Source organism: Microvirga sp. ACRRW (assembly GCF_022346925.1).
Classification (GTDB): Bacteria; Pseudomonadota; Alphaproteobacteria; order Rhizobiales; family Beijerinckiaceae; genus Microvirga.
This window is the reverse complement of sequence record NZ_JAKRNJ010000003.1, coordinates 55,416-169,615: the sequence shown is the minus strand read 5'-3', so window position 1 is coordinate 169,615 and position 114,200 is coordinate 55,416. Positions and strand designations below refer to the sequence as shown.

The 114,200-nt window shown below is 62.2% G+C and carries 108 protein-coding genes, 1 tRNA gene and 1 pseudogene (1 of these 110 only partly in view); 67 read left to right on the top strand and 43 right to left on the bottom strand.

Features of this window, described 5'->3' with window-relative positions; genetic code table 11:
* Positions 1–104, top strand: partial view of a hypothetical protein gene (locus tag MHY87_RS08110; RefSeq protein ID WP_239350920.1) — the end only. The gene continues 301 nt to the left of window position 1, outside the view; 104 of the gene's 405 nt are visible here — the last part of the coding sequence; its start codon lies beyond the left edge, outside the window; the stop codon is at positions 102–104.
* Between the two features lie 10 nt (positions 105–114).
* Here MHY87_RS08110 and MHY87_RS08105 read toward each other — a convergent pair whose 3' ends face one another.
* From MHY87_RS08105 to MHY87_RS08060, 10 genes are all read right to left on the bottom strand, one after another.
* The gene (locus MHY87_RS08105) at positions 115–2,106 is read right to left on the bottom strand and encodes a methyl-accepting chemotaxis protein (protein WP_239350919.1); all 1,992 of its coding nucleotides are present in this window, start codon (positions 2,104–2,106) and stop codon (positions 115–117) included.
* A gap of 76 nt (positions 2,107–2,182) precedes the next feature.
* Positions 2,183–2,641 carry a PTS IIA-like nitrogen regulatory protein PtsN gene (gene ptsN, locus MHY87_RS08100; RefSeq protein ID WP_239350918.1) on the bottom strand — a complete coding sequence of 153 codons (459 nt, stop codon included), beginning with the start codon at positions 2,639–2,641 and terminating at the stop codon, positions 2,183–2,185.
* A gap of 82 nt (positions 2,642–2,723) precedes the next feature.
* Positions 2,724–3,302, bottom strand: a complete 579-nt coding sequence (gene hpf, locus MHY87_RS08095; RefSeq protein ID WP_239350917.1) for a ribosome hibernation-promoting factor, HPF/YfiA family — start codon at positions 3,300–3,302, stop codon at positions 2,724–2,726.
* Between the two features lie 93 nt (positions 3,303–3,395).
* On the bottom strand, positions 3,396–4,823 hold the full coding sequence (gene rpoN, locus MHY87_RS08090) for an RNA polymerase factor sigma-54 (RefSeq protein WP_239350916.1): 1,428 nt from the start codon (positions 4,821–4,823) through the stop codon (positions 3,396–3,398).
* 114 nt (positions 4,824–4,937) lie between these two features.
* Positions 4,938–5,792, bottom strand: a complete 855-nt coding sequence (lptB, locus tag MHY87_RS08085; protein WP_239350915.1) for an LPS export ABC transporter ATP-binding protein — start codon at positions 5,790–5,792, stop codon at positions 4,938–4,940.
* 48 nt (positions 5,793–5,840) lie between these two features.
* Complete coding sequence (locus MHY87_RS08080; protein ID WP_239350914.1) at positions 5,841–6,446, bottom strand: LptA/OstA family protein; 606 nt, start codon at positions 6,444–6,446, stop codon at positions 5,841–5,843.
* The gene (gene lptC, locus MHY87_RS08075; protein ID WP_239350913.1) at positions 6,443–7,204 is read right to left on the bottom strand and encodes an LPS export ABC transporter periplasmic protein LptC; all 762 of its coding nucleotides are present in this window, start codon (positions 7,202–7,204) and stop codon (positions 6,443–6,445) included. Before lptC ends, MHY87_RS08080 begins: the two co-directional genes overlap by 4 nt.
* A 105-nt stretch (positions 7,205–7,309) precedes the next feature.
* Entirely contained in the window at positions 7,310–7,924 is a 615-nt protein-coding gene (locus MHY87_RS08070) for a ribonuclease D (protein ID WP_239350912.1), read from the bottom strand.
* 98 nt (positions 7,925–8,022) lie between these two features.
* Positions 8,023–8,577, bottom strand: a complete 555-nt coding sequence (locus MHY87_RS08065) for a hypothetical protein (protein WP_239350910.1) — start codon at positions 8,575–8,577, stop codon at positions 8,023–8,025.
* Positions 8,578–8,673: 96 nt separating this feature from the next.
* Positions 8,674–9,114 carry a response regulator gene (locus MHY87_RS08060; protein ID WP_239350909.1) on the bottom strand — a complete coding sequence of 147 codons (441 nt, stop codon included), beginning with the start codon at positions 9,112–9,114 and terminating at the stop codon, positions 8,674–8,676.
* Between the two features lie 310 nt (positions 9,115–9,424).
* On the opposite strand from MHY87_RS08060, the gene MHY87_RS08055 reads away from it, so the two are divergent.
* Complete coding sequence (locus tag MHY87_RS08055) at positions 9,425–9,976, top strand: sigma-70 family RNA polymerase sigma factor (protein WP_239350908.1); 552 nt, start codon at positions 9,425–9,427, stop codon at positions 9,974–9,976.
* A gap of 43 nt (positions 9,977–10,019) precedes the next feature.
* Here the strand turns inward: MHY87_RS08055 and MHY87_RS08050 are convergent, their stop codons facing one another.
* From MHY87_RS08050 to MHY87_RS08040, 3 genes are all read right to left on the bottom strand, one after another.
* The gene (locus MHY87_RS08050) at positions 10,020–12,104 is read right to left on the bottom strand and encodes a PQQ-dependent sugar dehydrogenase (protein WP_239350907.1); all 2,085 of its coding nucleotides are present in this window, start codon (positions 12,102–12,104) and stop codon (positions 10,020–10,022) included.
* Between the two features lie 240 nt (positions 12,105–12,344).
* Positions 12,345–13,343, bottom strand: coding sequence for a YihY/virulence factor BrkB family protein (locus tag MHY87_RS08045; RefSeq protein WP_239350906.1), 999 nt, complete (start codon positions 13,341–13,343; stop codon positions 12,345–12,347).
* A 16-nt stretch (positions 13,344–13,359) separates the two neighbouring features.
* Positions 13,360–14,118, bottom strand: coding sequence for a HugZ family protein (locus tag MHY87_RS08040; RefSeq protein WP_239350905.1), 759 nt, complete (start codon positions 14,116–14,118; stop codon positions 13,360–13,362).
* A gap of 211 nt (positions 14,119–14,329) precedes the next feature.
* Here MHY87_RS08040 and MHY87_RS08035 point away from each other — a divergent pair, with 211 nt between their 5' ends.
* Both MHY87_RS08035 and MHY87_RS08030 read left to right on the top strand, forming a co-directional pair.
* The gene (locus tag MHY87_RS08035; protein WP_239350904.1) at positions 14,330–14,968 is read left to right on the top strand and encodes an AraC family transcriptional regulator; all 639 of its coding nucleotides are present in this window, start codon (positions 14,330–14,332) and stop codon (positions 14,966–14,968) included.
* A complete protein-coding gene (locus tag MHY87_RS08030; RefSeq protein ID WP_239350903.1) occupies positions 14,965–15,723 on the top strand; it encodes an aldo/keto reductase in 759 nt (252 codons plus the stop codon). The genes MHY87_RS08035 and MHY87_RS08030 overlap by 4 nt, the downstream gene beginning before the upstream one ends.
* A 21-nt stretch (positions 15,724–15,744) precedes the next feature.
* Here the strand turns inward: MHY87_RS08030 and MHY87_RS08025 are convergent, their stop codons facing one another.
* Complete coding sequence (locus tag MHY87_RS08025) at positions 15,745–16,749, bottom strand: helix-turn-helix transcriptional regulator (RefSeq protein WP_239350902.1); 1,005 nt, start codon at positions 16,747–16,749, stop codon at positions 15,745–15,747.
* A 314-nt stretch (positions 16,750–17,063) separates the two neighbouring features.
* On the opposite strand from MHY87_RS08025, the gene MHY87_RS08020 reads away from it, so the two are divergent.
* The 3 genes from MHY87_RS08020 to MHY87_RS08010 all read left to right on the top strand — a co-directional run bounded on the left by MHY87_RS08020 (position 17,064) and on the right by MHY87_RS08010 (position 20,380).
* The gene (locus tag MHY87_RS08020) at positions 17,064–19,031 is read left to right on the top strand and encodes a TonB-dependent receptor domain-containing protein (RefSeq protein ID WP_239350901.1); all 1,968 of its coding nucleotides are present in this window, start codon (positions 17,064–17,066) and stop codon (positions 19,029–19,031) included.
* Between the two features lie 84 nt (positions 19,032–19,115).
* Positions 19,116–19,397, top strand: a complete 282-nt coding sequence (locus MHY87_RS08015; protein WP_239350900.1) for a DUF2218 domain-containing protein — start codon at positions 19,116–19,118, stop codon at positions 19,395–19,397.
* Positions 19,398–19,447: 50 nt separating this feature from the next.
* Positions 19,448–20,380, top strand: coding sequence for a siderophore ABC transporter substrate-binding protein (locus MHY87_RS08010; protein WP_239350899.1), 933 nt, complete (start codon positions 19,448–19,450; stop codon positions 20,378–20,380).
* Positions 20,381–20,408: 28 nt separating this feature from the next.
* Here the strand turns inward: MHY87_RS08010 and MHY87_RS08005 are convergent, their stop codons facing one another.
* Positions 20,409–21,632, bottom strand: a complete 1,224-nt coding sequence (locus MHY87_RS08005) for a glycoside hydrolase (protein ID WP_239350898.1) — start codon at positions 21,630–21,632, stop codon at positions 20,409–20,411.
* A gap of 15 nt (positions 21,633–21,647) precedes the next feature.
* A complete protein-coding gene (locus tag MHY87_RS08000) occupies positions 21,648–22,961 on the bottom strand; it encodes a family 1 glycosylhydrolase (protein ID WP_239350897.1) in 1,314 nt (437 codons plus the stop codon).
* A gap of 415 nt (positions 22,962–23,376) precedes the next feature.
* Between MHY87_RS08000 and MHY87_RS07995 the strand changes: the two genes are divergently transcribed.
* Entirely contained in the window at positions 23,377–25,251 is a 1,875-nt protein-coding gene (locus tag MHY87_RS07995) for a glycoside hydrolase family 2 protein (RefSeq protein ID WP_239350896.1), read from the top strand.
* A 38-nt stretch (positions 25,252–25,289) separates the two neighbouring features.
* On the opposite strand, the gene MHY87_RS07990 is transcribed toward MHY87_RS07995, so the two are convergent.
* From MHY87_RS07990 to MHY87_RS07960, 7 genes are all read right to left on the bottom strand, one after another.
* The gene (locus MHY87_RS07990) at positions 25,290–25,718 is read right to left on the bottom strand and encodes a VOC family protein (RefSeq protein WP_239350895.1); all 429 of its coding nucleotides are present in this window, start codon (positions 25,716–25,718) and stop codon (positions 25,290–25,292) included.
* 121 nt (positions 25,719–25,839) lie between these two features.
* Positions 25,840–27,495 (bottom strand): FG-GAP-like repeat-containing protein, encoded by a 1,656-nt coding sequence (locus MHY87_RS07985; protein WP_239350893.1) that lies wholly within the window; start codon positions 27,493–27,495, stop codon positions 25,840–25,842.
* Between the two features lie 135 nt (positions 27,496–27,630).
* On the bottom strand, positions 27,631–29,835 hold the full coding sequence (locus MHY87_RS07980) for a mechanosensitive ion channel family protein (protein ID WP_239350891.1): 2,205 nt from the start codon (positions 29,833–29,835) through the stop codon (positions 27,631–27,633).
* A 14-nt stretch (positions 29,836–29,849) separates the two neighbouring features.
* A complete protein-coding gene (locus MHY87_RS07975; protein ID WP_239350890.1) occupies positions 29,850–31,085 on the bottom strand; it encodes an HlyD family secretion protein in 1,236 nt (411 codons plus the stop codon).
* Positions 31,078–31,542, bottom strand: coding sequence for a hypothetical protein (locus MHY87_RS07970; RefSeq protein ID WP_239350889.1), 465 nt, complete (start codon positions 31,540–31,542; stop codon positions 31,078–31,080). The genes MHY87_RS07975 and MHY87_RS07970 overlap by 8 nt, the downstream gene beginning before the upstream one ends.
* A 21-nt stretch (positions 31,543–31,563) precedes the next feature.
* Positions 31,564–32,196 carry a response regulator transcription factor gene (locus MHY87_RS07965; protein WP_239350888.1) on the bottom strand — a complete coding sequence of 211 codons (633 nt, stop codon included), beginning with the start codon at positions 32,194–32,196 and terminating at the stop codon, positions 31,564–31,566.
* A gap of 163 nt (positions 32,197–32,359) precedes the next feature.
* A complete protein-coding gene (locus MHY87_RS07960; protein WP_239350887.1) occupies positions 32,360–34,105 on the bottom strand; it encodes a histidine kinase in 1,746 nt (581 codons plus the stop codon).
* Positions 34,106–34,537: 432 nt separating this feature from the next.
* Between MHY87_RS07960 and MHY87_RS07955 the strand changes: the two genes are divergently transcribed.
* From MHY87_RS07955 to MHY87_RS07915, 9 genes are all read left to right on the top strand, one after another.
* A complete protein-coding gene (locus MHY87_RS07955) occupies positions 34,538–35,956 on the top strand; it encodes a DUF1254 domain-containing protein (protein ID WP_239351489.1) in 1,419 nt (472 codons plus the stop codon).
* A gap of 104 nt (positions 35,957–36,060) precedes the next feature.
* Positions 36,061–36,318, top strand: coding sequence for a hypothetical protein (locus tag MHY87_RS07950; protein WP_239350886.1), 258 nt, complete (start codon positions 36,061–36,063; stop codon positions 36,316–36,318).
* 176 nt (positions 36,319–36,494) lie between these two features.
* Entirely contained in the window at positions 36,495–37,391 is an 897-nt protein-coding gene (locus MHY87_RS07945; RefSeq protein WP_239350885.1) for a hypothetical protein, read from the top strand.
* 171 nt (positions 37,392–37,562) lie between these two features.
* Positions 37,563–37,970 (top strand): hypothetical protein, encoded by a 408-nt coding sequence (locus MHY87_RS07940; protein ID WP_239350884.1) that lies wholly within the window; start codon positions 37,563–37,565, stop codon positions 37,968–37,970.
* A 19-nt stretch (positions 37,971–37,989) separates the two neighbouring features.
* Positions 37,990–38,742: an aquaporin Z gene (gene aqpZ / locus MHY87_RS07935; RefSeq protein ID WP_239350882.1), complete on the top strand. Its 753-nt coding sequence runs from the start codon at positions 37,990–37,992 to the stop codon at positions 38,740–38,742.
* A gap of 157 nt (positions 38,743–38,899) precedes the next feature.
* On the top strand, positions 38,900–39,823 hold the full coding sequence (locus MHY87_RS07930; RefSeq protein ID WP_370644883.1) for a formylglycine-generating enzyme family protein: 924 nt from the start codon (positions 38,900–38,902) through the stop codon (positions 39,821–39,823).
* Positions 39,823–40,344 carry a hypothetical protein gene (locus tag MHY87_RS07925; RefSeq protein WP_239350878.1) on the top strand — a complete coding sequence of 174 codons (522 nt, stop codon included), beginning with the start codon at positions 39,823–39,825 and terminating at the stop codon, positions 40,342–40,344. The genes MHY87_RS07930 and MHY87_RS07925 overlap by 1 nt, the downstream gene beginning before the upstream one ends.
* 6 nt (positions 40,345–40,350) lie before the next feature.
* The gene (locus MHY87_RS07920; protein ID WP_239350876.1) at positions 40,351–40,827 is read left to right on the top strand and encodes a YidH family protein; all 477 of its coding nucleotides are present in this window, start codon (positions 40,351–40,353) and stop codon (positions 40,825–40,827) included.
* A 465-nt stretch (positions 40,828–41,292) separates the two neighbouring features.
* Complete coding sequence (locus MHY87_RS07915) at positions 41,293–42,852, top strand: arylsulfatase (RefSeq protein ID WP_239350875.1); 1,560 nt, start codon at positions 41,293–41,295, stop codon at positions 42,850–42,852.
* 155 nt (positions 42,853–43,007) lie between these two features.
* Here the strand turns inward: MHY87_RS07915 and MHY87_RS07910 are convergent, their stop codons facing one another.
* Together MHY87_RS07910 and MHY87_RS07905 are read right to left on the bottom strand one after the other, a co-directional pair.
* Positions 43,008–45,194, bottom strand: a complete 2,187-nt coding sequence (locus tag MHY87_RS07910; protein ID WP_239350874.1) for a CHASE2 domain-containing protein — start codon at positions 45,192–45,194, stop codon at positions 43,008–43,010.
* A 112-nt stretch (positions 45,195–45,306) separates the two neighbouring features.
* Positions 45,307–48,018: an Ig-like domain-containing protein gene (locus tag MHY87_RS07905; RefSeq protein WP_239350873.1), complete on the bottom strand. Its 2,712-nt coding sequence runs from the start codon at positions 48,016–48,018 to the stop codon at positions 45,307–45,309.
* Between the two features lie 250 nt (positions 48,019–48,268).
* On the opposite strand from MHY87_RS07905, the gene MHY87_RS07900 reads away from it, so the two are divergent.
* Positions 48,269–48,637 (top strand): hypothetical protein, encoded by a 369-nt coding sequence (locus MHY87_RS07900; RefSeq protein WP_239350872.1) that lies wholly within the window; start codon positions 48,269–48,271, stop codon positions 48,635–48,637.
* 40 nt (positions 48,638–48,677) lie between these two features.
* On the opposite strand, the gene MHY87_RS07895 is transcribed toward MHY87_RS07900, so the two are convergent.
* Positions 48,678–48,857 carry a cytochrome c family protein gene (locus MHY87_RS07895; protein ID WP_370644869.1) on the bottom strand — a complete coding sequence of 60 codons (180 nt, stop codon included), beginning with the start codon at positions 48,855–48,857 and terminating at the stop codon, positions 48,678–48,680.
* Between the two features lie 170 nt (positions 48,858–49,027).
* Here MHY87_RS07895 and MHY87_RS07890 point away from each other — a divergent pair, with 170 nt between their 5' ends.
* The 5 genes from MHY87_RS07890 to MHY87_RS07870 all read left to right on the top strand — a co-directional run bounded on the left by MHY87_RS07890 (position 49,028) and on the right by MHY87_RS07870 (position 57,056).
* Positions 49,028–50,674 (top strand): L-serine ammonia-lyase, encoded by a 1,647-nt coding sequence (locus tag MHY87_RS07890; protein ID WP_239350871.1) that lies wholly within the window; start codon positions 49,028–49,030, stop codon positions 50,672–50,674.
* Positions 50,675–50,778: 104 nt separating this feature from the next.
* Positions 50,779–53,049, top strand: a complete 2,271-nt coding sequence (pflB, locus tag MHY87_RS07885; RefSeq protein ID WP_370644882.1) for a formate C-acetyltransferase — start codon at positions 50,779–50,781, stop codon at positions 53,047–53,049.
* A 4-nt stretch (positions 53,050–53,053) separates the two neighbouring features.
* On the top strand, positions 53,054–53,875 hold the full coding sequence (gene pflA, locus MHY87_RS07880) for a pyruvate formate-lyase-activating protein (protein WP_239350869.1): 822 nt from the start codon (positions 53,054–53,056) through the stop codon (positions 53,873–53,875).
* A 9-nt stretch (positions 53,876–53,884) separates the two neighbouring features.
* Positions 53,885–55,453, top strand: a complete 1,569-nt coding sequence (locus MHY87_RS07875) for an aspartate:alanine exchanger family transporter (protein ID WP_239350868.1) — start codon at positions 53,885–53,887, stop codon at positions 55,451–55,453.
* A 160-nt stretch (positions 55,454–55,613) separates the two neighbouring features.
* Positions 55,614–57,056, top strand: a complete 1,443-nt coding sequence (locus MHY87_RS07870; protein ID WP_239350866.1) for a porin — start codon at positions 55,614–55,616, stop codon at positions 57,054–57,056.
* A gap of 101 nt (positions 57,057–57,157) precedes the next feature.
* Here the strand turns inward: MHY87_RS07870 and MHY87_RS07865 are convergent, their stop codons facing one another.
* Together MHY87_RS07865 and MHY87_RS07860 are read right to left on the bottom strand one after the other, a co-directional pair.
* Positions 57,158–57,601 (bottom strand): hypothetical protein, encoded by a 444-nt coding sequence (locus MHY87_RS07865; protein ID WP_239350864.1) that lies wholly within the window; start codon positions 57,599–57,601, stop codon positions 57,158–57,160.
* 81 nt (positions 57,602–57,682) lie between these two features.
* The gene (locus MHY87_RS07860) at positions 57,683–58,468 is read right to left on the bottom strand and encodes a hypothetical protein (RefSeq protein WP_239350863.1); all 786 of its coding nucleotides are present in this window, start codon (positions 58,466–58,468) and stop codon (positions 57,683–57,685) included.
* 206 nt (positions 58,469–58,674) lie between these two features.
* Here MHY87_RS07860 and MHY87_RS07855 point away from each other — a divergent pair, with 206 nt between their 5' ends.
* Positions 58,675–59,070 (top strand): cupin domain-containing protein, encoded by a 396-nt coding sequence (locus MHY87_RS07855; RefSeq protein ID WP_239350862.1) that lies wholly within the window; start codon positions 58,675–58,677, stop codon positions 59,068–59,070.
* Positions 59,071–59,267: 197 nt separating this feature from the next.
* On the opposite strand, the gene MHY87_RS07850 is transcribed toward MHY87_RS07855, so the two are convergent.
* A tRNA-Leu gene (locus tag MHY87_RS07850) sits at positions 59,268–59,352 on the bottom strand.
* A gap of 202 nt (positions 59,353–59,554) precedes the next feature.
* On the opposite strand from MHY87_RS07850, the gene MHY87_RS07845 reads away from it, so the two are divergent.
* On the top strand, positions 59,555–60,655 hold the full coding sequence (locus MHY87_RS07845; RefSeq protein ID WP_239350861.1) for a complex I NDUFA9 subunit family protein: 1,101 nt from the start codon (positions 59,555–59,557) through the stop codon (positions 60,653–60,655).
* Here the strand turns inward: MHY87_RS07845 and MHY87_RS07840 are convergent.
* Positions 60,581–61,318, bottom strand: a complete 738-nt coding sequence (locus MHY87_RS07840) for a sulfate transporter family protein (RefSeq protein WP_239350860.1) — start codon at positions 61,316–61,318, stop codon at positions 60,581–60,583. The two genes, MHY87_RS07845 and MHY87_RS07840, sit on opposite strands and share 75 nt — an antisense overlap.
* Before the next feature lie 116 nt (positions 61,319–61,434).
* On the opposite strand from MHY87_RS07840, the gene MHY87_RS07835 reads away from it, so the two are divergent.
* A complete protein-coding gene (locus MHY87_RS07835; RefSeq protein ID WP_239350859.1) occupies positions 61,435–62,682 on the top strand; it encodes an NAD(P)/FAD-dependent oxidoreductase in 1,248 nt (415 codons plus the stop codon).
* Here MHY87_RS07835 and MHY87_RS07830 read toward each other — a convergent pair.
* From MHY87_RS07830 to MHY87_RS07820, 3 genes are all read right to left on the bottom strand, one after another.
* Positions 62,674–62,952: a hypothetical protein gene (locus tag MHY87_RS07830; protein ID WP_239350858.1), complete on the bottom strand. Its 279-nt coding sequence runs from the start codon at positions 62,950–62,952 to the stop codon at positions 62,674–62,676. The two genes, MHY87_RS07835 and MHY87_RS07830, sit on opposite strands and share 9 nt — an antisense overlap.
* Before the next feature lie 15 nt (positions 62,953–62,967).
* Positions 62,968–63,687: a Crp/Fnr family transcriptional regulator gene (locus MHY87_RS07825; RefSeq protein ID WP_239350857.1), complete on the bottom strand. Its 720-nt coding sequence runs from the start codon at positions 63,685–63,687 to the stop codon at positions 62,968–62,970.
* 162 nt (positions 63,688–63,849) lie between these two features.
* Complete coding sequence (locus MHY87_RS07820; RefSeq protein WP_239350856.1) at positions 63,850–64,842, bottom strand: D-glycerate dehydrogenase; 993 nt, start codon at positions 64,840–64,842, stop codon at positions 63,850–63,852.
* 163 nt (positions 64,843–65,005) lie between these two features.
* On the opposite strand from MHY87_RS07820, the gene MHY87_RS07815 reads away from it, so the two are divergent.
* Positions 65,006–65,539, top strand: a complete 534-nt coding sequence (locus tag MHY87_RS07815; protein WP_370644868.1) for an SH3 domain-containing protein — start codon at positions 65,006–65,008, stop codon at positions 65,537–65,539.
* Positions 65,540–65,631: 92 nt separating this feature from the next.
* On the top strand, positions 65,632–65,778 hold the full coding sequence (locus MHY87_RS07810) for a DUF3096 domain-containing protein (RefSeq protein ID WP_091132489.1): 147 nt from the start codon (positions 65,632–65,634) through the stop codon (positions 65,776–65,778).
* On the opposite strand, the gene MHY87_RS07805 is transcribed toward MHY87_RS07810, so the two are convergent.
* Together MHY87_RS07805 and irr are read right to left on the bottom strand one after the other, a co-directional pair.
* Positions 65,775–66,653: an EamA family transporter gene (locus MHY87_RS07805; RefSeq protein WP_239350855.1), complete on the bottom strand. Its 879-nt coding sequence runs from the start codon at positions 66,651–66,653 to the stop codon at positions 65,775–65,777. The two genes, MHY87_RS07810 and MHY87_RS07805, sit on opposite strands and share 4 nt — an antisense overlap.
* 62 nt (positions 66,654–66,715) lie before the next feature.
* On the bottom strand, positions 66,716–67,189 hold the full coding sequence (gene irr / locus MHY87_RS07800) for a Fur family transcriptional regulator Irr (protein WP_239351485.1): 474 nt from the start codon (positions 67,187–67,189) through the stop codon (positions 66,716–66,718).
* 251 nt (positions 67,190–67,440) lie between these two features.
* Here irr and fabA point away from each other — a divergent pair, with 251 nt between their 5' ends.
* The 4 genes from fabA (at position 67,441) to MHY87_RS07780 (ending at position 70,975) form a co-directional block, all read left to right on the top strand.
* Entirely contained in the window at positions 67,441–67,962 is a 522-nt protein-coding gene (fabA, locus tag MHY87_RS07795) for a 3-hydroxyacyl-[acyl-carrier-protein] dehydratase FabA (RefSeq protein ID WP_239350853.1), read from the top strand.
* Between the two features lie 218 nt (positions 67,963–68,180).
* Complete coding sequence (gene fabB / locus MHY87_RS07790) at positions 68,181–69,404, top strand: beta-ketoacyl-ACP synthase I (RefSeq protein WP_239350851.1); 1,224 nt, start codon at positions 68,181–68,183, stop codon at positions 69,402–69,404.
* Positions 69,405–69,649: 245 nt separating this feature from the next.
* Positions 69,650–70,480: an enoyl-ACP reductase FabI gene (gene fabI / locus MHY87_RS07785; protein WP_239350849.1), complete on the top strand. Its 831-nt coding sequence runs from the start codon at positions 69,650–69,652 to the stop codon at positions 70,478–70,480.
* Between the two features lie 54 nt (positions 70,481–70,534).
* Complete coding sequence (locus MHY87_RS07780) at positions 70,535–70,975, top strand: GNAT family N-acetyltransferase (protein ID WP_239350847.1); 441 nt, start codon at positions 70,535–70,537, stop codon at positions 70,973–70,975.
* Here the strand turns inward: MHY87_RS07780 and MHY87_RS07775 are convergent.
* A complete protein-coding gene (locus tag MHY87_RS07775) occupies positions 70,965–71,867 on the bottom strand; it encodes a protein-L-isoaspartate O-methyltransferase (protein ID WP_239350845.1) in 903 nt (300 codons plus the stop codon). The two genes, MHY87_RS07780 and MHY87_RS07775, sit on opposite strands and share 11 nt — an antisense overlap.
* 188 nt (positions 71,868–72,055) lie before the next feature.
* On the opposite strand from MHY87_RS07775, the gene MHY87_RS07770 reads away from it, so the two are divergent.
* The 11 genes from MHY87_RS07770 (at position 72,056) to MHY87_RS07720 (ending at position 80,290) form a co-directional block, all read left to right on the top strand.
* Positions 72,056–72,682 (top strand): thioredoxin domain-containing protein, encoded by a 627-nt coding sequence (locus tag MHY87_RS07770; RefSeq protein WP_239350843.1) that lies wholly within the window; start codon positions 72,056–72,058, stop codon positions 72,680–72,682.
* A gap of 52 nt (positions 72,683–72,734) precedes the next feature.
* Positions 72,735–74,249 carry a murein biosynthesis integral membrane protein MurJ gene (murJ, locus tag MHY87_RS07765; RefSeq protein ID WP_239350841.1) on the top strand — a complete coding sequence of 505 codons (1,515 nt, stop codon included), beginning with the start codon at positions 72,735–72,737 and terminating at the stop codon, positions 74,247–74,249.
* A gap of 99 nt (positions 74,250–74,348) precedes the next feature.
* Positions 74,349–75,389: a tryptophan--tRNA ligase gene (trpS, locus tag MHY87_RS07760; protein ID WP_239350839.1), complete on the top strand. Its 1,041-nt coding sequence runs from the start codon at positions 74,349–74,351 to the stop codon at positions 75,387–75,389.
* 70 nt (positions 75,390–75,459) lie between these two features.
* Positions 75,460–75,957, top strand: a complete 498-nt coding sequence (locus MHY87_RS07755; RefSeq protein ID WP_239350837.1) for a universal stress protein — start codon at positions 75,460–75,462, stop codon at positions 75,955–75,957.
* Positions 75,958–76,091: 134 nt separating this feature from the next.
* Positions 76,092–76,652 carry a NifU family protein gene (locus MHY87_RS07750; protein ID WP_239350836.1) on the top strand — a complete coding sequence of 187 codons (561 nt, stop codon included), beginning with the start codon at positions 76,092–76,094 and terminating at the stop codon, positions 76,650–76,652.
* A 69-nt stretch (positions 76,653–76,721) separates the two neighbouring features.
* A complete protein-coding gene (locus MHY87_RS07745; protein WP_239350835.1) occupies positions 76,722–77,312 on the top strand; it encodes a malonic semialdehyde reductase in 591 nt (196 codons plus the stop codon).
* A gap of 69 nt (positions 77,313–77,381) precedes the next feature.
* Positions 77,382–77,768 carry a hypothetical protein gene (locus MHY87_RS07740; protein ID WP_239350834.1) on the top strand — a complete coding sequence of 129 codons (387 nt, stop codon included), beginning with the start codon at positions 77,382–77,384 and terminating at the stop codon, positions 77,766–77,768.
* 88 nt (positions 77,769–77,856) lie between these two features.
* Entirely contained in the window at positions 77,857–78,540 is a 684-nt protein-coding gene (gene tsaB / locus MHY87_RS07735) for a tRNA (adenosine(37)-N6)-threonylcarbamoyltransferase complex dimerization subunit type 1 TsaB (RefSeq protein ID WP_239350833.1), read from the top strand.
* The gene (locus MHY87_RS07730; protein WP_239350832.1) at positions 78,537–79,022 is read left to right on the top strand and encodes a GNAT family N-acetyltransferase; all 486 of its coding nucleotides are present in this window, start codon (positions 78,537–78,539) and stop codon (positions 79,020–79,022) included. Before tsaB ends, MHY87_RS07730 begins: the two co-directional genes overlap by 4 nt.
* Before the next feature lie 129 nt (positions 79,023–79,151).
* Positions 79,152–79,526 carry a transcriptional repressor gene (locus MHY87_RS07725; protein WP_239351483.1) on the top strand — a complete coding sequence of 125 codons (375 nt, stop codon included), beginning with the start codon at positions 79,152–79,154 and terminating at the stop codon, positions 79,524–79,526.
* Complete coding sequence (locus MHY87_RS07720) at positions 79,523–80,290, top strand: lysophospholipid acyltransferase family protein (protein WP_239350831.1); 768 nt, start codon at positions 79,523–79,525, stop codon at positions 80,288–80,290. The genes MHY87_RS07725 and MHY87_RS07720 overlap by 4 nt, the downstream gene beginning before the upstream one ends.
* Before the next feature lie 9 nt (positions 80,291–80,299).
* Here MHY87_RS07720 and gcvA read toward each other — a convergent pair whose 3' ends face one another.
* Positions 80,300–81,217, bottom strand: a complete 918-nt coding sequence (gene gcvA, locus MHY87_RS07715) for a transcriptional regulator GcvA (RefSeq protein ID WP_239350830.1) — start codon at positions 81,215–81,217, stop codon at positions 80,300–80,302.
* A 122-nt stretch (positions 81,218–81,339) separates the two neighbouring features.
* Here gcvA and MHY87_RS07710 point away from each other — a divergent pair, with 122 nt between their 5' ends.
* The 10 genes from MHY87_RS07710 to trmB all read left to right on the top strand — a co-directional run bounded on the left by MHY87_RS07710 (position 81,340) and on the right by trmB (position 90,618).
* On the top strand, positions 81,340–81,558 hold the full coding sequence (locus tag MHY87_RS07710) for a DUF1127 domain-containing protein (RefSeq protein ID WP_239350829.1): 219 nt from the start codon (positions 81,340–81,342) through the stop codon (positions 81,556–81,558).
* Positions 81,559–81,583: 25 nt separating this feature from the next.
* Complete coding sequence (locus MHY87_RS07705) at positions 81,584–82,267, top strand: glutathione S-transferase family protein (RefSeq protein ID WP_239350828.1); 684 nt, start codon at positions 81,584–81,586, stop codon at positions 82,265–82,267.
* 203 nt (positions 82,268–82,470) lie between these two features.
* Positions 82,471–83,829 (top strand): tRNA (N6-isopentenyl adenosine(37)-C2)-methylthiotransferase MiaB, encoded by a 1,359-nt coding sequence (miaB, locus tag MHY87_RS07700; RefSeq protein ID WP_239350826.1) that lies wholly within the window; start codon positions 82,471–82,473, stop codon positions 83,827–83,829.
* Positions 83,830–83,890: 61 nt separating this feature from the next.
* On the top strand, positions 83,891–84,985 hold the full coding sequence (locus MHY87_RS07695) for a PhoH family protein (protein ID WP_239350824.1): 1,095 nt from the start codon (positions 83,891–83,893) through the stop codon (positions 84,983–84,985).
* A 14-nt stretch (positions 84,986–84,999) separates the two neighbouring features.
* Positions 85,000–85,458, top strand: a complete 459-nt coding sequence (gene ybeY, locus MHY87_RS07690) for an rRNA maturation RNase YbeY (protein WP_239351482.1) — start codon at positions 85,000–85,002, stop codon at positions 85,456–85,458.
* Positions 85,459–85,491: 33 nt separating this feature from the next.
* Positions 85,492–86,517, top strand: a complete 1,026-nt coding sequence (locus MHY87_RS07685; protein ID WP_239350822.1) for a hemolysin family protein — start codon at positions 85,492–85,494, stop codon at positions 86,515–86,517.
* Positions 86,514–88,121 carry an apolipoprotein N-acyltransferase gene (gene lnt / locus MHY87_RS07680; RefSeq protein ID WP_239350820.1) on the top strand — a complete coding sequence of 536 codons (1,608 nt, stop codon included), beginning with the start codon at positions 86,514–86,516 and terminating at the stop codon, positions 88,119–88,121. Before MHY87_RS07685 ends, lnt begins: the two co-directional genes overlap by 4 nt.
* A 50-nt stretch (positions 88,122–88,171) precedes the next feature.
* Positions 88,172–88,585 carry a helix-turn-helix domain-containing protein gene (locus MHY87_RS07675; RefSeq protein ID WP_239350818.1) on the top strand — a complete coding sequence of 138 codons (414 nt, stop codon included), beginning with the start codon at positions 88,172–88,174 and terminating at the stop codon, positions 88,583–88,585.
* Positions 88,586–88,688: 103 nt separating this feature from the next.
* Positions 88,689–89,864 carry a methionine adenosyltransferase gene (metK, locus tag MHY87_RS07670; RefSeq protein WP_239350816.1) on the top strand — a complete coding sequence of 392 codons (1,176 nt, stop codon included), beginning with the start codon at positions 88,689–88,691 and terminating at the stop codon, positions 89,862–89,864.
* 70 nt (positions 89,865–89,934) lie between these two features.
* The gene (trmB, locus tag MHY87_RS07665) at positions 89,935–90,618 is read left to right on the top strand and encodes a tRNA (guanosine(46)-N7)-methyltransferase TrmB (protein WP_239350815.1); all 684 of its coding nucleotides are present in this window, start codon (positions 89,935–89,937) and stop codon (positions 90,616–90,618) included.
* 9 nt (positions 90,619–90,627) lie between these two features.
* Here trmB and MHY87_RS07660 read toward each other — a convergent pair whose 3' ends face one another.
* Genes MHY87_RS07660 through MHY87_RS07650 form a run of 3 tightly spaced genes read right to left on the bottom strand, consistent with a single transcriptional unit; the run spans position 90,628 to position 93,573 of the window.
* Entirely contained in the window at positions 90,628–91,329 is a 702-nt protein-coding gene (locus tag MHY87_RS07660) for an ABC transporter ATP-binding protein (RefSeq protein ID WP_239350814.1), read from the bottom strand.
* Positions 91,326–92,573, bottom strand: coding sequence for an ABC transporter permease (locus MHY87_RS07655; protein ID WP_239350813.1), 1,248 nt, complete (start codon positions 92,571–92,573; stop codon positions 91,326–91,328). The genes MHY87_RS07660 and MHY87_RS07655 overlap by 4 nt, the downstream gene beginning before the upstream one ends.
* Position 92,574: 1 nt before the next feature.
* Entirely contained in the window at positions 92,575–93,573 is a 999-nt protein-coding gene (locus MHY87_RS07650) for an efflux RND transporter periplasmic adaptor subunit (protein WP_239350812.1), read from the bottom strand.
* Positions 93,574–93,829: 256 nt separating this feature from the next.
* Between MHY87_RS07650 and MHY87_RS07645 the strand changes: the two genes are divergently transcribed.
* The 12 genes and pseudogenes from MHY87_RS07645 (at position 93,830) to pnp (ending at position 108,584) form a co-directional block, all read left to right on the top strand.
* On the top strand, positions 93,830–96,379 hold the full coding sequence (locus MHY87_RS07645; RefSeq protein WP_239350811.1) for a M10 family metallopeptidase: 2,550 nt from the start codon (positions 93,830–93,832) through the stop codon (positions 96,377–96,379).
* Between the two features lie 178 nt (positions 96,380–96,557).
* Positions 96,558–97,160 (top strand): annotated as a pseudogene (gene rimP, locus MHY87_RS07640) (ribosome maturation factor RimP); the annotation flags it as partial.
* A gap of 36 nt (positions 97,161–97,196) precedes the next feature.
* On the top strand, positions 97,197–98,816 hold the full coding sequence (gene nusA / locus MHY87_RS07635; protein WP_239350810.1) for a transcription termination factor NusA: 1,620 nt from the start codon (positions 97,197–97,199) through the stop codon (positions 98,814–98,816).
* 31 nt (positions 98,817–98,847) lie between these two features.
* Positions 98,848–99,534, top strand: coding sequence for an RNA-binding protein (locus MHY87_RS07630; protein WP_239350809.1), 687 nt, complete (start codon positions 98,848–98,850; stop codon positions 99,532–99,534).
* A complete protein-coding gene (gene infB / locus MHY87_RS07625; RefSeq protein WP_239350807.1) occupies positions 99,531–102,545 on the top strand; it encodes a translation initiation factor IF-2 in 3,015 nt (1,004 codons plus the stop codon). Before MHY87_RS07630 ends, infB begins: the two co-directional genes overlap by 4 nt.
* A gap of 96 nt (positions 102,546–102,641) precedes the next feature.
* The gene (locus MHY87_RS07620) at positions 102,642–103,211 is read left to right on the top strand and encodes a YcxB family protein (RefSeq protein WP_239350805.1); all 570 of its coding nucleotides are present in this window, start codon (positions 102,642–102,644) and stop codon (positions 103,209–103,211) included.
* A complete protein-coding gene (gene rbfA / locus MHY87_RS07615) occupies positions 103,204–103,632 on the top strand; it encodes a 30S ribosome-binding factor RbfA (RefSeq protein ID WP_239350804.1) in 429 nt (142 codons plus the stop codon). Before MHY87_RS07620 ends, rbfA begins: the two co-directional genes overlap by 8 nt.
* A gap of 15 nt (positions 103,633–103,647) precedes the next feature.
* The gene (locus MHY87_RS18950) at positions 103,648–104,232 is read left to right on the top strand and encodes a YcxB family protein (RefSeq protein WP_239350803.1); all 585 of its coding nucleotides are present in this window, start codon (positions 103,648–103,650) and stop codon (positions 104,230–104,232) included.
* Complete coding sequence (gene truB / locus MHY87_RS07605) at positions 104,229–105,161, top strand: tRNA pseudouridine(55) synthase TruB (RefSeq protein ID WP_239350802.1); 933 nt, start codon at positions 104,229–104,231, stop codon at positions 105,159–105,161. Before MHY87_RS18950 ends, truB begins: the two co-directional genes overlap by 4 nt.
* An 11-nt stretch (positions 105,162–105,172) precedes the next feature.
* Entirely contained in the window at positions 105,173–105,607 is a 435-nt protein-coding gene (locus MHY87_RS07600) for a hypothetical protein (RefSeq protein WP_239350801.1), read from the top strand.
* A gap of 250 nt (positions 105,608–105,857) precedes the next feature.
* A complete protein-coding gene (gene rpsO, locus MHY87_RS07595; RefSeq protein WP_239350800.1) occupies positions 105,858–106,127 on the top strand; it encodes a 30S ribosomal protein S15 in 270 nt (89 codons plus the stop codon).
* A 279-nt stretch (positions 106,128–106,406) separates the two neighbouring features.
* A complete protein-coding gene (gene pnp, locus MHY87_RS07590; RefSeq protein WP_239350799.1) occupies positions 106,407–108,584 on the top strand; it encodes a polyribonucleotide nucleotidyltransferase in 2,178 nt (725 codons plus the stop codon).
* Between the two features lie 75 nt (positions 108,585–108,659).
* On the opposite strand, the gene MHY87_RS07585 is transcribed toward pnp, so the two are convergent.
* Positions 108,660–109,508, bottom strand: a complete 849-nt coding sequence (locus MHY87_RS07585; RefSeq protein WP_239350798.1) for a GyrI-like domain-containing protein — start codon at positions 109,506–109,508, stop codon at positions 108,660–108,662.
* A 167-nt stretch (positions 109,509–109,675) separates the two neighbouring features.
* Between MHY87_RS07585 and mbfA the strand changes: the two genes are divergently transcribed.
* Positions 109,676–110,659 (top strand): iron exporter MbfA, encoded by a 984-nt coding sequence (gene mbfA / locus MHY87_RS07580; RefSeq protein WP_239350797.1) that lies wholly within the window; start codon positions 109,676–109,678, stop codon positions 110,657–110,659.
* Here mbfA and MHY87_RS07575 read toward each other — a convergent pair whose 3' ends face one another.
* The gene (locus MHY87_RS07575; protein ID WP_239350795.1) at positions 110,660–112,348 is read right to left on the bottom strand and encodes an adenylate/guanylate cyclase domain-containing protein; all 1,689 of its coding nucleotides are present in this window, start codon (positions 112,346–112,348) and stop codon (positions 110,660–110,662) included. It lies immediately after the preceding gene.
* A 130-nt stretch (positions 112,349–112,478) separates the two neighbouring features.
* The gene (locus tag MHY87_RS07570; RefSeq protein WP_239350793.1) at positions 112,479–113,417 is read right to left on the bottom strand and encodes a DMT family transporter; all 939 of its coding nucleotides are present in this window, start codon (positions 113,415–113,417) and stop codon (positions 112,479–112,481) included.
* Between the two features lie 132 nt (positions 113,418–113,549).
* Here MHY87_RS07570 and MHY87_RS07565 point away from each other — a divergent pair, with 132 nt between their 5' ends.
* On the top strand, positions 113,550–114,164 hold the full coding sequence (locus tag MHY87_RS07565; protein ID WP_239350791.1) for a pyridoxamine 5'-phosphate oxidase family protein: 615 nt from the start codon (positions 113,550–113,552) through the stop codon (positions 114,162–114,164).
* The last annotated feature ends 36 nt before the right edge of the window (positions 114,165–114,200 follow it).

The window sequence follows — 114,200 nt, the reverse complement described above, 5'->3', positions numbered from 1 at the left end:
AATCGGAAGGCTGGGAAGGGCCTGAGGCTCCTGCGCGAAGCGATGAGGCCGGTCACGGCAGGGTCCGCATCCAATCCAGAGAAGACAGGCCGATCCGCGAGTAGCGCGTCAGCCTCAGGCGGCCCTGACGCTGCTGAGAAAAAGATGAATCTCGCGGCCGAGACGCTCTGCCTGTTCGTCCAGAGCAGTGGAGAGATGCGCAACGGTACGGGCCGCATCGAGGGAGTGCACGGCCACGTTCTCCGTGGTCTCGATGGCCGATGCTCCCGCCTGCGCCTCGGATGACACCTGCGCGACGGAGCGCGCGATTTCCGACACGGCGACAGTCTGCTGGCTCACGGTTCCGGCAACCGTCGACACGACGCCCGCGAGATCATCTACGGATGCCTGCACGGAGCCGAGTGCCACGAGTGTTTCGCGGGAAGCTGCTTGAACCGCCTCGATCTGACGCGCGATTTCTTCCGTCGCCTTCGCCGTCTGACCCGCCAGATCCTTCACCTCGCTTGCCACCACCGCAAAACCCTTGCCGGCCTCGCCCGCGCGCGCCGCTTCGATGGTGGCGTTGAGCGCGAGCAGGTTGGTCTGCGAAGCGATGGACCGGATGAGATCGGCCACCTGCCCGATATGGGATGTGGCTTGCGCCAGAACCGTCATGCTGTTCGAGGCCTCGCGCGCTTCCGTGACCGCGCGCTGGGAGGCTTCAGTCGAGGCATTCGTTTGAGACGCCACCTCTGCAAGAGATGCATCGAGTTCCTCGGCCGCGCTCGCCACCGCCGCGATGTTCTGCGACGTGCGCGAGGAGGCGGAACCCGCCACCTGTGCCTGCTGCGTCACTTGATTGGCGGAGCCTTCCAGCTCACCGGATGCCGTGGTGAGATCCCCCGTGGCGCGGCGCACTTCGCCGAGGATCTGCTCGATGGTTGCATCGAAGCCTGCGATCGCATCGGAGATGGTTTGCGCGCGCCGGGCCTCGAAAGCTGCTTGCCCCTCGCGCTCCTGCGTCAGCCGCTCGCGCTCGCGGGCATTGTCGCGGAACACCAGAACCGTGCGCGCCATGGCGCCGATCTCGTCGGATGCGTTGGTGGAGGGAACCTCGATGGCTGCATCGCCATCGGCAAGGCGCTTCATGGCTTGCTGCAGGCGGGCGAGCGGCAGGGATATCGAGCGCCCCACAAAGACGTTGAGAGCTAAGCCCAGGACGAGAGCGATGCCCATGGCCCAGAGAATCAGCGTGAAGGTGCGTTGCTGCGAGGCCGTGAGGGCATCGTCCGTCCGCTCCGCTTCCGCACGGACCTTCGCCTTAAGCTGTTCGAGAACCGGCACGAGCAGGTCGAACTGACCTTTCAGGCGCTCGCCCTGGCCGGAAACCTGCTGCTCCAGCTCGGTCCAGGCATTGAAGGCCGTCTGGTAGGTTTCGCCTGCCTGCTGAATGGAGGCCTTCTCGGCGGCAATCTCCTCGGGCAGCTGCGCCAGGGCGCGGGTGAAGCGGCCCTGATCGACCTCGAACGCGCCGAGCAGACTCTCATCCATGACGAGGCGGGCGCGGGCCTCCTGCCTGAACAGGCCCAAGGTGGCGGCCCATAAACGCAACGAAGCCGGTTCGCCGCTGCCGATGAGCGGCCTGACCAGCTTTTCGAGGTTATCTTCCGAGGCGAGCAGGCGTCCTAGCGCGCCCTCATTCGTCTTGTAGCCGATGGCGGTGTAGAGCTTGTCGAGGGCAGCGCCCTGCTCGATGAGGATGGCGGAGTGCTGCTGAAGCTCCTTCACCTCCGCTTCGATCAAAGACGCACCGGGCGCCGAGCCGATCTCCTGGAGCTGGGCAGCGAGGGCTTTGTGCTGGTCGAAGAAGGCCTGGCCGTGATGGCCCTGGCGGGTGGCAGTCCATTCCAGCGCGACGGCTTTCAGAGAATCCGCCCGGCCCCGGAACTGATAGGCCTTGTCAGAGAGAGCGAAATAGGTCTGCTGGGTTTCGAGAGCGCTTTCCACCTCGCTCCGGCCCGCCTGAAACACGGCGCCAATCACGGCAAACCCCACCACCATGATGCCGCTCAGGGCCGCGACGCGCACCCTGACAGACGGCCAACGCAACCCGGCACGAGTCGGCATTGTCCCGAATCTCCCTCTCTCTTTGGGGCAGGACAATAGTCAGGCTGGCTTGCGCGAAGTTTGCGTTTTGAAGGCGTCAGGCCGCCTTCGGCAACTCGGTCATGATGGCGTAGAGGGCAGCCGCGTCCTTGGTGGCGCGCACCCGTTCGATGAGGCCGGGCTCACGCAGCACCCGCGCGACGCGGGCCAAGGCTTTCAGGTGATCCGCCCCTGCCCCTTCCGGCGCCAGGAGGAGGAAGAGCACATCCACCTGCTGGGCGTCGAGGGCCTCGAAATCGACCGGCTTCTCGAGCCGGGCGACCAGGCCGAAGATGTGGGTGAGACCCGGCAGCTTGCCGTGCGGAATGGCGATTCCCTCGCCAATCCCGGTGGAGCCGAGGCGCTCGCGCTGAAGAAGGGCCTCATAGATGGCGTTCTCGGGCAAGCCCGTGAGCTTCGCCGCATGGGTGGCCAGCTCCTGAAGAGCTTGCTTTTTGCCGCTCACGCGCAGGGCGGGAAGAACGGCCTGGGGGTCTAGAAAATCCAGCAAGGGCATCGATCACGCTGCATTAGAGTGTGAAGCCTCAAAGGCCTCTCACCGTTCCAGGCAAAAACCAGGCCAAGAAGGGTAATACCTATCAAGGCTGAGCGGGAGTTGGGTCGACCCATCCGATCGCCCCGTCGCCGCGGCGGTATACGACGTTCACGCGGCCGGTGCTAGCGTGGATAAACACGAGAACGGGCACTCCCGTCAGATCGAGCTGCATCACCGCGTGGCTGACCGATAAGCGATGAAGCGGCTTCGTGGTTTCCGCAATCACTACAGGGTGATAGCCGGAATCCTCGACAGCCTCGTCGGTGGGAGCCTCGAACACGGCGTAGGGGGCTTCCAGGCCTGTATCGCGCCCGTCGCCGTTGGGATTGGCGTGTTCCTTGAGCCGCTGCTTGTAGCGGCGCAGGCGCTTTTCGATGCGAATCGCTGATTGATCGAAGCTGGCATAGGCGTCCTGAGCGGCACCCGATGCCTCGATAGTGATTCCCGAGGTCAGGTGGAGCACGCAATCGGTGCGAAAGCCGGTGCCGTCCCGGGCCACCGTCACATGGCCGGAATAGCCGCCGTCGAAGTACTTCGACAGGGCGGTCGCCACCCGATCCGTCACCTGGGAGCGAAGAGCCTCGCCGATGTCGAGATTTTTGCCGGAAACCCTCAGCGCCATTGACGACCTCCCTCTCTTTTACGCCCATTTGCACAGGACTGATTGAATCCCATGATGATCCGAACGGGCGGCAAAGCAAGCGTCTTTCAGGCTTTACAATATCCTCAAGCGGTGCCTCCTCCGGCGCTCGGCCGAGGAGGGAATGCGCAAGGCCTCGCGATATTTGGCGATGGTTCGGCGAGCGACCACGATGCCTTCCGCCTTCAATTGTTGGGCAAGTGCCTCATCCGAGAGCACATCGTCCGGCGCCTCCGCTTCGATCAGCTGGCGAATGCGGTGACGCACGGCTTTTGCCGCATGCTCCCCCTCGCCCGTCGCGGCGCTGAGAAAGAACTTCATGGGATAGGTAACGCCACCTGCTCCGATGGCCTTGTTGGCCGCAACCCGGGAGATCGTGGACTCGTGCATGCCGATGGCCTCGGCGATACTTCTCAGGGTCATGGGTCGCAATGAGGCGATGCCCTCCCGGAAGAAGGCCTCTTGCTGGCGCACGATTTCGGTCGCGACCGTCAGGATGGTCTTCGCCCGCTGGTCCAGGCTGCGGGTGAGCCAGCTGGCGGATTGCATGCAATCGGAGAGGAAGCTCTTGTCCTCATCCTTGCGCACGGCTTTCGCGACCTCAGTGTAATAGGTGCGGTTGAGCAAGATGCGCGGCAGCGTGTCGGGATTGAGCTCAACGATGAAGCCGCCATCGGCTGAAGGCCGCACCAGCACATCGGGCACGAGCACGTCTATGGGAGCCGCCGTGAAGGCAAGGCCTGGCTTGGGCTCCAGGCGGCGAATCTCGGCGAGCATGTCGACGAGATCCTCCCGGTCGACGCCGCAGATCTTCTGAAGCGTCGCGAGATCCTGTTTTGCCACGAGATCGAGGCGCGAGAGCAGAGCCTGCATGGCAGGATCGAGCCGGTCGCGCTCCCGCAGCTGGATCTCCAGGCATTCCTGCAGATTGCGCGCGCCGATACCGGAGGGCTCGAAGGTTTGGATCAGGCGCAACGCGGTTTCGGCCTGGTCCGGAGAAATACGCAAGCGTTCCGCCAGATCTGCCAAATCCTCGGTCATGTATCCGGCATCGTTGAGAGCATGAATCAGGTGCCGCGCGATCTCGCGCAAGGACGCATTGGCGGATGCCAGGTCGAGCTGCGCTTCGAGATATTCGGTCAGGCTCTGTACACCGGCAATCGTGGCCTCGAGTTCAGGCTGCAGCTCCGAATGCGCGGAGGCTGCACCTTGAGAGGAGGCACCCGCTGCGCTTTCCGTTCGCGATGGCGGCGGCCCGGGGATCATGCGTCCACCGGTCTCGGCATATCTCTGCTTGGCGCGCAGGAAATCCGCGAGGCTGGGAAGCGGCGCATCGCCGTTCGCCTCCGCTTCCTGCAGGAGCGGATTGCGTTCGAGCTCGGCTTCCACATAGGCCGCGAGCTCCGCATGGGAGAGTTGCAGGAGCTTGATGGACTGAACGAGCTGGGGCGTCATCGTCAGGGACTGCCCCTGGCGCAACTCAAGCCGCTGAATCGAACTCATGGACGGCAGCTCATTGGACAGTACCCGGCGAAGATCGGGCATGCTTCTTGCATGCCCTCTGCTTTTACCGCGCCGTCGACGGCTCCGTCAAAAGACAGATCGTCCTACCTTCGCTTAGAGACGGAAATCCTCGCCGAGATAGAGACGGCGCACTTCCTCGTTCGCGACGATGGCGTCCGACGTTCCTTCCGTGAGCACGCGGCCGGAATGGATGATGTAGGCGCGATCGATGAGGCCCAGCGTCTCGCGCACGTTGTGGTCGGTGATCAGCACGCCGAGGCCGCGGCGGGTGAGGTGCCGCACGAGGTTTTGAATGTCGCCCACCGCAATCGGATCGATGCCCGCGAAGGGCTCGTCGAGCAGCATGAAGGTGGGCTCGCCCGCGAGCGCGCGAGCAATCTCGCAGCGGCGGCGCTCGCCGCCCGACAGCGCGATGGAAGGCGCCTTGCGCAGACGCGTGATGTTGAACTCGTCGAGCAGCGCATCGAGCTTTCGCTCGCGCTCCTTGCGGCTCGGCTCAACGATCTCGAGCACGGCGCGGATGTTATCCTCGACGGACAGGCCGCGAAAGATCGAGGCTTCCTGCGGCAGGTAGCCGATGCCCAGACGCGCACGGCGATACATGGGCAGGCCCGTCACATCATGCCCGTCAAGGCTGATGACGCCGCGATCGGCCTGCACGAGGCCGGTGATCATGTAGAAGATCGTGGTCTTGCCCGCGCCGTTGGGTCCGAGCAGGCCCACAGCCTCGCCGGCGCGCACGTTCAAGCCCGCATCCTGCACGACGGTGCGGCCGCGATAGCTCTTCTGCAGACCTTTGACGGCGAGAATGCCGGGTCCGCCGAACACGCCCGTATCGCCTAAGCGACCGAAGCCATGCGGCGACGGCCCTGCCGCTTGGCGGGCCAAGGTCGTCGTGTCCGCAGGAACGGATTGAGGGCGGTTGAAGAAAGGCTTCACGGAATCCATCGCTAAAAGGAGAAGGCCAGACGATGCGCCAGCCTCATCTCGAGAATGTTACGGCTTGGGCTTGGCGTTGCCGGCACCCGTCGGAGCCGGCGCGCCTTGTCCGGGAACGAACAGGGCCCGCACGCGGCCACCGGGCTTGGTATCGATGCTCGCCACACCCGTGTTGATGTCATAGGTCACACGCTCGCCGCGGGTCACGTTGGGACCGTCGCTCAAAGCTGCGTTGCCGTTGAGCAGGATTTTGTTAGCGCCCCGGTCGAAGGTGGCGTTGTCGCCGGTGGCCACCTGCGTGCGGGACACGATGGTGACCGGACCCTTGCAGTCGATCTTCTTGATCGCGCTCTCGCTGGGACCCTGCGGGGTTGCTGCGGCGGGTTGCGCGCCGCCCTGGTTCTGCTGCTCGTAAAAGACGGTCATGGCCGTGCACTTCATGGTGCTTTCGCCCTGAACGGCCACCACGTCGCCGGAGAAGACCGCGCGTCCTTCCTTGTCGAACACATCGAGCTTGTTGGCGTCGATCTTGATCGGCTCCTTGCTGGAGCCGAAATTGCCGAAGCCGACGGCGCGCTCCTTCGAGGCCTGAGCCCAGGCGGCGGATGTCGCTGCCGGGAGGAGAAGCGCGAGAGCGAGCGCGGAGCGGGCGAAACTCATCATGGACGGACACTTGTCGGTTGAGCCGCCTTGGGGGCGGCAGGAGAAGAGGCGGGATTAGCGGAGCCCGTATCGGCAGGAGCGGCAGGCTCGGAAGATTTCGCGGGCAGGAAGGTGGTGCGCACGCGTCCCCTGAAACTCAGGATCTTGCCGTTATCGGTGACCCGAAGCCCCTCGGCCTCGATCTGGCCGTTGCCTCCGAGGATCACGGTCACGGGCTCGTTCGACGTCACGCCGCCGGATTTGAAGTTCACGAAGGCGGAGCGCATGTGGACCTCCTGGCCGCCATCCGTCCGCACACGGACGTTCTGGCGCAGGTTCATCTGCTCCTTCTGCGTGTCCAGAATGCCGATATCGGCTTCGAGCCTGGCTGCGCTGCCCTTGTCGTCGGTGACGATGCGGGCGCGCAGATCCTTGAGCTCCACGAAGTTGGGCTTACGCACATCCTGTGTGGCGGCGCTGGCGGTCACCTCATAGGGCCGGTTGTCGTTCTTGAAGCCGGTGAGCTTGGGCGCTTCCATGGTCACGTTGGTGCCGTTGACACCAATGGAGCCGAAGCTCAGATCATCGATCTGCCGGAAAGGCTCGAAATAGGCGAAAGCCGCCACGGCAGCCATCGACAGGAGGGAGCCCAGGGGAATGGCGACCTTTGCCAACCGCACCCAGCGGGAATGACGCCGGGCCTTGTTGAAGGCGCGCGAGCGCGTAGCCGACCCCGAGGCCGGGCCACTCTGCATCGTGGTGCCCTGAAATCCCGCCACGCTCAATCCAATCCCTTGCGTCCCATCACGGTCTGGCGCCATGCCTGACGGTAATGGCGATGTTATGACGGATATGGGGTTTATGCGGGAAAGTTTAAGTCTGCGTCAACTATGGGCGAAAATGTCGGTCTCGGGCCAGCCGAGGAGATCGAGCTGCGCCCGTGTCGGCAGGAACGAGAAACATTGATGGGCAATCCCGAGCCGGTTCTCCCGCTCAAGCCGCAGGTCGAGCTTTTCCTTGAGGGCATGAAGATGCAGCACGTCGGAGGCTGCATAATCAAGCTGTGCCGGAGTGAGGGTATCGGCGCCCCAATCGGAGGATTGCTGCTGTTTGGACAGTTCCACTCCGAGGAATTCCCGCACCAGGTCCTTCAGCCCATGCCTGTCCGTATAGGTGCGCACCAGCCTTGAAGCCACCTTGGTGCAATAGACCGGCCGCGGCATCACGGCGAAGGCATGAAAGAGCACGGCCAGATCGAAGCGGGCATAATGAAAGATCTTGAGCACGCTCTCATCCGCCAAAACACGGATCAGGTTTTCGGGGCGGGGGCCATCCTTCAGGATCTGCACCACGTCGGCATCGCCGTCGCCCTTCGAAATTTGCACCACGCAGAGCCGGTCACGGTGCGGGTTGAGGCCGAGCGTCTCGGTATCGATCGCGATGGCGGAGCCGGGCTGATAATCCGCGGGCAGGTCACCGCGATGAAAGCGTATTGTCATGAAAGGCAAGTTACCTGAAAAGCCGCTACCGCTCTAGCTCGTCTTAAGCCCCGCTTCAACGATCATGAAAGCCCCGCACGAGGCGGGGCTTTTGAGGCTCAGTAACAGACCCGTACCCGTTGCCAGACACGGTGACCGTAGCGGTTGACCACACGCCTGCGCTCCAGCACGCAACGGGGTCCGTAATAGGCCGGCGCATAATAGCCCGGCCCATAATAATAGGGGTTCGCTAAGGCGCCGAGGGTAAGGCCGCCGATCAGGCCCGCCACGGCCGCGCCGCCATTGTAATAGCCGCGGTTGTAATAGCCGTAGGGGTAGCCCCCGTAATACCGCCGCCCGTAATAAGCAGGCCGATAGGAGCGCCCGCCGTAATAGCCGGATCGATAATAGGGACGCCCTGCATAGGCTCCGCCGTAAGAGCGCGGACCGGCATATCTGGGTCCGTAGGAACCACCTCGGAAGCTCGGGGCTACTGGGCCGCCGCCCGAAGGAGGAAGGAAGCGGCCTCCACCTCCCGGACCGCCTCCAAGACTGGGCGAAGGGGGAATGCGTGGGGGGCCTACTTGTTGGGCTGAAGCCGGGCCGGGATCGAACATTGCGACGCCACTCAGCAGAAAAGCGGAGGCCATCAAGGCCTTGAACTGAATACGCATAGCGTCCTCCAGGACACGATATGCGGGAAAACGGCGTTTCGTGTGCCGATGTTCCGTTTTGACCCCGTTTGCATCGGGAGCCGTCAATACACGCGCCTATGATGGCATCATCGCGGTTCGGAGAGTATCCGCCAAGGTTTCACGGCTGACCGGCTTCTCAAGCCAGGGCGCGTCTCGCAATTCAGCCGGCGCGGCCTCATTCGGAGGCAATCCGGAATAGACTACAAAGGGGATGCCCCGGCCTTTCAGTGCGCGGGCGATCTCCAGCGATGTCCCGTCCTTGAGCATGATGTCGAGAAGGGCAATGTCCGGGGCGTCGCTTTCCAGCCAGTTCAGAGCCTGGGCGATGCTCATGAAAGGGCCCTCGACCGCGAACCCGGATTCTTCAAGGGAGGCCTCAAGCGACATCCCGATGAGAGCCTGGTCTTCGACGATCATGCAACGCGGTAAAGGCATGGAATTTTTCTGACCTGTCATTGGCAACACTGGGCAGGTGGCTCGAACCAGATCGATGAAAAAGGTCTTGAGGCGAATCACTCCTGGCTCAGCGCATGCCTGACCTTCGATTGCCTTAAATGTCACTGCATTCACTTATGTAAGTCTGTAGCTTGGGAAAAGCTTAACGATCTCAAGGTGAAACTCTTCCGCAAAAATAGGTTCGATTCATGCCGCAATGGACTGACTCCTCAACTGCTCTCCGGATTGCGATATCTTGCCGACGCTCTTCGTCACCTTACTCTCTGGCCGTCGAATTTTGCCGATAAAGCAGCCAGGCCTCACATAAGTTAATGCGCCCATCCGCCAAGAAGCGTCTGCTCGCGGGTTCTGGGATCGGAAGGGACACCGTATGGCGGCTGAAACACCCCTTAAGGAGCAGATGCTAGCCGCGATCCCTCATTTGCGCGCCTTTGCCATCTCTCTCTGCGGCAGTGTGGACCGGGCCGACGACCTTGTGCAGGGCGCCCTTCTGAAAGGCTTGAGCAATCTCGACAAGTTCCAGCCCGGCACCAGCATGCAGGCTTGGCTCTTCACGATCTTGCGCAACGATTTCCTGACCCAGGCCCGCCGCAGAAAGCGCGAGGTTGAGGATCCGGAAGGCGCATGGGCCGAGAAAGTCGCCGTGCTGCCGGAGCAAGGCTCGCGCCTCGATTTTGCGGACATGCTGAAAGCCCTCAGTCAACTTCCCCTCGATCAGCGCGAAGCGCTTCTGCTCGTGACGGCGGAAGGATTGACCTACGAGGACGCGGCACGCATCTGCGGCACGAATATCGGCACCATCAAGAGCCGCATCAACCGCGCGCGCCGACGGCTTGCCGAGTTGATGAACTTCGACGCGCATGACGATCTCGGCCCCGACCGTCTCGTCAAGGCCGCGCTCTTCATGCACATGTCGGCTTGAGAAACACCGCCGCTTTCAAGAAGCGGCGGTGCATTTCATTTCATCAAAGGATGAAGTTCTCGGCGCTCAGATTGTGAATGCCCGAAAGGCGGATCATGCCTTCGGCCTCAAGATCCGTATCGGTGTTGAGATAGACCAGCGTTTCGCTGCCCGCCGTCTCATAACGAACCTGACCGGCCCTGGTGAAAGCATCCGTGCCGATGAAGACGAAAGCCTGGGCACCGTCACGATCTTCCCGGGCATCGATGTTCAAGAGACTTAGCAGGTCGCCCTGAGCCTCGTTGAAGTCGAGGACAATGTCGGCCTGCGCCGTCACGATGCTCGTATCCGTTGTCGCAAGCCACACGAACGTGTCGGCGCCGGTACCTCCCGTCAGGCGGTCCATTCCTGCACCGCCTTCCAGCTTGTCATCCCCCGCTCCACCATAAAGACGATCGTTTCCGGCGTCGCCATGCAGATCGTCATTGCCTGTGCCGCCGTTGATCTGATCATCTCCACCGAGTCCGCGGATGATGTCGGCTCCAGCAAGACCTGAGAGAAGATTAATTCCCGCATTGCCGGAGATCTGATTATCAAGCTTGTTGCCAGTCAGGTTGATGGCGGCCGTGCCGGCCGTGTTCGTCGTCCAAAGCACTTCGACGGACATGGCATCCGTGAGAGCATAACTCACCTTGGTCTTGATCGTGTCCTTGCCTTCGCCGGTCTTCTCGACAACCACATCCTTCACATCGTCGACGACATAGGTGTCATTGCCGCGTCCGCCGAGCATGCGGTCCTGGTCCGCGCCGCCATCGAGGGAGTCGTTGCCGCTCATGCCGTTGAGGGCATCGTTACCCGTGCCGCCGAAGACCGTGTCGTCGCCTGCGCCGGAATAAACGACATCGTCGCCGCCTCCCGCGTCGATCAAATCCGCCTCATCGAACGACGTTGTTTGCGGCGTCAGCGTCATGAGATCCCCGAGCGCCGTGGCCATGTAGAGATTTCCAAGCGCATCCTCACCGAACACGAGGGGGCTGCGCAGCCGGCCGAAATCATCCTCGATGTCCAGGGTAATATCGGTCACAGGCGGTCGCACTGAATCGCCAACGCCCATGGTCCAAACTTTGTGCTTGTTGTAGTCGCCGAAGAAATACTGACCGTGAAAAGCGTCTTCCTGTCCGCGATAAACATATCCGCCGACAACAGTGGTTCCAACGCTGCGCGTATAAGCGTGGATGGGATTGGTGTAGTCCGGGTATTGCGCTTCATTGAAATATCCTTCGGTTTGGCTCCATCCATAATTGGCGCCGGACCGAATAAGATTGATCTCCTCCGCTTTCATCTCGCCGACATCGGATACGTAGAGTTCGCCCGTCGCCCGGTCGAAGCCTCCTTTCCATGGATTGCGGAGGCCCGCGGCGAAGATGCCGGTGCCTGAGGCATCGCCCGCAATGCCTGCAATGGTACGCGGATTGTCCGCAGGGACGGCGTAGTTCCGACCCGGATCGTCGGGGAAGTCGTCGCCATGAACGTCGAGGCGCAGAACCTTGCCGAAAGGATTGTCGAGCCGCTGTGCATTCGCTCCAGACTGAGCATCGCCGACGGCGACATAGAGATATCCGTCCGGTCCGAAATCCATCCACCCGCTCCGGTGCCGGTTGGTGTCTTCCGGAAAGTCGATTGTCTTGACGATATGCTTGCTGCCTGGATCGATCGCGTGAGGATCGTCGGCGGATGTGGTGTAGCGGCGGATTTCCACGTCACCCGAGTGAGTGCTCATGTAGACGTAGACATAGCCATTATCGTCGTAGTTCGGATCGAAGGTGAACCCGAGCATGCCCTGCTCGCCCGTCATCGGCACTTCCGACGAAACATCGAGGAAGGGTGCAGCCTTGGCCTGGCCGGTCGCGATGTCGAGAACCTTGATGATCCCGTTCCGTTGAACGATGAACATATGATCCGGATCGTTCGGCGGGGCGGACATGGCCAGAATAAGCCCCGGCCATGCGAAGCCCGACGCAACCTTCGTCGCCTGGATCGAGGCGGTCTGGGAATCATGGGACGTGAAGCCGTAAACGATCTCAGCCGCTTCGGTACCCAGAAGCGAGTTCGATCCATTGTCACCGTTAATGACGGTTCTGTTTGTCATGGGCATTTCCTTGTACTGGATGCCCCCACGACCTTGGCGATAGCATAGAAACGATATTTTCCTACATTATACGTTATATCTAATCACTTAGGGTTATTGACTTTCCCTTAGGGAGTTCGATTCATTATACATTTGTAATAGTGTTTATATATTTTAAGTCGCTGTAATATTTACGAAATAACCTTTGCCTTAGTCGGCTGAGGCCCACAGAAAATGGACGATAAGGGGGCTGTCAGTCGGTCAGGGTTGCGGTGCCGGGACGATGCCTGCTTCGACTGAAGATCGAGCATTCTCGCTTGCTGCCGATCTGCGACGACGCAAAGCCGCATTCAGCTCCGCGCCGAAAATGAAGATGGCGGCGGAGATCTGCAGGAAGATCAGCGAGGTCAGAATTCCGGCCAGTCCCGCATAGGTCGACTTGATATGCGCGACATTGGCAAGGAACTCGCCGTAGAGCGTTGCGCCCGCAAGCCAGAGAACCAGCGTTGCCGCCACGCCGGGCGCCACGTCCTTCAGATTGGGGCGAATATCCGTCAGCCACAGATGCGTGGCCGTGAGCCCTACGACGAGCACGATAGTGGCGAGCGCATAGCGCACGAGATCGTAGGTGAGCCGCACGGATTTCAGATCCGTTATGGTCGACACCGTGGCGCGCCAGATGGACGGCCACAACACCACGAGAACGGACGCGGCGACGAGCGCGCCCGCGCCTACCAACACGAATCCGATGCCGATGAGCCGCGCCTGCCACCAGGGCCGGAAGCGCGCAACACCATAGGCCCGGCAGAGCGCCACGCGCAGGCTCTCGACGCCGTTCGTCGCCACCAACAGCGTGATGACAATGGAGATGGTCAGCACGTTGCGCTTGGGCACAAGCACCTTGTCCGCCTCGCTCGCGAGCGGCCCCGCAACACCCTCGGGCCAGAAATCGAAGAGCAGGTGAACGATATGCGTGGAGATGCGCCCTGCCCCGAGAAAAGCCGCCAGGGCCGCCACGCAGATGAGAAACGGAAACAGCGCAATGACGAGGGACAGCGCCACATGGCTTGCCATGGCCAAGCCGTCGTTGCGCGCAAAGCTCGTCCCCGCATCGGCAAGGGCCGCGAGGATGGAGCGAAGACGGGCAAGAAAGGCGGCAAAGGGCATGACGGCAATGGACTTCAGGAATCGGCAGATCGTGTCATTGTTGCGCGATCCTGCCCCTTGATGCAGTCCGGACCGGCCCGTGGCAAGCCCCAAGATGCCTCAGCCCTCGTCAGGCCTCCTTGGCGCGAGCTTCCTTGGCCAGTTCCACGAGCTTCATGCGCAGCTCGCCAGGGCCCGCGAGCGGCGTTGCAAAATCCAAGCGGATCAGCTCGTCGCCGAGCGCCATCTGCAGGCCTTCCGGGTCAATGCCGATGAGCCGCCACGGGCCTTCCTTGGCTCCGCAGAGCTTGGTCGCATAAAGCCCCACCGCCTCGGCGTGATCCTCATTCATGTGCTCCACCGCGCCTGCTTCGAGTTCCGCAAAATCGGGGAAGGCGGCGAGATCGGTGAGCAGATCCTCCCGCGCCATGCGATAGGCGCGGCCGAAGCCGCCATTGAGGCTGCCCCAGGAGAGGTTGAGCCTCCAGAAGGCAAAATCGGGAAAGTCCACGTAGAGAGCAGCTTTCGGACGCTGCAGCAGGTAGCGGCGGCGAATGGCTTGTGCCTTTTCGGAGCCAGGCTCCAGCCGCTCGGCCTGCGCCAGCAATGTGAGGCGCGGATGAGCGAGCGGGTCGCCCTTGCCGATGGTGGAGAGCAGCAGCGAGCAGCGCGGATCCGCTGCGAGCAGGCGCGTGTGAACCGAGAGCTGGGAGGTGAGGATCACAGGTGTGCCGTCGAGATCGGTGCCCACCGACACGAGGCTGGCGAAAGGCATGCCGTCGTCAGTGCCGTTGGTGGCGAGCGCGCCGGAGCGGGCCGTGCGCATGAGCCTCTTGGCGAGAAGCCGCGCCTCGTCATCCACCGGCAGGATCGGTTCTTTCTTCTCCATGGCCTTCATTTCTATGCCCTTCACGCCTGCACGGCAAATCGCGCCCGTAAGCCCTTGAACCGGGCGAGATGGTCCTCGTTGCGGCTCACACCGGATGCCGACACTTCAGAGCGATTGGCTGAGACCCAATCAAAATTGAAGGGGTGAAAGATCTTGCAGCCTTAAGCCTCTGCGACTTAAGCATTGTGACAGTCAGTTGCATGAGGAAGACATGGCTCTTGAATCCACCCTGATCGCGAAGATCGATGAAACGCGCCGGGCACAGGGCTTCCTCGAAATCGAGGCGGTGCTGGCCTTGGGCGAGCGGGGCAACACGATCCTCGATCCCTTCTCCACACTGATCGCAAAACATGCGCGCATCGGCGCGAACAACATCTTCTACCCCGGCGTGACCATCCATTGCTCCTCGGCCAGTGAACTCACCATCGGAGACGGCAACACGTTCTATGCAGGCACGTGGCTCGCCGCAGATGCGGGAACGCTGACCATCGGCAACGGCAACCTGTTCGGGGAAGGCGGCGGCTTCACCGCGAAGGCCGACCGCGCGGGCGTGCGCATCACCATCGGGGATCAAGGCCGCTATCAGGGGGGCGCATCGGTTTTCGGCGAGACGTTTCTCGGATCGGGCAGCCAGCTCCTCGGCATGATCACGGTCGACAGCTGCTATCTTGCCGCCGGAGGGTCGTTCCGCGATCCCGACCCGGATGCCCGCGCCGCTCTCCTGAAAGGCCAGGGCGTCGCCCGGAAGCTTCGGCTTGATGTCGGACAGGTCATCTCCACCAGGGATGACTTCACGATGGGCGATGTGAAGCCGCAATCGTTCTTCCATCCCAAAGTCCCGCGCTCATGAGCACAGACATCAGCCTAGGCTTGGGATTGCTCTCGATTGGCCGCGCATGGGGCCATCGCCAGGGCCTGCCTCCCACGGAAGACGATGCGCTGACGCTGCTCGATCATGCGGTCGCGCAAGGGGTCACGTTCTTCGACACGGCTCCCGCCTATGGCACGAGCGAGACGACCTTCGGGCGCTTTCTCGAAAGTCAGGGCGCCAAGAATTCGCACCTCACTATCGCGACGAAGATGGGCGAGCATTGGAATGCGGAAGAACAAGCCGCCTTCACCGATCATTCCTACGATGCCCTGTGCCGGAGCCTGGACAAAAGCTTTGAGCGGCTTGGCCGCATCGACCTGCTTCAGATCCACAAGGCAACCGCCACCGCGCTCGCCTCAAAAGACGTCGAGCGCGCCATCGCCTATGCGCGTTCCAACGGAATCGACGCCCTCGGCGCCAGCATCAGCGATCTCGAAGCCGCCCGCATTGCCTGCAGCTCCGGTGCGTTCGCCACGATCCAGTTTCCCTACAACCAGCTGTTCACCGCTCTCGAACCGGCCTTCGCAATGGCGCGGGATGCGGGCATGAGCGTCCTCGTCAACCGCCCCTTCGGCATGGGCCAGATCGTTCCGGATAACGGCGACAGGCTCCACGCGTTGCAGAGCGCCTTGAGCTTCATCCAGAAGCAATCCTTCAACGGCGTGATTTTGACCGGAACACGGTCGCCACACCATCTTGATGAATCCATCGCCGCATTTCAGGGAAAGCTCTGACATCCGCGAGGGCTGCCGGCGCTATCCTCGAACGTGCTTGGGCGAGAGGCCGAAGCGGCGCTTGAAGGCGGTCGCGAAATTGGCGGCGCTCGAATATCCCGCGCGATAGGCGGCCTCGCTCACGCTGACGCCGTCCCGCATCAGAAGGCGCCTCGCCTCGTCGAGCTTCGCGTTGCGGATGAATTCGAAGACGCTCACGCCGTAAGCCGCCCGGAAATGCCGCTGCAAGGAGGAGCTGCTCATGCCGGCATCGCGCGCGATCTCTTCGATGGAACCCGGCAATGATCCGCCCGTGCTCAATTGCTCGGCAATGGCGCGGATGCGCTCGTATTCCCGCGTGCGAAGCGCCTGCTGCTGCAAACCCGCCTCCGCCGCGAGCGAGGCGAAGGCCTCGCCGGCAATCTCCAGCGAGCGGCTTTCGATCATCAGACGCTGGAGAATGTCGTTGTAGTTGGAAGACCGCAGAATCTGCTCGGCAAGCGACACGGCTCTCGGTGACGGTTTCCACGATGCAGACGCCAGATGCGTGCCGCAGAAACGCCGAAGGGCTTGGTCATCGACGGATCGCGAGGGGCTCTCCGTCTCGCACCAATCGGCCGGCACGGTGATGACGAGCTTGCGGATATGCCGTCCCTTTTCGGAGATGCGCGTCAGAAGATCCGGCTTCGCGCAATTGACGATGATCCCATTGGGCGAAGGCGCGCCGTGAGCATCGTTGAAAGCGCCGAGCCTGAAAGATCGTGCGCCCAAACGCATCTCGACATCGCCTTGGAGGAAGAGGAAGCACGACAATCCGGCCTCCTGGACGACCTGCGTCGTCAGGTTGCGAACCTCAAGGGTGTTGGAGCAGTGCATCGTCAACCCCGAGCGGAAGCGCAAGTAATGCACATCGCCCGTCACCGCCACCTCGTGGTCGCGCAGTTCCACCGGCTCGACGAGCCTGAACCCGGAATTCTCCCCTTCCGTCAGAGCAGTCAGCTCTGAACGGCTGATCTGTCGATCAATGGGCCGTTGATGCAAATTCATGTCCTGCTGTTACAACCTTCAAAGTCTTTACTCAACTAGAATCAAGAAAAACGTCTTCTTTAGAAGCAATCGAAACAACAAATACTCTATAATGGAACCGTTCTAAACAAACCGCGCCGCCGAATGCACGAGCGATGCGCCTTTTGACGCTTGATGAAACGAATTTTGCTTCCTAGCAAAAGCAATGATTCTGGAACGGCACTTTGAAAGACGGTAATTCACCCCCACCGTAATGGCATGATGCTCAAGGCGTTCTCGGACGATGCCGCCTCAGGAAGCGTTGCTGCCACAACAAGAAGGCCTGGGGGCTCCTCATGACTCACTTCAAGTTCAATCTTCTCTGCTCGGCGGTCAGCCTGCCTCTCCTGCTGCTCTGCCAGATTCAGCCTGGTGCGGCGCAGGAGGCTGCGGTCAATCTCGATCCGATCACGGTCGAGGAGACCAAGACGGACCCCAATTCCGAAGTCGCCGTGTCATCGGAGGACATCGAGCGCGAGAACCCGAAGGATTTGAAGCAGCTCTTCCAGGACGATCCGGCCTTCGCCGTTGCGGGCGGCAGCGTCGCGTCCCAAAAGTTCTATCTGCACGGTATCGACCAGAGCAAATTGAACGTCCAGATCGACGGCGCTCAGCAGAAGAGCAATGTCTGGCACCACAACGGCAACATCATCATCAATCCGCAGCTCCTGAAGGCCGTGAAAGTGGAATCCGCCGTGTCGCCGGCCGATGCAGGCCCCGGGGCGCTCGGCGGCACGGTTAAGTTCGAGACCAAGGACGTGGTGGACCTGATTCTTCCCGGAAAAACCTATGGCGGCTTCCTATCCTCGAGCTTCGACACCAACTCCGAGACCTACAACGTCACGGGTGCGGGCTACGGCATGCATAACGGCTTCGAGGCCCTCGGCATCCTGACGCGTGAAGAGGGGCAGGATTACACGAACGGCGGCGGGCTGGAGGAGCCTGGAACGGCAACGGATCTCGTCAGCGGCCTTGCGAAGCTCGCCTACGAGTCGCCTGATGGCCACCGCCTCCAGCTCTCGCAGGAATATGTCCAGGATAAGGGGTTCCGCCGCCTTCGTCCCAATCTCGGCTTCATCAATCCCTTCTTCAACTACAACGAAGCGCGCCGCTACACGACGACCTTCCGTTACCTGACGACGAAGCCGACGGATTATTACAACCCGGAACTGCTGTTCTACTACAACCGGAACGAACTGGATCGTCCGGGCGGCTTCTATCCGCGCCCATCCGGCGACTTCAACTCGCGCACGGCGAGCGTCGGCGGCAAGGTTCAGAACACTTTCGGCTTCGGCATGGGCAGCCTCACGGCAGGCCTCGATTTTGACACCACCAGCGTCGATGTGGAGCGCTTCTACTTCCCCAATGATGTCAGCGAAGAAGCCACGAATGTGGGCGCCTATCTGCAGGCCCGCCTGCGTCCCATCGAGCCTCTGTTCATCTCGACCGGCATCCGCCTGGACCACCAGTCCTATGACGCCGTCGACGGTCAGAACCTCGACAACAGCGGGTTGAGCCCCAACATCTCGGCGGAATACTTCCTCACGAAGAACGTCAGTATCTTCGGTGGCTACAGCTACAATTTCGGCGGCATCGAGCTTGCGGAAACAGGCTTCTTCCACGCCCGCAACTACACCTATGCGGCCGATCTGGAGCCGACGACGGCACACAACTTCCGCGCCGGCGTCAGGCTTGCCGCCTATAACGGCTTCTCGGCGGAGGCGGCCTATTTCCATACCCTCATGGAAAACCCCGTCGCCTATGACTTCGACAACGCGATCCGCATCAACGGCGACGATCTGCGCAGCCAGGGCGTCGACCTCGCCCTGCGCTACGATTGGGAGAACGCCTATTTCAGCGCCAAGTACAGCCATGCCGACGTTCGCTACGGAGACCGCATCGCGCTTCCCAGCGACTACAACAACGGCATTGCCATGGGCGATCTCTTCACGTTCAGCGCCGCCTATACCTTCCAGCAATATGGCCTGACGGTCGGCGCCTCCGCTGAGCTTGCTCTGGAAGTGGACGACGAGGCCCTTCGCGCCGAAGGTTTCTACCCGATCAACGGCTACAATCTCTTCAACGCTTTCGTCGAATGGAAGCCGACCCAGTTCGGGCTCGAGAACGTGACCTTGCGGGCCGACGCGCGCAACATCTTCGATGAGGAATATTACAGCCGTGGCAGCTACGGGAAGACGGACATGATCAACCCCGTCTACTCGCCGGGCCGGAGCTTCTATCTATCGGCGAACGTCAAGTTCTGATCGAAGCCGACAGATATGTTGTCGAAGAGAGGGGCGTCTGCGGATGCTCCTCTCTTCTGCGTTCTCGCTAAAGGACTTTCAGGAATGCCTCACTCCCAAGCCCATGTGCAGACCACGAAGGCAAGCCGCTACCTCGTGCAGCTCTGCAAGCACTTCGCGCACAAGATCGAGGTCGAGTACGACACGCAGAAGGGCCATGCCACCTTTCCGTGGGGGACCTGCACGATGCAGGCCGAAGAAAACCAGCTCATCCTGCAATGCATGGGCGCGGACGAGGCCGGCCTTGAGCGGGTGCAGGACGTGGTGAAGACCCATCTCGAAGGTTTCGCCTTCCGCGAAAAGCCCAGCATCGTCTGGGAGAGATAGCGGAAGCCGTCCGCACTCAATCATCGTCATTGCTTGGAAGGAAGAACATCATGCCGGTCTCAAGCATCTTTCGACCGAAGCGTCTTGCCAGCCTGTACATCGCGGCGATTCTCTCTCTCGGCTTTGGAGCCGCTTCCGCCCAAACGCTCGGCGTGCCTCACGCGCAAGGCATCATTCAGCTCCCGTCGAAGCCGGAGAAGGTTCTGACTTTCGACTTGGGCACGCTCGACATTCTCGATGCCTTGGGCGTTCCCGTCGCGGGCGTGCCGAAGTTTTCTCTGCCGTCTTACCTCTCGAAATACGAGCAGGGCTCGGTCGAGAAAATCGGCACTCTGTTCGAGCCGGATTATGAGGCCGTCAACGCCGCCAGGCCGGATCTGATCGTCGTCGGCGACCGCTCGCGGACGAAGTATCAGGAGCTGTCGAAGATCGCCCCGACCATCGACCTCTCCGTCGATCAGAAGGATTATCTGGGCAGCGTCATCAAGAACACCCGTCTCCTCGCCGGCATCTTCGGCAAAGAAGCAGAGGCCGAGGCGCGGATCGCCAGGATCGAAGCAGCCCTGTCCAGTCTCAGGCCGCTGGGTGCTCGCGCGGGCAAGGGCCTGATCGTTCTCACCACGGGCGGCAAGATGAGCGTCTATGGACCGGGCTCCCGCTTTGGCCTGATCCACGATGTCGTCGGCATCAAGCCCGCGGCTGAGGGACTCGCCGTCGCCACGCATGGTCAGGCCATCAATGCGGAGTTCGTTCTGCGGAGCAATCCGGATTGGCTCTTCGTTCTCGACCGCGATGCCGCCGTCGGCCAGGGGGCGGGATCGGCGCAGCGGATTCTGGACAACGATCTCGTGGCCCAAACGACGGCGTGGAAGAAGGGCCAGGTGGTCTATCTCGATCCGGTCAACTGGTACCTCATGGGCGGCGGATTACAGGCTCTGCAGGCCAATATCGATCAGATCGCGCAGGCCATCGGCAAGCCGTAAGCAAAACTCTCGGCAACTGTGACAACGCCTATTCGGCTGCGACCTGATTGGCCGCGCGGCGTATCCGTCTGACCGGCATTCCGGCATTGACCGAAGCGGTGATGATGGCCTGGTGAAGCTCATCTACGTGCCGCACGGATTGCAGCGCCTCCAGCATGGGTGCGCAGATCAGCCGCTCACCGGACGGATCGCGATGGCAGACCGGGTCCCACAGGCCCATGGGGGTCCAGATGTCGGGATCGTGCCATTCCGGCATGCCGAGGATTGGATAGAGGCACACGCCGCGGATTGGAACGCCGTCGCGCAGCAGAGCCTCCGATTCCTGCGCCACCTCGCTCAGCCAGCGTCCGCGATGCTCACCGATATGACTTGTTTCCGTGAGCATGACTTCGCCGCCATAGCGCTCCCACACGGCGCGCACGAGATCGCTGAGAGGCAAACGACGCGGATCGTCGTCGGCGAGCGGCGGCACGACGCCGTCCTCGCGTGGCTTTGCGCCCCACTCCCACTGGTTTGTCCAGTAATAGTTGATACCGACCACATCGAGATGTTCTCGGCTGCCGCCGAGTTCGGGCAGAAGACGGCCGCACAGCATGTCCCAGCTTTGAAAGACGAGACGCTCGTTGAAGTCGCGTACCTCCTCCGCAAGCTCAGGGCGGTCAAAAGGAACAGCCACGCGGCACAGGGGATCGACATTGATCATGCGCGCGCCGGGACAAGCCTCCCACAGGGCATTGATGCCTTCGATGGCAGCCCGCGTGAGCGCCACTTTCAGATCCCAGCCGCGTCCTGTGACATGGGGCGCGAACACGCCTTTCTCGCCTCCCGCATAAGCCATGAAGGACGGTTCGTTGACGGGCGTGAAGGTGCAGGTGCCTTCGGTGCGCGCAGCGATGTAGCGGCCAACCGCGTAGCAGTAATCGGCAAAGCGCTTCGGAAACTCCGTGCTCCATAGATCCAAGTCTTGCGGATAGCCGTAATGGAACAGATCCCAAATCACCTCCACGCCATGGCGGCGTGCCGCCTCGACGAAAGGCTCGACCGTGGAGAAATCGTAGCGCCCGCGTCCCAGATCCACGAGCGGCCAGCGGATGGTCTCCCGCGCGCCATGAATGTCGAGTTCGGCCAGTTGCCGGTAATCCTCGTCCAAGGTTTTGTCGTGTCCTGTCGCAACAACCTGATCGAACCAATGGCCATGCCGGTTGAAGCCCGTGGAGCCTTCGAATCCGGCCAGAAAATAGCTCCGAAACATTCCGCCTTCCCCTTCTTATTGCGATGCGGCTATGGGAGACGAAACCGCCGATAGCGCGCCGACGGATTCGATTTTCCCCCGCACGAATCGTTGGTAGGCGTCCACCGCAGGTGTTCGCACGCGGCGGAGCGTATCTTCCTCATCCGGAACGATGTCCCACAATCCCATCTGAGCCAGATGCTCCTTCACCGGTCGGCGGCCTTGGCGGTATGCCCAGGTGACGAGAGAGAACATCGGCCACCAGGTGTAACCGACGAGCGGGATGCCCTCGCTGCGCAATTGCCGCGTCGCCGCAACCGATTCATCCAGCCAGTCGAGACGCCGGCGCAGCGAGCCCATGGATGCGGTTTCGGAGATCATGAGCGGCGCGCGATAGCGCTCGTAATAAAGGCGACCGAGACGGGTGATGAGATCGCCCCCCGCATAAGGCATGCGAATGCGGAAGCGGCCTCCCGCGTCGCGCAGGAGCTTCTTCTGCGTGAACATCGGATAAAGATTCATGCCGATCACGGGAAGCGCGAGGGCATTATCGCGAAACCACGTGAGTTCGGTTTCCTGCGCTCCGTTCTTCAAGAGCCAGGCCCACAATGCGTGTCGTTCGTCGATCCGTCCCGAAACGAGATCGAGGGCGAGAAACACGATCTCTTGCCGCCTATACGCCTCGTCTTCAAAAGCAGGATCGTCCGTATCGAAGAGATCCGTCGCATCGACGAAGTAAGGAACGATCTCTGGATCGACGCTTTCCAGCGCCTTGACCGTTTCCACCATGCCCTTTGCGATGGCGAGCATCAGCGCGACGAAACCGGGCCAGCTGCGCCGGAATGGCGGCCACCAGCCGAGGCGTCCGCAATACCAGCCGGTGATGCGCGGTTCGTTGAGCGGCGTGTACCAGGTGATGCGCCCCCGGAAGCGCTCGGCAAGGCGAGCTGCATATTCGGCAACGAGCTTCGGATAATCGGGATTAAGGAAGGCATTCTCGATCCAGGACGGCAATCCGTAATGCACCAGATCGACCTGAGGCGCGACGCCGAGATCGAGCAGGCGTCCCAGGGTCTCATCGGGAAAGCTCCAGTCCCAGACATGCGGTGCTGGCTGGATGCGATGCCAAGGCACACCGTAGCGGGCACAGGGCACGCCAAGCTCGGCCACAAGCCCCAGATCGTCGTGCCAGCGCTCGTAATGACCCGTCAGCTCGTACTCATCGAGCGTCCGTCCCGTAAGCGGGTGCGGGGCCGTGATGAAGGTGTCCTCAATGCCGGTGGACCACCAGAATGCATCCGGCGCAGTCAAACGCCTGAGCTGAGATCGTGTCGGGAGGGCTTGGGTCATGCCGAGGCCGTTCCTTGAGCGTCAGTGCTTCCACTGCAGCACAGCGGTTGGGCCGCGGACGAACCTCGGCCGCATGTGATCCAAGTTAGGGAACGGTTCACATGCGAGAAAGTTTCACAAGCTTCAGCCGTATGAGAACGGCTTCGACCATCATGCGTTAATGGCTCGAGAGCGATCTGGCTTCCTTCAGAGGGGTGAGGCCATGACAAACCCGAAGACGGACCCGAAGAATCGTCATCGGTCTGCCGGTCCGACATTCAATCCGGCCGAAGGAAAGAACGGCAAGATCGCTCCTCCCGGCGAGCGGCGCAATGGATCTTTTTCCCAGGAGCAACCGCATGGGAAGCGCTTGGATCTTGTCACTCCGCCTGCCGATCATCGGCTCAAGAGCGGTCGCTACTGAGTGGATGACAGAATGACCGAAACGCTTTCTCCCGCCGCCCTCCACCCGCGCCCTCAGCTTCGGCGTACCCGTTGGATCGATCTGTGCGGAACCTGGGCCTTCGCCTTCGATGATGACGAGTGCGGATTGGTGGAGCGCTGGTTCGATCAAGCGGAGCCTTTCGACCGGAATATCCTCGTGCCCTTTCCGCCCGAGAGCGAAAAGTCGGGCGTGCACGAAACCGGTTTTCATCGGGTGGTCTGGTATCGCCGCGAGATCCGCATCGATGAAGCCGACCGGAAAGACCGACTGCTCCTTCATTTCGGCGCCGTCGACTACAAGGCGAGCGTCTGGGTCAACGGCCGCATGGCCATGGAGCATGAGGGCGGACAGACGCCGTTCTTCGCCGATATCGGGCCGCTTCTCATTCCCGGCGAAGCCCAAGTGATCGTGGTTCGCGCCGAGGATGAGCCGCGCGACCTGCAGCAGCCGCGCGGCAAGCAATATTGGGAGGAGCAGCCCGGCTATATCTGGTATCACCGCACAACGGGAATCTGGCAGCCGGTTTGGCTCGAGCCGGTGCCCAAGGTCGCGATTGCCGAGCTGCGCTGGACGCCCGATGTGGACCGCTTCGGCGTCGGCATGGTGCTGAGGCTGGACCGCAGGCCTCCCGATGGCTGGCGCCTGCGCGTGCGACTCTCGGGCGACAGGCCGGAGCGCACGCTTCTCGACGATACGTACCTGCTCTCGGGTCGCGAGACCCGACGCGATCTTCTTCTCGACATCAACGATGCGGCCATCCGTAGGCGGCGAACGCTGCTCTGGGCTCCAGAGCACCCCAATCTCATCGAAGCGACCATCGAGCTGATCGATGACAAGGGCGCCGTCGTCGACCGGATCGAGAGCTATTTCGGCCTACGCCGGATCGAGGCGCGGGACGGGCGCTTCATCATCAACGGCATCCCGATCTTCCTGCGGCTCGTGCTGGCGCAGAATTACTGGCCGGATTCGCTGCTCGCCGCCCCCGATGCGGAGGCGCTCAAGCGCGAGGTGGAGCTGGCGCAGGCGCTCGGATTCAACGGCATCCGCATCCACCAGAAGATCGAGGATCCGCGTTTCCTGTATTGGTGCGACAGGCTCGGCATGCTGGTCTGGAGCGAGGCCGCGAACGCCTATGTGTATTCGGACCGCGCGGCGGACATGCTCGCCCGCGAATGGATGGAAGCGGTGCGGCGCGATTACAGCCATCCCTCGATCATCACCTGGGTTCCCTTGAACGAGAGCTGGGGCGTGCCCGATCTCGACCGTTCGGCCCAGCAGCGCGATTTCGTGCGCGCGCTCTATCATCTCACCAAGGCGCTGGATCCTACACGGCCAGTCATCGGCAATGACGGCTGGCAACATGCAGTCGGCGATGTCTTCGGCGTGCACGATTACGCACCCACCGGCGACATGCTGCGCGAACGCTATGCGGACCGGGAGACCATTGCCCGCACGTTCCGCGATGTGCGCCCGCATCATCATCCGCTCCTGGGCGAAGACATCGAGATCGAGGACGAGCCCATCGTGATCAGCGAATTCGGCGGGCTTGGATTCGTGCCGCAGGCCACCGAGGACTGGTTCGGCTACGGGCAATTCGCCAGCGCGGACGAGCTGCTCGCGCGCTATGAGGAACTGGTTGACGCGCTGCTCTCCTCCACCGCGCTAGCGGGCTTCTGCTACACCCAACTCACCGATACCGCGCAGGAGACCAACGGCCTTCTCACCGTGGACCGCGAGCCGAAGTTCGATATGGAACGGCTGCGCGCCATCACCAGCCGCCCCTCGAAGGCCGTACCGAGCGAAATTCTGGATGCCCTGATCAAGCAGGAGGTCGAACGCCGCCGGCGTGAGCGTGGGCAGGAATGAGGATTGCCTATTCGCACGGCAACGGCTGACGGCAGCCTTCAAAAGGTAACGCGAACCGAGGGCGCACTTCGCGCGCCTGGGCCGTGATAGACGGCTTCGATGTTGTTCCCGTCAGGATCGAGCACGAACGCGGCGTAATAGCCGGGATGGTACGGACGCTCGCCGGGCGGGCCATTATCCTTGCCGCCATTGGCGAGCGCCGCCCGATAGAACGCTTCGACCATTGCGGGATCACGCGCCTGAAAGGCCAGATGGTGTCGTCCCGTCAGCTTGCCTTGGGCGGCCGAGCTGTCGGCTGATGAGATGAAAAGCTCGTCGGCCCAGAAATAATCCTCGCCGCTTCCGGCCAGCGGAACACCGAGCACTTGGAAGACCGCCTCATAGAATCGGCGGCTGGCCGACAGATCCCTGACCACGAGCTGAATGTGATCGATCAGCCGGCCGTAGTGAACTTCCTTGGCTTCCATGTTTTTCCTCCAGAGCGATGATCGCTTCGGTTGAGCATCTCATCCGCAACAGGGAAGAACTAGGTGCCGTTCGGTGCCTGACAATCGGGACCGACCCGGTAAGGCGAGAATCGGCTTAAACTCAGATCACGAAGAAATCGGCCGCGGTGAGCTTCAGGTTTTTGGTGATTTGAGCGAACTTGATCATCCCGCCTGGGCCCGATCCGTCAGCATCGTAATAGAGGCCGCCACTAGCCTTGTTGTAGACGATCTTGGCGTCGCCCTCCTGGCCATAAAACTTGAACATATCGGCCGCCATCTTACGTGGCTTGGCGGGGGCGCCTGCGCCTATTCCCTGGAAGAACGCATTGTCGAGCCAGATCGAATCGTCCTTCACGCTGAAATCCGTGATCCGGTCCACATTGCGCCGTAGCGGAGCATCGAACAGGAACGCATCCTTCCCCTTGCCGCCCGTCAGGGTATCGTTGCCTGTACCTCCCGAGATCTTGTTTCCGCTGTTGTCACCCTTCAGGTTGTCCCTGTAATCGGTACCCCAGAGATAAGCCGCTTTCTTCGAGGTGTTGAGATGGGTGCTGAACGACCATGTGTCGGAGTGGCGTCCCTCCTGCCGCAGGGACAGAAAGTCCATGCGTCCGTCCTTGTTGAAGTCCACGGGGACGACTGTTCCTTTGAAGCCCTTAAGCATAGAAGCCGGCGCAGGCGTGAACTTGCCGCCGGAATTGATCCACACCACCGTCTGCTTCGATAGGGGGCCGCCGACATCGTCGCTCTGAGCGACAATGTCCTTATCGCCGTCATTATCGACATCGACGGCCTTGATCGACTGGTTCCAGTTGCCCTTGCCGTTCTGCTTGACCCGGGCCGAGGTTTCATCACGGAAATGCCCGGTTCCGTCGTTGATCAGAACCTGCAATTTCTGGCCGCGGTACCAGTTGCCTTTTTCACGATCCCCACCCGTCGTGGACAGGACGATATCGTTATAGCCGTCACGGTTCACATCGACGCCGACGATATCGGTCACGATGGTGTTCTTGGCTCCGAACACGCCCGTCGGAAGGTAGGATGCGCTCTCAGGCATGAAATGGCCGGTGCCATCGTTGAGATAGGCGACGCCTGCTTTCTCGCTCGCCTCCGAGAAACCCGCCACCAGATCGAGAAAGCCATCTGCGTTGATATCGACGAACTTGGCGACAGGAACGCTGTGGGTCGCGTCGAAATTGAATCCCTTGCCGATGGCATCTGGAATGAAGCTGTCGTTCTGTGTGAACCTGCCCTTGCCGTCATTGATCAGAAGGTAGGGCCCGAACTCGTTCCACCCCATCACTCCTACGAAGAGGTCGATATCGCCGTCATTGTCGATGTCGCCACCGGTCACGGAATGCGTGAACTCATTGCGGCTCGGCAAGGTGGACGAGGCGTTGACCAGCTTCTTGCCCGAGGACAGCATCAGTGTATTGCGCTCCCCCGGAAAGGGAGGCTTGTCATAGCCGCTGTTGCCGGAGAAGAAATCGTCCACGCCGTCGCCGTTCAGGTCGCCGACGAACATCTCGCCGCCATGAACCGCGCGGGGAGCGGATTTCATGATCTTGGTCGAATCGAGGATCGTACCTGAGGCCGTGATCGAGATGATGTCGAAGGGACGTGTCTGGTTTTTGAAGGGCGTCTCAGGGCCACCATAAGCAAAATCCAGACGGTCATCTCCATTGAAGTCGCCGATGCCGTTGGAGAGAAGGGTCCCCGTATAGGACCACTTATAAGTTTTGGTATTGTAAGCCACCGAATTGCCCCGCCATCCGCATTTTGAATTGTGCGAACCCGCCTTTGCTTTAGCGCTTTCGGGCTGCGGAAGGCTACTAGGCTTTTCGACGATCAGAAATTCGCTTCAATGTAACGAAGCTGCGCATCGCCGATGCTACTCGGCGGCCCCTGCCGGTTTGACGAGCTGGAGTCCCTCATGCGCGATAGCGGGCGCCGCATCTCCGCCGCCGGCCACCTGCACCGTTGGGACCGCGAACTTGATCCCGTTCTCCTCGAAAGCTTGCTTGATGCGGGCATAAGCTTTGCGGCGGATGACGAACTGCTCGCCCGGCCGCGTGGTCATCTTGCAGCGGAGCTTGATCGCGAAATCGCCGAACTGCTCGACTCCCTGCATCTTCATCGGCTCGAGAATGTTGCGCGCGAATTCCGGATCGGCGGCCATATCCTGGCCGATGCTCTTGATCAGCTTGCGCGCTTTTTCCAGATCGGTGTCGTAGGTAAGGTTGATCTCGAACTTGTCGATGACCCAGTCGCGGCTCATGTTCTGCACCGCTCCGAGCTGGCCGAACGGCACGGTATAGATCGGGCCGCGATGGTGGCGTAACTTCACCGAGCGAAGGCTGAAGGACTCGACCGTGCCCTTGTAGGAACCGCTCTGGATATACTCACCGACGCGGAAGGCATCATCGAGCAGATAGAAAACGCCGGAAATCACGTCCTTCACGAGCGTCTGAGCGCCGAATCCCACCGCCACGCCGAGCACGCCGGCACCGGCGATCAGCGGGCCGATCTCGACGCCCAGCGCCGACAAGGCCGTCAATCCCGCGATCACCAGGATGACGACAAAGAGAATGTTGCGGAAAATCGGCAGCAGCGTGCGCAATCGGGCCTGACGCACGGCGGCCTCGGTTTGCGGCTCCGCTGTGACCGCTGCATCCGCGAGCCTGGCATCCACCGCCACCTTGACCACCTGCCAGACGAAATCGGCCAGCAGGAGGACGACGACACTCGTCAAAGCGCCGCGAACCAGCCTGGTCGCCAGTGTGTCGCGGCTGGTGAACTCGACAAGATCGATGCCCCAGACATCCGCCAGGAACAATGCTGCGGCGATGATGAGAACGGTGCGAAGCCCGCGTTCCACGACCACCTCCCACACGCCGCGCCGGGGAGCCTCCTCGGTGTCGAACGGACGCAGCAAATGGGAGATTGCCGACTGCCCCAGCGCCATGGCCTTCGGCAGGGCCATTGCGACGACGGCAAGCCAGAACAGACGCGTGAGCCCCGCTACCCACAAAAGCCACAGCGCGATGCCATAGGCGGACAGAAGGATGCTGAACCCTCTTCGCCCGAGACCGTGATGGGTTTGTGCATGCGAGGGCGCAGGTCTGCGCCAGATTGCCTCCAAGGCGATGATAAGTAGGCCAAGCCCCAAGGCATAGGCTGCAGCGGCGCGCAGATTGGGCGGGAAGCCGAACACCCGCAGCAGATCCACCGTGGCCCATCCGAAAGTGAAGTAACCGACAAACAGCGTCAAACGTCTGTGCCAGTACCGCGCCTGCTGCATTCCTGCGGGAACGATGCGATAGCGCTCGGGCTGGTCGAGCTGCTGCCGGTCGGGCACGAGGATCACGCGACTGAGAACGATCGCGAGACGGACGATCACGATGGCGAGGAGATAGACCACCACGACCTGCCGCAGCAGAGGCGGCCATTCGAAGATGAGGAAAGCACCGACGCTCCCGAGCGCGAAGATCATCACGAGCGCCAGTCCATAGACCAAGCGCATGCCGATCATCCGCGCACGGTCGAGCGATGTCTGCATCGAATGGTGCCTGATCCAGGCGCGAGTCCCCGCCGTGTAATGCCAGAACACCCACTCGGACCCGAAGCCAAGCGCTACGAAGCCCGCGATCAGGATCACGACCGAGAAGAGACCCCGCTCGTTCAGTTCCTGGAGCAGGAGGCCCGAGGCTCTTTGGAGTTCCTGCGGCAGGAAGGGCAGCGCCGCAGCCACGGCGCGCAGGTGTTGTCTCACTCCCTCTAACCGGGATGCCATCGCTGTCGCGTTCATGACTTCGGGCTCGGGAGCGGGGGCCGCCTGTGTGTTCTTTGCCTGATCCAGCCAGGACCGAACGGCGGGATCCTCCAACAGCTTGATGAACTCCTGCACCTGCGGCGGTGGCGCGGGTTCCCCAGCCGCCCTGACTGGAGCAGAAAACCCTGCCGCCGCCAGCAGGTTGATGAAACAGGCAAGGGCGATCAGCACCGCCCCGCGACGGCCTGATGAAAGGTGTTTCGCCCGTACGATCCTGTCGTCCATGGCCGTGATCTTTCCCTGCCCAACTAGAGCTGTTTTCACTTTCGCGTCATCCGTCAGTGCCCGGTGAACACGAGCGTCTGGATCGGCAGCAGCAGCGCCTGGATCCGCAGAATGGCGGCGTGCACCAGCCCAACGGCATCAACCCCGTGAAGAATCATGCTCTTGGTAGTGCCAATCTCGCCCGAGGCGATCAGATCGTGGTTGCTCGTATAGGCGTTGGCGATGCAGCTGCTGCCGGGTGTCACGCCTTCCAGCCCGCCTTCGTAGAGAGGCTCAAGATGGACAAGGATGGTTCCCGGCCGCACCACCTGCTGCGCATCGAGCAGTTGCTCGCTACTGCGGAACTGACCGGCGGCGATGTAATCCTGTACTTCCGTCACCACCATGGGGATCACGGTCCAGGGCTTCGACACGCAAGTGGCCTCGGCCACCATGCCGACTTTCATCACCTGAGCCTCGATCTGTCCAAACCCAGCCTGCAGAGCCTGTCGGCCCGCCCCCTCCGGGATCAGGACACCGGCAGGTCTCATCAGCGGATTGACGATGTCACCCGTGCGGAGCGTGAACTGTTCCACCCGTCCGTTCACACCGGCCCTAACGACGGTTTTCGCTAGATTCACCTCGGCCTGGGCGAGTGCTGCTTCGGCGCTGGCTCTTTCGGCCGGCAACAGAGTGGAGATTCGTATTTCGGCTTGGTCTTTGGCAGCAACTGCGGCATCGATGGTGCCTTGGCGCCCCTCCACAGTAACCTGGAGCCGCTCGATGTCGCGCGTGGCGACGGCGCCCGGATTGCGCCGGTAGATCTCCTGCTTCGTCCGAAGCTCATCCAGCGCCTGCTGGTAAGCGCTTTTTGCCTCCTGGATTCTGCCTTCCGCCACCGCGACATCGGTTCGCGCCGCCACTAGGGCCGCGTCGATCTCGGCGATCTTGCGACGGTCGGCTTCGACCGCCGCCTCTTGCGCCGAACTGTCCAGCCTGAAGATGGCTTCGCCTCGCTTTACCTCGCCGCTCACGCCTGTCACATAGATTTCCGCGACGCGTCCGTTGGTTTCGGGAACGATCGGCACGGTGCGGTAGAACAGGGTGGCACTGCTTGTGGAGGGATGATTGTAGAAGATCACGGTGATCAGCCCCACCGTGAGCATCACGCAGGTGATGATCCCCCACCGCAGCTCGAACCACATCGAGAAGAGCGTGATCTCCTTTCCGATCCGCTTGCCCTGGGCATAGCGGCGGTAGAGATAGTCGGGAAGGATCGTCAGCATCGAGCAGAGAATCAGCTCAAGCATGGATCTTCTCCTTCGTGATCGGAGTGGGGACGCTCCTCGGCATTTCCTCGGCATCCTGTGCCGGCTCGTCGGCTGGGCCTGCGTCCACGATTTCCTCCTCGTCCCTGCGCGGCGCGATACCGGCGATCCTCTCGAGCGCTCTCGCCATGCGGCCGAACGTTCCTCCGAAATCGGGAATGTCGATCAGCGCGAGCAACAGGCCTATGACCCAGAAGAGATGCACATGCGTGAACAGAGCCAGCAGGCCCAGCACTGCGACGATCTCGAACTGAAGCTTATGGCCCTTGTGAGCGATCCGCTCGGGCAAGGTATGCAAACGCAGAAACAAGAGGCCGACCGCGAGCACAGCGATGATGAGGAACACGGCCATAGCCACCATCAGAACATCGGTCTCGCCTGGCGCCGTGATGAAGGCCGGTAGATGATGTGGTGCGGCAGGATTGATTGACGCGGCCATAAGGCCCTCCTTTACCGAGGCTCATGCCTCCACCAGTTTGTTGCGGATCGCGTAGCGGATCAGCGCCGCCGTCGTGTCGAGATTGAGCTTGCGCATAGCCATGGCCCGATGCGTCTCGACCGTCTTGGTACTGATGCTGAGGATGTTGGCGATCTGCTTGTTGGTCTTGCCTTCGGCGATGAGTTGGACCACGGTCTTCTCGCGGGAACTCAGCCCGGACCCATTCGTGGATTCCTGGGATAGATAGGTTTCGAGCAGCGCCTCGGAGACCTTGCCCGTGAAGAACGGCCTGTGAGCTTCCAGGCTTTCCACTGCCGAGATCAGGAACTGACGCGCATCAGACTTGAGCAGGAAACCTCGCGCTCCCGCTTCGAGCACATCCCGCACCAGACTATCGGTGTCGTGCATGGTGAAGACCAACACCTCTACCCCGGGAACGCGACCACGAATCTGCCTGGTCACCTCGACTCCGTTCACCAAGGGCAGCCCGTAATCGAGGACGACGATGTCGGGCCGGGTGAGCAAAGCCAGATCGACCGCCTCCTTGCCGTCCCTGGCCTCGCCGACCACCTCCCAATCCGCATGGCCTTCCAGGATCGTGCGGACACCGGAGCGGACTACGTCGTGATCATCGGCGATCAGGATACGCGTCATCGCGAACCTTTCCTTCGGCGCTTGCTGCCTGGGCCGCTTCGGTGAACCAAGCAGGCGCCGAGCGAACTCCAAGTAGGCCCCAAGCCCCTGGGCATGATACACCGTTTGACTGACGGCCCCACTAGGGAAAACCCTGAACTTGCCGGGGGCAAACCCTGAAACTTCAATGGAGGGTCTTGCGGTTCGCAGGGTTCGGAGCGGACCGCCACGGCTCCAACATGCGGCGGGCCTGAATCAGCGCCCGGCCAGCCACCGTGACCGGGACGATGGCAACCACGGATGTCCCGCTGGGACCGCTCCTGATCCTCAGATCGCCATCGAATTGCTCCAGGCGGGCGCGCATGCCGGCAATGCCGACGCCGAGGCGGGCTGGTCCATCGGAACGGGCTGGATCTGTCATGCCGTGTCCGTCGTCGCGAATGCGAACGACGAGCTGTCCAGATCGGATTCCGGCGTCGACCGATACATGCGAGGCTCCCGCATGGCGGTGGACGTTCGTGAGAGCTTCCTGCACTATGCGCAGGATCGCCCGTTGAAGATCGGGCGCACTGACATCCACCTCCTCCGCAATCCGGATCCTGGCAATGAGCCCGGTCCGTCCGGCGAAGCCCTCGGCAAAGTCTCGCAATGTCGCCTGGAGACCCTCACGAGCCAGGTTTGGCGGATGAAGCAGATAGGTGAAGATGCGCAGCTCACGAAGCGCCTCCGTCAGCATGTCCTCGACCTCGGCCAGAACCTTGCGGCCATTCTTGCTGTGCCGAAGTTCCGGCTTGAGACCTGCAAGTCCGAGATCGGCGGCGACGAGACGCTGGGCGGTCGAATCGTGAAGTTCGCGAGCCAATCGCTGCCGCTCGTCCTCCTGGAGAGCGAGCAACTGCCCGGATAATTCGCTCACCTGATGCTTCGCTCCCGAGACTTGATCGGAGAGTGTCCGAAGGGGCTGTTCCATCTGCCGTGCCGTGAACCAAGCGGCGAACGCACCGGCGAGAGAGAGAAGCGTTGCCGGTCCGGCCATCTGCCACAGAGCGGCGGCAATCGGCGCATCGAGGTTCTCGCGCGGCACGATGACGGCCGTCGTCCAACTGGTGACATTCGAACGGCGGAAGGCGACGAGGACAGCCTTTCCCTGATCGTCGACAGCCTCGATCTTTCCCTCGCTCATGCCGTCGGGCCCGGCATCGGCGAAGCGGGAACTGAGCGCCGCCGGCGCAGGGATGCTGGAACTGTCCCGGCCATCCCGTTCGACGACGATGGTCTGAAATGTCCGATCGTACAGGCCTTTCTCCCATGCGGACGGCGCCGTCTGGTCGCCCATGATCGCACCCAGTCGCGCCTCAGTCAGGGTCGTTGTGATATGGCCGTTCACCCGCCCATCCGGACTGTCGAGGCGCAGGCTCAGAGCCACGACGACACTGCCGTTCAACGGAGCCGTCATCCTTCCGGAAACGGACCATCCCCGCTCGCGGATGCGGTCAAGCTGCTCCCGATGGCTCGGAAATTCGGCGTGCCTCGGGAGTGAAGATCCGAAGGGACGCAAGGTATTCACGACCTGCCCTTCCATATCATTCAGAACGAGCCAGGAGCCTTCGGGAACGGGTGTCTCCTTGAGCTGCCGGTAGAACGCCTGGGTATCGCCGTTAAGAAGCGCCGGGGATCGCGACAGACCCTTTAGGAGATAATTGACCGCGGCGACCTCTTGGTCGAAGCCTAAGGAGAGCGACTTCGCAGCGTCCAGGGCGCGATCTCCGATAGCGCGGCGCTCGTCCACCGCGCGGGAGACGGACAGGGCTGCGGCGACCAGGCACGCGGTCAGGGTAATGATCACGAAAGTCAAGACAACCCGACCGCGCAGCCGGGGCGGCAGGCCCGAGACCGAGCGCGAAACTATCGGGATGGTGCCCTCATTCATGACGGCAGCCTCCGGCCGCACGGGCAACGCAACGGGACCAAAACCGCGACGCAAGCCTTCGGTCCGATAAACTATGTTAATCCCTGAGCCCGTTTGCTGTCGACTGAGATCGGCGCTGCTGACGGAGTAATGAATAAGGGTTCTCCTGCAGCAATTTCAGGACATTCCCCGATAGCCGCGCGGTACGGCACCGGCCAATAGTGAGGCATGCTGGGTGGAATCCGCATCCATGCCGCAGAGCCGGTCGACATCTCGGCGAGAGCCTCGCGTTTGAAGGTTCGCATCGCAAAGGCCGCAACAAAGACAATTGGTTACGTCAGGGCAAAAGCGCATCGGCAGCTCCCCGAAGCTGGCCGACAACCTTTTCAGGAGCGGTCCATGTCTCATTCTTTCCGTCTTTCCTCCGTCAGATCGTTCGGCGCGGCGCTCCTCATGAGCACTGTCGGGATCGCAGGATTGGCAACCGATGCCTTCGCACTCACCGAGCAGGAGGCTCAGGACATCGCCATCGAGGCTTATGTGTATTTCTATCCGATCGTCAGCCTCGACGTGACGCGCAAGCAATTCACCAATCTCGAAGCTGGTAAGGTGCCGGGCCGTGGCCCGATGAATATGTTCAACAACGTGCCGGCCTATCCATCGGGCGACGACAAGGGTGTTGTCCGCTACAACTTCGACACGCTCTATTCTTCGGCCTTCCTCGATCTCACCAAGGAACCGGTCGTGGTCTCCGTGCCGGATACGGGCGGGCGCTATTACCTGCTGCCGATGCTCGACATGTGGACGGACGTGTTCGCGTCACCGGGCTGGCGCACGACGGGCACGCAGGCCGGCGAGTATCTGATCGCACCGGCCAATTGGCGGCCCGATCTGCGCGAGCGCTTCGACGAGTTCCGGCTCCCGGCCGGAACGCAGCGCATCGACGCCCCGACGCCAATCGTGTGGATCATCGGACGCACCAAAACGGATGGCCCTGCCGATTACGATGCGGTTCACAAGATCCAGGCCGGCTACAAGGTCACGCCCTTGTCCGAATGGGGAAAGACGCCGCGACCTCCCGAAGCGAAGATCGATCCGAGCATCGACATGAAAACGCCGCCCAAGGTGCAGGTCGATACGATGCCGCCCCTGAAATACTTTGCCTATGGAGCAGACCTGCTGAAGCTCGCAGGCGCACATCTCACGGATGAACCAATCCTCGCCCGCATGAAGCGGATCGGCATCGAGGCAGGCAAAAGCCTTGACGTCGAGAAGATCGATCCTGTCGCCAGGAAAGCGCTCGAAGCCGCACCTGAGAACGCCCGCAAGCTCATGGAGTGGAAAGTCAGGACACTCGCCCGCGTCACGAATGGCTGGTCCATGAACACGGACACGATGGGCGTTTATGGAAATTATTATCTCAAGCGGGCCATAGTCGCCCAGCTCGGGCTCGGCGCCAATCTGCCGGAGGATGCGATCTACCCGATGAACCTCGCCGATGACACGGGACGACCACTCGACGGCGTGAACAAGTACACGCTTCACTTCGAGAAGGACCAGATCCCGCCCGCTGCAGCCTTCTGGTCGCTGACGCTCTACGATTCGGAAGGGTTCCAGGTTCCGAACAGCCTCAACCGCTTCGCTCTGAGCAGCTGGATGCCGCTCAAGCACAACGCGGACGGCTCGCTGGACCTGTACTTGCAGAACGAGAATCCCGGACAGGACAAGGAAGCCAACTGGCTTCCCGCGCCGAAGGGCCCGTTCAATGTGTTGCTGAGGCTCTACGCCCCGCAATCGGCTGCTCTGACGGGCAAGTGGAACCCGCCACCCGTGATGAAGTTCGAGACGACGTCGAGCATCGTCGCGCAGTGAGGGGCACCGATAAGTCTGGCGAAGCGATGAGGCGACGCTGACGCAACAGATCCTGTCGGGTTGCACCGCCGCTCCGACAGGATTCGCGAAACAGGGGACCTGCCATGCAACGCATCGTTCTGATTGCGGCACTCAGTATCGTGATGACGGCCGAACCGAGCTTGGCACAGGACCGGAAAACAGGGCCTGTGCTGCCTGATGGCGAGATTGCGATTCCGTCGGAGCAAACCCTCGAGCGCGATGCGGTGACGCCGCCGCGAAACGACTTCTCCAGAGACGACAACACCGCCACCAAGCAGATGGACGAGCAGAACCGGAGGATCGACCGCGAGGTCGAGAAAGGGATCTGCACGGATTGCTGATGACGGGCCGCCCAGGTCGACACCAGAGACAGCGCATCGGCAGGAGTGCCTCCGACGGGGGCTGCTTCTCATCCTGATGGATAGGTGATCTGGAATTGAGACGCGAACCGGGCTGAGATGACCTGCCGTGTTCATGTGCCTTAACACTGCGGCAGGTCGAGTAGGGGAAAATTCCGATGCGCCGTTTCGCACAATGCTTGTCCGCACCCTGCCTGGTGTCAGCTCTCGTCGCCGTCGCCGGTTCGGCGGCTCACGCCTCCGATCTGCCGGCTGCGCCGCCCATCGCCGAGGCCCCGGCACCCATGCCGCCCTCATGGACCTTCCGCTTCGTGCCTTACGGTTGGCTTACGTCCATCGACGGCACGCAGACCGTCCGCGGGCGTTCCGTGAAGGTCGATGCGAGCTTTATCGATATCGTCAAGGAGAGTGACACGCTTGTCGCCCTGATGGGAACCTTCGAGGCCCGTCATGACCCCATCGCGCTCTATTCCGATCTGGTCTGGAGCAATATCGGGTTCAAGAGCAGCGATGTACGCACCCGCGCACTGGCGCCAGGGGTGACGGGAACGCTCGGCGCGGAGCTCAAGCTCGATATCGATATGGCTATCGTGGAAGTCGGCGCCGCTTACGAGGTCGCGCGCTCCGGCCCGATTGCTTTCGACATCCTCGGCGCCGCCCGATACTGGTATCAGGAGGCAGACCTGTCGTTCACCATCTCGGGCGCGGTCGATACCGCCAATCTTCAGGTCGCCGGGTCCCGTGCCTTCGCGAAATCCGGCTCCATCCAGTGGTTCGATCCGGTCATCGGCGCGCGCATTCGCTATGCCGTGGCGCCGGGACATGAACTTTTTTTGCGCGGCGACATCGGCGGTTTCGGGATCGGCAGCGAGTTCTCCTGGCAGGCCGTCGGCGGCTACGACTTTGAGCTCGGAACATATCAGGGGGTCACGTTCTCCGGCGTGATCGGCTATCGCGCGCTATACGTCGACTACGCTCAAGGTGAGGGCCGGAGCCGCTACGAGTTCGACATGCTCCAGCACGGCCCCGTTATCGGCATCAGTGCGCGGTTTTGATTCTTGACTGCGAAGGAATCGAAACCTGCCCTGAGCGAACAATTCAGTGTTTTTCCGGCAGCACTTCAGGGGTTACCCCAATTTCAGTTTCTCACAGCAGGGCTAAGCTGTGTATCTCACGAGCGAAAGGATCGGCGTCCATGTCTTCTCGCTCCCTGAGGGAGAACCGCCATGAAGCTGGTTGCACTGAGCGCCATCCTTGTCGTGTGGACCCTGGCGGCCGCGCCTTCAAAAGCTGCGCCTTTTTCTGAAGCGGCTCTCATCCAGCAAGCTCTTCCCAATCTGGTTGAACCGGTACAGGCCCGTAGAGGAGTTGCGGTACGCGGACCGCGTGGCGGTGTCGCCGTCGCCCGCCCTGGATACCGATCTGTGCCCGCTCCCGTCAGGCCGGGCTGGACCCGTCCTGCCTCTTATTGGTGGCGTCCCGGTGCCGCCATTGCCGCGGGAGCGGCGCTCGGCTTCGTAACCGCCGCCGCAGCAACGGCGTATGCCACCTCGCCAGCGCCTGCCGCCGGTTACTGTTGGTACTACACCAACCCGCAACGCACGCAGGGCTTCTGGGACGTCTGCCCGCGTTGACACGGAGGAGAAAGACCTCATGGATCTCCACAACAGCCAAAACGTCCACAAATGCATCGCCGAGGGCATCGGCACTTTCTGGCTCACTTTCGCAGGCTGCGGCAGCGCCGTGATCGCCGCTGCGTTCCCGGATGTCGGGATCGGTTTGCTCGGCGTCTCGCTCGCCTTCGGCCTGAGCGTGCTCACCATGGCCTATGCCATCGGCCACATCTCAGGTTGCCACCTCAACCCGGCCGTCACTGTCGGCCTCGCGGCGGGCGGACGCTTTCCGAAGCAGGACATTGCGCCCTACATCATCGCTCAGGTGATCGGCGCGATCGTTGCCTCTGCGGCTCTGTATGCCATCGCCAGCGGCGCACCGAGCTTCGACATCACCAAGGGTTTCGCCGCCAATGGTTACGGCGCGCATTCCCCGGGCCAGTACAGCCTGATTTCCTGCTTCATCGCCGAGGTGGTCCTCACCATGATGTTCCTGTTCATCATCATGGGTGCGACCCACGGAAAAGCCCCGGTGGGATTTGCGCCCATCGCCATCGGGTTGGGGCTCACGCTGATTCACCTCGTCGGCATTCCTGTCACCAACACATCCGTGAACCCGGCCCGCAGCACCGGCCCCGCGCTGTTCGCTGGCGGCTGGGCGATGGCGCAGCTCTGGCTGTTCTGGATCGCACCCCTGATCGGCGGAATCCTCGGCGGCATGCTTTATCGCTGGCTCAGCGAGGAACCATCGGCACAGGTGACCGGCATCGCGCCTGCTTCTCCTGCGGAGTGAGCGACGCGGCAACATCGACGACGAGGATAAGGGGGCTTTCGATAGCACAGGACAGGCGGGAGACTTCGAGAAAGTGACGTGAATCCGAAGGATTGCATCAATGAACGTCCAGACCATTCCAGAAGCGCCTTCCCGAACGCAACAACCCAATCAGGGGATGATCTGGATCGCAGGCGGGACATTCCGCATGGGCTCGAACGAGCATTATCCTGAAGAAGCGCCGGTCCACCGCGTCACCGTCGACGGCTTCTGGATGGACCGCACGCCTGTCACCAATCGTGAGTTCCGCCGGTTCGTTGAGGCGACGGGATATGTCACTGTCGCGGAAAAGAAGCCCGACCCGAAAGATTATCCGGGCGCGCTGCCGCACATGCTGAAGCCGGGATCGCTCGTCTTCACGCCGCCGGATTATCCGGTGGACCTACGCGACTGGAGCCAATGGTGGGCCTTCACCTTCGGCGCGAGCTGGCGCAAGCCCTATGGGCCCAAATCGTCGATCAAGGGACTTGACGATCATCCTGTTGTGCATGTGGCCCACGCGGATGTCGAAGCCTATGCCGCATGGGCTGGCAAGAGCCTGCCAACCGAGGCCGAGTGGGAATTCGCGGCGCGCGGCGGGCTTGACGGTGCCGAGTTCGCCTGGGGCGACGCGTTCGCACCGGACGGTCGGCAGATGGCGAATACTTGGCAGGGAGCCTTTCCATTTCAGAACAAGAAAGAAGACGGTTACGAGAGAACCTCGCCCGTCACGGCCTTTCCACCGAACACATACGGCCTGCACGACATGATCGGCAATGTCTGGGAATGGACCTCAGACTGGTATGCGCCGAAGCATTCTGCCGATACACCGAAGGCCTGCTGTATTCCAGATAATCCACGCGGCGGGCGCGAAGCCGATAGCTACGATTCCTGCCAGCCTCAAATCCGCATTCCGCGGAAGGTGCTGAAAGGAGGTTCGCATCTCTGCGCGCCGAATTATTGCCGTCGCTACCGGCCCGCCGCGCGGCATGCGCAACCCATCGACACCTCATCGAGCCATATCGGGTTCCGGTGTGTGGTGCGCGAGAAGGGAGCAATGTGATGGCCGAGACCGTCACTCGGACGCAGATGGTCCTGGCGTGGCTCGTGGTCGTTCTGACGGCGGTTCTTATCGTGCTGGGCATGTTCCTGTACGGGTTTTCGGCTGAGGTCAACGACCGCATCTGGCGCAATATTGCCGCCCGTCCCGGCGGCCCCATGACATTCCGCTTCGTCCTTCAGCCTTGCATGGCCGCCTTCGCGGCGCTTCACGATGGGGCGAAAGACGCGCATCTCGGACGCTCGCCTTATCTGTGGTCGCTGCTGACGCACCCGAGCGCAAACGCCGGGCGGTTGAGCGAGGGATTGATCGCCACCGCGCGGATCATCCTGCTTGGGTTGGCGATGGATGCGGTTTATCAAGCGACCGTTCTCAAAACTTTCTATCCAGGCGAGATGGTGCTCATCGCAATCCTGCTCGCCTTTCTTCCCTATGTGCTGCTACGTGGGCCTTTCGCGCGCCTTGTGCGGTGGTGGGACGCCCGGCACGGAAACTCCTCGCCCAATACCGGACCAAAGGGGTGATGCATCATGGCTCTCTCAACCGAAAACGCGCCCATCACTTCAAAATCCAACTCGGATAAGATCTCGGTCGAGCTGTCATCCCGACGCACGGGCATGTCTTTCCAGCGCACGCGCATGAGCGCCGACCGGACGCTCATGTCTGTGGTCCGCACATCTCTGTCTCTCATCAGCTTTGGCTTCACGATCTATCAGGTGTTCGACAAGCTCCGGGAAGCCGGAACCATCACCCATGCCGCAGCGCCCCGAAACTTCGGCGTAGCGCTCGTGCTGTTAGGGATCACGATGCTCGTCATCGGCATCGTCTACCATGTGCAATTCATGCTGGGTCTGCGCCATGAGCGACAGGCCATGAAAGCTGCAGGCCTCGTGCATGCCGAGAGTCATTTTCCCGTTTCGCTCACGCTGATCACCGCCGTCATTCTGCTTCTTATCGGCGTAGCGGCGATTCTCAGCATGCTTTTCCGGGCCGGGCCTTTCGGTTGAAGGGCCTTAGCCACCACTCAAAGTGCTTTTGACTGAGGAGCCGTTCATGGCAAGGCAATTTCTACCATCCGGACCAGGGATTGAAATTGATCACATGCGCAAGCGATGCGAACGGCTTGCTGCAGGACAGGTGATACTCGCCTGTCAGTCCTTTCGCTCCGTCGGGATCGTGCTGGAACTCGACCCGTTTTTTGCGGTCATTGGGAAGGATCGGCTGTTTGCAGGCTTGGCACGAAGGACCTCTCGGCCCGCCGCCATAAAGAAATTTTTCATCAAGAAACACGCCACTCTCCAAACTTTTTGCACGCCACACACATACCGGGCTCAGCTGCAGCAAACTGGCACGCGAGACCGATCATTAGTTCCCGACAACGTCGCGCCTCATCTCTTGTTCCGGCCGCCGCGTCTTTTGCCGGAATGGGAATAGTCAAGCATATCAAATGTTTACAGTGAGGAATATTGGACATGGCCAAGTCACCCAAGGACCGCAAGCCGAACATCCTCGTCATCTGGGGAGATGATATCGGCATCTCGAACCTGAGTTGTTACTCACATGGGCTCATGGGCTACAAAACGCCCAATATCGACCGCCTCGCCAAGGAAGGAATGATGTTCACCGACTCATATGGTGAGCAGTCCTGTACCGCAGGTCGTTCCTCCTTCATCACGGGACAGAGCGTCTATCGCACCGGCCTCTCGAAGGTTGGTATCCCTGCCGCTCCGCAAGGCATGCCGGACAGCATCATTACCATCGCGGAATGCCTTAGAAATCAAGGATACACCACGGGTCAGTTCGGCAAGAATCATCTCGGTGACCTCAACAAGCACCTCCCGACCGTGCACGGATTCGATGAGTTTTACGGCAATCTCTACCATCTCAATGCCGAAGAAGAACCTGAGATGGCGAATTACCCGACCGACGAAGACATTCCAGACTTCCGGGAACGGTTCGGGCCCCGCGGAGTGCTTCACTCCTGGGCGACCGATAAGGACGACCCGACCGAAATGCCGCGCTGGGGTAAAGTCGGCAAGCAGAAGATCGAAGACACGGGGCCGCTTACCAAGAAGCGGATGGAAACCTGCGACGATGATTTCGTGGAAGCCGCCATCGATTTCATCAAGCGCGCAGACAAGGCGGGAACACCGTGGTTCGTGTGGCTCAATACCACGCACATGCACCTGATCACGCACACCAAGCCAAGCAGCCTGGGCCAAGCCGGCCGCTGGCAGTCGCCCTACCACGACACCATGATCGACCACGACAAGAATGTGGGGCAGATGCTCGATCTCCTCGATGAGCTCGGTCTCGCCGAAGACACTTTCGTGATGTACTCCACTGATAACGGGCCGCACCGCAATACATGGCCGGATGGCGCCATGACGCCGTTCCGCAGCGAAAAGAACACCAATTGGGAAGGCGCGTTCCGTATCCCGCTCCTCATCCGTTGGCCGGGGCACGTGGAAGCCGGCTCAATCGTCAACGGCATTATCCAGCATCACGATTGGTTGCCGACATTCCTGACCATGGCCGGGGAACCCGATATCGTCGAGAAGCTCAAGAAGGGCGGGTACAAGGCGAACGGCAAGACCTTCAAGAACCATATCGACGGCTTCGATATGACCGACTACATCACAGGAAAATCGAAGGAGAGTCCGCGCAAGTTCTTCTTCTACTTCAGCGATGACGGCGACGTTCTTGCCATGCGCTACGACAACTGGAAGATGATTTTCATGGAGCAGCGTTGCCGTGGCACCATGCAGGTTTGGGCAGAACCTTTCGTCAAGCTGCGCATGCCGAAATTGTTCAACCTGCGCACCGACCCGTACGAGTACGCCGACATCACATCGAACACTTACTATGACTGGTTCATCCACAATGCGTATTTCATCTATGCGGCGCAGGCCGGCGTGGTCAAATTCCTAGATACCTTCAAGGAGTTCCCGCCAGCCCAACACCCTGGCAGCTTCACTGTCGAAGATGCACATGCGGCGCTGGAGAATGCCGCAGGCGGCGCGAACCACTGACACCAGTTACGCCGGGCGGCGGTTAGTCTGCCGCCCGGCAGCGCCCCTTGGCATGCGGAGAAAAGTCTCGAGAAGCGGGGAATCCGGCTTCGCTACGGGCGGATGCTCGTAGCCGGAGCGGCGGACCGGTTTTCCGGAAACAAGCGCTATACCCATCAATTGGAGGATGCGGCGGTATCGAGCTGCTGCCGGATCCGCTGTATATAGAGATCGTGATAGGTATCGAGGCCGAAGGTGTTTCCCAATTCCCGGCACAGAAGGATCATCTCGAGCGCGTGCGACCACTCACGACGCCGATAGGCCTCGAGCATCGTGTTGTTCCGTTTTTCCAGTTCAAGAAAATCGGATTTCCTGGCCATATCGGATTTGCCCAAGACCGTAAAAATCCGCTCCGGATCGCGCTTTCCCTTGACCTGGAGATGATCGATTTCGAGAACGGCGAACTGAGCGCGGACAGCGTGGGCCGTTTTCTCGCCGACGATGATGGCAACGCCGTATTCCTTCGTCAGCCCCTCCAGGCGCGATGCCAGGTTCACCGTGTCGCCCAGCACCGAATAATTGAAGTGCAGATCAGAGCCAAAATTCCCCACGACGCAGAGACCCGTATTCAGGCCGATCCCGATTCTGAGCGGCGTGACCGGCCGATCGTCGCTAGCCTCACGCTGACGCTGCTCATTGAGCACCTTGAGGCTGTCCAGCATGGCGAACGCCGCCGTGCAGGCGTTCACCTCATGGACCGGGTCGGGAAGCGGGGCGCTCCAGAAGGCCATGATCGCGTCGCCCATATATTTGTCGATCGTCCCACGATGATCCATGATGTCGTGGGTGAGCGGAGTGAAGAGACGGTTCATGAGCGCCGTGAGGCCTTGAGGATCATCCTTGTAAAGTTCCGCGATGGCCGTGAAGCCGCGGACATCGGAAAACAGAACCGTCAGCTCGCGCTGCTCTCCGCCGAGGGTCAGCTTTTCCGGCGATTGCGCCAACTGCTCGACCAGATCGGGAGAGAGATATTGGCTGAAGGCCGATCTGATCCGGAAGCGATCCGCCGAGACGGTCAGGTAGTTCGTGACGACAAGGATCGCATAAACCAGGAAGCCTGAGATCAAGGGAAACGTGTAATCGATCAGGACATCGAGAACGGTGAAGCAGTACCACGTGAAGCCCGCGGTCACGGCGGCGGAAGCGGCGCCAAGGGCGAGAAGGGTACCGGCATTCATCTTGGGCGCTTGCGCGATCAGGAGCACACTCAGCAAAGTGACGAACATAAGCTCGACGAAGGCCGTGTAGCTCGGCCGGCTCAGAGTTGAGCCCATGAGAGCCCCCTCGAGGATCTGAGCGTGCAGTTCCACTCCTGGAAGTGCCGGGTGAACGGGTGTGACCTTGAGATCGAGGAGGCCCGCGGCCGAGGAGCCGATCAGCACCATCTTGCCCTTAAGTCTTTCCTCGGGCACGCGTCCCTGCAGAAGGTCGATGGCGGAAATGTACTGGTTCAGTTTGGGAGCCGAGTAATGAACCCAGACCCGGCCCTTGCCATCCGTCGGGATTTCGAAATTGCCAACCCCGATATTTCGGACGCCGCTTGTATCCGTTTTGACGAAAATCGCGTCCGATCCGACAGAGACCCGCAGCATCTCGAGAGAAAGCGTGGAAACGATAGTTCCGTTCGCCACCGCCACGACCGGAACTCGGCGAACGACCCCATCGCGATCGGCATCGACGGAGAACAGCCCATGCCCTCGAGCAGACTCGTCGAGGAGGGGCAGATTGCGCAGGAGGTGCGGGAAATCGACGAGGAAACGGCGTGGGTCGGGGCCTAAGGTGGCAATTCCCGTCTGGATTGGCGGCTGCGCAATCGGCACAGCTCCCGAAACGCGATATCCCGACTGCCCCAGAACCACCTGAGACGTCCTGATGGCATCGGCGAATATGGCGTCGTTGCTGGGCAGGCGCTGGAGGCTCTGCCGCGTGACATCGTCCAATCCTTGCAGGGTTTCGGCGAAAACCTCCGGCGAGCTGCGGTCCGGCTCCGGAAAGAGAACGTCGAATCCGATGACCGTTCCGCCCTGTCCGGCGATCTTCCCGATCATCTCGGCCATGATCGTGCGCGGCCATGGCCATTGCCCCAAAGCCCGCAGGCTCCGCTCGTCGATATCGACGATAGCGACGAGATCCTGACGTTCCTCGCGCGGGTGCAGGAGCTGATACAGATCGAGCGACTTGAGGCGCAGCACTTCGACGGGACCCGGATCCCAGATCCTTAAAGCAAGCAGGCTCACGAGCAGCATGAAGCCGACGATCCGTCCGGCTCCTATGCGCCGCATCCTGTTCAGAAGAGCGCTCATGACTCCTCATCCGCTAGGTCATATCCCCGAGCACTGGCGTACGGCTTTCCCGTCCGGGGCGCCGAGCGGTTGTGGAGGGATGATACGGCGCTGGCAGCCGGAGCATGGTTCCTCACAGGATGAAATCCGTCGAACGGGGCAGCGCGCCTGCGATGTTCAGCGCGGCGGTCAGCACTTCTCCGCTCTCAAAGGTGACGATGACCGACACGTCGTTATCGTCTCCGACGAGCCGCCTCAGGCCATCGACGGATGCGTTGAGGAACAGTTGGTTTCCTCTCAAGACGAGATCATCCCGGTCGATTCCGGCAATTTCCCTGCCGTTCACGAAGATGTCGACATAGGCGACATCTCCGCTTGGCAGCGGAGTACCGAGAACGGAAGTGTCGATCTGGTCAGGCGCTGTCAGAAGCGAGGCTCCGTCGGTGTTGTCGATTCTGTTCAATTGCGAGAGATTTGCGTCCTCACCAACGCCAAAGGCCGTGATCGTCGCCTTGTAGCGGTCGTTTAGCGTCGCAAGCTCTGCATCGATTGATCCCGATCCTCTGCCATCCGAGAGAAAATACAGGACATTCTTCTCGTTGCCCTGGTCGAGTCCTTGCAGACGCTCGTTGGCTGCCCGCAGAGCATCAGCGAAGTTTGTCCCGCCATCCCCGTCGAGACCCCTGAGATAATTTTCGATGGCGCTCCCTCCAGCCTGATCGAGGCTGAAGGTCTCGGCATTCAAGCCGCTCAGGTCACTGTCCCTGGCATCGGTCGGGTCGGCGCTTCCATTGAACGGGATGATGGTCACGGTGACATCCGCGGGGGAGAAGCCAAGCGCCCTCAGCTTTTCCGTCAGGAGCAACAGGCCTGCGATCTCCGCATCGAGGACTGTATTGGCTCGGCCGTCTCCATTGAGATCGCCGACAGGATCTCCCTTGAACCGGCCCGTGGTGCTGCCGGAGACATCGACGAGGTAGAGAACGTTCATCTGCGGCTGCACGAACGAACCAAGCGAGATAACCAGTTCGAGATCGGCCTTTGCGGTCGTGGTGGCGGTCGGCGCTTCGATGGTCAGGGAGACCGGCTGCTTGTTGAAATCGAGAGTATCGGCGTCCGAAGCCATCTGATCGGGCGTTGAGAACACTCCTTTCCCGTGCACCTGCAAGGTCACGGTTGCCGTATCCTTCCCGCCATGGCCGTCAGAGACGGTATAGGTGAAGGACACCGTCGCGGTCTCGCCCCAGCTCAAGGCACGAAAGTCGTCTCCCGGGTTGAAGACGAGATTTCCTTTCGCATCGAGCGCAACCGATCCCTCGAAGGGAGAGGTCCAACTCACCACCCGCAACGCATCGCGGTCGATGTCGCGGTCATTGGGAAGCACGGAGAGCACCGTCCGCCCATTCTCTTCGATCGCCGTGACGCGGTCATCCCTTGCAACGGGCTCATCGTTCCGGCCGGCGACGACCCAGGTGACGGAGGCGGGCACGATGACTCCATCCTCGAGCATCAAGCGATAGGCAACGGTGACGGTCTCGGCTTCCCCACTCCCCAGATGCTGGTAAGCAGGATGCGTGGGATCCAGGGAAAAGCTCCGTGATGCGCTGAGATATCTCACGCCGGGAGGCAGGGATGCCGGCAAGAGAACGAGCGACGGCGTTCCATCATTGGATGTCGCGGCCTCCGACGAAGCTCGGAGCCTCGTGACCGGCCCGTCTTCGACGGCTGTGCCGCGGATCGGTGAAGGCGCGGTGACGACAGCCGGACGGATCAGCTCATCAAGCGTGAAGCGCTCCTGGGTAAAAGGGACAAAGGTGAATTGCGTCTGCTCAGCCGGGTCGATGGAATGCGGCACGCTTGCCGGAATGATAAGGGAATCCTCGGGATCGCTGCTGCCTCGCCTCTGGGGCGGCCCGGAGAAGAATTGAAACAGATCTCTCACGAAATCGCTTTCGCCCCGAAGCTCGTCGTTCGATTTGGCGATCTGCGTGACCAACGGATCGGCGCCGGCCACGGGCGTCAGAAGGGTCGCGACGCGGGCATCCGACATGGAGGCGAGCACGCGGGCCGGATTGTTCCTATCGAGGAGAACGATCGAGCCGACCCGTCCATCCGGCTCCGTCAGAAGGGAGAAGCGCGTGGTTCCGCTGGCTGCGGCAATCTCCGTTTGAACCGCCGTTCCTCTGATAGCCATGGTGGCGACAGGCGTATCGACCCTGAGATCGCCGGTTTTGGCCACCTGCCCCGCAACGAATCCGATGAGCCCCTGAATCAGCGTGAACATGGCCGAATTCGCGTTCGAGTTCGCCGCATAGACCATGTCGTTCAGCACCATTCGGGCGCTGGATGACAGATTGAAAACCGTCCCATCGTTGAGCTTGATCGTCAGGGACGAATCCGATCCGGTTTGAACGACGTCGCCTTTGGCGACCGTATCGCCCTGCCGCAGCTCGATTTGAATGCCGTTTCGCAGGACGGTGACGGACCCCGACACTTTCTCCACACGGCCGATGGGAATCTGGCCCGGCACTGCAGCATTTGCCTGCGCATATCGCATCGGATGATCCGATGCTGCGAGCGCTTCGATGGTCGCACCCTTGAGGCCCGCCCCCTCCGGCGTGGTAATACCGAGGCGCCGCTCGTCTCTGAAATAGCCGAGGATAACGGCTTTCGTCTCACCCCCCACAAGAACAAGATCGGCTCCGGATCTCTTGAAGCTCGCTGTAAAAAGAAGGTCCTTGTCAGGAAACAGGATCGAGCCCTCAGGCTCAACGCCATGGCTCAACGCCTTCGCAGCGTCGATCTGAATGTCAAAAGCACTGGCACCGCCACTGGACTGGTACACTGCGTAACCCCTTGGGCCGCAACGATCATACGCTTTTCACGAACCCATTCCCACGGGAACGAAGTCTTACCAGTTCGGAGAAATGTCTCCGTCGATTCTGGATTTGCAAATGTCGGCTTCGCATATCTCTGAATGGAAGCTCTTGGGATTGACAAGGTGACTATCCGGCGGGGTATCGATGACCGGATTGACCTGCCGAGCCGTTGAAGCGCCTCGTCAGGCCCAATAGCGTTCACCGGGAGCAACGAATTTGGTCAAGATAATTGGTTCAAAAGCCTGGCGGATTCAGGTCACGAATGATGGTGAGATCGTAGTCCTGGGCATTCGCTCCGATGCGGGAGAGGAGTTCGATGTTCTTTTCAACGCCGTGGATTCCACGCCCATCCTCACCGACCTGCTCACCGATATGGTGCGAACCCATCAGGGAAAGCCGCCCAGAACCTTCTCCGCGAACGCCGGGCCCAACCACGAGAAAAGCGTACCGGTACAGCCTTTGAGCACGCGGATCGACCGGAGCGGTGAAAAACCTGTTCTCGTTCTCGACTTCGGCGGAACTGTGCTGAAGGTCGCAGTCGATCCCGCCGAACTGCAACAGGCCCTGTCCGCACCCCAGGCATAAGCCTTTCTGTGTTCACCCGTGTGGCTTCCATTCTGCCTGGTCAACGTAACGTGTAGAGATAGGTCGCCACGTGCCTGGCTTCGGCGCTCGAGATCCCCGTTACCGGCATCGCGGTCTTGGAATCGATGGATTTCGGGTTCTCGATCCATTGCACCAGATTGTCGGGTGAATTGGTCGTCACGCCACCGATAGTGACGCAGGCGGCGAAGCCTCTGAGCATCGGTTCCGATGGCTCAAATTGTCAAACTATTGTCCTTTCCGATCAAGCATCACTCGAAAACCAGCCTAAGCTGATCCTTAAGGGAAGAAGGAATTTTTCCCTCAATAACGGGAGCGGAGACGCCTCAAGTTCCTATCGCGTCTTCGTATCTCGATTAGGAGGACGCGCTCATGTCTCGTTCCAGCAAGGACGACGGGTCATTACCCGATTCATCGGATCCGATCGGCATTCCCACAGGCATCGACCGTCGCGCATTTCTCGTGCGTCACGCGGCTATCGGCGCAGCTGCCGTGATGACCGGCGCGACCTGGTCTCCCGAAGCGCGCGCACAGCAGGCGGCAACCGAGGCCGCGGCGCAAAAGGCTGCCAAGGAAGCGGCCGGCGATGATGCTGGCCTCAAAATGAGTTCGACCCTTTCGCCCAATCTCGATGTCGTCAAAACATCGAAGGGGCCGGTGATGACGGTCGCGGATGAGTTCTACAAGGTCGGCCCCGGGCCATCGAGTTCGCACACCATCGGGCCGATGCGCATCACCTATGACTTCTATCAGCGCTGCACCAAACTCCCCGCAGATCAGTTGGCGCAAGCCACGGGCCTGAAGGTTCACCTCTTCGGCAGCTTGAGCGCCACGGGCAAGGGCCACGGCACCGAACGTGCATCGCTCGCAGGGCTCGTGGGCAAGGAACCGGCAACCGTCGATCCACGCTTCCTCGATGAGATGATCGCCAAGCCTCAACAGACCTATCCGGTGCAGCTCGGCAGCAAAACGTTCAATCTGTCCTTGGCGGATATCGTCTATGACGCGCCCAAGGGCGATTTTCCGCATCCGAACACCATGACATGCAGGCTCATGGCGGGCGACAAGGTCGTCTATGAGCAGGAGTATTATTCGGTCGGCGGCGGCTTCATCGAATGGAAAGGTTACGAGCCGCCCAAGAAAGGCCAACCGAAATATCCCTATGCGACCATGAAAGAGCTGCGGGAGCACGCGGAAAACAACAACCTTTCGGTTGCCGACGTCGTGATGGCGAACGAAATCGCCGTGTCCGGAAAGAGCGAGGAGCAGGTCAACGCCTTCCTGGACAAGATCGCCAACGCGATGATCGCAACCGTGAAAACCGGTTTGTCCTACAAGGACGACGTGCTGCCTGGGCCGATCAAGCTTCACTCCAAGGCTGCCACCGTCTTTGAACGCGCCAACGATGACACTTACATGAGCGACCGCGCCATCGGTCTGGTGTCTGCCTTCGCCCTGGCCGCGTCCGAGGAGAATGCTCGTGGTCATCTGGTCATCACCGCGCCAACCGGCGGATCGGCAGGCGTTATGCCCGCTGTCGTCTATGCTCTGACGCAGAGCCCCCGCGCGGTGCCCATGGACAAGATCCGGGAAGGTCTGTTGGCCGGTGCCGCTGTCGGCTATCTGTGCAAGCACAACGCGACGCTTGCGGCAGCCGAAGGCGGATGCCAGGCCGAGATCGGTGTCGCCTCAGCGATGGCAGCCGCGCTGATCACGCAGGTCCTGGACCAACCGCCGCGCGTTATTGAGAACGCGGCAGAGTCCGCTCTCGAGCACCACCTCGGCATGACCTGCGATCCCGTCGCCGGCTATGTGCAGGTTCCCTGCATCGAGCGCTGCGCTTTCGGCGCGGTGAAGGCCTGGGTGGCTTCCATGATCGCCACCAATGAGATCGCAAGCAGGCACAGGGTCGATCTCGATACGACGATCCAGACGCTCGCCGACACCGCCAAGGACATGAACCCGAAATACAAGGAAACCAGCGAGGCCGGCCTTGCCCAGAATCTCGTGCTCTGCTGAGTGCTCCGGCGGTGACTGAGAATGCATGAGTGAAGACCCCATAAGCATCGTGGGAGGAAGCCGTCATGCCAGATGAAGTCCGTGTATCTCCAAAGCCCGCTGATATGGCGAGGCATCTCCACTCGAGCTCTTCCGAGCCTGAGGTCTCGATCAATGAATGGGAAGGCTTCACGCCGGGCCGATGGCAGAACGCTGTCGACGTTCGCGACTTCATCCAGCGGAACGTCACGCCCTATGACGGAGACGAAGCCTTTCTGTCCGGCCCTACGGAGCGCACGAAAGCCGTCTGGGCGAAGCTTCAGCCTTACTTCAAGGAGGAAATCCGCAAGGGCGTTTTGGACGTGGACGCCAAGACGCCCTCCTCCATGACGGCTCACAAGCCGGGTTATATCGACCGCGACAACGAAGTGATCGTCGGATTGCAGACCGATGCGCCATTCCGGCGTGCGATCATGCCCTATGGCGGCTTGCGCATGGTCGAGGCTGGGCTGAAGGCGGCGGGTTTCGAGCCCGACCCGATCGTGCACGAGACCTTCACCAAATATCGCAAGACGCATAATGACGGCGTCTTCGATGCCTATACGCCGGAAATCATGGCCTGCCGGCGCAGTCACATCATCACCGGCCTGCCCGATTCCTACGGGCGCGGCCGGATCATCGGCGATTATCGCCGAGTGGCCTTGTACGGCACGGACAAATTGCTTGCAGCCAAGCGCGCCGAACGGGCGCTGCTCGACGCCAAATGGCCGACGGACGACGTCATTCGCGAGCGCGAGGAATTGGCTGAGCAAATGCGAGCGCTGGACGATCTGGCGGAGATGGCGAAGAACTATGGCTTCGACATCACACGCCCGGCGGCTGACGCGCGCGAAGCCGTGCAATGGACTTATTTCGGCTATCTCGGAGCGATCAAGGAAGCCAACGGCGCGGCCATGTCCATCGGCCGCATCTCGTCCTTCCTCGACATCTATATCGAACGCGACCTGAAGAGCGGCGCCCTCGATGAGGCCAGCGCCCAGGAACTCATCGACCAGCTCGTCCAGAAGCTGCGCATCGTCCGCTTCCTGCGCACGCCCGATTACGACGCCCTGTTCTCGGGCGATCCCTATTGGGCCACCGAATGCGTCGGCGGCATGGATCTCAACGGACGTCCGCTGGTGACCCGAACGAGCTTCCGGATGCTGCATACGCTGACCAATCTCGGCCCGGCGCCGGAGCCCAACATGACGGTGCTGTGGTCGAAACAGCTGCCGGAGCCCTTCAAGCGTTTCTGCATCAAGATCTCGGCCGAGACATCGTCCATCCAATACGAGAACGACGATCTCATGCGTCCCTATTGGGGCGACGATTACGGCATTGCCTGCTGCGTCTCGGCCATGCGCATCGGAAACCAGATGCAATTCTTCGGCGCGCGCGTGAATCTCGCCAAATGTCTCCTCTACGCCATCAACGGCGGACGCGACGAGGTGAGCGGCGATCAGGTCGGCCCAGCAGCCTCCCCCGTTTCCGGCGACGTTCTCGATTATGACGATGTCAGAGCGAAGTTCGATGTGATGATGGAATGGCTGGCGAAGACCTATGTCCATTCCATGAACTGCATCCACTACATGCATGACAAATATTACTACGAGCGCCTGGAAATGGCCCTGCACGACCAGCAGATCCTGCGCACGATGGCGTTCGGCATTGCCGGTCTCTCGGTGGTGGCGGACAGCCTGTCGGCCATCAAGCATGCGCGGGTCAAACCCGTGCGGCGCGAGGATGGGCTGATCGTCGATTACGAGATCACGGGCGATTTCCCGAAATACGGCAACAACGACGATCGCGTCGATATAATCGCAGCCGGGCTCGTCTCGACCTTCATGAGCAAGATCCGCAAGCATCCGACCTATCGGAATGCCGTTCATACGCAATCGGTGCTGACGATCACGAGCAATGTCGTCTACGGCAAGCATACGGGCAACACGCCGGACGGCCGTAAGGCCGGTGAGCCCTTCGCTCCCGGCGCCAACCCGATGCATGGCCGTGACAGCCACGGATGGCTCGCGTCATGCCTGTCGGTGGCAAAGTTGCCCTACGCGGATGCGCAGGACGGCATCAGCTACACGGTCTCTGTCACGCCGAGCCTCAATCGGCTGGACCAGGGCGAGAAGATCAAGCAGGCCGTGAAGGTGCTCGATACCTATTGCGGGCAAGGCGGGTTCCACATGAACCTCAATGTCCTCAATCGCGACACGCTTCTCGACGCGATGGAGCATCCGGACAAGTATCCGCAGCTGACGATCCGCGTTTCCGGTTACGCGGTCAACTTCGTGCGTCTTACCCGGGAGCAGCAGATGGACGTCATCAGCCGGACGTTCCATGGAGATGGTTGAGACTATGGCCGACGAGCCCTGGGCCCATAGCCGTTACGACCTGCAACAGGCGCGATCCCCCGATGCGCCTGAAACGGCCACCTTCAACGATCCCCGGGGCGATTTTGGTTGGATCCATTCCTATGAGACCGGTTCCACCCTCGACGGCCCTGGTATCCGGGTCGTGGTGTTCATGAGCGGCTGCCTGCTGCGATGCTTGTACTGTCACAACCCGGACACATGGCACCTGAAGGACGGCACCCGTGTCTCGTTCGAACGTGCCAGAACCGCGCTTCAGGCTTATGCCGCGCCGCTGCGCGCCATGGGTGGTGGGCTGACCATATCGGGCGGAGAGCCGCTGGTTCAGATGCATTTCACCAAGCGGCTTTTCGCTGCTGCCAAGGAAATGGGCCTTCACACGGCTTTGGATACATCGGGCTTTCTCGGCGCGCGGGCCGATGACGATTATCTGCGCCAGGTCGATCTCGTCCTGCTCGACATCAAATCTTGGGACCCGGACACCTACCGCCGGACCGTAGGACAGGACATCCGCCCCACCATCGAATTCGCGGAGCGGCTGGCTGCTCTCGGCAAGCCGGTCTGGGTGCGGTTCGTTCTTGTCCCGGGCCTGACCGATGATCCCGCCAATGTCGAAGGCATCGCCCGGTTCGTCGCGCCGATGCGCAATGTGGAATGGGTCGAGGTCCTTCCGTTTCACCAGATGGGCACCTTCAAGTGGAAGGCGATGGGCCTGAATTACGAGCTTTCCGATACGCAGCCTCCGTCACCTGACCTCGTGGCGCGCGTGCTCGGGCAATTTCGTGAGGCGGGTTGCCGCGCAAGATGAGAAAAGTCGATGCTCGATGTCATTCGCTCATTGCTTGAAGCCTCGCCTTTGCTGGCGCTTTTTCTCGCCATCGCCACCGGCTATGCCATCGGGCAGATCTCGATTGCGGGTGTTTCCTTCGGTGCCGGCGCGGTGCTGTTCACCGGACTCATCATCGGCGCAATCGCTCCCAAAGCAGCACCTCCCGGCCTGGTCGGCACGCTCGGCCTCGTGATGTTCGTCTACGGCGTCGGCATTCAGTATGGGCCGCAATTCTTTGCGAGCCTGCGCGGACCCGGCATCAAGTATATTGCGCTCGCGACTGTTGCCGTGGTCGCCTCACTCCTCGTCGCGATGTTGCTTGCCTCGCCCCTCGGCATCTCGATGGCGACGGCAGCCGGATTGTTCGCAGGTTCAGGCACGAGCACGCCGACACTCCAGGCGGCGCTGGCAGCGGCAGGCAATCAGGATCCGGCCATCGGCTACTCGGTGTCTTATCCTTTCGGGGTGATCGGTCCGATCGTCCTGATGACGATCATGGCGGCCTGGGTCAAACCCGTCTTCAAGGCGCCTTCACAGAATGTGCGGGTCGCGGAACTCACCCTGGAATCGACATGCGAGGACCGGACGGTTGAAGATATATCCGCCATCCTACCGGCGGACATCAAGATCGTCGCGGTTCGCCAGCATCACGTGAATGCGCCGCCCGCTGCTGAAACGAGGCTGCATGAAGGTGACGGCCTGCTGCTGGTCGGCAGCCCCACGAGCATCGAGCAGGCAAAGGTCGCCATGGGACGCGAGGATCCAGGGCGCATCAGCCGCGACCGCGCCAATTACGATGTCGTGCGCGTCTACGTTTCGAAAGCAACGTTCGTCGGCAAGACCATACGCGAGATACCGCTCCCCGACTTTCCCGTCGTCATTTCGCATATCCGCCGGGGCGACGTCGATATTTTCGCATCGCCCGATCTGGCGATCGAGTTCGGTGACCAGCTTGTGGCCGCCGTACCCTCCAGCCGCAAAGCCGACGTGCACCGCCATTTCGGAGACAGCATCAAGGGCAATGCCGAGTTGTCCTTCGTCTCCATCGGTGTTGGAATCGCGCTTGGCCTTCTCCTCGGCATGATCCCCGTGCCGTTGCCGGGAGGCGGCACCTTCAGTCTCGGTGTTGCAGGCGGTCCGCTCGTCATGGCCCTGATCCTCGGTTGGCTCGGCCGCACCGGGCCTTTGGGCTGGAGGATACCGGTCGTCGCCAATCTGGTTTTGAGAAACCTCGGCCTGTCGGTGTTCATCGGCTCGGTCGCCATGGGCGCCGGAGGTCCATTCGTCCAGACCGTCGCCACGAACGGGATTCAGATCCTTCTCGGTGGCGCAGCGGTACTGCTCACTCTCGTGCTGATCGTTCTGGTGGTCGGATATTTGCTGCGCATTCCCTTCGACGATCTGCTCGGTGTTTGCGCGGGCTCGACGGGTAATCCTGCAATCGTCGTTGCAGCCGGGCGATTGGCGCCCACCGAGCGGACGGATATCGGCTACGCGATCTGCTTTCCGAGCATGACCATCGTCAAGATCATTGCCGTCCAAGTTCTCCTGAGCTGATTGAAGCATCGCCCCCGCCTGATGCCTTGATGCAGCTCGGCAACACCGAACGTAATTTACGCAGCGTTAGGAACCGTCACTCAAAGTCTTCTTGACGGCTAAACTTCTGTCTGCACAATATTTCATTGATACGGCTGGGCTTTGTCTTGGAGTTTGTACCATGGCGTCTGTCCGAACCCTGCTGCTTGGATGCGCGGCGATCGTCACCGGCGGAGCGCAGGCCGCTGATCTCCCGGCGAAAACCGCAGCTCCCGTCGAATATGTCCGGGTCTGTTCCACTTATGGAACAGGCTTTTTTTATGTCCCGGGAACCGACACATGCCTGCGTGTCAGCGGGCGTGTCCGCGCTGAATATCTGTATGTCGAGCCTGTCGACCGGACCCAGGACTCAATAGGTTTTCGAGCCCGTGGCCGCATCAATCTGGATGCGCGGACTCCAACCGCTTACGGATTGCTCCGCACCTATATCCGTATGGAGATGACCCGTAATACCGGGGCTTACGGTTTCAGCTCAACGACCCCCAACATCGCTCAGGCCTATGTTCAGTTCGGTGGGTTGACCGCGGGCCGCGCGGTCTCGTTCTTCACCGATCCCAACCTGCCGGCTCCGAATTTCGGCGACTTGCGCTTTGACGACCCTGCCAATGCCGAAGTCAATCTGCTGGCCTACACCTTCTCATTCGGCAACGGCTTCTCGGCGACCCTGTCACTCGAGGATGGCACGCAGCGCCAGGTCAACAACGAACTCGACTTCCCCCTGTTCGGCGTCGGCAGCACCTCGCCGGTCTTCGCGCCAATTGCCTCTACCTATGCCGGCGAGCGCATCCCCGATGTCGTCGCGAATGTCCGCTACACCGGCACTTGGGGCGGAGTGCAATTGTCCGGCGCCCTGCATCAGATTCGCGATGCTTCGGCTGGCTTTACGACGGTGGACGGCGTGAGCGTTCCCGTGATCAATCCCGTTACCGGCTTGCCTAATCCGGCCTTTGCGGACACGGAATACGGGTTCGCCGTTTCAGCTCTCGGCTATGCGAATGTTCCCGCTCTCGGGGAAGGCGATGCGGTATGGTTCTCCGCCACCTATACGGACGGAGCGATCGGCTATCTCAACGCCGGACAGGCAAGTCCGATCAGCAACGGGTCCATCAGTGCCGGGTCACTCGCCATGGCCATTACGGACGCTTTCGTCGATCCCTTCACCGGCGACTTTAAGAACAACAAAGCCTACTCCATTGCCGGCGGCCTCAACCATAATTGGACGTCGACGATTCAAACGAATGTTTTCGGTTCATGGATGCGCTTCGATGCGCCGGGAATCGCGCAATACACGATTCCCGCGACACCGTTGACGATCGCCGAGGGAACGGCAGGAACGACCACAGGACTCGTCGACTTCGACGAATACCGCATCGGCGCCAACGTCATCTGGACGCCGGTGAAGGATTTTCTCATCGGTGTCGAAGCGCTTTACATCAGGGTGGACCCGCGCGAGCGCGTTGCCGTTCCGGTCACGACGGCATCCGGCGATGCGACAGGCCTCTTCCGGGCAACCGGATCGGAAAGCACATGGGAAGGCCGCCTGCGCGTTCAGCGCGACTTCTGAACGGACTGAACATTTCGTGCGCGGAGGCGATCATACTCGTTGGCTCCGCACGGTATGCCAGCGACCTCCGCCTTACGCACTTGCCAAAAGCCTAGCCCATCTCAGCGCAGGCTGATCTCGACTCCGCTCACGTTCGCGTTGAATTCCAGTCCGACGGTACGGCCTCGCAATTCAAGCACGACGCCTCTCGCATTTTGCAGCCGGATGCCCGCTGCGCCGCCACCTAACGCGACGCTTCCGCCGACAGCCGTATAAGTACCGGCAATGTCGGAAGCACGGCGTAGATTATAAGCGCGTCCAACCAGATCCGCCTTCGATGCGCCAATCGTCGCGCCGAGGCTCAAGCCGCCGACGCTCAGGGGATAACGACGTCCTTGGAAGACAAGCGTTCCGCGACCGCCGCCCACGCCGACGATGAATCCTGCCTTGGCAATCTCGATTTGGACGTTTCCGGTTGCGGCCCATGCCGGTCCCGCAGGCAACGACACGAGCGCCATGGCCATTGCGATCATACCGCCTCTAAGCGAATTCGAGACCTGGAGCATCGGTCACTCCCGTTTCAGTTTGAGAAGCTAATCATGGAGGAGCGATGTCAGCGGGTCTTAAAACCTGTCATCGCTCCGAAATCAGTTCCCCGTCACGACTGTGCCGCGAGCCCGACCTCCCGAAACTTTGCACGAACATCCTGTTCCCATTGGCGCCGAACGGGTCAGCGCGCAGACGCGCGCCGAGGTCGCACAATATCCGCCCAGTGCTGACGCAACTGGCGTCTGATACGCGCCGTAAGGATAGTTATAGCCGTAAGGATAGTTGTAGTAGGGATACGTGGCCGCTGCGCCGATCAGGCTGCCTGTAACCAGGCCCGCGCCCAATCCCCAGCCGCCGTAATAGTTTCCATAATACGGATAATTGCCCCGGTAATAAGGATAGCGCCCGCCATAATACGGGTAACGCCCGCCATAATTAGGATAGCGTCCGCGATAGGATCCCGGAGGGGGACGCACGCCTTGCCAGTTGCCGCGATTGCCTATGCGATTGTCGAAGCGTCCGGCCGGGTTATTGATCGCGGCCTGACGGACCCCCCCAGCTCCAGGGTTGAAGCGGGGCGTGCCGACCGGCCGTGCGGCCATCGCCTGCCCACGGAAGCCGCCGCCACTCATGCCGCCCGGGGGAATCAGCATCCTCTGGCCGCCCATGCCGCCGCCGAGATTCCCTCCTCGGAAGCCGCCGCCACCAAAATTGCCTCCACCTGCTCGGATGCCACCGCCACCGAAACCGCCTCCTCCTCCCCGGAAGCCACCGCCGCCACCGAACCCACCTCCACCACGACCGCCACGTTGAGCCTCGGCAACGCTCGGTATCAGAAGCGTGCCCGCGGTGAGAATGCCGAGAACCAGGAAAATTTTGTTCATCGTGGCCCTCCCTTTCAATGCCCGGCGCGCGGCGCGGGCGGAATGCCATGAAAAGATTCATTGTAAACCTGTCAGGGCAACGTGCTTGATCGTTTGAGACAGGCGCTTGTCATTTTTGCCGTACCTCTTTTTCCGAGGCATGGGGCTCCAGCCCTTCCAGGATTGGGGTACATTCGTGAAGTCCGGATCGGCGAAGGAGAGAGATGATGAAGATCACACGAAGCGGTTCACTGCCCTCCGGTAAGGGCCCTGCCGATTGGTTCACCGGTACCGTGCGCATTGATCCGCTGTTTCCCGTCGAGCCTCCCGCGCGCGCCGCCGGCAATGCGGTGACGTTCGAACCCGGCGCCCGTACCGCATGGCATACGCACCCTCTCGGCCAGGTCCTCATCGTCACGGCGGGCTGTGGTCGGGTCCAGCGCGAAGGTGGGCCGGTCGAGGACATCCGACCGGGCGACGTGGTCTGGTTCGAGCCTGGCGAGAAGCATTGGCATGGTGCCGCGCCGACAACCGCCATGACGCATATCGCCATTCAGGAATCCCTCGACGGCAAGGCTGTCGACTGGATGGAGCATGTGACCGACGAGCAGTATCTGGCTTGAGGAGAATCTCGGCGAGATCGAGCGCGCGCATGAACAGCCAACGTCCAGCAGATCGCAACTTCCCTGCCGCTAGAAGCCAAAGCAACAAAAGCCTTGACGCCCTAACCGGACACGTTCCTGCAGCTCTCGCAAGCCTACGAGAGCTTCAAATCTACGATTTTTGGATATTCTTACAGATCAACCACTTAAGAAGTGATTGGTGCCCAGGAGAGGACTCGAACCTCCACGGTGTTACCCGCTGCTACCTGAAAGCAGTGCGTCTACCAATTCCGCCACCTGGGCATGCCTGTTCGGCGAGGGTTCGTTTACGGTGCCTGAGGCTTTCCGTCAATCACTGAAAATGCGGTTCCTGCGCTTTCTTGGTCGCACGCCCCTTCACACGGGAACGGCGTTTGACTAGAGACATTCCAAATTCAACCCCCAAGCTCCCCTTGCAAGCTCCCTTGCAGGCCCCGGTGGGCTCTTGGCGGATATGGAGGCTTTCATGATTGGCGCCCTTCGCACACCCGAACAGCAGACCGTCACGGTCTTCGGCGGGTCGGGTTTTCTCGGCCGCTTCGTGGTGAGCCTTTTGGCCAAGCGCGGCTATCGCGTACTGGTGGCCACCCGCAACCCGAACCCCACCTATTTCCTGCCCATGGGCAAGGTCGGGCAGGTTTATGCGATCCAGGCCAACCTGCGCTACCCGGCCTCCATTGCCCAGGCGGTGGCGAAGGCGGACCATGTGATCAACCTGGTGGGCGTCCTCCAGGAGGGCGGCCGCCAGACCTTCGATGCGGTGCATGCCGATGGCCCGCGCCTGATCGCCGAGGCCGCCAAGAAGGCCGTCACCCTGGTTCACGTCTCGGCGCTCGGCGCCGATGCCAATTCCGAATCGGCCTATGCGCGCTCCAAGGCCGCCGGCGAGACGGGCCTTCTCAGCGTCCGCCCGGATGCGATCATCCTGCGCCCGTCCCTCCTGTTCGGTCCGGGCGACAATTCCTTCAACCGCTTCGCCTCGCTCGCTCGCATGCTGCCTGTGCTGCCGCTGCCGGGCTGCGACACCCGCTTCCAGCCGGTCTATGCGGGCGATGTGGCCCAGGCCATCGTGCGCGCCGTCGACGGCGCGGTGAAGCCCGGAACCTATGAGCTCGGCGGCCCCGAGATTCGCACCATGCGTGAGATGATGGAGCTCGTCTGCGAGATCACCGAGCGCAAGCGCGCCATCCTGCCCGTGCCGAGCGCCGTCGCCCGGTTCCAGGGCACGGTTATGGGCGCCCTCGACAAGCTCACCCTCGGCCTCCTGCCGAACGAGATCGTCACTACCCGCGATCAGGCCCTGCTGCTCGAGAGCGACAACGTGGTCTCGCAGGCCGCCATCTCCGAGGGCCGCACCCTCGAGGGCATGGGCGTGACGCCCACCACCATCGAGGCCATCGTGCCGTCCTATCTCGTGCGCTTCCGCAAGACCGGCCAGTTCGACCTCAAGCGCAACGCAGCCGCCACGACGCCGGACCTGCTGGCGCCGAAATCAGGGGGCGCCGCGTCCGACTTCCACCCGGAGCGGGCTTCCGGCCCGGCCGTCGGCCAGTCGTCGAGCCATTAACGCCTTGTGCAGGTGAACCATCATCGCCGCGCCGAAGATCGGGGTGATGAGGTTCAGAACCGGCACGAGAACGAGAGCGGCCAACACCGCGCCTGCGGCGAGCACCGTTCCCCGGTGTTCATACCGCAGGCGTTTCACGTCTTCGGGCGCCCAGAAGCGGCCCGCCGCCAGCTCGAAATATTCACGGCTCAGCAGATAGGCGTTGGCCGCGAAGAACACGCCGATATTGACGAACGGCACGAACAGCAGCAGCAAAGCGAGCACGTTCACCGCAAGCGACAGCGCGCCAAAGCGCAGGCCGTAGAAGATCGCCCTGCCGAAAGGCAGAGGCTGGCCTGGCACATCGGCGGGATAGCTGTTGCGCTCCACCACCTCGGCAACATCGTCAAGAAAATAGCCTGCCACAACGGCCGAGATCGCTGGCAGGAGATAAGCGAGCGCGATGAAGAGGCCGAAGCCTGCGAGGAAAAACGCGAAAGTATCGAGGATCGGATAGCTCTCGCTCAGATGATGATCGGTGAGGAAGAGACCGAGAAGACGCGTGAGACCGAACCAGACCAGCACCAAAAGCGCCACGGTCAAACCGATGGATTTCCAGAGAATGCGCCGGAGCGCCGGGGAGAAAACATCGCGGGCGGCGGCGATGATTGTCTGGATCAGCATGTCTCGAATCGTCTTTCTTACCAAGCCGCCTCGTCAGGGACAGGCGTGGCCTTTACTTATGAACGCATCTGTCCGAACGCGAGGGGCAAAAAACCATGCCGATGGAAAACCAGTCGATGAGCACCCCCCAGGAGCCGGATGTGGTGATCGTCGGCGCGGGGAGCGCCGGCATCGGAGCGGCGAGAAAGCTCCTCGCCTCGGGCCTGTCAGTCATGGTGCTGGAAGCGCGGGATCGGATCGGAGGGCGCACCGTCACGCGCTCCTTCAAGGGGCACCCGGTGGATCTGGGAGCCCATTGGCTTCATGCGGGCCCCATCAACCCACTCGTGAAGCTCGGTTTCGAACGGGGCGAGCCTCTGCGGCGTGCGCCAACCAAGGGGCACTTTCACGTGCGCGGCAAGCCAGGACGGAACGCCCAGCGCGCGGCCCTCGACCGGGCCTTCGACATGGCCGACCGGGCGATGACGCAGGCCGCCAAGGCCAGAGACGATCAGGCCGCCGCGAAAGTCCTGCCTGCGGGCATGGGGCCGCTGGGCAAACGCGTCGCGGAGATCCACGGCCTTGTCTCCGGCAGGCCCCTCGACGAGGTGAGCCTGCACGATTTTCCGAGCATGGAATATGCCGACAACCTGTTCATCGCGGGCGGCCTCGGAGGCTATGTGGCGCGGCTTGGAAAGGACCTGCCGATCCGCTTGAGCACCGCCGTTCATGCCATCGACTGGTCGGAACAAGGTGTGCGGATCGAAAGCACCGAGGGCACGCTTCGCGCGAAAGCCGTCATCGTCACCACACCCATGGCGGTGCTGCAGCAGGATGCGATCCGTTTTGCGCCCGCTTTGCCGAACGAGGTGCAGCAGGCGATCCACGGCTTCACGCAAGGCGTCTACGAGCACGTGATCCTGCATTGGCCCGACGCGCCGTTCAGAGGCCCCGACCGGCTGGCGACGCTAGTCGGCACGCGCCGCTCGCCGCCGGGCCTTCTCACGCGCATCGACAACACGCCCTTCCATTTCTTCGAACTCGATCAACCCCATGCCGCGCATTTCGACCGGCGCGATGCTTACGCGCCCGCACGCTTCGCGCGGGAGATTCTGGCGGAGCATTTCGGGCATAGGGCGTTGCACCATGTGAGCGTCATGCACGCAACCGCGTGGCGCAACGATCCCTGGTCGCGCGCCTCATGGGCTGTCGTTCCGCCGGGACTCGCCGCCATTCGCGATGTGTTGAAGGCGCCCATTGGCGAACGCATCTGGTTTGCGGGCGAGGCTTTGTCGCGCGCGCAATGGGGCACGGCGGGCGGCGCGTGGGAAGAAGGCGAGCGCGCGGCAAGCGAGATCGCCACAAAGCTCAAGGCTTCAGGCTGAAGGCAGGCCCGTTTCAAGCCGCTCGCGCACCCAGGTAATGGCCTCGTCGAGCGTTGGAAAGACGCGTGGCCTTGTCGTCATGAGGATGCTGCAAGGTCCGAAACCTGCCTCCAGGAACCAGCCGCCGTTTCCGCCTTGCCCGCCCGCGGTCTCCGCCGCCGTGACCTTGGCGAGGACGGCGACGAGATCGGCACCGGAAAAGACCAGCCGCCCTTCGTGGGGGCCTCCGTCGCTCAGAACGGACACGGGCTGCAGGCTGATATTCGGCATGAAGTGTCCCGGCATCTATCGCGTTTCGCGCTGGAGATTGAGATAGGTCGGCGTGAACTCACCCACGGTTTCCAGACGCTCCCAGTCGAGAATGGTGAGAGCATCGCCCTGCCAGCGGATGAGACCTTCCTTGCGCAGTTCCTGCAGCACGCGGTTCACATGCACCGTAGAAAGCCCGAGCGTGTCGCCGAGTTCCGCCTGCGTGAGCGGAAGTTGAATCGTGTTGCCGTCCGTGCGTCCGACGGTTTTCAAGCGCAGGAAAAGTTCGCAGATGAAATGCGCCATCTGCGCCGTCGCCGACAGGCGGCCCATGGTGGTGAGCCATTCACGGTGAATCGCGCCGTCGACCAGGGTGTTGAGCCACAAAAGACGCGTGAGATGCGGATGCTCGTCGGTGATCTTTTCCAGCGCAGCATGAGGCACCACGGCGACGCGGCACGGCGTGAGCGCCAGGACGCCATGGTCCATGGTTTTCAGGAGGAAGCTGTGAAGATCGACGAAATCGCCCGGCACGTGAATCGACGTGATCTGCCGCCGGCCATTGGAGAAGATCTTGTAGCGCGCGGCGTATCCGTCGAGCAGCAGGCTGCTCTCGGAGGGACGCTCGCCTTCGTGCACGATATCCTCATCGGCCTCGACGACGCGAATGCGCGCAATCGCGCTTTCGAGCACACGCTTCTCGGCGTCCGAGAGGGTGTCGCGCTGTTCGAGTTTGAGAACGAGGGAATTCGGCATGAAGGCTTTTCATCGAGAAACGAAAAACCCTTCTGGCGGTTCCGGGCACAAGCCCGCACTCACATATGTTATATGATCGGGGGTTCTCCCCTTCAGCCCTGATCTGAAAGGGTGTTGCCCGAGGGACATAGGCCGCTGTTGCGCATGGTCATGCGCTTTCCGTCACAGCATGCTCGGCAGCACGCGATCCGGCGGCTTGTGACCGTCGATGAAGGCCTTGATGTTGACGATCACCTTTTCACCCATGGCGACGCGGCCTTCGTGAGTGGCCGAGCCCATATGGGGCAAAAGCACCACCCTGCCCTGCTTCGCGAGGCGCACGAGGCGCGGATTGACGGCAGGCTCCTCCTCGAACACGTCGAGGCCCGCGCCCGCGATGGCGCCGGATTCGATGAGCTTGGTGAGCGCGCCCTCGTCGATGATCTCGCCGCGCGCCGTGTTCACGAGAATGGCGTCGGGCCTCATGAGCTTGAGACGGCGCGCCGAGAGCAGGTGATAGGTGGCGGGCGTGTGCGGGCAGTTGACGGACACGATGTCCATGCGCGCCAGCATCTGGTCGAGGGATTCCCAATAGGTCGCCTCGAGTTCCGCCTCGATCTTCGGCGGAACGTGGCGGCGGTTGTGGTAGTGGATCGACAGGCCGAAGGCCCGGGCGCGGCGCGCGAGCGCCTGGCCGATGCGGCCCATGCCGACGATGCCGAGCCTTTTGCCGGTGATGCGCCGTCCCAGCATCCAGGTGGGCGACCAGCCGGCCCAATCCCCATCGGGGATCACCCGCGCGCCTTCCGGAATGCGGCGGGCGACGGCGAGGATGAGCGCCATGGTCATGTCCGCCGTATCCTCGGTCAGCACGCCCGGCGTGTTGGTGACGGTGATGCCCTTGGCTACTGCCGCCGCCACGTCGATATTGTCGACGCCGTTGCCGAAATTCGCGATGAGCTTAAGGTTGGGACCCGCCTGCTCCAGGAGGCCTGAATCGATCTCGTCCGTGATGGTGGGCACAAGCACATCCGCATGGCGGACCGCCTCGATCAGCTCTTCGCGGGAGAGCGGCTTGTCCTCCAGGTTGAGACGCGTGTCGAACAATTCGCGCAGGCGCGTCTCAACGACATCGGGAAGGCGGCGGGTGACGACGACGGCAGGTCTCTTTTTCATCGGCTTGAACGATCCCCCGCATGAACCGCTGGATTTCGGAAGGTTTTCACGCTCCCTTAACCCTGTTTTGGCAACTAATGGCGACGAGCCGCCGCGTGGCGGCTGAGGCCAAGCTTCTGTATCAGAGGCTTTAAGCAGACACAAAGTCGCCGAGAGGGGTTCCATGCGCAAGATCGTTGTCGCCATTGCCGCCTTCATGGTTAGTGCAGTGCCGGCCCTGGCGCAGCAGCCTCCGGGCGGACGTCTCGGCACCGGCCTGCCCGTTCCCCGCTATGTCAGCCTCAAGACCGACCGCGTGAACCTGCGCGAAGGCCCTTCCAAGGATCACCGGACGGCCTGGGTGTTCCAGCGCGCGGGCCTGCCCGTCGAAATCATCGCCGAATACGAAACCTGGCGGCGTATCCGCGATTCGGAAGGCACGGAAGGCTGGGTGCTGCACTCCCTCCTCTCCGGGCGGCGCACGGCCCTCGTGATGCCCTGGGCCAAGAGCGGCGAGCCGCCGATCAGCCTGCTAGACCGTGCCGATGCCAAGGCCGGAATCATCGCCCAGATGCAGCCGGGCGTGATCGCCAATGTGCGCGCCTGCGACGGCAAATGGTGCCGAGTCATGATCGGGATGGAGCGCGCCCGCGATCTCGACGGCTATGTGCAGCAGGAAAAGCTCTGGGGCGTCTATCCCAACGAGCAGATCGAGTAGACCGGACCGATCTCCCGAAGAGCCTTTCCGATTTATCAAGAAATAATCGGATAGGTAACGGGGTATCGTTCTTCGTTTACGGAACCTGATTCATGTCCATCAATCTGAGCTTCAAGCTCCTGCCGATCCTCGCCCTGATCCTCGGCATCGCTTCTCTCGTCGCGCCGCGCTTCCTCAACGTCTTCGTCGCGATCTTCCTGATCGTCTACGCGCTCGTCGGCTTCGGCTTCATTCGTTAAGCGACTTTCCGGCGGCCCAGCAGCCTTCCTCCGAACACGTTCAGCGCCAGCCCCATCACGATGACCGCGCCACCGATCGCCTCGATGGGGTGCAGCTCCTCGCCCAGGATCAGGGCCGAGCCGAGAATACCCGCTACGGGCACGAGAAGGGCGAAGGGCGTGACCGTCGCCGCCGGATGGCGGGACAGCAGGTAGGCCCAGATTCCAAAGGCGAAGATCGTGGTGGGATAGGCAAGATAGGCTACGGCCCACCACGTGCCGACGCTCATGTTTGTCAGCGCCGAAACTACCTGTGTCGGCCCGTCGATAAGAAGCGAGAGGCCGAGCAGCGGCAGGGGCGCAATGATGCTCGCCCAGACGATATAGCCCAGCATGTCCACCCGGCCCGCGCGCTTGGAGACGATGTTCGCCACGCCCCATGAGGCGGCGGCCGCCACCGTCATGAGGAAAGGCCCGGCCCCGCTGCCGGTAAGCCGTGGCACGGCGATGATGACGAGGCCGAGGGCACCGATGAGGCCGCCCACGATCTGATGGAGGCCGGGCCGCTCGTTCATGAGAAAGGCCGCGAACAGGATCGTGAAGAACACCTGCGCCTGCATGACGAGGGAGGCGAGGCTCGCGGGCATGCCGAAGGCGAGGGCGGCAAAGAGCAGGCCGAACTGCGCCACCCCGAGAAAGAACCCGTAGGCCAGCAGGTTGCCCCAGGAGGTCTGGGGGCGGCGGATGAAGATGATCGCGGGAATGGCGGCGAAGAAAAAGCGCAGGGCCGCCAGCAGCAGCGGCGGCATGGCGCCGACCCCGAGCTTGATGACGACGAAGCTCAAGCCCCAGATGATGGTGACGAAAACGGCGACGAGGCTGTGGGAGAGCGGCATGCGGTGAATTCCAGGCTGCCGCTCTTAGAAACCCGTTCTGCTGATTTGTTAAGCCGACTTTATCAGGCCGACTTGCGGCGCAGGCGTACGATCACTTCGACACCGGCCACTTCCATGCCTTCAGGAGGTTCGGGAAGATCGGCCACGCTCACGGCGGCGGTATCGGGCATATCCACGAGCTCACCCTCGGATTCGAGGAAGAAATGGTGGTGCTCGGTGGGGTTGGTGTCGAAATAGGCTTTGGAACCGTCGACGGCGAGCTGGCGCAGGAGGCCCGCTTCCGTGAACTGATGCAGGGTGTTGTAGACGGTGGCCAGCGACACCGGCACGCGGGCGCGGCTTGCCTCATCGAAGAGCATTTCCGCCGTGATGTGGCGGTCGCCCTTGCCGAACAGGAGCCAGCCCAGGGAAACGCGCTGACGGGTGGGGCGCAGTCCGACGCGGCGAAGCTTGTCGCGCAGTTCGGACAAGGGGCAACCCCTCCGGTGAGCCGGAGCCGTCGTGGATTCGATGTAGGCGGACAAAGGATCGGTCATCATCGGAACTGTTTGCGGGAACAAGCGCTTCTCTAACACTACAATCATAGGAAAGCGAGGGGGTCGCCGCAAGGTGATCCGCGGTCGCGCTTGAGGAATGATCCTTAAGAACCGGCGTTAAAAGAATCACTTCTCGGTGTCCGGGTCCCTTTGATGGATGGCCAAGCCTGTGCTACCAGAGCCGCATCGAAGGCCTCAAGGACCTCCTGAGGCTGCCCTTTAAGACCAGGATGAAAGGATCGGCACCCGGCATGGCCCGCCAGTCCAGCTTTAATTACGAAGAGCTCCTTGCCTGCGGGCGCGGAGAATTGTTCGGCCCCGGCAATGCCCAGCTGCCGCTGCCTCCCATGCTGATGTTCGACCGCATCACCTCCATCGGCGAGGACGGCGGCGAATACGGCAAGGGCCATGTGCGCGCAGAGCTCGACGTCCGCCCGGACCTCTGGTTCTTCCCCTGCCATTTCGCGGGCGATCCGGTGATGCCGGGCTGCCTGGGCCTGGACGCCCTCTGGCAGCTGACCGGCTTCTTCCTCGGCTGGGGCGGCTCGCCTGGCCGCGGCCGGGCGCTCGGCGTCGGCGAGGTGAAGTTCGCCGACCAGGTGCTGCCCACCACGAAGAAGGTGGTCTACGGCGTGGACTTCAAGCGCGTCTTCCGCTCGAAGCTCGTTCTCGGCATCGCCGATGGCTGGCTCGAGGCCGACGGACGCCGGATCTATGAGACCAAGGACATGCGCGTCGGCCTTTTCCAGGCGGAAACGCCGGTGGGCGGCTGAGCCTTCCGAGACCTCACCTTACGTCAATAGCGGTGCGTGCATCCTGTTGACAAACCATCGACTTTTCGGAAAACCGGCCCTGCCGCGTGCGGCGGGGCCATCCAAGTTTGATCGATTACAGCTCGATCCCCGCAGGCTCACGGTTGAGAATGAGCCGGTCAGGCCTTACCTGTTGAGGATATAAGGCTGGCATCCACGTTCCTATGAAGAGGTAGGCTATGAGGCGCGTCGTCGTCACCGGAATGGGCATCGTTTCGTCCATCGGCAACAACACGCAGGAGGTGCTGGCCTCTTTGCGCGAAGCAAAGTCCGGCATCGTGAAGGCCGATGACTACGAGAAGTACGGCTTCCGCTGCCAGGTGCATGGCACGCCGCAGATCGACGTGGACTCCCTCGTCGACCGCCGCGCCATGCGCTTCCACGGCAAGGGCACGGCCTGGAACCATGTGGCCATGGACCAGGCGATCCGCGATGCGGGCCTCGAGGAAAGCGACATCTCCAACGAGCGCACCGGCATCATCATGGGCTCGGGCGGTCCCTCCACCCGCACCCTCATCGAGGCCGCCGACATCACCCGCGACAAGGGCCCCAAGCGCATTGGCCCGTTTGCCGTGCCCAAGGCCATGTCCTCGACCGCCTCCGCGACGCTCGCGACCTGGTTCAAGATCAAGGGCGTGAACTATTCGATCTCGTCCGCTTGCGCGACGTCCAACCACTGCGTCGGCAATGCCTACGAGATGATCCAGTACGGCAAGCAGGACGTGATGTTCGCCGGCGGCTGCGAGGATCTGGACTGGTCCCTGTCGAACCTGTTCGACGCCATGGGCGCCATGTCCACCAAGTACAACGACACGCCCTCCCGCGCCTCCCGCGCCTATGACGTGAACCGCGACGGCTTCGTCATCGCGGGCGGCGCAGGCGTGCTGGTGCTCGAAGAGCTGGAGCACGCCAAGGCGCGCGGCGCCAAGATCTATGGCGAGCTCGTCGGCTACGGCATGACTTCGGACGGCTACGACATGGTGGCCCCGTCGGGCGAAGGCGCGATCCGCTGCATGCGCATGGCGCTGAAGGACGTGCACAACCCCGTCGATTACATCAACCCGCACGCCACCTCGACCCCCGTGGGCGACCAGAAGGAGATCGAGGCGATCCGCACGGTGTTCGGCTCGGGCGACAAGTGCCCACCGATCTCGGCCACCAAGTCGCTCACCGGCCATTCGCTCGGCGCGACGGGCGTGCAGGAGGCGATCTATTCGCTGCTGATGATGCAGAACGGCTTCATCTGCGAGAGCGCCCATATCGACGAGATCGATCCGGAATTCGCGGATATGAATATCGTCCGCAAGCGCATCGACAATGCGAAACTCGACACGGTTCTCTCGAACTCGTTCGGCTTCGGCGGCACTAATGCCACACTCGTCTTCAGCCGGTATAACGGTTAAAGCATTTTTCGGCGAAGTGGCCCCGGTTCGCAGCCAAAAAATGCGGCGAACCAAAACGAGAGCTGATTTCACGTTAGTGGAAACAGCTCTTGAGACGTCATAAACCTGAGACAGCGCCATGCGATGTCGGCCCGGAAGGGGGACTTCGCATGGACACGCTCATTGAAATCAAGACCAAGGCTCCGGATGCACTTTTTGCTAACGAAAGGCATCCGACAATAGAGCCGATGCATAGGGGGACCCACATGAGCGGTCTGATGCAAGGAAAGCGCGGCCTCATCATGGGCGTCGCGAACGACCACTCCATTGCCTGGGGCATCGCCAAGGCTCTGTCGGAGCAAGGCGCGGAACTCGCCTTCACCTATCAGGGCGAGGCGCTCGGCAAGCGCGTGGCACCGCTGGCGCAGTCGCTCGGTTCGGATCTCGTGATCCCCTGCGACGTGGAAGACCTCGCCTCCGTCGACGCCGCCTTCGATGCTCTCGACAAGCGCTGGGAAGCCATCGACTTCGTGGTTCACGCCATCGGCTTCTCCGACAAGTCGCAGCTCAAGGGTTCCTACACGGACGTCACGACGCGCGAGAACTTCTCGCGCACCATGGTGATCTCCTGCTTCTCGTTCACGGAAATCGCGCAGCGCGCCGCCAAGCGCATGAAGAACGGCGGCTCGCTGCTCACCCTCACCTATGGCGGCTCCACCCGCGTGATGCCGAACTACAACGTCATGGGCGTGGCGAAAGCCGCTCTCGAAGCATCCGTGCGCTACATCGCCAACGACCTCGGCCCGCAGGGCATCCGCTGCAACGCGATCTCCGCAGGCCCGGTGCGCACGCTGGCCGGCGCCGGCATCGCCGATGCGCGCCTGATGTTCACCTACCAGAAGGCTCATTCGCCGCTGCGCCAGAACATCACCATCGAGGATGTGGGCGGCGCTGCCCTCTACATGCTGTCCGATCTGTCGCGGGGCGTGACCGGCGAGATCCATTACGTGGATTCCGGCTACAACATCATCTCCATGCCGCGCCCTGAAGTGCTCAAAGCTCAGGACGCCGCCGGCGTGACGGGCGAAGAAGCCTAAAAGGCTCTTTCCGAACTCTTGCTTCCAACATCCGCGAAGGGCACCCTTTCGCGGATGTTTTCTTTTCAGCCCCTGACTCCCGACACGGACGGCTTCGATGCGCTGCTGCACGAGAGCCTGTCCGAGGGCCATGGGATGCTGCAGCGGCTGCAGGAGAACTGGCGAAACGGCACGAACCGGTTTTTGAGACCAGGAGAGATTCTTCTCGGCGCTTTCGATGGTCGAAGCCTCATCGGCATTTGCGGACGCAACATCGATCCTTACAGCGACAATCCCAAAGCGGGCCGGGTCCGCCATCTCTATGTCGCGCGATCAGGCCGACGCCAGGGCGCCGGTTACCTGCTGGTGACAGCCATCATCGACGGCGCGACACCGTCCTTTGACCACCTCAATGCGCGTGCGCCGGAATCGGCCTTCCCGTTCTACGAGCGCCTCGGGTTCACGCGAGTGGAGGCCGATCCCTTCGTGACGCATCGCCTGCGCCTCAAGATTTGATCTCGTCGTAGCATAAGGCCCAGCCCGCACCGGTGAACCAGCAGCGTCCGGCTGGGGCGGTCTGCCGCCAGATCAGGCTGCGCACGAACTCGATGCCGCCGCCTTCGAAGGCGGCTTGAAGCGCCTGCCGCTCCTGTCCGGGGTTTGACAGTTCGCCTTCCGCGCAGACGAAGAAGGCGCGGTTGAGCCATTGCACCGCCAATCCGTTCTCATGGCGCGTGATGCGAAGGCCCGCTCCATGAATGGCATGGGTGCCGCCCCATGGGCTCGGCTTCGGCCTGGGCAGGCCCAGCGGAAAGATGATCCGGCCCTCGCGATTCAGATGATCGATCCAGGCTTCCGCCGGGCGCTCGACGGAAAAGTTCACGTAGACCGCATCTACATCCTCGCGCGGCCACTGGGCTCCGTCGCCCTCGACCACGGTGACATTGGGCCGGTCGGCAAGGTTCTCTCGCGCCGCCTTCGCCAATTCCGGATCGAACTCGACCGCGAGCACATGGCCTTTCTCGCCGACGAGTTCCGCAATGATGGCGGTGTAATAGCCAGCCCCCGCTCCGATATGCGCCACGCGCTCGCCTTCGCGCAGCGACAGGGCATGGAGCCATCCCGCATGAAGCGAGGGAGAGCCGTTGTTCACGCCGCGATGGGAAGCGAGCGCCAGGAGCACATCCTGATAGAGCACTGCCGGATCGCGGGAGGGGAGCGGCTCGTAGCCTCCGGCGCCCCGCGAAATGGTCCAGGGCGGATCCTCCAGGAACTGCTCGCGCGGGATAGCGGCGAAGGCCGCCTCCAGCCTCGAATCCTCCGTGATGCCCGCCAAAGTCAGGATCTGTTTGGCATAGGCGCGCCGGATCACGGCCATGTCGGCCTGGGTGAAGCCTGATTCCATCATCGGTTGTTTCCTGGACCTGGGATCATCTTCACCCGCCAACGGCAAAGCTGCAACCGCTGCGTTTGCTCTCCTATCCTTAAGGTTCGAGAAACCCTGCCTTCACAAGTGCATGAGGGGCGAAAGCTTAGCCTTGCTCTCGACACGATCCACCGGCACCAGAGGCTCTCGTTTTTGAAGAGTAGCTTTTCATGATCCTGTCCCGCCGCGCCCTTCTCGCCGGTTTGGCCCTATCGGGCGCCAGCGTTCCCGCCTTCGCTCAGTCCGCACCAGAGGGACAGCTTGTTCCCATCGAGCTTGTCGAGGACACATTGGCCTTGGCCAGTGCCGTGAAGCTCGGGCACCAGCACGGCGACGTGATCATGATCGAGTATTTCGACTATAACTGCCCCTGGTGCCGGAAGTCGGCGGCGGATCTGCCTGCTCTCCTGAAGGCGGAGCCGGACCTCACCTACGTGCTGGTGAATTTCGCCGTGCTGGGTATTCCCTCCGTCACGGCGACGAAGGCGGCGCTTGCCTATCTGCAGCTCTACGGACCCGAGGCCTACCTGCCCCTGCATCTTGCGCTCTTCAAGCTGAAGGGGGCCGTCGACGGCGGACGGGCCCTGAAGGAGATCGAGCGCCTCGGCGGCGATACCAAGCGCTTGGAGGAAACGGCGGATTCAGAGCGCACGACGCAATGGATGAAGGACACTCTGAAACTCGGCGACTCACTGGGCTTTACTGCGACCCCTTCCTTCCTCGTCGCCACCGAATCTTACGTCGGCGGCATGACGCTCGCGCAGAAGCGCGAGGCGATTGCTCGTGCGAGGGGTTAGCCAGAGTTCTCTTAGACAATCCGACCAGAACCCTATAATCGCGACAATAATCATGTCGCTCATCCGCTCGTCCCTTCTGGTCGGTCTCAGTTCGATCGCCTCGCGCATTCTCGGCTTCGTCCGGGACATGCTGTTCGCGCAGGCCTTGGGCGCGGGGCCCGTGGCGGATGCGTTTCTGACCGCCTTTCGCCTGCCGAACCTCGTGCGCCGCATCGTCGGCGAGGGCGGGCTCAATCCGGCGCTCGTGCCGCAACTGAGCCGCCTGGAACAGCGGGACGCGGCAACGATGGCGGGCGACGTGCTCAGCACCTTCGCGCTCGCGCTCCTTGCACTCACCGCGCTCGTCGAGATCGGCGCAGGGTTGATCGCCCTCCTCCTCGCACCCGGCCTTCGCGGCGATGCGGGCACGCTGGCGCTGACGGCCTTCTATACGCGCCTGTCCTTTCCCATCGTGCTGAGCGTCACGCTCTCCTCCATCGCCGCCGCCATCCTCAACATGCGCGGGCGCTATGCGGCGGCGGCACTGGCACCGCTGGCGGTGAATGCGGGCTTGATCCTGACGCTCGTGATGCTCGAAACCGTTTTCATCGTGCCGCTGGAAGCAAAAGCAGCATGGCTCTCCGCCGCATCGAGCATCGCCGGTTTCATCCAGCTTCTCGTGGTGCTGATCGCGCTTCGGCAAGGAACCGAAAGCCTCGTTCATTTCCGCAAGCCGCGTTGGTCTCCGATGCTGAAGAGCCTGCTGCTGGCGGGCTTTCCCGCACTGGTCGCGAGCGGTGCGGTGCAGCTGTTCGTGCTCGCGGGAACGATTGCCGCCTCCTTCTGGCCCTCCGGCATTTCATGGCTCTATTACGCGGATCGCGTGATGCAGCTGCCGCTCGGCCTCATGGCAGCCTTGGGCTCCAGTGTGTTGCTGCCGGAACTCGCGCGGCAGCATCATGCGGGCGAGACGAAAGCCATCATCCATTCCCAGCACCGGGCGCTGGAGATGGCGCTGCTGCTGGCGCTGCCCGCAAGCGCCGCCCTGCTGATCCTGAGCTTTCCGATCACGCGCGTGCTCTTCGAGCGCGGCGCGTTTCTGCCATCCGATACGCAAGGTACGGCGCTGGTGCTCGCGGCCTTGAGTCTCGGCCTTCCCTTCGCCACCGCCGGCAAGGTGCTGAGCCAGACCCTTTTCGCCCGCGGCGCGCTGCGTATGACGTTGATCGGAGCCGCTCTCGGCATTCTCGTCACGCTCGTCACGAGCGTTCTGCTCGGACCGCTCTGGGGCGTATCCGGCATCGCGCTCGGCATCAGCCTTGCTTGCGCCGCTCATGCGCTTGCCATGGCGTGGCTCCTGAACCGAATCGGTCTGTGGCAGCCGGACCGCCTTTTCCTCGGCCGCCTGATCCGCATTGCCGCCTCCACCGCCCTTATGAGCCTGGGGCTCTGGGGAGCGGTGCGCTTCCTCACGCCGACCGACAGCCTGTCACTGACCGCCTTCTGCATCGGAGGCCTGAGCCTCTATGCCCTCGCGGCATGGCTGACCGGCGCGGTAACCCGTGACGATTGGGCTGCCCTTCGTTAAACGCTTGCATCGCAGCGTGGCCCTGTCATAACGCGCGCCTCTATACCTGATCGCAACGCAAAGCGGCGTCCAACCCGCTTTTGCAAGGAGTGCACTACGATGGCTCAGTTCAAGGAGCTGGTTTTCTCGGGCGTCCAACCCACCGGCAACCTCCATCTCGGAAATTACCTCGGCGCCATCAAGCGCTTCGTGACAATGCAGGAGACGCACGACTGCATTTACTGCGTCGTGGACATGCACGCGATCACCGTGTGGCAGGACCCCAAGGAGCTGAAGCGCCAGATCCGCGAGGTCACCGCCGCCTTCATCGCCGCCGGCATCGACCCGAAGAAGCACATCGTGTTCAACCAGAGCCAGGTCGCGCAGCACGCCGAGCTTGCCTGGGTGTTCAACTGCGTGGCCCGCATGGGTTGGGCGAACCGCATGACCCAATTCAAGGAAAAGGCCGGCAAGGACCGCGAGAACGCATCGGTCGGCCTCTTCGCCTATCCGATGCTGATGGCCTCCGACATCCTGGTCTACCGCGCCACCCACGTGCCGGTGGGCGAGGACCAGAAGCAGCACCTGGAGCTGACCCGCGACATCGCCCAGAAGTTCAACAACGACTTCGCCGAATCGATTGCCGAGAACGGCTATGGCGACGCCTTCTTCCCGATCACCGAGCCGCTCATCCATGGCCCGGCGACCCGCGTCATGTCCCTGCGCGACGGCTCGAAGAAGATGTCGAAGTCGGACCCGTCCGATTACTCGCGCATCAACCTGACCGATGATGCCGACACCATCGCCACGAAGGTGCGCAAGGCGAAGACCGACCCCGAGCCCCTGCCGTCCGAGATCGAGGGCCTGAAGACCCGCCCCGAGGCGGAGAACCTGGTCGCCATCTACGCGGCGCTCACCAACACCACGCCGGAAGACGTGCTGCGCGATCACGGGGGCTCGCAATTCTCCGGCTTCAAGGCCGCGCTCGTCGACGTGTCGGTAACGAAGCTCGCGCCCATCGCCGACGAGATGCGCCGCCTCATGGCCGATCCCAGCCACATCGATGCGGTGCTCGCCGACGGTTCCGACCGTGCGCGCGTGCTTGCCGCGCAGACCATGGATGCGGTCAAGGACATCGTCGGCTTCGTTCGGTCGCGGTAACCTGACTGCAGCTGGCCTTGCCCTAGATGATAGGGCAAGGCAGCATCGAGCCGATGCAGGAGAGCGTGCCGTGAGCAGCCAGCGCCGATCCTACGAGACGGGCCACCGGCCCAAATTCATGGTGGTGATCGACAAGACGCCGGAATGCGCGAGGGCGGTTCATTTCGCCTCTCGCCGCGTCGTGCGCACGGGAGCGAGCATGCTCATGCTCGCCATCGTGGACCCGCCGGACAATTTCGAATGGCTTGGTGTCGGCGAAGCCATGATCGAGGAGGCCAGCGAAGAGGCGAAAAAGCTTCTGGAAGCCGCCGCCCGCGAGGCCCGCAGCGCCGCAGGCGTGGAGCCCGAGCAGGTGATCCGCGTCGGTGTCCGCGCCGAGGAGATCATCAAGCTGATCCACGAAGATGAGGACGTGTCCTTCCTCGTGCTCGCCGCCGGCAGCGGCAAGGAAGGCCCCGGCCCCCTGGTTTCGACCCTTGCCGGCAAGGCCGCCTCCACCTTCCCAGTCCCCATCGTCATCGTGCCGGGCACCCTGACGGACGAGGAAATCGACGCGCTGGCGGGGTAAACCCCCTTCATTCTCCCCTTGGAATCCTTGCTCTCCCGATCCACATTGGATCTGAAACCTGTTAGAACGATTCTAAGTCTAGCCTTTCGCCCACCGCTCGGCCGGCCTTGAACCGGCGTCAGAGGATCACAACGATGTTCATTCAGACCGAAGCCACCCCGAATCCCGCCACCCTGAAATTCCTGCCCGGCCGCGTCGTGATGCCGGAAGGCACCTTCGAGGCGAAGACCCCCGAGCAGGGCGAGTTCTCGCCGCTTGCCCAGCGCCTATTCGCCGTGCCGGGCGTGACCGGCGTCTTCTTCGGCTACGATTTCATCACCGTCACGAAGGCCGACGGCGAGTGGCAGCACCTGAAGCCTGCGATCCTCGGCGGGATCATGGAGCATTTCATGACCGGCGCGCCGCTCTTCGCCAACGGCTACGGCGCTACGCAAGATGACAGTGAGGAGTTCTTCGATCCGCAGGACGCCTCCACCGTCGAGACCATCAAGGAGCTGCTCGAGACCCGCATCCGCCCCGCCGTGGCAGGCGATGGCGGCGACATCACCTTCCGCGGCTTCAAGGACGGCGTGGTCTATCTCGTCATGAAAGGCGCCTGCTCGGGCTGCCCCTCTTCGACCGCAACGCTCCGCCACGGCATCCAGAACCTGCTGCGCCATTTCCTGCCGGACGTGCGCGAAGTCCAGGCCGTTTAACCGGATCTCAGGAACCCTAGTATTGAACAGCGCGGCCTTCACGCCGCGCTTTTTTGTTTGGAGCCTGCCTTGCCGCCTCTCTCCGAAGCTGCCCTCGACCAGCTCTTTCGCAACGCCCGCACCCATCGCTGGTGGGAAGACCGGAAAATTCCGGACGAGACCCTGCGCCAGATCGCCGATCTCGCCAAGCTCGGCCCGACCAGCGCCAACACCACCCCGGTCCGCTTCGTCTTCGTGGTGTCCGAGGCCGCCAAGGAAAAACTCAAATCCCATCTCGACGAAGGCAATGTGCGCCAGACCATGAGCGCGCCGGCCACTGTGATCGTGGCCTACGACACGGAATTCTATGAGAAGCTCGGATTCCTCGCCCCGCATTCCAAGGACGCGCGCAGCTGGTTTGCGGGCCAGCCCGATGTGATCGAGCGCACCGCCTTCCAGGGTTCCTGCCTCCAGGGCGCTTATCTCATCATGGCCGCACGCTCGCTTGGGCTCGATTGCGGCCCCATGGGCGGCTTTAACCGCGAGGGCGTGGACAAGGCCTTTTTCCCGGACGGCAAGACCAAGTCCAACTTCCTCATCAACCTGGGCTACGGCCTGCCGGAAAAGCTCCACCCCCGTCAGCCGCGCTTCGCGTTCGAGGAGTTCAGCCGGATCGAGTAAGGATCAGCCCCTGCTTTCTGCGGCGATCTGGGCTAAGATCGGTTCCCGATCCACGATGAACGGCAAGCCGTGAGCGAGACATCGCAGACCGTCAAGATCGACCGGGCGCCCGAGCCTGCCTCGGAGCGCACCACTATCGATTCGACCTTCCGGAACGGCTCGCTTACCGCCATCGGCGTCGTCGTCGGCTTCTCGCTGGGTTTCTTGAGCCGGTGGGCGGGGCTTCCGGGAGACTGGGAGCATGCCGATCTCATCGCGGTGTTCGCTATCACCCTCGGCATTGGTCTTCAGATCAAGGCTCTCTCCGACCTCCTGTCGATCCAGTCCCTTCAGCTCGTCCGCTACAACCGCTCGGTCAGGATCTTCATTGTGGGCCTGATCCTCGTCGCCTTCGGCGTGACCGCCGCCCTCTTCGCCGATCTTCTCGGCTTCGGTAGCACTGCGCTGACCGGCTGACGGAGCGCTTCCTGATGCCCTGCGAAAACCGGGGTCCACTTTTTCGCGCAATGCGCTAAAGAAAACCGACGACCTGACGGAGACGAATTTGCGCGTCCTTGCCATCGATACCGCTCTCGGCGCCTGCTCGGCCTGCATCTGGCAGGCGGGCGATGACTTGCCGCTGGCCAGCGAATCCCTTGCCATGGAGCGCGGCCATGCGGAGGCGCTGCTGCCGCTCATCGACCGCGTGGCTTCCCAGGTGGAAGGCGGCTTCGAGACCCTCGACCGGGTCGCCGTGACCGTGGGGCCGGGCAGCTATACGGGCCTGCGCGTCGGTATCTCGGCCGCCAGGGGCATCGGCCTTGCCGCCGGAATCCCGGTGGTGGGCGTGGCCACCCTCTCCGCGTTCCTCGCTCCGCTCATGGTGAAGGAGCGGCGCGGGCTGTTCACTGCCGCCGTCGATGCCAAGCATGGGCATATCTACATCCAGGCCATCGCGCCGGGCGGACGCACCATCATTCAGCCGAGCCTCATGAGCTATCGCGATGCGATCCGCGTGCTCGGCTCCGGCCCCCTCCTGATCAGCGGATCGGCCGCCGCCATGCTGGCCGCCGAAGCCCGCGCGCAAGGCATCGATGCGCATGTCACCGACATGCCGCTGGCCCCCGACATCGCCTGGGTGGCGCGCCTCGGAGCGCTTGCCGACCCGAATCAGGCCCTGCCCAAGCCCCTCTATCTCCGCGATCCCGACGCCAAGCCGCAGGACAGGGCGCGCATCGCCCGCCAATGAGCTTCTTCGACCTCTTCAAGAAGCCGGGCGGCCCCCGCATCGATCCCCTGGGCACGGATGCCGCCGCGCGCCTGTCGGCGATCCATGGCGCGTCCTTCGCGCGCGCCTGGAGCCCTCTGGAATTCGAGCGCCTGCTCGGCGAGCGCGGCGTGGTGGGTGACGGGGTTTTTCTTGGGAATGCGACAAAGCCCGTGGGCTTCGTGCTATCGCGCATCGTCCTCGACGAGGCGGAGATCCTCACCGTCGCCATTGCACCGGAAGCGCGGGGTAAGGGCCTGTCGATTCCGCTTCTCGAGCGCCATCTCGACGAACTGTCTCGCCGGGCGGTCCGGACGGTTCATCTGGAAGTCGAGGAGGGCAACGAACCTGCGCTCGCCCTCTATCGCCGCTTCGGCTTCAAGGAAACCGGACGGCGCGCGGGATATTACCAGAAGGCGGATGGCAACCGGGTGACAGCGCTCACCATGACGCTTGGGCTATAGCCGCTCCCGGCCAAGTCTCGTATAAGCACTCAAGGAGTGGCTTTCACCTTGTCAGTACGGACCAGCAGCACTGCGAAATCCCGCCGCCCAGGCGCCATCGAGCGTGCCTGCCGCGACAAGAGCCTGCGCATGACGGGCCAGCGGAAGATCATCGCGCAGATCCTCGACGATGCCGCCGATCATCCCGATGTGGTGGAGCTGCACAGGCGCGCGGTCGAGGTGGATGACCGCATCTCGCTCTCCACCGTCTATCGCACGGTCAAACTCTTCGAGACCGAAGGCATTCTGGAGCGGCTCGATTTTCGCGACGGCCGTTCGCGCTACGAGCAGGCGGCGCGCGAGCACCACGACCATCTCATCAATCTTGAGACCGGCGACGTGATCGAATTTCACTCGGACGAGATCGAACAGCTGCAGACGGAGATCGCCAGGCGCCTCGGCTACAAGGTGGTCTATCATCGGCTCGAACTCTATGCGGTGCCGCTCGACAAGGACGAGGCGTGACGAAACTCGTCGTTGGCCTGAAGCTGCTCGTGCTGCTCGTGTGCAGCATCGTGCTCGTGCCCGTGCAGATGCTGGCGATCCGCTTTCATTGGGACATCGTGCATCACCTTCCGGTGCTGTTTCATCGCATCCTGCTCAAACTTTTCCATGTGCGCGTGATCGAGAAGGGCACGCCGCCGGGCGACGCGCCGACACTCGTCGTCGCCAATCATGTCTCCTGGCTCGACATTCCCGTCATCGGCTCGGTGCATCCGCTTTCCTTCATCGCGAAATCGGAAATCGAAGGCTGGCCGGTGGTGGGATTGCTCGCGAAATTGCAGCGTTCCGTCTTCATCGATCGCCAGCGCCGCAAGGCCACGGCGGAAGTGAACGATGCGCTCGCTCATCGTCTCGTCAAAGGCGAGGTGATCGTACTCTTTGCGGAGGGCACCACGAGCGACGGCAACCGGCTTCTGCCCTTCCGATCCTCGCTCGTCGGCGGCGCGCAGGCGGCGCTCATGCACGACAGCGTCGAACAGGTTTTCCTGCAGCCGCTCGCGATCGCCTATACGCGCCGCAACGGCCTTCCCATCACGCGCCGCGAGCGGCCCACCATCGCCTGGTATGGCGACATGGACCTCGCACCTCATCTCGCCTTGTTCGTCAAAGGCCACCCCATCGACGTGGTGGTGACCTGGGGCGAGCCGATCCCCTTCAACGGCAATCGCAAGGAAGCCACCGCCGCCGCCGAGAGCGCGGTGCGCAAGGCGCTGAAAGCGGCTTGACGTAAGCCCTCATGCCGTCTGCGCGCGAGCCTCATCCATGAGCCATGTGCGGAAGGCCGCGATGGCAGGGCGGTCAGCCGTGTCTTCGGGGCAGACGATATAATACTGATAGCTGCCTCTCACCTGATGCGGGAAAGGTCTCACGAGACGGCCCGCCGACAGGTGGTCGCCGATGAGCGCGCTGGTGGCGAGCGCGACTCCCTGCCCGGCTGCCGCCGCCTGAAGGCAAAGATAAGTATGGGTGAAGCGCGGGCCGCGTGATGTGTCCATACCCGTCACTCCGATGGCAGCAAGCCATGTATCCCAGTTCGTATAATCCTGAATGCCCTCGGCGATCTCGTGGATGAGCGTATGACGGCGCAGATCGCCGGGCTCCCGCAAAGGCTTGTCGGGATCGTTCAGCAGGGCGGTGCTGCAGACGGCGAAAAAATGCTCCTCCATCAAAAGGTCCGTCCTCAAGCCCTGGTAATTCCCGCGTCCGAAACGGATCGCGACATCCACATCGTCCCGGGCGAAATCCGTGAGCTTCATCGACACCGAGACGCGCACGTCGATTTCGGGCTCGCGCTCCCGGAACGCGCCGAGTCTCGGGATGAGCCAGTTCGTGGCAAGGCTCGGCATGGCGCTGACGGTGACCACATGCGGGTTCTCGGGCTTGAGGACCTGCGCGGTCGCCTCATCGAGCCGGTTGAGGATGTCCGTGACAGTCGCGGCGTAGCGCTGGCCGAGTGGGGTGAGAGTTACGCCCTTGGCCGGCAGGCGCATGAAGAGCGGGCGGCCGAGCCAGCCCTCCAGCGTCTTCACCTGCTGGCCGACGGCGCTGGCGGTGACGGCGATCTCGTCGCCCGCCTTCTCGAAGCTCAGGTGGCGGGCGGCGGCCTCGAAGGCGCGAAGGGCGTTGAGCGGCGGTAGGCGACGGCGGACCATGGTTTCACCACACAGATTTGCCCAAGTCAGGCTTGGGCAAAACGCAAGAACTTCCCGTTTGCTTCAGAGACCTCCCAGGAGCACTTTTACCATCAGATAAACGCTCTCGATGGAGGCCAGCCATGGCAACCGGATACGCCACAGTAAATCTTGGGTTCATCGCCGCCAAGCCGGAAAAGAAAACCACCTTCATGGATTATCTCCTGAAGGCCGAAGCCTGGCTCGACAGGCGCTCGACCAGCCGGGCCCTGTACACATTCAATGATCGCGATCTCGCCGATATCGGCTTGTCGCGAGCGGATGTGGAAGGCTTGAATGCGGATGCCAAGCTGGTCCTCTGATCGGCTCGCCTCCGAAGGATCGACGATGAAGCTCTATTCCGGACCGCTCAGCCTCTTTTCGCGCAAAGTGGAAATCGCCCTTCACGAGAAGGGGCTTCCCTTCGAGCGGGTCCAGGTGCCGTTCAGCCAGACCAGGGGCTATCATCCGAAGGACCCTGCGGTGCTCGCCGCCAATCCCAAGGGACAGGTACCTGTTCTCATCGATGGCGACCTGACGCTCTACGATTCCACTGTGATCCTGGAATATCTGGAAGACGCCTATCCCGTGCCCGCCCTCTACCCGCAGAACCCGAAGGAGCGCGCCCGCTGCCGGCTCCTCGACCTCTTCGCCGACGAGGTGATGCTCTCCGCCTTTCGCGCCCTGATGCACCGGACCGAGCCGCATGCGGCGGACGATCCGCGCTTTCTCGCCAACGAGGCGAAGGCGAAGGAGGCCGAGCCTCTCATCGCAGGCCATTTCGCGAAGCTGAACGAGGAATTCTCGGGAAAATCCTTCCTGTGCGGCGCGTTCTCCGCAGCCGACATCGCCGCCTTCATGGCCGTGTTCTGGGTCCGCCGCCTCGGAGGCCCATCATTGAAGGCCACTCCCGCTCTCGCTGCTTGGTACGTCCGATTGTCCGAGCGCCCGGCCTTTGCGCAAGTGATCGAAGAGATCCTTCAGGCGGACCGCGAGCTGTCCGCGCCGGTCGAGGGCGCGTTTCGCGATTAAAAACTCGTCATCCCGGACGAAGCGCAGCGAAGAGCCGGGATCGTTTGCAGGATGGGGCGCCTTTCTCGGCACGCGATCCCGGGTTCCGCGATGCGGCCCCGGGATGACGAGATAAACGAGCCAAACAGCCGCTATTCTCTTGGCGACACAAAAGGCTTAAAAGGGCGGCCTGATCTCTCCGACCAAGCAGACAGGCCGATCTCGTGAAAAAAGTCTTCGTCAAATCCTATGGCTGCCAGATGAACGTCTATGACGCCGAGCGCATGGCGGACATGTTGGCGACGGAAGGCTATGCCGAGACCAAGGCCATGGAGGAGGCGGACCTCGTCATCCTCAACACCTGCCATATCCGCGAGAAGGCCGCCGATAAGGTCTATTCGGAACTGGGCCGCGTGCGCGAGATGAAGCAGGAGCGCGAGGCACAAGGCCAGGAGATCAAGGTCGTGGTCGCGGGCTGCGTCGCCCAGGCCGAGGGCAAGGAAATCCTGCGCCGTGCGCCCGCCGTCGACGTGGTGGTGGGCCCGCAGAACTATCACAACCTGCCGGGGCTTTTGAAAAGAGCGAAGGCCGAGCGGGTGGTCGACACCGAGTTCCCCATCGAGGACAAGTTCGACCATCTCCCGAAGCCCTCGAAGGCGATGATCCAGAACCGGGGCGTGTCCTCGTTCCTCACCATCCAGGAAGGCTGCGACAAGTTCTGCACCTTCTGCGTGGTGCCCTATACCCGCGGCGCGGAAGTCTCGCGCCCCGTGTCCAAGATCGTCGACGAGGCGCTGCGCCTTGCCGATGCGGGCGTGCGCGAACTCACGCTGATCGGCCAGAACGTGAATGCCTATCACGGCGAGGATGCGAGCGGCTCTGTCTGGACGCTGGGGCGTCTGCTCCATCGCCTCGCCGAGATTCCCGGCATCGCGCGCCTTCGCTACATGACAAGCCATCCGCGCGACATGGATGATGAGCTGATCGCCGCTCATCGCGACCTGCCCGCCGTAATGCCCTATCTGCACCTGCCCGTGCAGTCGGGCTCCGACCGCATTCTCGATGCCATGAACCGCAAGCACACGGGCGACGAATACCGCCGCCTGATCGAGCGTGTCCGTGAGGCTCAGCCGGGTCTCGCGTTGTCCTCGGACTTCATCGTCGGCTTCCCCGGCGAGACGGATGCGGAATTCGAGGACACCATGCGGCTTGTGGCCGATGTGGGCTTCGCCAGCTCCTTCTCGTTCAAGTACAGCCCCCGCCCCGGCACGCCCGCCGCCGAGATCGAGACCCAGGTTTCCGAGGCGGTGAAATCCGAGCGTCTGACGCGCCTGCAAAATCTGTTGGAAACGCAAAGACAGGCTTTCAATCACGGAACCGTTGGTCAGACTCTGGACGTTCTCTTGGAGAAGCCGGGTCGTCACCCGGGTCAGATGGCAGGCAAGTCGCCCTATCTGCAGCCTGTGCAGATTGAGACAGACTGTCATCGAATCGGTGATATCGTGACGGTACGGATTACCCGGGCTGGCTCGAACAGCCTGTTCGGGGAAGTGGTCGAGCCGGGCTCCCAAGCCGCGGCTTAAACCTTCTCCGCTCTGGAGAGTTTCCTTCGCTGCACCCGCAGCGAACACAAAGGAGAGGCATTTGAGGCCAGCGGACAACGCGACCGCACGAGCGCAAAAGGGCAGATCCCCCAGCACCTTGCATCCTGGCGTCGAGGAAGAGGCTGAAATCATCCTCACTTTCGACGACAACCGCCTCGCCAGCCTTGTTTTCGGGCAATACGACCAGAACCTCGCTCACCTGGAGCGTCGCCTGAACGTGGCTGCCGTTGCCAACGGCAACCGGGTGACCGTGAAAGGCGCGCCCGAAGCCTCCGAGATGGCGCGGCGCGTTCTGGAAGGACTTTACGACCGCGCGCGTCAGGGCGGGGCACTCGGTCCCGGGGATGTGGACGGTACCATTCAGGAAGCCACCTTGCAGGGCTCGCTGTTCTCTCCGGAAGAAGCGCCCGCTCCGGGCCTGACCACCTTCGACCAGATCGCCACCCGCAAGCGTGGCCCCGTGCGCGCCCGCAACGCGGCGCAGAATGACTACATCAAGGCGCTCAAATCGAATGAGCTGGTCTTTGCCGAAGGCCCCGCCGGCACCGGCAAGACCTGGCTTGCGGTCGGCTATGCCGTCTCGCTGCTCGAAGCGGGGCAGGTGGACCGCCTCATCATCTCGCGCCCGGCTGTGGAAGCGGGCGAGCGCTTGGGCTTCCTGCCCGGCGACATGCGCGAGAAGGTCGATCCCTATCTTCGCCCGATCTACGATGCGCTCTACGACTTCATGGAAGCGCGCCACGTGGATCGCGGCCTGCAGACCGGCATGATCGAGATCGCGCCCTTGGCCTTCATGCGCGGGCGCACGCTCACCAACGCCCTGGTGCTGCTGGACGAGGCGCAGAACACCACCACCATGCAGATGAAGATGTTCCTGACCCGTCTCGGCGAAGGCTCGCGGATGATCATCACAGGGGATCCGACCCAGATCGACCTGCCACCGGGCCAGAAATCGGGTCTCGTGGAGGCGGTGCGTATCCTCAACGGCGTCGAGGGCATTTCCCGCGTCACCTTCAAGGAAGCGGACGTGGTGCGCCACGATCTCGTGCGCCGCATCGTCTCGGCCTACGACACCGACTTCCGCAACAACCCGCCACAGGAAACCTCCTACCGCGAACGGGACAGAAGGCTGTGATCGAGCTCGACATCATGATCGAGGCGGGCGATTGGGAGACGCTTCCCAACGTGGAGACTCTTGCCCAGAAGGCCGCCTCGGCAGCCTTGGCCGTCACCTATGAGGCCGCTGGGGAATTCGAGGCGAGCGTGATGCTCGCCGACGATGCTCAGGTGCAGGAGCTAAACCGGACCTGGCGGAACAAGGACAAGCCCACCAATGTGCTGTCCTTCCCGTCTCCCGAGCAGCCCGGCGCAACAGGCCCTCGCTATTTGGGCGATATTGCTTTAGCGTATGAAACGCTGGTGCGCGAATCCAAGGAGGAATCCAAGGAGTTTGCGCATCATTTTGCCCATTTGATCGTCCATGGCGTTCTGCACCTTCTCGGCTACGACCACGAAACCGAGGCGGAAGCGGAAATCATGGAAGCTCTCGAGGTGAAGGCGCTGGCCACCCTTGGCATCGCCGATCCCTATCGCGATATGGCAGCGTAGACGCGAAACGTTTGCGCTGAAGCTCACACTGATATGAACGAAGATCGAAGTCGTAACGAACGTCCTGTCCGGCTTGCCTCGGACGAAGAAATCCCACGAGAACATTGGTATGAACGTGTTCTCACGCGCTTGGGCCTGAAGCCGCGCGATTCCATCCGCCACGATCTCGAGGACGCCCTCGAGGAAACTTCCGTCGAGGACACGGACTTCTCGCCCCGGGAACGGGCGATGCTCAAGAACGTGCTCTCCTTCCACCGCATCCGGGTGGAGGACGTGATGGTGCCCCGCGCCGATATCGTATCGGTCGCCGCCGATACCAATCTCGGCGAACTCCTGAACCTTTTCCGCACAGCCGGCCATTCCCGCCTGCCGGTCTATGGCGAGACCCTCGACGACCCGAAGGGCATGGTCCACATCCGGGACTTCCTCGATTTCATCGCCATGCGCGCCGACAGCGGCGCCTCGGAAGGCGGCTCGAGCGATGACACGCCTCCGCCGAGCCTCGGCCAGATCGACCTGTCCATGATGCTCGCCGACGCCAACATCCTGCGCCCCGTGCTCTTCGTGCCGCGCTCCATGCCGGCCATCGATTTGCTGGTGCGCATGCAGGCGACCCGCACCCACATGGCTCTCGTGATCGACGAATACGGCGGCACGGACGGCCTCGTCTCCATCGAGGACCTGGTCGAAATGGTGGTGGGCGACATCGAGGACGAGCATGACGAGGACGAAGAGGTCACCGTCACGAAGGCCGCGGACGGCACCTATGTCGCCGATGCCCGCGCGAGCCTCGACGAGGTGACGGAGACGCTAGGCGTCGATCTCTCCGGCGAGGAAGGTGCCGAGGACATCGACACCATCGGCGGCTTCATCGTGACGCTCGCCGGTCGCGTGCCCTCGCGCAGCGAGGTGATCGAAGGGCCGAAAGGCCTCGAATTCGAGGTTCTCGACGCCGACCCGCGCCGGGTGAAGCGCCTGCGCATCCTCCAGCGCACCATCTCCACCGAAGTCGAAGTGGAAACCTCCGCCCCGCGCGCTGAAAGCGCTGCGGCGGAATGATCGCTCTTGCCGATCGCGTCATCCTCGCCAGAGGATGGCGCCGCTGGACTTTGAGCTTTGCGGCGGGTGCGCTCGGGGCGCTCGCCATGCCGCCTTTCGGTTTCCTGCCGGCACTGGCCCTGTCGCTCGTTCTCGCTGTCTGGCTCATCGACGGGACCGCGAAGAGCGGCATCCCCCTTCGCTCGTCCCTCAAATCGGCGGCGATGATCGGCTGGTTCTGGGGCTTCGGCTATTTCGTGGCCGGGCTCTGGTGGCTCGGTGCGGCCTTTCTCGTGGAGGCCGACCAATTCGCCTGGGCCCTGCCCTTCGGTGTCCTGGGGCTTCCGGCGCTTCTCGCCTTCTTCACCGCGTTCGGCTTCGCGCTCGCGCGCCTGCTCTGGCTTCCTGATGCCTCACGCATCCTTGCTCTCGCCTTTGGGTTGACGATCAGCGAGTGGCTGCGGGGCCATCTCTTCACCGGCTTCCCCTGGAACAACCCAGGCATGGCGCTCGGCCAGAACATCTGGCTCATGCAGAGCGCCTCGCTCATCGGGCTTTACGGCCTATGCTTCCTCGCCATCGCCATCTGTGCTTCGCCTGCGCTGATCGTCACGGGCCGCACCGCGCGCGCACGTTGGGCAACGCCCGGCATCGCGGCAGGCCTGCTCGTGGCCATGGCCGCTTTCGGCATCTGGCGCGTCCCACCTGAGCCTGTCGCCACGGTCGAGAACGTGCGCCTTCGCATCATGCAGCCGAATCTCCCGCAGGATGCCAAGTTCAATCCGCGCAACCGCGACGCGATCATGCGGCGCTATCTGAGCCTGAGCGCCAGCCCCGGCCGCGACGGCAGGACGCATACGGATAGTACCCATATTATCTGGCCGGAATCCGCCTTCCCGTTCCTGCTTCATCGCGATCCGGCCTCGCTCGCCCAGATCGGCGGCCTGCTGGAGCCCGGCTCCGTGCTGATCACGGGCGCAGCCCGCATGGACGCTCCCCTGCCGGGCGAGGAAGTCGGCAAGTTCTTCAACGCCATTCAGGTCATCGACGACCGCGGCACCATCCTCGGTGCCTATGACAAGGTGCATCTCGTGCCATTCGGCGAATACGTGCCGAAATTCCTGGATGAGCTGATCCGGGCCGTGGGCCTGCGCCAGTTCGTGCATATCCCGGGCGGCTTCGAGCCGAGCGACAGGCGCAAGCCCTTGAGCATTCCCGGTCTTCCACCGGTGGCTGCCACGATCTGCTACGAGGCGATCTTTCCCGGCGAGGTCCTGCCCGAAGGACCGCGCCCAAGCTTGATCCTCAACGTTACCAACGACGGCTGGTTCGGGCAGACAACAGGCCCCTATCAGCACTTCGCCCAGGCCCGACTGCGTGCCGTAGAGGAAGGCCTGCCTCTGGTGAGAGCCGCCAATACGGGAATCTCAGGCGTCGTCGATCCTTACGGCCGAATTGTGGATAGTCTTCCACTTGGAGTTGATGGGGTCATTGATGCGACTCTACCGGTTGCGCTTTCGGGCGCTAAATCCTCACAAGTACGAAGCTTTTCTTTGACGGCCACGCTTGTGATCTGCTTAATGGCCTTGATTGTACGTCGAAAACAAAGCGCCAATCCTTTATAATATAAAGTGGCCGTGACGTTACGTCAGCTTTAGCAAGAAAGCGCGGGGCTATGAAGAAATCGACCAGCTCAATTGATAAGGAAGTCGGAACGCGCGTGCGTGTACGCCGTATCTCGATTGGCATGAGCCAAGAGAAGCTTGGCGAGATGCTTGGCCTTACCTTTCAGCAGGTCCAAAAATACGAAAAGGGCATGAACCGGATCAGCGTGGGTCGGCTCGTCGACATCGCGAAGATTCTGGGGGTCGAGATCCACTTCTTCTTCGACGGCCTCAAGAGCGGAAAGGCCGAATCCGGCTTCGCGGAAGAGGAATCGCCGCCCTATATCGCAGACGTCATGTCGACGCCCGAGGGCCTCCAGCTCATCCGCACGTTCACCGGCATCAAGAGCGCGAAGGTCCGCAAAAGCATCGTACAGCTCGTCGCCTCCCTGGCCGCCCAGGAAGATGAAGAACGTTCGTCATAAAGAACGCGTTCGCTTGACCTTTCCGCGAGCCTGAGGCATGAGCAAGGAAAGCCTGTAACCCTATAGGCTCCCCCATTTTCATTTGCCTCAAAGGAATTCTCTCGTGCGGCGCTCAAGCTATCTTTTCACCAGTGAGTCGGTGTCCGAAGGTCATCCCGACAAGGTTTGCGACCGCATCTCCGATGCCGTCGTTGATGCGTATCTGGCAGCAGAGCCCGAGGCTCGCGTGGCCTGCGAAACCCTGGCAACCACCAACCGCGTGGTTATCGCCGGCGAGGTGCGCGGCCCCGCTTCCATCACCAAGGACAAGGTGATCGAGCTCGCCCGCGACGCCATCAAGGACATCGGCTACGAGCAGGAAGGCTTCCACTGGAAGAATGCCGACGTTTCCGTGTTCCTGCATGCCCAGTCGGCGCACATCGCCCAGGGCGTGGACGCCGCCGGCAACAAGGACGAAGGCGCTGGCGACCAGGGCATCATGTTCGGCTACGCCTGCAACGAGACGCCCGAGCTGATGCCCGCGCCGATCTACTACGCCCACAAGATCCTCGAGGACCTGAATATCGCCCGCAAGGCGAAGCAGGGCGACGCCGCCAAGCTCGGCCCCGACGCCAAGAGCCAGGTCACGGTGCGCTACGAGAACGGCAAGCCGGTCGCTGCCACGCAGATCGTTCTGTCGACCCAGCACCTCGACGAGAACCTCTCGTCCGACGACGTACGCAAGATCGTCGAGCCCTATATCCGCAAGACCCTCCCGGAAGGCTGGATCTCGGCCCAGACCATCTGGCACGTGAACCCCACCGGCAAGTTCGTGATCGGCGGCCCCGACGGCGATTGCGGCCTCACCGGCCGTAAGATCATTGTCGACACCTACGGCGGCGCGGCCCCGCACGGCGGCGGCGCGTTCTCCGGCAAGGACCCGACGAAGGTGGACCGCTCGGCCGCCTACGCCGCGCGCTATCTCGCCAAGAACGTGGTGGCCGCAGGTCTCGCCGACCGCTGCACTCTGCAGCTCTCCTACGCCATCGGCGTGGCGAAGCCCCTGTCGATCTACGTGGACCTGCACGAGACCGGCAAGGTGAGCGAGGACAAGCTCGAAGCCGTCCTCATGGACGCCATGGACCTGACTCCGCGCGGCATCCGCACGCATCTCGGCCTCAACAAGCCGATCTATGCGCGCACCTCGGCTTACGGCCATTTCGGCCGCAAGCCCGACGCGGACGGCGGCTTCTCCTGGGAGCGCACCGACCTCGCCCCCAAGCTCAAGTCGGCTTTCTAATCAGGGCATGATCCGAAAAAGTGGGCACCGGTTTTTCGAAAAGATCATGCCCACTTAGGAGAAACCTTTCATGAGCGAAGCATCCCAAAAAGCCGGCGCCTTCTTCGGGCGCCGGAAAGGTAAGAAGCTTCGCTCCGGTCAGGACGACCTGATTCAAAATCTGCTGCCCGCGATCCGCGCGGTCCCGGGCAGCGCCCCTTCCAGCCAGTTTCCGAACCAACAAGCGCGTGAAACCTGGCTCGAGATCGGCTTCGGCGGCGGCGAGCATCTCGCAACCCAAGCCCGCACCCACCGCGACATCAATTTCATCGGCTGCGAGCCCTTCGTGAACGGCATGGCGAAACTGCTCGCCGCCATCGACCACGAGAAGCTCGACAACATCCGTGTGTGGGACGACGACGTCACCAAGCTCCTGCCGACCCTGCCCGATGCGTGCTTCGACCGGGTCTATATTCTCTATCCTGATCCGTGGCCAAAGCGCCGCCAGCGCAAGCGCCGCCTCGTCTCAGACGAGATGCTCGTCGAACTGGCGCGCGTGCTGAAGCCCGGCGGCGAACTGCGCTTTGCCAGCGACATCGACGATTACATCGGCTGGGTGCTTTCCCGCGTGCTGCGCTCCGACCATTTCCGCTGGACCGCGAAGCGCGCCGACGATTGGCGCACGCCCTACGAGGGCTGGCCCGGTACGCGCTATGAAGCGAAAGCCATCCGCGAAGGCCGCGTGCCGAGCTATCTCACGATAGTTCGTGCCTGATAAGGCGCCTCAAACGCTTACTTGCGCGACGCTCTCGTCGCTCACCACCTTGCCGTCGACGAGATGAATGCGCCTGTCCACGCGCGCGGCGATGTCCATGTCGTGCGTGACGGCAAGAACTGTCTTGCCGTGTTTCTTCACCAGATCCTGCAAAATCTTGAAAACCTGCTCTGAGCTTTTGCTGTCGAGACTTCCCGTCGGCTCGTCGGCCAGCACCACATGCGGATCGTTGGCGAGCGCGCGGGCCACCGCCACGCGCTGACGCTGTCCACCCGAGAGCTGATCGGGATGCTTGTCGAGATGGCCCGCAAGACCGAGCTCCTCCAGCAAACCTGCAGCACGCTCGCTCATCTCGGAAGCGGACAGGCGGCCTGCCTTTCGCATCGGCAGCTCCACGTTCTTCAACACGGAAAATTCCGGCAGCAGGAAATGGAACTGGAACACGAATCCCAGGCTCTCCAACCGCAGGCGCGCCAAGGCATCGTCGTCCAGCTGCGACGTATCCTGACCCGAGATCCTCAAGGTCCCGCTGGTCGGCCGGTCGAGAAGGCCGAGCAGGTAGAGCAGCGACGACTTACCGGAGCCCGAGGGGCCGGTGATCGCCACGAATTCGCGATCCCCGATCGTAAGCGACACGTCGCGCACCAGCGTCACCGGTACGATAGCGGGCAGGATGCGCGTGAGGTGATCGGCCTCGATCAGCGTGCTCATGTGGCCCCCCGGATGATGTCGACGGGGTTGAGGCGCGCCGCCTGCCGCGCGGGCAAGTATCCGGCCACGCCCGCCGACAGGAGAGCGAAGGCCGATGCGATCGCATAATGCCAGGGCGACCAGAAGAGGGGCAGGCGCGTGATCTCGCGCCCGACCGCCCCGCCCGAGATCTTGAACTCCACCTGCGAGAGCGCGAGGCACAACAGAAAACCGATCAGCCAACCGACGGCGGATCCGGCGATTCCGAGCGCCAATCCTTCGAGAAGAAACAAGTGGCGCATGTTTCCTTGCGTGAAGCCGAGCGATTTCAGGATCGCGATGTCGCGTGCCTTCTCGTGGGTGATGGTGGAAATGATGTTGAAGATGCCGAATCCCGCGACCAGCAGGATCGCGCCCACCACTGTGTACATAACGATGTTGCGCACCACGAGCGCTTCTAGCAGCGACTCGTTCGCCTCCTGCCAGGGCACGGCCTTGTAGCCGATCTCCGCCTCCACCTGACGCGCGACGCGGGGTGCTGCTTCGGGATCGTCGAGGCGCAAGCGAATGTCGTTGATCGCGTTGGGGCGCTCGGAGAGAATCTGCGCATTCTTCAACAGCACATACGTCTCGCCCTCGTCGCGCGCGTTGCTGCCGGTGTGGAACTGCCCGACGATCTTGAAGCCTCGCGACTGGCCTGTTGCCGAAACGAGCTGGATTGTCGTGCCCATGGATGCGCCGAGACGCTGGGCCAGCCGGTCGCCGACGACGATATTGTTGCCTCCCGCCTGCAGCGCATCGAAGCTGCCCTGCACGAAATCGCCCGCGACGGAGGAAACCGTCGCCTCGATGGCCGGCTCGATGCCGATGATCGACACGCCTACATCGCGCCCCGCATAGCGCACCACGCCCTGCGTGCGCAGGCTCTGCGCCATACGGCCCGGCACCCAGTCGCGCAAAGATGCGAAAACCGCGGCGGGGTTGAGAATGCCGCGGCGGTCCTCCTTCGGTCTCAGGCCTTCGAACTGCGTTGCGGGAAACAGATCCTCCGCCGGCTGGCGACGCGGCGTGCGGCGCTCGTCGGAGACCTGCACGTGAGGCATCGTATCGACGAGCTGCGCGATGAAATCCTTCTCCGTGCCCTGCATCAGCGCCGCCATCGCGATGGAGAACCCGACACCGAGCGCGACGCCCAGGATCGCCACGATGGTCTGACGGCCGCGGCCGGCGATATGGGTCAGAGCCAATTCCAGGATCAGGCGCATGTCAGCTTCTCCTGTCTCTCACCTTCGCACCGTCGATGATGTCTTCCGGGAACGGCACGACGACTTGAGCAGCATCATCGAGACCCGACAGAATCTGCGCGTTGCTCGCGCCGCGAATTCCCACCTTCACCTCGCGGCGGCGGGCAACGCCCTTCTCCACGACGAAGAGTGCGCTGCCCCGCAGCGCATTGGCGGGGACGAGAAGCGCATTGGCGGAGACCTGTACGATCACGTTCACCTCTGCCGTCATGCCGATGAGCAGCGGCGTATCGTCAGGCAGGGCGAGGCGCACGCGATAGGTCTTGGCAACGGGATCGCCCTTCGGCGTGATGGAATCCACTTTCGCCTCCAGAATTTGCTCCGGAAAAGCGTCCGCCTTCAGGACGGCGCGTTGGCCGACCGCAACGCGCGGGATGTCTTCCTCATTCACGTCCGCCACCACCAGCAGGGGCTTCGGCTCGCCGACCCAGAACAGGACCGTGCCGGGCTCGGCCACCTCGCCGACCTCCCCGTCCTGGCGCAGCACGACGCCGCCCATGGGCGCGCGCAGGACGTAGGATTCGAGCCGGGTCTGCTGACCTGCGATGAGAGCTTCGACCTGACTGAGCTCGCTGCGGGCCCGGTCCAAGGCCTGCTCGGTTGAAACCCGCCTCTCCACGAGAGCGGCGATACGGGTGTAATCCGACGAGATCAGCTTCTGCCGGGCTTTCAGCTCCGCGAGGGTCGCTTCCGGCTGCCGGCTGTCGAGGCGGGCCAGCACGACGTCCTTCTCAACAGATTCGCCCTCGCAATTGCAAAGCTCGACGATCCGCTCCCGCAGGAGCGGCGTCACCTTGGCCCAAGTGCGCGGTTCGACGACGCCGGTGGCGTAGACGATCTCCGCCGCATCGCCCCGTGTCGGCATGGCGGTTGCAACTTCCACGGGCCGGCTGAAGCGCCAATAGGCAGCTGCGGCCGCGGCAAGCAGCACGAGGGCAAAAACCACGCGGGAGATCTTCAAGGCAGAGTTCTCCAGGGATCAGCTCATGTAGCATGACCACATAATCATAGCGACTGCACGGACCTGAGCCGACTGCCTGAAATAGCAATCGCTCTGAATCTCTTTTCCTACCGAGCCTTGTTTGGCCTCGTCCCGATGCTTTCGCTTTCGGAGGCGAGCACAATCGTACGCCACCAAATACAACTGTTATAACGTTTACATGTAAACAGATGGCCGCTAGCCTCTCGCGAAAGCCTGAAAAGGAGAAGCAGCGGCCATGGCAAATTCCGGCAGGATCGTACCCAAAACAGGGGATGCGAATATCGACGGCATCCTTGGCGGCAAGGCTTGGTACCTCACGACCATAAGTTACGGCTTTCCCACGAGTGCTGCCTTTTACGGAACCACTTCCGAATATGGCGCACCCGAAGGGTACGCGACGAAAGGTTTCACTGCCGCCTCAGAGGGGGTCAAGCAGGCTTTCCGGGCGATTTTGGAAGGATTGCCGCCCACCGATGTCGGCCCGAAGATGATGCTCATGCCGGTCGAGGGCTTCACCAATCTCAACTTCACGGAAGTGGACCAGCTCGACAATCCCCTGATCGCCATTGCCAAAACATCGGGGATCTCGACTGCGGCAGGGTATTACCCATCCGACGACACCCCGAGTGCGGGCGACATCTGGATCGGCACGAAGTATGCCGGCTTCGATACATCTTACCTGGCGCAATATTACTATTTCACCACCATGCACGAAATCGGCCATGCGCTCGGGCTGAAGCATGGGCATGAGGCTCGTACGTCCACGGAAGTCCCGCTCCCAGCCGAGAGGGATTCGATCGAATTCTCCGTGATGACCTACAGATCTTATGTGGGGGCGGAACTCACCGGCAATTATTTGACGGATCCGTACAGTTTCGCTCAAACCTACATGATGAACGACATCGCCGCATTGCAGCTGATGTACGGTGCCAATTTTAATTTCCGCAGCGACGACACGGTTTATTCATGGAGCCCGACGACAGGGGAAACCCTGGTCAACGGCGCGGGGCAAGGCGTGCCGGGACGACCGACGGAACCAAGCCGCTCGAACAAGATCTTCCTCACGATCTGGGATGGCGGCGGCAACGACACCTATGATCTTTCGCTTTACGAAACCGATCTTCAGGTCGACCTGAGGCCCGGTGCCTCTTCGCTCTTCAGCACGACTCAGCTTGCGCATCTCGATTACCGCAACACCGATCATCCCGCGCGGGGCAATGTCTTCAACGCCCTGCTTTACGACAACGATCCGCGATCCCTGATCGAGAACGCCATCGGCGGCAGTGGCCACGACACGATCATCGGAAACGCCGGGGACAATCGCCTGTCGGGCCGGGATGGCAATGACAGCATGGAAGGCGGCGCGGGCGACGACATCTTCGACGGCGGCCTGGGCGCCGACACGATGGCGGGCGGCAAGGACGACGATGTCTATTACGTGGACGATGCCGGGGACCTCGTCGTCGAATCGGCAGGCTTCGGCAACGATCTCGTCTACAGCTCCATCGATCATGCCTTGAGCGCCAATGTCGAAAGGCTTTCCGCCCTCGGGGCCGCTGGCATTCGCCTGACCGGAAACGCGCTCGACAACAGAATCAGCGGCAATGCAGGCGACAACGTCATCAATGGAGGCGCAGGCGCCGATACGATGGCGGGCGGAGAGGGTGACGACACGTTCATTGTCGACGATGCCGGCGACGTTGTCTCGGACATCTCGGGCAACGACACGGTCCGGTCCTCGATCAGCTACACGCTCGACAAATCCATCGAGAACCTGACCGCGACGGGCGGCGCCGCGCTTGCCCTGACAGGCAACGAGTTGAGCAATGTGCTCACAGGCAACGCGGCAGCCAACACTCTCTCCGGGCAGGCGGGCAACGATGTGCTCGACGGCGGAGCGGGTGCCGACACCATGACGGGCGGAACGGGCAACGACACCTATTACGTCGACGATCTGGGCGACATGATCGTCGAAGTCTCGGGAGGCGGATCCGACAGCGTTTTCACGAGCGTCAGCTATAGCCTGAGCAAGCATGTCGAAAATCTCAACGCGACCGGTACGTCGAACATCACCCTGACCGGAAACGAGGCGAACAACGCGCTCACCGGCAATGGGGCCGCCAACGTGCTGCGCGGCGGTCTCGGTAACGACACGCTGAACGGCGGCGGTGGGAAAGACCGTCTCGAAGGCGGCGCCGGCAACGACATCTACTATGTCGACAATGCCAAGGACGTGGTGGTCGAAGCCTTCAACGGCGGCAAGGACAAGGTCTATACGACGGTCAGCTACAAGCTCGCCGCCCATGTCGAGACGCTCATCGCTACCGGCACGCGAGCCGTGGCCCTCACCGGCAATGGAACCAACAATACCCTGACCGGCAACAGCACCGCCAATAAGCTCTCTGGCCTGACCGGCAATGATGCGCTCAACGGCGGGCTCGGCAACGACCGCCTGACGGGCGGCGCGGGGCGGGACAAGTTCATCTTCAGCACGAAACTGAATGCCCGCTCGAACATGGACACGATCACCGACTTCTCGGTCGAGGACGATAGGATCTGCCTGGAGAACGCCATCTTCAAGAAGCTCGGCAAGACAGGAGCGCTGAAAGACGCGTTCTTCAGGATCGGCTCCAAGGCCTTGGATGCCAATGACTACCTGATCTACAATCCGAACACGGGCGTGCTGTCCTACGATGCGGATGGCTCGGGCAAGGGTGCGGCCATCCGTTTCGCCAAGCTCAAGTCTCAGCTGGCGCTGAGCGCGCAGGACTTCCTCGTGGTCTGAAGCCTTGCCGCAGACCAGGTCCTGGAGCGACCATTCCGGATAGAACCCTTGCATCTTGGGGCCGGACAGCGTATATCTGCGGTTGTCAGCTCTGGTAGCAGTGTAAACTGCCTTTCGGGAGTGGGCCCCGCCGGGTCCGCTCTTTTTTATTGCCTCAACGCCTGAGCTTCGGAGAATCATGACGAACGAACGCGACAAGCGGTTGATTACGGAAAACGGCGTGGCCGCCCGTGTGGCTGCCATTGTCGAGCCCGTGATCGAGGATCTGGGCTTCAACCTCGTGCGGGTGAAAGTCACCGGCGAGAACGGCTGCACCGTGCAGATCATGGCCGAGAGGCCGGACGGCACCATGGCGGTGAGCGATTGCGAAACAGTCAGCCGCGCCGTTTCGCCTGTTTTGGACCTCGAGGATCCGATCTCCACGGCGTATTATCTCGAAGTTTCCTCGCCGGGCATCGACCGCCCGCTTGTGCGCGTCAGCGATTTCGAGCGCTGGACCGGCCATGACGCCAAGATCGAGATGGCCGTGCCGCTGGACGGCCGCAAGCGCTTCCGGGGTTTCATCCGGGGCGTGGAGGAAGGCAAGCTCGTGGTCGAGCTTCCGGACGTGAAGGAGGGCCTGGAGCCCATCGCGCGTCTGCCGCTGACCGATTTGGGCGAAGCGCGCCTCGTTCTGACCGACGACCTGATCCGTGAATCGCTGCGCCGGGGAACCGCGCCGACCACGGACGACCTTGATGAAGACACGGATGTGGTGGAAGCGCCTGAACAGGACAACGACCCATCCGATACGAAACCGAACTAAGGAGCGACCTCGATGGCTGTTAGCGCCAACAGGCTGGAACTCTTGCAGATCGCCGATGCGGTCGCGCGCGAGAAGGTGATCGACAAGCAGATCGTGCTGGACGCCATGGCGGACGCCATCGCGAAGGCCGCACGCTCGCGCTACGGCGCCGAGACCGACATCCACGCCGAGATCAACCCGAAGACCGGCGAGCTGCGCCTCTCCCGTCACCTCCTCGTGGTCGAGGACGGCGCAATGGAGAACGATGCCCGCGAGATCACCCTCACGGAAGCCCGCGCCCGCCACAATCCGGCTGCCCAGGTGGGCGACGTGATCGCCGACACCCTGCCTCCCTTCGATTTCGGCCGCATCGCGGCCCAGTCGGCCAAGCAGGTGATCGTGCAGAAGGTGCGCGACGCCGAGCGCGACCGTCAGTACCAGGAATACAAGGACCGCATCGGCGAGATCGTGAACGGCGCCGTGAAGCGCGTCGAATACGGCAACGTGATCGTCGATCTCGGCCGTGGTGAAGCGATCATCCGCCGCGACGAGCTGATCCCGCGCGAGACGTTCCGTCCGGGCGACCGCGTCCGCGCCTATCTCTTCGACGTGCGCCGCGAAACCCGCGGCCCGCAGATCTTCCTGTCGCGCACGCATCCGCAGTTCATGGCGAAGCTCTTCGCCTCCGAAGTGCCGGAAATCTATGACGGCATCGTCACCGTGCAGGCCGTTGCCCGCGATCCGGGCTCCCGCGCCAAGATCGCCGTGATCTCTCGCGATTCCTCCATCGACCCCGTCGGCGCCTGCGTCGGCATGCGCGGCTCCCGCGTCCAGGCGGTCGTCGGCGAGCTTCAGGGCGAAAAGATCGACATCATTCCGTGGTCCCCCGACCAGGCGACCTTCATCGTCAATGCACTCCAGCCCGCCGAAGTGGTGAAGGTGGTGCTCGACGAGGAAGCCGACCGCATCGAAGTGGTGGTGCCCGACGACCAGCTCTCGCTCGCCATCGGCCGCCGCGGCCAGAACGTGCGTCTGGCCTCGCAGCTCACCGGCTGGGACATCGACATCCTCACCGAGGCTGAAGAGTCCGAGCGCCGTCAGAAGGAATTCGCCGAGCGCACCGATCTGTTCATGAACGCGCTCGACGTGGACGAGGTGGTGGGCCAGCTGCTCGCTTCCGAGGGCTTCCGCTCAGTCGAGGAAATCGCCTACGTGGATTCCGCCGAAGTCGCCTCCATCGAGGGCTTCGACGAGGACACCGCCGCCGAGATCCAGAACCGCGCCCAGGAATATATCGCCCGCATCGAGGCCGACAACGAGGCCCGCCGCAAGGAGCTGGGCGTCGAGGACGACCTGAAGGAGATCGACGGCGTCACCACCGCCATGCTCGTGGCCTTCGGCGAGAACGACATCAAGTCCGTCGAGGACCTGGCCGGCTGCGCCACCGACGATCTCGCCGGCTGGACGGAGGGCAAGGGCCCCGAGGCAACCCGCTACAAGGGCGCTCTCGACGGCTTCGATGTGTCTCGCACGGAAGCGGAATCCATGATCATGGCCGCCCGCGTGAAGGCCGGCTGGATCGAGGCTCCCGAAGAAATCGTAGAGACCGAGGACTCGGCTGATGAAGCCGAGACCGAGGCTCAGCCGTCCTGATGACGGCGATGACAAAGCGAGGTCAGAACCTTTGGCGCGGCAAGTACCGGAACACAAAGAACCGGAACGCACCTGCATCGTCACCCGCGAGGCGCAAAGCCCCGCGGGACTGATCCGCTTTGTCCTCGGGCCCGACAACCAGGTCGTTCCCGATCTCAAGCACAAGCTTCCCGGCCGGGGCGTCTGGGTGACGGCCCGCCGCAATACGGTGGACGAGGCGGTAAAGCGCCGCCTCTTCTCCCGCGCCTTCAAGACGGAGGCGAAAGCCCCTGCTACCCTGTCACAGGACATCGAGCATCTGCTCAGGGACGATCTGCGACAGGGCCTGGCGCTGGCCAATAAGGCGGGCTGCGTCATCACCGGCTTCGAGAAAGTCGAGTCGGCCATCACGGTTAAGCCCATCGTTGCCCTTATTCATGCCGCAGAGGCGGCCGAAGATGGGCGAAGAAAATTGACGAACCCGTTGCGAAAACGCCTCGGCGAGGCAATATCTAGCTTTCCGGTCATCCAAGTATTGTCGAATGACGAATTGGGTTTGGCATTAGGCCGGTCACATGTGATACATGCTGCCCTCGTCGCGGGCGCTGGGAGCGACGGCTTTCTGAACCGCTGGCACCGTTACCGCACCTATTGCGGCACCGATGCCGATCTATCTGGCCTCGGAAACGAGACCGGCGAACCCACGATTTTGAAACCCGCAGGAACTGAGGCGGAATGACTGATACGAAAAACCAGGGCGACAAGACTCTCCACGTGTCGTCCAAGACGCTGTCTCTGAAGCGCCCCGTCGAGCAAGGCACGGTGCGGCAAAGCTTCTCCCATGGCCGCTCGAAGGCGGTCGTGGTCGAGACCGTGAAGCGTCGCCCTGCCGTTGGCCCCACGGGAGCCAAGGACGAAAAGCCGGCTGCCTCCCAGGCTGCAGCACCCGCTGCCGCGCCGAAGGCAGCTGCGCCGGCGCCGGCTCCAAAGCCCGCTGCCCCCGCACAAGGCGGACGCCCGCAGCGCGGTGCGCCCTCCTCCAACGCGCCCCGGTCCGGCGTGGTGCTGCAGACGCTCTCCGATCAGGAGCGCGATGCCCGCATGAGCGCCCTGGCCGATTCGCGCCGCCGCGACGAGGAAGATCGCAAGCGTCAGGCCGAGGAATCGGCCCGCCGCGTCGAGCGCGAGGCTGCCGAGGCCAAGGACCGTGCTGCGGCAGAAGCCCGCAAGCAGGAAGAAGACGAGCGCCGTCGTCAGGAAGCCGAGCACAAGCGCCGCGCCGAGGATGAGGCCCGCCGTCGTCTGGGCGAGGAAGCAGCTCCCGCACAGGCTCGCGATCGTGGCCCGGCTCCGCGTCAGGATGGCCCGCGCGGTGAAGGCCGCCCCGGCGGCTTCCGCCAGGACGGTCCCCGTGGCGATGGTCCCCGTGGCCCGCGTCCCGATGGACAGCGCTCGGGCGGTTTCCGCTCCGAAGGCGGTCCGCGCGGCGAAGGCCGTCCAGGTGGCTTCCGCTCTGAAGGTGGCCCCCGTGGCGAAGGCCGTCCAGGTGGCTTCCGTTCCGATGGTCCGCGTGAAGGCCGCCCCGGTGGTTTCGGCGGCGGTCCGCGCGCGACTGGTGGCACCTCCGGTGGTCGTCCGCCGAGCCTGAACCATATGGCGCGTCCCGCGGCTCCGGCGATTCCGGATCCGTCCACAGCCAAGCCCAACGCCCGCACCGCTGCGCCGGTCGCGACCCGTGGTCCCGCCGTCGAGATCGACGATGATGAGGCACCGCGTACGGTTCGCCGTCCCGGCAGCGGCCCGGCCAAGCCTGCCGTTCCCCAGAAGACCCCGAAGGCTGCCCCCGGTGAGGAGCGCCGCCGTGGTCGTCTGACCCTGGCCACCGCCACGTCCGGTGAGGACGAGCGCACCCGCTCGCTTGCTGCCTTCCGTCGCCGCAACCAGCGCCTGATGGGCAAAGGTCATGTGGAGCAGAAGGAAAAGATCGCCCGTGAGGTGACGGTTCCGGAAACGATTACCATCCAGGAGCTCGCCAACCGCATGTCGGAGCGCGCCGTGGACGTGATCAAGTTCCTGATGAAACAGGGACAGATGCACAAGATCACCGACGTGATCGATGCCGATACCGCGCAGCTCGTCGCGGAAGAGCTCGGCCACACGGTGAAGCGCGTCGCGGAATCGGACGTCGAGGAAGGCCTGTTCGACACGCCGGACACGGACGAGAACCTCTCGGCCCGTCCGCCTGTGGTCACCATCATGGGCCACGTCGACCACGGCAAGACCTCGCTTCTCGACGCGATTCGCAAGACCAACGTGGTCTCCGGCGAAGCCGGCGGCATCACGCAGCATATCGGCGCCTATCAGGTGACCTCGCCGCTCGGCGGCAAGATCACCTTCATCGACACCCCCGGCCACGCCGCCTTCACCGCCATGCGTGCCCGCGGCGCCAAGGTGACGGACATCGTCGTGCTCGTGGTGGCGGCCGATGACGGCGTCATGCCTCAGACCATCGAAGCGATCACTCACGCTCAGGCGGCCGGCGTGCCGCTGATCGTGGCGATCAACAAGGTGGACAAGCCCGACGCGAACCCGCAGCGGGTGCGCACCGAGCTGCTCCAGCACTCGATCGTCGTGGAATCCATGGGCGGTGAAACCCTCGAATTCGAGGTTTCCGCCAAGACCGGCCAGGGCCTCGACAGCCTGCTCGAAGGCCTGTCGCTCCAGTCGGAAATCCTCGACCTCAAGGCAAACCCCGAACGTTCGGCCGAAGGCACCGTCATCGAAGCCAAGCTCGATCGCGGTCGCGGTCCGGTGGCCACGGTTCTCGTCCAGCGCGGCACGCTGCGCACCGGCGACATCGTGGTGGCAGGCGCCGAATGGGGCCGCGTGCGCGCGCTGATTAACGATCTGGGCGCGAACACCAAGGAAGCAGGCCCCTCGGTTCCGGTCGAGGTGCTTGGCTTCAACGGCACGCCGGAAGCAGGCGACCGCGTCGCGGTGGTCGAATCCGAAGCCCGTGCCCGCGAGGTCACCGAGTACCGCACCCGTCAGAAGCGCGAACGCGCCGCCGCCCGCATGGGCTCGGCCGGACGCACGCTGGTGGACATGATGCGCGACCTGAAGGCCGGTGCCGGCCGCAAGGAGTTCCCGCTCGTGATCCGCGCCGACGTGCAGGGCTCGGCGGAAGCCATTGCCGGCGCTCTCGAGAAGATCGGCAACGAAGAAGTCGGTGCCCGCATCATCCAGGCCGGCGTCGGTGCGATTTCGGAATCCGACGTCACGCTGGCGGAAGCCTCCGGTGCGATCATCCTCGGCTTCAACGTGCGCGCCCACAAGGAAGCACGTGAATCCGCCGAGCGCGCAGGCATCGAGATCCGCTACTACAACATCATCTACGACCTCGTGGATGACGTGAAGGCGGCGATGTCCGGTCTGCTCGCTCCGACCCTGCGCGAAGAGCGCCTGGGCGAGGCGCAGATCCTCGAGGTGTTCAACGTGTCCAAGGTCGGCAAGATCGCAGGCTGCCGCGTCCTCGACGGCGTGGTCCAGCGTGGCGCTCATGTCCGCCTCATCCGCGACAGCGTGGTCATCCACGAAGGCAAGCTGGCTCAGCTCAAGCGCTTCAAGGACGACGCCAAGGAAGTCACCTCCGGCCAGGAATGCGGTATGGCCTTCGAAAACTACCAGGACATGCGTGCTGGCGACGTGATCGAATGCTACCGCGTCGAGGAAGTGAAGCGCACGCTCTAAGCCGCGCTTCTCTCGCCTGAAACAGAGACCAGCATGGCCGGGTTATCTCCCGGCCATGTTTTTTGAACCATCCGGTCCGATCCCGGAGAGAAAACGATGCAAGACCAAGCAGCTCAAAGCCGCCCCGAGGCGGCGTATAGCGCAAGCTACACCTATAGCTTTGCCGATTATCAGGCCTCCCGCGTGGCCAGGCGCAAGCTCAGCCCTATCGAGTACGCGATTTGGCCCTGGCGCTATGCCCTGCTCATCGGGATCAACGTCGTCATCATGCTTTTCTTGATCTGGAATGCTGGCCTTACGGCCGATGAAGTTCTGTCTTGGACTTACCTTTCCGAGATCCTGCCTCTCTATGCGGGCCTGATCGCTTTCGTGGCGCTGGTCGATGTTCTCTTCGACCGCGTTCTTCCCGCCTGGATTTTCAAGCGCTACAGCATGGCCAACAAGCGGCTTGATTTCATCTTTCGTGACGATGAGATCATTTGGTCGAGCGAAGGCTTCAAAGGCGAATTCGCCTGGAGCAAGATCACGAAGATCGCCACGCTCAATAGCTACCTTTTTCTCTTCATCAGCAAACTCGAGGCTGTCTGCATCCCGCAGCGTGCCTTTCCGTCGAAGGACGCCTTCGACCATTTCGTTATTTATGCAAAGGAGCGCGCGAATGGCTAAGCGCTTTGAACAAACCACCGGCCCCTCGCAGCGCCAGCAGCGCGTGGCCGAGCTCATCCGCCACGCTCTCGCCGAGGTGCTCTCCCGCGGCGATCTTCAGGACGATGTGCTGACGAGGAACGTCATCACGATTCCGGAAGTTCGCATGTCGCCGGACCTGAAGCTCGCGACCGCCTACGTGATGCCGCTCGGCGGCAAGGACGAGGATGCGGTGATCAAGGCTTTGGAGAAGAACAAGAAGGTTCTGCGCCAGGAAGTCGCCCGCCGCGTGAACCTGAAATTCGCGCCCGACCTGCGCTTCCGCCGCGACGAGAGCTTCGACGAGGCCGCCCGCATCGATGCCCTGCTGCGCTCCGAGCGCGTGGCGCGAGATACGACGAAGCCGGGCACTGACCATGACGAGGATGAGCAGGACACCTGAGAAGGACTATTCGCGGTGTCTGACACATTAAAGAATGCGGCGCAGGGCATCATCGATGTCCGCTTCATGCCATCTCCGGCTGACCTGAAAGTTCTGGTTCGGCGAGATCCGGATCGTTCTTATTTCGCTATCGTGACCATTCTGTCCCGCATCGGCGCTTTCGCTATCGCGGCAAGTCTGGCCGGGCTCGTGCTCTGGAACCTGGATGCGCTTGAGGCAAACGTTCTGGAAAAAATCACGCTCGCGATTGCGGGCGGCCTGATCGGGCTCATGGCTTTCCGCATGCTGTTCGAAAGAAGATGGCGGAGCAGCATCCGCAAATCCCTTTTTCATCCGGCGCAGACACTGCATGTCACCAGTGATGGACATGCTCTCACCATCGAGGACGAACATGTCATCACCCGCATCGCGTTTTCAGGTATCGAGCGATTAGCCAGGTTGGATAGCCATTTGATCTTCTACAGAAAGCGCAAGGCGATTCTCGCTTTGCCGAAGGCCGCCTTCGCGCAGCCTGAAGCCTTCGACGCCTTCGCCTCTTTTATGCAGAGCAGCGTCACCGCTCCTCACACTCACAAATCCATTTCAGAGAAAACTGCATGACCGACGCCCCTCAGAACGAGCGCCCTCCCCGCCGCCCTCAGGGCGAGCGCCCGAAGAAGCGTGACGTCAATGGCTGGATCATCCTCGACAAGGGCGTCGGCATGACCTCGACCCATGCCGTCGCGGTGGTGAAGCGAGGCTTCTCCGCCAAGAAGGCAGGCCATGCGGGCACGCTCGATCCGCTCGCCTCCGGCATCCTGCCGATTGCCTTGGGCGAGGCCACGAAGACCGTGCCGTTCATCATGGACGGGCGTAAGTCCTACGTGTTCACCGTTGCCTGGGGCGCAGAGACCAATACGGACGATACCGAAGGCGAGATCGTCGAGCGCACAGACAAGCTGCCGGAAGCCTCCGAAATCGAAGCCCTGTTGCCGCGCTTCACCGGCTCCATCCAGCAGGTGCCGCCGCGCTTTTCCGCCATCAAGATTCAGGGCGAGCGCGCCTACGATCTCGCCCGCGAGGGCGAGGTGGTGGAGTTGCAGGCCCGCACCGTCGAGATCGACCGTCTCACGCTGGTGCATCACGACGGCAACCGCTCGGTGATCGAGGCCGATTGCGGCAAGGGCACTTACGTGCGCGCCATCGCCCGCGATCTCGGCCGCGCGCTCGGCTGCCTCGGCCATATCGCGGCTTTGCGGCGCACCCGCGTCGGCCCATTCACGGAGCACGATGCGGTCACGGTGGACGATCTCACGACAGATCCCGCAGCCTTGCGTCCCGTGGAGACGGCGCTCAGCGAAATCCCGTCGATTATGGTAAGCCGCGACATGGCGAACCGCCTGATGCGCGGCCAGTCGATCATCCTGCGCGGACGCGATGCGCCGCTCTCCGGCAAGGCCTACGCCACCTGCAACGGCGTGCTCGTGGCTGTCGGCGACATTGAGCGCGGCGAGCTGGTGCCGCACCGCGTGTTCAATCTGGGAGCGTGAGTCACAAACCTATGAGCCATATACGTCTCAAGTATAAGCCCGAAGATGAGTGGCATGGAGCGGTCGAAGTCGTTGCTCAAACCTCTACCTTTTCAGGTAGGGGATCAGCATATTTTTCTCTTGAGGTAATGAGAGAATTTTCTGAAAGACTTAAAATTTATCCTCTTTCGGAAGAAGCTCCCCCTAAAATTGAGAGTGGATTTGGCTCTCCGAGTGAAGCGTTGAAGCAAATTCACGTTGGCCTCACCATTCAACCCTATTCCTCTTCTGGAAAATTACTTGTCGTAGTGGAGTTGGCATCCGAGGTCTGGAGCACTCCCAATATTGACCTTCAGCAACAGCTTAGAACTCGCTTTTTGACAGAGTACTGGGCGATCACCGAATTCCAAGAATCGCTAGATCGCACCTTAGGCGGTAATGGAGAGGCTTTCCTGCAAGGCCTATAATCTTTGCCATTGTCAAAGAGCTTCGTCGCCAAAGCTCGGCGCTACGGCAACACAAAAGCGAAATCTCTGGAACTCGGATCGTTTTCGTGTATGGTGCCGCCACTTCCCATAGGCGCTGCCTGGGGAATTCGTCGGACGATACGACCGCGCTGGACGACATCCCGGCCCGGCCTTTCCCTGACGAAACCGACCTTTCAAGCCTCACAAGGCCAAGGTCTCTTATGAAAAAGCAAACCTGAAAGGATATGCGATGTCGATCACTGCTGAGCGCAAGAACGCGCTTGTGAAGGAATTCGCGCAGAAGGCTGGCGATACGGGCTCCCCCGAGGTGCAGGTCGCCATTCTGACCGAGCGGATCAACAACCTGACCGGTCACTTCAAGACCCACAACAAGGACAACCATTCCCGCCGTGGCCTCCTGAAGCTCGTCTCGTCGCGCCGTTCGCTTCTCGACTACCTGAAGAAGAAGGACGAGAGCCGCTACAAGACCCTGATCGAGAAGCTCGGCATCCGCCGCTAAGCTTTTGACCTTTCCGTCCGGAGCACGGCTCCGGACGGTTTTTCCCGGAGATCCCCTCCGGTCTTCCCGAACGGATCGGATGAGATAAATCCGGCAAGTTCGCTCCGGCGCCGGTCAAGACTAAGAAAAGTCCCGGCGTCCCTTTGAGGAGACGGATGACGCGATGACCATGGCAGGATCGCAAGGGGCTTGGGTGAGCGGATCGTTCCGCCGCATGAGCCTCTTGCCGTCTTGCTCATGGCATCGAGCCCCCGCTCCTGCTGTCATGAAAGACGAAACATGTTCGATATTCAACGCGAAGAACTGATCTGGGGTGGGCGTAAGCTCACGCTCGAAACCGGCCACATGGCCCGCCAGGCCGATGGCGCCGTGCTCGCCACCTATGGTGAGACCACCGTGCTCGCCACCGTCGTCTCCGCCAAGGAGCCGAAGGCCGGCATCGACTTCTTCCCGCTCACGGTGAACTACCAGGAGCGCACCTACGCCGCCGGCCGCATCCCGGGCGGCTACTTCAAGCGCGAAGGCCGTCCGACCGAGAAGGAGACCCTGGTCTCCCGCCTCATCGACCGCCCGATCCGCCCCCTCTTCGTCGAGGGCTACCGCAATGACACCCAGGTCGTCGTGACCGTGCTCTCGCACGATCTCGAGAACGATCCCGACATCGTCGGCATGGTGGCGGCTTCCGCTGCCCTGACCCTCTCCGGCGTGCCCTTCATGGGCCCGGTGGGCGCCGCCCGCGTCGGCTATATCGGCGGCCAGTACAAGCTGAACCCGCCGCTGCAGGAAATGGAAGAGACCGTTCTTGACCTCGTTGTCGCCGGAACGGCCGACGCGGTTCTGATGGTCGAGTCGGAAGCCAAGGAACTGGCCGAAGACGTGATGCTCGGCGCCGTGATGTTCGGCCACAAGCACTTCCAGCCGGTGATCGAGGCCATCATCCGCCTCGCCGAGAAGGCCGCCAAGGAGCCGCGCGACTACCAGCCCGCCGATTTGTCGGACGTGGAGAAGGCCGTTCTCGACATCGCCGAGAAGGACCTGCGCGAAGCCTACAAGCTCACCAAGAAGCAGGACCGCTACAACGCCGTCGACGCCGTGAAGGCGAAGGTGTTCGAAGCGCTCTGCCCGGCTGAGGGCGAAGCCAAGTTCGAAGCTGAGAAGGTCAAGGCCGTCTTCAAGGAAGCCCAGGCCAAGGTCGTTCGCTGGAACATCCTCGATACCGGCTCGCGCATCGACGGCCGCGATCTGAAGACCGTTCGCTCGATCGTGTCCGAAGTCGGCGTTCTGCCCCGCACCCACGGCTCGGCCGTGTTCACCCGCGGCGAGACGCAGGCCCTCGTGGTAGCCACCCTCGGCACCGGCGATGACGAGCAGTTCATCGACCAGCTCGAAGGCACCCGCAAGGAAACCTTCCTGCTGCACTACAACTTCCCGCCCTACTCCGTCGGTGAGACGGGCCGCATGGGCTCGCCCGGCCGCCGCGAAATCGGCCACGGCAAGCTCGCCTGGCGCGCCATCCACCCGATGCTGCCGGCAGCTCACGACTTCCCCTACACGATCCGCGTCGTGTCGGAGATCACCGAGTCGAACGGCTCGTCCTCCATGGCCTCCGTCTGCGGCGCCTCTCTCGCGCTGATGGATGCAGGCGTTCCGCTTCGCCGTCCGGTCGCCGGCATCGCCATGGGCCTCATCCTCGAGGGTGAGCGCTATGCGGTCCTGTCCGACATTCTCGGCGACGAGGATCACCTCGGCGACATGGACTTCAAGGTGGCCGGCACGGATCAGGGCATCACCTCGCTCCAGATGGACATCAAGATCGCCGGCATCACCGAAGAGATCATGTGTGTCGCTCTCGAGCAGGCCAAGGGTGGCCGCGCTCACATTCTCGAAGAGATGAACAAGGCGCTCACCGCTCCGCGCGCCGAACTCGGCGAGCATGCTCCGCGCATCGAGACCATGCAGATCCCGGTCGACAAGATCCGCGAAGTCATCGGTTCGGGCGGCAAGGTCATCCGCGAGATCGTGGAGAAGACCGGCGCGAAGATCGACATCAACGACGACGGCCTCATCAAGATCGCCTCCGCCGACGGCAAGTCGATCAAGGCCGCCTACAACTGGATCCGCTCCATCGTCGCCGAGCCTGAGATCAACGTGATCTATGACGGCACGGTGGTGAAGGTGATGGAATTCGGCGCCTTCGTGAACTTCTTCGGTTCCCGCGATGGCCTCGTGCACATCTCGGAGCTCGCCAAGAACCGCGTCGCCAAGGTGACCGACGTCGTCAAGGAAGGCGACAAGGTGAAGGTGAAGTTCCTCGGCATGGACGAGCGCGGCAAGGTCCGTCTCTCCATGAAGGTCGTGAACCAGGAAACCGGCGAAGACATCACCGAGCAGCTCAAGGCCGAGCGCGACGCCGAAAAGGCCCAGCGTGATCAGCAGAAGGCCGCCAGCGGCGAGTAAGCCTCAAGGCTTGATCCAAGAATAAGAAAGGCGCGGTTTCGACCGCGCCTTTTTCTTTGTCTGGAACAATCAGGCTCATTTCAGCGGCAGATAAATATCCGTCCGCAGCTCGGTCGGCGGGGTGTCGCGCGGACTGTTGAGATAGTCCTCGAAGACCGGCGCATCGGCGGCTTCGCGGCCTGATGCGGGAAGCCACTGGCCGAAGAGCCAATCGTAGGCCACGCGCATGTCGCCGTAGGGGCCTTTGTATTTCAGGACCGCATAATCGCCGCCCTGAATGTGCGTCGTCAGAAGAGGTGTATCGACAGCATCCATATCAGTGACAGCAACACCGGCCTGAGATTTCAATTCGGATTCGGGCACGCTCGTCGGATCGTCGAAATAGACACCGATCATGCGCAAATTCGGTTTGATGAGATTGCGCGAAGCCAGCGTCGTGAACAGAAGATCGAAACTCTTGCCGATGCCCATGTAGGAGCCACGATGATCGACCGCGATCAAATCCGTGGCGGGAACGTGAGTGATGGCGACGTCATACATGGCTTGGATGTCCTGAGGCGTTGAATCTTTGAAGACCGAATGGCTGCCGACCTCGCGGTATTTCGCGGGCGGCAATCCGAAGGCGGCGCTGAAGGCGCGGGTGAACGAGGCCTGGCTGTCGTATCCGGCGCGCGTCGCGATCTCCGGAATGGACTTTTCGGTATGGGCGAGATCGGCGGCGGCGCGCTGCAACCGCAGGCGCCTCACGGTCGCTGCGACCGTTTCACCGAAATAGCCGTGGTAGATGCGGTGCCAGTGATAGGGCGACAGGCAGGCGATATCGGCCAGGACATCGAGACTGAGATCCTGATCCAGATGATCGTGGATATAGGCCGAAACGCGCATGAGGCGCTTCGCGTAAGTCTCTGAAACCGGTTGCTCCATGGCCTGCCCTCGACTGACTATTTGCCTAACCCTAAGCGGAGAGGCTTTGATAAATCCTGCTGTTCTGGCGTCCCTCATTGTTCTTTTCAGGAGAAACCCAAGCTCGGCAAAATTGACCTGCCAGAGAACTGAGGTTATTTAGAATTATTCTAAACAAGGACTCTGCTATGCTCTCCCGCGTGTTCGGCTTCGACCGCCGCCCCTTCGATTCTCTCAGCGAACAGGAAATTCTCGCCCTCGCGATTTCCTCGGAGGAGGACGATGCGCGGATCTACCGTTCCTATGCGGAAGGCTTGCGCGAACAGTTTCCCCAATCGGCCAAGGTTTTTGAGGAGATGGCGGTTGAGGAGGACGGGCACCGGGCATCCCTGATCAAACTGCACCGGCGGCGTTTCGGCGAGACGATTCCGCTGATCCGGCGCGAGCATGTGCGCGGCTATTATGAGCGAAAGCCCGATTGGCTGGTGCGTCCGCTCGGCATCGAGAAGGTGCGGACCGCCGCCGAGACCATGGAAGCGCAGGCCCACCGCTTCTATGTGGAGGCCGCCAAGCGCACCACTGACGCCTCCACGCGAAAGCTCCTCGGCGATCTGGCGGCGGCGGAAATGGCCCATGAATCCCTCGCCCGCCGCCTCGGCCTCACCCATACGCCGGAATCGGTGAAGGAGGAGGAAGCCCAGACCGAGCGGCGGCAATTCATCCTCACTTATGTCCAGCCGGGCCTGGCAGGCCTGATGGACGGATCGGTCTCGACGCTCGCACCCATTTTCGCGGCAGCCTTCGCCACGCAGGATACGTGGCAGACCTTCCTCGTCGGCCTCTCGGCCTCGGTGGGCGCAGGCATCTCCATGGGCTTCACGGAAGCTGCCCACGACGACGGCAAGCTCTCAGGCAGAGGCTCGCCCATCAAGCGGGGCTTCGCCTCCGGCATCATGACCGCCATCGGCGGCCTCGGCCACGCCCTGCCCTATCTCATCCCGCATTTCTGGACCGCGACGATCATCGCCGCCGCCGTGGTGTTCGTGGAACTCTGGGCCATCGCCTTCATCCAGAACCGCTACATGGAGACGCCCTTCCTGCGCGCGGCTTTCCAGGTCGTGCTTGGCGGAGCACTGGTGTTCGCAGCTGGCGTGCTGATCGGGAATGCCTGACTAGCGCACCAGATCAGCCACTTCAGGAATGATCCAGCTGTCGAGCGGCGCCGCCCTGCCCCGGATGGACACGGTGCGCCTTTCGCGGCTTGAAAGGTCGAGGCCTGCGCGGATCGCGATGTCGTGGGAGATCACAAGTTCCGCATCGAGCTCCTTCGCCAGGCCCTCTAAGCGGCTTGCGGCGTTGATGGTATCGCCGACAGCCGTGAGGCTCGTCGCCTGCCCATAGCCCATCTCGCCAACGATGGCCGAGCCCGCGTGAAGGCTCATGGCGATCTTCAGGGGCGTTGCGAACTCGCTCGCATATTGCCTGTTGAGCAGAGTGAGACCTGCGTGAATTCTCAAAGCCGCATCGACCGCCTGTTTCGCGGCTTCCTGCGGTGCGTTCTTCAGGCCGAAGAGCGCGAGCACGCCATCGCCGATGAACTTGTCGATATAGCCGCCGGCATTCTCAACGCATTCGCCCGCCATCTCGAAATAGCGGTTGAGGATGAAGACCGTATCGAAGGGCAGATGGTGTTCCGCGAGACTCGTGAAGCCGCGCAGGTCGCAGAAGAGCACCGCGATCTCACGCTCCTGTCCCTGCGCCTTGCCGCCGCGCACGAGGGACGTCACGCCCTGGCGTCCCGTGGACAGGATCGGCACCACCACCACGTCGTGCACGGGCCTGAACTGGCAGGCGAGCCGCACATGCGGTCCGGCCTTGATGCGCGCGAGCGTTCCGCGCTCCTGACCGCTCGGAGGCGGCTGTCCCTCTTCTCCATCGACGATGCGCACGCGGCAGGTGGAGCAGCGCCCTCGCCCGCCGCAGACGGAAATATGCGGGATGCCTGCGATGCGGCTTGCCTCCAGTACGCTGAAGCCTGAAGGCACACTCACCGTTTGATTGTTGGGATAAATGATGCGGATGCTCTGCGACTGCAAAAGGCCCCTGCGCGCAAGCCGCGCCGCGAATGTACCGAACACGAGGGCGGCAAACGTCGCGTAAAGGCCGGTGTTGATGTTCGCCAGCGTCTCCGCCACCGAGGAGGAAACCCGCATGGCGGAACCGAAATGCTCCGGCGCTCGCGCGATCTCCTTGCCCGCCGATGCGAAGCCGAGAAGCGCCAGAACCGGCACGAGAATGGCGCCCGTGTAGAGCAGCAGCGCATAGCGCGGGAACCAGGTTTTCGCCCGCAGCCAGAAGAAGATGCCCAAGCACCCGTGAAGCCACGCGATAATAAGCGCGATGGTCTGGCGCAAGCCGATCTCGGGCGAGCGGATCCAGAGATTGCGCACCACTTCGGGATAGCCCGATGCCCAGCCGGTCAGGCTCCATTCGATCCGCGTTCCGACCACGTGCGAAATCACGAGGAACGGCAATGAGAGTCCCAAGGTCATCTGCATCGCCTCGCGCCAAGGCATGCGCAGAGTGCGCCGCCGATAGAGCGCCTGGAGCGCCATGAGGAAATGCGTCAGCAGCGAGCCGTAGAGCAGGAATGTACCGAGAGGATTGCGCCAGAGAAGATTGAACCACGCCCTACCCTTCTCCATCGCCTCGATGGAAATGAGACCCAACGCGTGATTGCTGAAATGGGTGAGCAGGAAGAGACCGAGCACGAGGCCCGTCACGAGGCGTACTTCGCGCCACCGGAACGGGATGGAGGTGAAGGCCGCCTGAGAAGCCGGGCCTGGTTGATGATGCTGCATGCGCCTCCTTGAGCGACCACCCTCCCCTGAAAAGACGGCGATCCTTTCAAGGTAGAGCGGGCTTTAGTCCGGGACAGGCAGCGCCCTCGGCCGAGCGATTGTCAAATCACGATCGTTGGACTTGCGCGGATCAGCCCTTGCGCTCGGAGAGCGTGAACCAGCCGATGCCGAGGATGACGAGGGCGGCGCCCAGCCAATCCGCAATGCCGATCGCATCGCCTAGGATCGCCATGGCGAGCACGATGGTGACCACGGGGCTCATCATGCCGATGGTGGCGTTGGCTTGAGGCGTGATCTGCTTCAGGGCCGCGCTCATGAAGAACGACGGCAGCACCGTCGCGCCGAAGGCCAGCGCAAGGCTCAGGCCCCACAAGGGCGTCGAGACGAAGAGATTCTCGATGGGATGCGTCACCAGGAATTGCAGGATGACGGCCACGCCCGCAGCGCTCATGGCGATGCAGGTGAACAGCTGCGGGCCGATTGTCATGATCAGGGGCTTCGCCAGCAATTGATAGAGCGCGAAAGTGACGGCGGCGGAGAGCACGAAGAGCGTGCCCGTCATCGCGCTCGCGCCCAAAGCGGAAAAGTTCTGCGCGAACATCAGCGCCAGGCCCGCATAACTTACGGCAAAAGCGAGCAGCGCCTTCAGCTTGATACGCTGGCGGAAGAAAGCCGCGCCGATGAGCACCACGAAGAGCGGGTAGGTGAACAGGATCAGCCGTTCGAAATGCGCGGAGATATATTCGAGCCCCTTGAAGTCGAGATAGCTCGAAGTCCAGTAGCCGACGAGACCCACGCCGATCATGCGCAGCCACAGCTTTGCATCCGGCATCTCTTTTCCGGCAGCCTTCATGCTGCTGAAGGCGTGAATGCCGATGACGAGATAGAAGGGCAGGGCGAGGATCATGCGAAGAGCAAGCGTCGTCTCCGCATCGATGCCTTGGGCATAGGCGAGCTTGATGAGGATGCTCTTGGTGGAGAACAGCGTCGCGCCCGCCGCCGCCATGGCATAGCCCATGTAAGGCGGGCGCTTGGCGTCCTTGGCGGCGGTGTCGATGGAGGCGGTCATGCGGAGATCCTTCGCGGACACCTCTTCCACACCGGCTGCATAGGCACAAGGCGGCGTGTTGCATCCCACCGTTGCGGTTAGCGTGAGGCAGGGTTATGCCTTGGCTTCCGTCACCATCGGGAGAGGCATTTCATGCCGGCCACGATCTCCAGCATCGCCGAACTCGAAGCGCTCTACGGATCGCCTGCCGAAGCCTCGCTCCTGAAGGAAGTCACCCACATCATTCCCGAATACCGTGCCTTCATCGAGGCAGCACCCTTCGCGGCCCTGGCAACGCGCGGCCCGGAAGGCCTCGATTGTTCGCCGCGTGGCGACGGGCCGGGCTTCGTGCGGGTACAGGACGACAAGACCCTGCTGATGCCGGACCGGCGCGGCAACAACCGCCTCGACTCGCTTCGCAACATCGTGCGCGACCCGCATATGGCCCTGCTTTTCCTGATCCCCGGCATCGGCGAGACGCTGCGGGTGAACGGGCGGGCAATCATCTCGGTCGAACCTGATCTGCTCGAGAGCTTCGCGGTCGACGGCAAGGCGCCGAAATCCGTCATCGCGGTCACGGTCGAAACGGTTTTCTTCCAATGCGCCCGCGCCATCCTGCGCTCGGAATTGTGGAATCCGCAGAAGCATGTGGTGCGAGGGGACCTGCCGAGCGCTGGGCAGATCCTGGCGGCCGTGACCCAGAACCGTTTCGACGGAGAGGCCTACGACAAGGGGCTGCCCGAGCGGCAGAAGACGACGCTCTACTGAGTCCCTTGCTCCCATGAAACGTGGCCTTTAGAGATA

Bases quoted from the DNA above. Each gene is read 5' to 3' on its own strand.
- MHY87_RS07830 (WP_239350858.1), bottom strand. From the start codon at position 62,952: ATGCCGAATATCAGCCTGCAGCCCGTGTCCGTTCTGAGCGACGGAGGC.
- MHY87_RS07895 (WP_370644869.1), bottom strand. From the start codon at position 48,857: ATGCTCAGAGGCTTCGCCGCCTGCGTCACTATCGGTGGCGTGACGACC.
- MHY87_RS08040 (WP_239350905.1), bottom strand. From the start codon at position 14,118: ATGGAGAAGAAAGAACCGATCCTGCCGGTGGATGACGAGGCGCGGCTT.
- pflB (WP_370644882.1), top strand. From the start codon at position 50,779: ATGGCGAGGCATCTCCACTCGAGCTCTTCCGAGCCTGAGGTCTCGATC.
- MHY87_RS07990 (WP_239350895.1), bottom strand. From the start codon at position 25,718: ATGGAAGCCAAGGAAGTTCACTACGGCCGGCTGATCGATCACATTCAG.
- MHY87_RS07660 (WP_239350814.1), bottom strand. From the start codon at position 91,329: ATGAGCACGCTGATCGAGGCCGATCACCTCACGCGCATCCTGCCCGCT.
- fabB (WP_239350851.1), top strand. From the start codon at position 68,181: ATGAGGCGCGTCGTCGTCACCGGAATGGGCATCGTTTCGTCCATCGGC.
- MHY87_RS07685 (WP_239350822.1), top strand. From the start codon at position 85,492: ATGAACGAAGATCGAAGTCGTAACGAACGTCCTGTCCGGCTTGCCTCG.
- MHY87_RS08005 (WP_239350898.1), bottom strand. From the start codon at position 21,632: ATGTTTCGGAGCTATTTTCTGGCCGGATTCGAAGGCTCCACGGGCTTC.
- MHY87_RS07780 (WP_239350847.1), top strand. From the start codon at position 70,535: ATGTTTTCTTTTCAGCCCCTGACTCCCGACACGGACGGCTTCGATGCG.
- MHY87_RS07825 (WP_239350857.1), bottom strand. From the start codon at position 63,687: ATGCCGAATTCCCTCGTTCTCAAACTCGAACAGCGCGACACCCTCTCG.
- MHY87_RS08050 (WP_239350907.1), bottom strand. From the start codon at position 12,104: ATGACAAACAGAACCGTCATTAACGGTGACAATGGATCGAACTCGCTT.
- MHY87_RS08080 (WP_239350914.1), bottom strand. From the start codon at position 6,446: ATGATGAGTTTCGCCCGCTCCGCGCTCGCTCTCGCGCTTCTCCTCCCG.
- MHY87_RS07950 (WP_239350886.1), top strand. From the start codon at position 36,061: ATGCAACGCATCGTTCTGATTGCGGCACTCAGTATCGTGATGACGGCC.
- hpf (WP_239350917.1), bottom strand. From the start codon at position 3,302: ATGGCGCTGAGGGTTTCCGGCAAAAATCTCGACATCGGCGAGGCTCTT.
- MHY87_RS07875 (WP_239350868.1), top strand. From the start codon at position 53,885: ATGCTCGATGTCATTCGCTCATTGCTTGAAGCCTCGCCTTTGCTGGCG.
- MHY87_RS07965 (WP_239350888.1), bottom strand. From the start codon at position 32,196: ATGACGCGTATCCTGATCGCCGATGATCACGACGTAGTCCGCTCCGGT.
- MHY87_RS07960 (WP_239350887.1), bottom strand. From the start codon at position 34,105: ATGAATGAGGGCACCATCCCGATAGTTTCGCGCTCGGTCTCGGGCCTG.
- lnt (WP_239350820.1), top strand. From the start codon at position 86,514: ATGATCGCTCTTGCCGATCGCGTCATCCTCGCCAGAGGATGGCGCCGC.
- MHY87_RS07890 (WP_239350871.1), top strand. From the start codon at position 49,028: ATGTCTCGTTCCAGCAAGGACGACGGGTCATTACCCGATTCATCGGAT.
- fabA (WP_239350853.1), top strand. From the start codon at position 67,441: ATGGCCCGCCAGTCCAGCTTTAATTACGAAGAGCTCCTTGCCTGCGGG.
- rpoN (WP_239350916.1), bottom strand. From the start codon at position 4,823: ATGAGTTCGATTCAGCGGCTTGAGTTGCGCCAGGGGCAGTCCCTGACG.
- MHY87_RS07975 (WP_239350890.1), bottom strand. From the start codon at position 31,085: ATGCTTGAGCTGATTCTCTGCTCGATGCTGACGATCCTTCCCGACTAT.
- MHY87_RS07860 (WP_239350863.1), bottom strand. From the start codon at position 58,468: ATGAACAAAATTTTCCTGGTTCTCGGCATTCTCACCGCGGGCACGCTT.
- trmB (WP_239350815.1), top strand. From the start codon at position 89,935: ATGAGCGAAGCATCCCAAAAAGCCGGCGCCTTCTTCGGGCGCCGGAAA.
- MHY87_RS07645 (WP_239350811.1), top strand. From the start codon at position 93,830: ATGGCAAATTCCGGCAGGATCGTACCCAAAACAGGGGATGCGAATATC.
- MHY87_RS08035 (WP_239350904.1), top strand. From the start codon at position 14,330: ATGGCTCTTGAATCCACCCTGATCGCGAAGATCGATGAAACGCGCCGG.
- MHY87_RS08000 (WP_239350897.1), bottom strand. From the start codon at position 22,961: ATGACCCAAGCCCTCCCGACACGATCTCAGCTCAGGCGTTTGACTGCG.
- lptB (WP_239350915.1), bottom strand. From the start codon at position 5,792: ATGGATTCCGTGAAGCCTTTCTTCAACCGCCCTCAATCCGTTCCTGCG.
- rbfA (WP_239350804.1), top strand. From the start codon at position 103,204: ATGGCTAAGCGCTTTGAACAAACCACCGGCCCCTCGCAGCGCCAGCAG.
- MHY87_RS07805 (WP_239350855.1), bottom strand. From the start codon at position 66,653: ATGCCGCTCTCCCACAGCCTCGTCGCCGTTTTCGTCACCATCATCTGG.
- nusA (WP_239350810.1), top strand. From the start codon at position 97,197: ATGGCTGTTAGCGCCAACAGGCTGGAACTCTTGCAGATCGCCGATGCG.
- MHY87_RS07820 (WP_239350856.1), bottom strand. From the start codon at position 64,842: ATGAAAAAGAGACCTGCCGTCGTCGTCACCCGCCGCCTTCCCGATGTC.
- MHY87_RS07925 (WP_239350878.1), top strand. From the start codon at position 39,823: ATGGCCGAGACCGTCACTCGGACGCAGATGGTCCTGGCGTGGCTCGTG.
- trpS (WP_239350839.1), top strand. From the start codon at position 74,349: ATGGCTCAGTTCAAGGAGCTGGTTTTCTCGGGCGTCCAACCCACCGGC.
- mbfA (WP_239350797.1), top strand. From the start codon at position 109,676: ATGCTCTCCCGCGTGTTCGGCTTCGACCGCCGCCCCTTCGATTCTCTC.
- MHY87_RS07600 (WP_239350801.1), top strand. From the start codon at position 105,173: ATGAGCCATATACGTCTCAAGTATAAGCCCGAAGATGAGTGGCATGGA.
- MHY87_RS07750 (WP_239350836.1), top strand. From the start codon at position 76,092: ATGTTCATTCAGACCGAAGCCACCCCGAATCCCGCCACCCTGAAATTC.
- infB (WP_239350807.1), top strand. From the start codon at position 99,531: ATGACTGATACGAAAAACCAGGGCGACAAGACTCTCCACGTGTCGTCC.
- MHY87_RS07730 (WP_239350832.1), top strand. From the start codon at position 78,537: ATGAGCTTCTTCGACCTCTTCAAGAAGCCGGGCGGCCCCCGCATCGAT.
- MHY87_RS07930 (WP_370644883.1), top strand. From the start codon at position 38,900: ATGATCTGGATCGCAGGCGGGACATTCCGCATGGGCTCGAACGAGCAT.
- MHY87_RS08010 (WP_239350899.1), top strand. From the start codon at position 19,448: ATGCCGGTCTCAAGCATCTTTCGACCGAAGCGTCTTGCCAGCCTGTAC.
- MHY87_RS07775 (WP_239350845.1), bottom strand. From the start codon at position 71,867: ATGATGGAATCAGGCTTCACCCAGGCCGACATGGCCGTGATCCGGCGC.
- fabI (WP_239350849.1), top strand. From the start codon at position 69,650: ATGAGCGGTCTGATGCAAGGAAAGCGCGGCCTCATCATGGGCGTCGCG.
- murJ (WP_239350841.1), top strand. From the start codon at position 72,735: ATGTCGCTCATCCGCTCGTCCCTTCTGGTCGGTCTCAGTTCGATCGCC.
- MHY87_RS08015 (WP_239350900.1), top strand. From the start codon at position 19,116: ATGCCTCACTCCCAAGCCCATGTGCAGACCACGAAGGCAAGCCGCTAC.
- MHY87_RS07970 (WP_239350889.1), bottom strand. From the start codon at position 31,542: ATGGCCGCGTCAATCAATCCTGCCGCACCACATCATCTACCGGCCTTC.
- MHY87_RS07870 (WP_239350866.1), top strand. From the start codon at position 55,614: ATGGCGTCTGTCCGAACCCTGCTGCTTGGATGCGCGGCGATCGTCACC.
- gcvA (WP_239350830.1), bottom strand. From the start codon at position 81,217: ATGGTCCGCCGTCGCCTACCGCCGCTCAACGCCCTTCGCGCCTTCGAG.
- irr (WP_239351485.1), bottom strand. From the start codon at position 67,189: ATGACCGATCCTTTGTCCGCCTACATCGAATCCACGACGGCTCCGGCT.
- MHY87_RS07655 (WP_239350813.1), bottom strand. From the start codon at position 92,573: ATGCGCCTGATCCTGGAATTGGCTCTGACCCATATCGCCGGCCGCGGC.
- MHY87_RS07725 (WP_239351483.1), top strand. From the start codon at position 79,152: ATGACGGGCCAGCGGAAGATCATCGCGCAGATCCTCGACGATGCCGCC.
- MHY87_RS08105 (WP_239350919.1), bottom strand. From the start codon at position 2,106: ATGCCGACTCGTGCCGGGTTGCGTTGGCCGTCTGTCAGGGTGCGCGTC.
- MHY87_RS07675 (WP_239350818.1), top strand. From the start codon at position 88,172: ATGAAGAAATCGACCAGCTCAATTGATAAGGAAGTCGGAACGCGCGTG.
- MHY87_RS07920 (WP_239350876.1), top strand. From the start codon at position 40,351: ATGGCTCTCTCAACCGAAAACGCGCCCATCACTTCAAAATCCAACTCG.
- MHY87_RS08070 (WP_239350912.1), bottom strand. From the start codon at position 7,924: ATGACAATACGCTTTCATCGCGGTGACCTGCCCGCGGATTATCAGCCC.
- MHY87_RS07855 (WP_239350862.1), top strand. From the start codon at position 58,675: ATGAAGATCACACGAAGCGGTTCACTGCCCTCCGGTAAGGGCCCTGCC.
- MHY87_RS07810 (WP_091132489.1), top strand. From the start codon at position 65,632: ATGTCCATCAATCTGAGCTTCAAGCTCCTGCCGATCCTCGCCCTGATC.
- MHY87_RS07840 (WP_239350860.1), bottom strand. From the start codon at position 61,318: ATGCTGATCCAGACAATCATCGCCGCCGCCCGCGATGTTTTCTCCCCG.
- MHY87_RS07565 (WP_239350791.1), top strand. From the start codon at position 113,550: ATGCCGGCCACGATCTCCAGCATCGCCGAACTCGAAGCGCTCTACGGA.
- MHY87_RS07575 (WP_239350795.1), bottom strand. From the start codon at position 112,348: ATGCAGCATCATCAACCAGGCCCGGCTTCTCAGGCGGCCTTCACCTCC.
- MHY87_RS08025 (WP_239350902.1), bottom strand. From the start codon at position 16,749: ATGAATTTGCATCAACGGCCCATTGATCGACAGATCAGCCGTTCAGAG.
- MHY87_RS07910 (WP_239350874.1), bottom strand. From the start codon at position 45,194: ATGAGCGCTCTTCTGAACAGGATGCGGCGCATAGGAGCCGGACGGATC.
- MHY87_RS07995 (WP_239350896.1), top strand. From the start codon at position 23,377: ATGACCGAAACGCTTTCTCCCGCCGCCCTCCACCCGCGCCCTCAGCTT.
- MHY87_RS07915 (WP_239350875.1), top strand. From the start codon at position 41,293: ATGGCCAAGTCACCCAAGGACCGCAAGCCGAACATCCTCGTCATCTGG.
- MHY87_RS07940 (WP_239350884.1), top strand. From the start codon at position 37,563: ATGAAGCTGGTTGCACTGAGCGCCATCCTTGTCGTGTGGACCCTGGCG.
- aqpZ (WP_239350882.1), top strand. From the start codon at position 37,990: ATGGATCTCCACAACAGCCAAAACGTCCACAAATGCATCGCCGAGGGC.
- MHY87_RS07815 (WP_370644868.1), top strand. From the start codon at position 65,006: ATGCGCAAGATCGTTGTCGCCATTGCCGCCTTCATGGTTAGTGCAGTG.
- MHY87_RS07705 (WP_239350828.1), top strand. From the start codon at position 81,584: ATGAAGCTCTATTCCGGACCGCTCAGCCTCTTTTCGCGCAAAGTGGAA.
- MHY87_RS07585 (WP_239350798.1), bottom strand. From the start codon at position 109,508: ATGGAGCAACCGGTTTCAGAGACTTACGCGAAGCGCCTCATGCGCGTT.
- MHY87_RS07845 (WP_239350861.1), top strand. From the start codon at position 59,555: ATGATTGGCGCCCTTCGCACACCCGAACAGCAGACCGTCACGGTCTTC.
- MHY87_RS07945 (WP_239350885.1), top strand. From the start codon at position 36,495: ATGCGCCGTTTCGCACAATGCTTGTCCGCACCCTGCCTGGTGTCAGCT.
- pflA (WP_239350869.1), top strand. From the start codon at position 53,054: ATGGCCGACGAGCCCTGGGCCCATAGCCGTTACGACCTGCAACAGGCG.
- MHY87_RS07865 (WP_239350864.1), bottom strand. From the start codon at position 57,601: ATGCTCCAGGTCTCGAATTCGCTTAGAGGCGGTATGATCGCAATGGCC.
- MHY87_RS08020 (WP_239350901.1), top strand. From the start codon at position 17,064: ATGACTCACTTCAAGTTCAATCTTCTCTGCTCGGCGGTCAGCCTGCCT.
- MHY87_RS07955 (WP_239351489.1), top strand. From the start codon at position 34,538: ATGAGCACTGTCGGGATCGCAGGATTGGCAACCGATGCCTTCGCACTC.
- MHY87_RS08055 (WP_239350908.1), top strand. From the start codon at position 9,425: ATGGCGGCTGAAACACCCCTTAAGGAGCAGATGCTAGCCGCGATCCCT.
- MHY87_RS07770 (WP_239350843.1), top strand. From the start codon at position 72,056: ATGATCCTGTCCCGCCGCGCCCTTCTCGCCGGTTTGGCCCTATCGGGC.
- MHY87_RS07570 (WP_239350793.1), bottom strand. From the start codon at position 113,417: ATGACCGCCTCCATCGACACCGCCGCCAAGGACGCCAAGCGCCCGCCT.
- MHY87_RS07620 (WP_239350805.1), top strand. From the start codon at position 102,642: ATGCAAGACCAAGCAGCTCAAAGCCGCCCCGAGGCGGCGTATAGCGCA.
- MHY87_RS07835 (WP_239350859.1), top strand. From the start codon at position 61,435: ATGAGCACCCCCCAGGAGCCGGATGTGGTGATCGTCGGCGCGGGGAGC.
- ybeY (WP_239351482.1), top strand. From the start codon at position 85,000: ATGATCGAGGCGGGCGATTGGGAGACGCTTCCCAACGTGGAGACTCTT.
- rpsO (WP_239350800.1), top strand. From the start codon at position 105,858: ATGTCGATCACTGCTGAGCGCAAGAACGCGCTTGTGAAGGAATTCGCG.
- ptsN (WP_239350918.1), bottom strand. From the start codon at position 2,641: ATGCCCTTGCTGGATTTTCTAGACCCCCAGGCCGTTCTTCCCGCCCTG.
- truB (WP_239350802.1), top strand. From the start codon at position 104,229: ATGACCGACGCCCCTCAGAACGAGCGCCCTCCCCGCCGCCCTCAGGGC.
- MHY87_RS08065 (WP_239350910.1), bottom strand. From the start codon at position 8,577: ATGCGTATTCAGTTCAAGGCCTTGATGGCCTCCGCTTTTCTGCTGAGT.
- MHY87_RS08030 (WP_239350903.1), top strand. From the start codon at position 14,965: ATGAGCACAGACATCAGCCTAGGCTTGGGATTGCTCTCGATTGGCCGC.
- pnp (WP_239350799.1), top strand. From the start codon at position 106,407: ATGTTCGATATTCAACGCGAAGAACTGATCTGGGGTGGGCGTAAGCTC.
- MHY87_RS07710 (WP_239350829.1), top strand. From the start codon at position 81,340: ATGGCAACCGGATACGCCACAGTAAATCTTGGGTTCATCGCCGCCAAG.